General features: G+C 61.8%; 116 protein-coding genes and 2 tRNA genes (1 of these 118 only partly in view). 27 read left to right on the forward strand and 91 right to left on the reverse strand.

Features of this window, described 5'->3' with window-relative positions; all coding sequences use genetic code 11:
* Nucleotides 1-872 precede the first annotated feature (872 nt).
* The 4 genes from K315_RS10395 to K315_RS0104490 all read right to left on the reverse strand — a co-directional run bounded on the left by K315_RS10395 (nt 873) and on the right by K315_RS0104490 (nt 2901).
* Nucleotides 873-1175, reverse strand: a complete 303-nt coding sequence (locus tag K315_RS10395) for a hypothetical protein (protein WP_155804617.1) — start codon at nt 1173-1175, stop codon at nt 873-875.
* A 159-nt stretch (nt 1176-1334) separates the two neighbouring features.
* A complete protein-coding gene (locus K315_RS0104475) occupies nt 1335-1541 on the reverse strand; it encodes a hypothetical protein (RefSeq protein WP_029576370.1) in 207 nt (68 codons plus the stop codon).
* Between the two features lie 16 nt (nt 1542-1557).
* Nucleotides 1558-2352, reverse strand: coding sequence for an endolysin-like domain-containing protein (locus K315_RS0104480; RefSeq protein ID WP_029576371.1), 795 nt, complete (start codon nt 2350-2352; stop codon nt 1558-1560).
* A gap of 237 nt (nt 2353-2589) precedes the next feature.
* Complete coding sequence (locus K315_RS0104490; protein WP_029576372.1) at nt 2590-2901, reverse strand: hypothetical protein; 312 nt, start codon at nt 2899-2901, stop codon at nt 2590-2592.
* A 93-nt stretch (nt 2902-2994) separates the two neighbouring features.
* On the opposite strand from K315_RS0104490, the gene K315_RS0104495 reads away from it, so the two are divergent.
* Both K315_RS0104495 and K315_RS0104500 read left to right on the forward strand, forming a co-directional pair.
* Nucleotides 2995-3852 (forward strand): tyrosine-type recombinase/integrase, encoded by an 858-nt coding sequence (locus tag K315_RS0104495; RefSeq protein ID WP_029576373.1) that lies wholly within the window; start codon nt 2995-2997, stop codon nt 3850-3852.
* 66 nt (nt 3853-3918) lie between these two features.
* Nucleotides 3919-4143, forward strand: coding sequence for a hypothetical protein (locus K315_RS0104500; RefSeq protein WP_029576374.1), 225 nt, complete (start codon nt 3919-3921; stop codon nt 4141-4143).
* A 347-nt stretch (nt 4144-4490) separates the two neighbouring features.
* Here K315_RS0104500 and K315_RS0104510 read toward each other — a convergent pair whose 3' ends face one another.
* The 37 genes from K315_RS0104510 to K315_RS0104710 all read right to left on the reverse strand — a co-directional run bounded on the left by K315_RS0104510 (nt 4491) and on the right by K315_RS0104710 (nt 28567).
* The gene (locus K315_RS0104510) at nt 4491-4733 is read right to left on the reverse strand and encodes a hypothetical protein (RefSeq protein ID WP_029576376.1); all 243 of its coding nucleotides are present in this window, start codon (nt 4731-4733) and stop codon (nt 4491-4493) included.
* Nucleotides 4734-4811: 78 nt separating this feature from the next.
* Nucleotides 4812-5594: a hypothetical protein gene (locus tag K315_RS0104515; RefSeq protein ID WP_029576377.1), complete on the reverse strand. Its 783-nt coding sequence runs from the start codon at nt 5592-5594 to the stop codon at nt 4812-4814.
* Nucleotides 5595-5625: 31 nt separating this feature from the next.
* Nucleotides 5626-6180, reverse strand: a complete 555-nt coding sequence (locus tag K315_RS09950; protein ID WP_052316548.1) for a collagen-like domain-containing protein — start codon at nt 6178-6180, stop codon at nt 5626-5628.
* A 9-nt stretch (nt 6181-6189) separates the two neighbouring features.
* Nucleotides 6190-7905: a hypothetical protein gene (locus tag K315_RS09955; protein ID WP_052316549.1), complete on the reverse strand. Its 1716-nt coding sequence runs from the start codon at nt 7903-7905 to the stop codon at nt 6190-6192.
* Nucleotides 7893-8714 carry a hypothetical protein gene (locus K315_RS0104530; RefSeq protein ID WP_029576378.1) on the reverse strand — a complete coding sequence of 274 codons (822 nt, stop codon included), beginning with the start codon at nt 8712-8714 and terminating at the stop codon, nt 7893-7895. Before K315_RS0104530 ends, K315_RS09955 begins: the two co-directional genes overlap by 13 nt.
* Nucleotides 8711-11578 carry a tape measure protein gene (locus K315_RS0104535; protein ID WP_029576379.1) on the reverse strand — a complete coding sequence of 956 codons (2868 nt, stop codon included), beginning with the start codon at nt 11576-11578 and terminating at the stop codon, nt 8711-8713. Before K315_RS0104535 ends, K315_RS0104530 begins: the two co-directional genes overlap by 4 nt.
* A 19-nt stretch (nt 11579-11597) precedes the next feature.
* Complete coding sequence (locus tag K315_RS09960; protein WP_152571395.1) at nt 11598-12038, reverse strand: hypothetical protein; 441 nt, start codon at nt 12036-12038, stop codon at nt 11598-11600.
* On the reverse strand, nt 11996-12340 hold the full coding sequence (locus K315_RS0104545) for a hypothetical protein (RefSeq protein ID WP_029576381.1): 345 nt from the start codon (nt 12338-12340) through the stop codon (nt 11996-11998). Before K315_RS0104545 ends, K315_RS09960 begins: the two co-directional genes overlap by 43 nt.
* 1 nt (nt 12341) lies before the next feature.
* Nucleotides 12342-12929, reverse strand: a complete 588-nt coding sequence (locus tag K315_RS0104550) for a phage tail tube protein (RefSeq protein WP_029576382.1) — start codon at nt 12927-12929, stop codon at nt 12342-12344.
* A 21-nt stretch (nt 12930-12950) separates the two neighbouring features.
* Complete coding sequence (locus tag K315_RS0104555; RefSeq protein WP_029576383.1) at nt 12951-13397, reverse strand: hypothetical protein; 447 nt, start codon at nt 13395-13397, stop codon at nt 12951-12953.
* A 3-nt stretch (nt 13398-13400) separates the two neighbouring features.
* Nucleotides 13401-13631 carry a hypothetical protein gene (locus K315_RS0104560; RefSeq protein ID WP_029576384.1) on the reverse strand — a complete coding sequence of 77 codons (231 nt, stop codon included), beginning with the start codon at nt 13629-13631 and terminating at the stop codon, nt 13401-13403.
* On the reverse strand, nt 13628-13930 hold the full coding sequence (locus tag K315_RS0104565) for a hypothetical protein (protein ID WP_029576385.1): 303 nt from the start codon (nt 13928-13930) through the stop codon (nt 13628-13630). The genes K315_RS0104560 and K315_RS0104565 overlap by 4 nt, the downstream gene beginning before the upstream one ends.
* Entirely contained in the window at nt 13927-14298 is a 372-nt protein-coding gene (locus K315_RS0104570) for a Gp19/Gp15/Gp42 family protein (RefSeq protein WP_029576386.1), read from the reverse strand. The genes K315_RS0104565 and K315_RS0104570 overlap by 4 nt, the downstream gene beginning before the upstream one ends.
* Nucleotides 14299-14308: 10 nt before the next feature.
* A complete protein-coding gene (locus tag K315_RS0104575; protein WP_029576387.1) occupies nt 14309-15226 on the reverse strand; it encodes a phage major capsid protein in 918 nt (305 codons plus the stop codon).
* A 32-nt stretch (nt 15227-15258) separates the two neighbouring features.
* Complete coding sequence (locus K315_RS0104580) at nt 15259-15771, reverse strand: hypothetical protein (protein WP_029576388.1); 513 nt, start codon at nt 15769-15771, stop codon at nt 15259-15261.
* A 225-nt stretch (nt 15772-15996) separates the two neighbouring features.
* Nucleotides 15997-16078: transfer RNA gene (locus K315_RS0104585), tRNA-Tyr, on the reverse strand.
* An 88-nt stretch (nt 16079-16166) separates the two neighbouring features.
* The gene (locus K315_RS0104590) at nt 16167-17624 is read right to left on the reverse strand and encodes a VG15 protein (protein WP_029576389.1); all 1458 of its coding nucleotides are present in this window, start codon (nt 17622-17624) and stop codon (nt 16167-16169) included.
* Between the two features lie 18 nt (nt 17625-17642).
* Nucleotides 17643-19145 carry a phage portal protein gene (locus K315_RS0104595; RefSeq protein ID WP_029576390.1) on the reverse strand — a complete coding sequence of 501 codons (1503 nt, stop codon included), beginning with the start codon at nt 19143-19145 and terminating at the stop codon, nt 17643-17645.
* A gap of 58 nt (nt 19146-19203) precedes the next feature.
* Nucleotides 19204-20646, reverse strand: coding sequence for a terminase family protein (locus tag K315_RS09425; protein WP_033520434.1), 1443 nt, complete (start codon nt 20644-20646; stop codon nt 19204-19206).
* A complete protein-coding gene (locus K315_RS0104620; RefSeq protein ID WP_029576393.1) occupies nt 20615-21046 on the reverse strand; it encodes a hypothetical protein in 432 nt (143 codons plus the stop codon). Before K315_RS0104620 ends, K315_RS09425 begins: the two co-directional genes overlap by 32 nt.
* A 189-nt stretch (nt 21047-21235) precedes the next feature.
* Complete coding sequence (locus tag K315_RS09430; protein ID WP_238556429.1) at nt 21236-21586, reverse strand: HNH endonuclease; 351 nt, start codon at nt 21584-21586, stop codon at nt 21236-21238.
* Nucleotides 21587-21683: 97 nt separating this feature from the next.
* On the reverse strand, nt 21684-22388 hold the full coding sequence (locus tag K315_RS09965) for a hypothetical protein (protein WP_152571396.1): 705 nt from the start codon (nt 22386-22388) through the stop codon (nt 21684-21686).
* Nucleotides 22385-22762: a hypothetical protein gene (locus K315_RS0104635; protein WP_029576396.1), complete on the reverse strand. Its 378-nt coding sequence runs from the start codon at nt 22760-22762 to the stop codon at nt 22385-22387. The genes K315_RS09965 and K315_RS0104635 overlap by 4 nt, the downstream gene beginning before the upstream one ends.
* Entirely contained in the window at nt 22759-22929 is a 171-nt protein-coding gene (locus K315_RS10400) for a hypothetical protein (protein ID WP_155804618.1), read from the reverse strand. Before K315_RS10400 ends, K315_RS0104635 begins: the two co-directional genes overlap by 4 nt.
* Before the next feature lie 2 nt (nt 22930-22931).
* Nucleotides 22932-23216: a hypothetical protein gene (locus K315_RS0104645; RefSeq protein WP_152571397.1), complete on the reverse strand. Its 285-nt coding sequence runs from the start codon at nt 23214-23216 to the stop codon at nt 22932-22934.
* A gap of 22 nt (nt 23217-23238) precedes the next feature.
* Nucleotides 23239-23547, reverse strand: a complete 309-nt coding sequence (locus K315_RS0104650) for a hypothetical protein (RefSeq protein WP_029576398.1) — start codon at nt 23545-23547, stop codon at nt 23239-23241.
* Nucleotides 23544-23753 carry a DivIVA domain-containing protein gene (locus K315_RS0104655; RefSeq protein ID WP_029576399.1) on the reverse strand — a complete coding sequence of 70 codons (210 nt, stop codon included), beginning with the start codon at nt 23751-23753 and terminating at the stop codon, nt 23544-23546. The genes K315_RS0104650 and K315_RS0104655 overlap by 4 nt, the downstream gene beginning before the upstream one ends.
* Nucleotides 23754-23820: 67 nt before the next feature.
* On the reverse strand, nt 23821-24036 hold the full coding sequence (locus tag K315_RS0104660) for a hypothetical protein (protein WP_029576400.1): 216 nt from the start codon (nt 24034-24036) through the stop codon (nt 23821-23823).
* Nucleotides 24037-24038: 2 nt separating this feature from the next.
* Nucleotides 24039-24617: a 3'-5' exonuclease family protein gene (locus K315_RS0104665; protein WP_152571398.1), complete on the reverse strand. Its 579-nt coding sequence runs from the start codon at nt 24615-24617 to the stop codon at nt 24039-24041.
* Nucleotides 24604-25026 (reverse strand): hypothetical protein, encoded by a 423-nt coding sequence (locus tag K315_RS0104670; RefSeq protein ID WP_029576402.1) that lies wholly within the window; start codon nt 25024-25026, stop codon nt 24604-24606. The genes K315_RS0104665 and K315_RS0104670 overlap by 14 nt, the downstream gene beginning before the upstream one ends.
* Nucleotides 25026-25274, reverse strand: a complete 249-nt coding sequence (locus K315_RS0104675) for a hypothetical protein (RefSeq protein WP_029576403.1) — start codon at nt 25272-25274, stop codon at nt 25026-25028. The genes K315_RS0104670 and K315_RS0104675 overlap by 1 nt, the downstream gene beginning before the upstream one ends.
* Entirely contained in the window at nt 25271-26224 is a 954-nt protein-coding gene (locus tag K315_RS09970) for a helix-turn-helix domain-containing protein (protein ID WP_052316550.1), read from the reverse strand. Before K315_RS09970 ends, K315_RS0104675 begins: the two co-directional genes overlap by 4 nt.
* A 9-nt stretch (nt 26225-26233) precedes the next feature.
* Nucleotides 26234-26746 carry a single-stranded DNA-binding protein gene (locus K315_RS0104690; RefSeq protein ID WP_029576404.1) on the reverse strand — a complete coding sequence of 171 codons (513 nt, stop codon included), beginning with the start codon at nt 26744-26746 and terminating at the stop codon, nt 26234-26236.
* Nucleotides 26743-27294, reverse strand: a complete 552-nt coding sequence (locus K315_RS0104695; RefSeq protein ID WP_029576405.1) for a hypothetical protein — start codon at nt 27292-27294, stop codon at nt 26743-26745. The genes K315_RS0104690 and K315_RS0104695 overlap by 4 nt, the downstream gene beginning before the upstream one ends.
* Before the next feature lies 1 nt (nt 27295).
* The gene (locus K315_RS0104700; protein WP_029576406.1) at nt 27296-28099 is read right to left on the reverse strand and encodes a phage antirepressor KilAC domain-containing protein; all 804 of its coding nucleotides are present in this window, start codon (nt 28097-28099) and stop codon (nt 27296-27298) included.
* The gene (locus K315_RS0104705; protein ID WP_029576407.1) at nt 28099-28338 is read right to left on the reverse strand and encodes a hypothetical protein; all 240 of its coding nucleotides are present in this window, start codon (nt 28336-28338) and stop codon (nt 28099-28101) included. The genes K315_RS0104700 and K315_RS0104705 overlap by 1 nt, the downstream gene beginning before the upstream one ends.
* A gap of 1 nt (nt 28339) precedes the next feature.
* Nucleotides 28340-28567 (reverse strand): hypothetical protein, encoded by a 228-nt coding sequence (locus K315_RS0104710; RefSeq protein ID WP_029576408.1) that lies wholly within the window; start codon nt 28565-28567, stop codon nt 28340-28342.
* A 120-nt stretch (nt 28568-28687) separates the two neighbouring features.
* On the opposite strand from K315_RS0104710, the gene K315_RS0104715 reads away from it, so the two are divergent.
* On the forward strand, nt 28688-29260 hold the full coding sequence (locus K315_RS0104715) for a hypothetical protein (RefSeq protein WP_029576409.1): 573 nt from the start codon (nt 28688-28690) through the stop codon (nt 29258-29260).
* Nucleotides 29261-29269: 9 nt separating this feature from the next.
* Here the strand turns inward: K315_RS0104715 and K315_RS0104720 are convergent, their stop codons facing one another.
* The 4 genes from K315_RS0104720 to K315_RS0104735 are packed head-to-tail and all read right to left on the reverse strand — an operon-like array spanning nt 29270 to nt 30320.
* Nucleotides 29270-29488: a hypothetical protein gene (locus K315_RS0104720; RefSeq protein WP_029576410.1), complete on the reverse strand. Its 219-nt coding sequence runs from the start codon at nt 29486-29488 to the stop codon at nt 29270-29272.
* Between the two features lies 1 nt (nt 29489).
* Nucleotides 29490-29684, reverse strand: a complete 195-nt coding sequence (locus K315_RS0104725; RefSeq protein WP_029576411.1) for a hypothetical protein — start codon at nt 29682-29684, stop codon at nt 29490-29492.
* Nucleotides 29684-30019, reverse strand: coding sequence for a hypothetical protein (locus K315_RS0104730; protein WP_029576412.1), 336 nt, complete (start codon nt 30017-30019; stop codon nt 29684-29686). The genes K315_RS0104725 and K315_RS0104730 overlap by 1 nt, the downstream gene beginning before the upstream one ends.
* A gap of 22 nt (nt 30020-30041) precedes the next feature.
* Entirely contained in the window at nt 30042-30320 is a 279-nt protein-coding gene (locus tag K315_RS0104735; RefSeq protein WP_029576413.1) for a hypothetical protein, read from the reverse strand.
* A 66-nt stretch (nt 30321-30386) separates the two neighbouring features.
* On the opposite strand from K315_RS0104735, the gene K315_RS0104740 reads away from it, so the two are divergent.
* The 4 genes from K315_RS0104740 to K315_RS09450 all read left to right on the forward strand — a co-directional run bounded on the left by K315_RS0104740 (nt 30387) and on the right by K315_RS09450 (nt 32781).
* Nucleotides 30387-30833 (forward strand): hypothetical protein, encoded by a 447-nt coding sequence (locus K315_RS0104740; RefSeq protein ID WP_152571399.1) that lies wholly within the window; start codon nt 30387-30389, stop codon nt 30831-30833.
* A 14-nt stretch (nt 30834-30847) separates the two neighbouring features.
* Nucleotides 30848-31306, forward strand: coding sequence for a DUF6978 family protein (locus tag K315_RS0104745; protein WP_029576415.1), 459 nt, complete (start codon nt 30848-30850; stop codon nt 31304-31306).
* Nucleotides 31303-32100: a DUF1829 domain-containing protein gene (locus K315_RS0104750; RefSeq protein ID WP_029576416.1), complete on the forward strand. Its 798-nt coding sequence runs from the start codon at nt 31303-31305 to the stop codon at nt 32098-32100. The genes K315_RS0104745 and K315_RS0104750 overlap by 4 nt, the downstream gene beginning before the upstream one ends.
* A 177-nt stretch (nt 32101-32277) precedes the next feature.
* Nucleotides 32278-32781, forward strand: coding sequence for a M78 family metallopeptidase domain-containing protein (locus tag K315_RS09450; RefSeq protein WP_029576417.1), 504 nt, complete (start codon nt 32278-32280; stop codon nt 32779-32781).
* A 199-nt stretch (nt 32782-32980) separates the two neighbouring features.
* Here the strand turns inward: K315_RS09450 and K315_RS0104760 are convergent, their stop codons facing one another.
* From K315_RS0104760 to ychF, 5 genes are all read right to left on the reverse strand, one after another.
* Nucleotides 32981-33472 (reverse strand): hypothetical protein, encoded by a 492-nt coding sequence (locus K315_RS0104760; RefSeq protein WP_029576418.1) that lies wholly within the window; start codon nt 33470-33472, stop codon nt 32981-32983.
* Nucleotide 33473: 1 nt separating this feature from the next.
* A complete protein-coding gene (locus K315_RS0104765) occupies nt 33474-33806 on the reverse strand; it encodes a type II toxin-antitoxin system HicB family antitoxin (protein ID WP_029576419.1) in 333 nt (110 codons plus the stop codon).
* A complete protein-coding gene (locus K315_RS0104770) occupies nt 33803-34036 on the reverse strand; it encodes a type II toxin-antitoxin system HicA family toxin (RefSeq protein ID WP_029576420.1) in 234 nt (77 codons plus the stop codon). Before K315_RS0104770 ends, K315_RS0104765 begins: the two co-directional genes overlap by 4 nt.
* A gap of 158 nt (nt 34037-34194) precedes the next feature.
* Complete coding sequence (locus K315_RS0104775; protein ID WP_029576421.1) at nt 34195-35430, reverse strand: site-specific integrase; 1236 nt, start codon at nt 35428-35430, stop codon at nt 34195-34197.
* 205 nt (nt 35431-35635) lie between these two features.
* Nucleotides 35636-36730 carry a redox-regulated ATPase YchF gene (gene ychF / locus K315_RS0104780; RefSeq protein WP_029576422.1) on the reverse strand — a complete coding sequence of 365 codons (1095 nt, stop codon included), beginning with the start codon at nt 36728-36730 and terminating at the stop codon, nt 35636-35638.
* Nucleotides 36731-37376: 646 nt separating this feature from the next.
* Between ychF and K315_RS0104790 the strand changes: the two genes are divergently transcribed.
* Nucleotides 37377-38147, forward strand: a complete 771-nt coding sequence (locus K315_RS0104790) for a hypothetical protein (RefSeq protein ID WP_152571400.1) — start codon at nt 37377-37379, stop codon at nt 38145-38147.
* Nucleotides 38148-38415: 268 nt separating this feature from the next.
* Complete coding sequence (locus K315_RS0104795; protein ID WP_238556444.1) at nt 38416-39192, forward strand: SDR family NAD(P)-dependent oxidoreductase; 777 nt, start codon at nt 38416-38418, stop codon at nt 39190-39192.
* A gap of 77 nt (nt 39193-39269) precedes the next feature.
* Here the strand turns inward: K315_RS0104795 and K315_RS0104800 are convergent, their stop codons facing one another.
* The 3 genes from K315_RS0104800 to K315_RS0104810 form a co-directional block, all read right to left on the reverse strand.
* Nucleotides 39270-39863 carry a pyrroline-5-carboxylate reductase dimerization domain-containing protein gene (locus K315_RS0104800; RefSeq protein ID WP_029576425.1) on the reverse strand — a complete coding sequence of 198 codons (594 nt, stop codon included), beginning with the start codon at nt 39861-39863 and terminating at the stop codon, nt 39270-39272.
* A 10-nt stretch (nt 39864-39873) separates the two neighbouring features.
* Nucleotides 39874-40671: a pyrroline-5-carboxylate reductase gene (proC, locus tag K315_RS0104805; RefSeq protein WP_029576426.1), complete on the reverse strand. Its 798-nt coding sequence runs from the start codon at nt 40669-40671 to the stop codon at nt 39874-39876.
* 81 nt (nt 40672-40752) lie between these two features.
* Complete coding sequence (locus tag K315_RS0104810) at nt 40753-42099, reverse strand: alpha/beta fold hydrolase (protein WP_029576427.1); 1347 nt, start codon at nt 42097-42099, stop codon at nt 40753-40755.
* Nucleotides 42100-42216: 117 nt separating this feature from the next.
* Between K315_RS0104810 and K315_RS0104815 the strand changes: the two genes are divergently transcribed.
* A complete protein-coding gene (locus K315_RS0104815) occupies nt 42217-44943 on the forward strand; it encodes a sensor histidine kinase (protein ID WP_029576428.1) in 2727 nt (908 codons plus the stop codon).
* On the opposite strand, the gene K315_RS10850 is transcribed toward K315_RS0104815, so the two are convergent.
* The 3 genes from K315_RS10850 to K315_RS10860 are packed head-to-tail and all read right to left on the reverse strand — an operon-like array spanning nt 44881 to nt 47086.
* A complete protein-coding gene (locus K315_RS10850) occupies nt 44881-45468 on the reverse strand; it encodes a DUF2207 family protein (protein WP_161786015.1) in 588 nt (195 codons plus the stop codon). The genes K315_RS0104815 and K315_RS10850 overlap by 63 nt on opposite strands.
* Complete coding sequence (locus K315_RS10855) at nt 45420-46154, reverse strand: DUF2207 family protein (protein ID WP_029576430.1); 735 nt, start codon at nt 46152-46154, stop codon at nt 45420-45422. Before K315_RS10855 ends, K315_RS10850 begins: the two co-directional genes overlap by 49 nt.
* Nucleotides 46154-47086, reverse strand: a complete 933-nt coding sequence (locus K315_RS10860; protein ID WP_029576431.1) for a DUF2207 domain-containing protein — start codon at nt 47084-47086, stop codon at nt 46154-46156. The genes K315_RS10855 and K315_RS10860 overlap by 1 nt, the downstream gene beginning before the upstream one ends.
* Nucleotides 47087-47355: 269 nt before the next feature.
* On the opposite strand from K315_RS10860, the gene K315_RS0104835 reads away from it, so the two are divergent.
* Entirely contained in the window at nt 47356-48120 is a 765-nt protein-coding gene (locus tag K315_RS0104835; protein WP_029576432.1) for a response regulator, read from the forward strand.
* Nucleotides 48121-48237: 117 nt separating this feature from the next.
* On the opposite strand, the gene K315_RS0104840 is transcribed toward K315_RS0104835, so the two are convergent.
* From K315_RS0104840 to K315_RS0104870, 7 genes are all read right to left on the reverse strand, one after another.
* Nucleotides 48238-50856 (reverse strand): ABC transporter permease, encoded by a 2619-nt coding sequence (locus tag K315_RS0104840; protein WP_029576433.1) that lies wholly within the window; start codon nt 50854-50856, stop codon nt 48238-48240.
* 30 nt (nt 50857-50886) lie between these two features.
* A complete protein-coding gene (locus tag K315_RS0104845) occupies nt 50887-51699 on the reverse strand; it encodes an ABC transporter ATP-binding protein (protein ID WP_029576434.1) in 813 nt (270 codons plus the stop codon).
* 211 nt (nt 51700-51910) lie between these two features.
* Nucleotides 51911-52720 (reverse strand): energy-coupling factor transporter transmembrane component T family protein, encoded by an 810-nt coding sequence (locus K315_RS0104850; RefSeq protein ID WP_029576435.1) that lies wholly within the window; start codon nt 52718-52720, stop codon nt 51911-51913.
* Entirely contained in the window at nt 52720-54297 is a 1578-nt protein-coding gene (locus K315_RS0104855; protein WP_033520446.1) for an ABC transporter ATP-binding protein, read from the reverse strand. Before K315_RS0104855 ends, K315_RS0104850 begins: the two co-directional genes overlap by 1 nt.
* A gap of 65 nt (nt 54298-54362) precedes the next feature.
* Nucleotides 54363-55046, reverse strand: coding sequence for an ECF transporter S component (locus K315_RS0104860; RefSeq protein ID WP_029576437.1), 684 nt, complete (start codon nt 55044-55046; stop codon nt 54363-54365).
* Between the two features lie 119 nt (nt 55047-55165).
* On the reverse strand, nt 55166-56821 hold the full coding sequence (locus K315_RS0104865) for a peptide ABC transporter substrate-binding protein (RefSeq protein ID WP_029576438.1): 1656 nt from the start codon (nt 56819-56821) through the stop codon (nt 55166-55168).
* Between the two features lie 354 nt (nt 56822-57175).
* Complete coding sequence (locus tag K315_RS0104870) at nt 57176-58492, reverse strand: O-acetylhomoserine aminocarboxypropyltransferase/cysteine synthase family protein (protein WP_029576439.1); 1317 nt, start codon at nt 58490-58492, stop codon at nt 57176-57178.
* 382 nt (nt 58493-58874) lie between these two features.
* Here K315_RS0104870 and K315_RS0104875 point away from each other — a divergent pair, with 382 nt between their 5' ends.
* From K315_RS0104875 to K315_RS0104890, 4 genes are all read left to right on the forward strand, one after another.
* On the forward strand, nt 58875-59750 hold the full coding sequence (locus tag K315_RS0104875; protein ID WP_029576440.1) for a bifunctional hydroxymethylpyrimidine kinase/phosphomethylpyrimidine kinase: 876 nt from the start codon (nt 58875-58877) through the stop codon (nt 59748-59750).
* 108 nt (nt 59751-59858) lie between these two features.
* A complete protein-coding gene (locus K315_RS0104880; RefSeq protein ID WP_033520449.1) occupies nt 59859-60323 on the forward strand; it encodes a YraN family protein in 465 nt (154 codons plus the stop codon).
* A 2-nt stretch (nt 60324-60325) separates the two neighbouring features.
* Complete coding sequence (locus K315_RS0104885; protein ID WP_029576442.1) at nt 60326-61855, forward strand: YifB family Mg chelatase-like AAA ATPase; 1530 nt, start codon at nt 60326-60328, stop codon at nt 61853-61855.
* A 248-nt stretch (nt 61856-62103) separates the two neighbouring features.
* Nucleotides 62104-63678 carry a DNA-processing protein DprA gene (locus tag K315_RS0104890; protein WP_029576443.1) on the forward strand — a complete coding sequence of 525 codons (1575 nt, stop codon included), beginning with the start codon at nt 62104-62106 and terminating at the stop codon, nt 63676-63678.
* On the opposite strand, the gene K315_RS0104895 is transcribed toward K315_RS0104890, so the two are convergent.
* Nucleotides 63653-63994, reverse strand: coding sequence for an MGMT family protein (locus K315_RS0104895; protein ID WP_029576444.1), 342 nt, complete (start codon nt 63992-63994; stop codon nt 63653-63655). The two genes, K315_RS0104890 and K315_RS0104895, sit on opposite strands and share 26 nt — an antisense overlap.
* Before the next feature lie 88 nt (nt 63995-64082).
* Here K315_RS0104895 and K315_RS0104900 point away from each other — a divergent pair, with 88 nt between their 5' ends.
* From K315_RS0104900 to K315_RS0104910, 3 genes are all read left to right on the forward strand, one after another.
* A complete protein-coding gene (locus K315_RS0104900; RefSeq protein ID WP_029576445.1) occupies nt 64083-65984 on the forward strand; it encodes an FAD-binding protein in 1902 nt (633 codons plus the stop codon).
* Nucleotides 65985-66037: 53 nt separating this feature from the next.
* On the forward strand, nt 66038-66994 hold the full coding sequence (locus tag K315_RS0104905) for a succinate dehydrogenase/fumarate reductase iron-sulfur subunit (protein ID WP_029576446.1): 957 nt from the start codon (nt 66038-66040) through the stop codon (nt 66992-66994).
* Nucleotides 66995-67097: 103 nt separating this feature from the next.
* Nucleotides 67098-67769, forward strand: coding sequence for an O-methyltransferase (locus tag K315_RS0104910; protein WP_029576447.1), 672 nt, complete (start codon nt 67098-67100; stop codon nt 67767-67769).
* A 246-nt stretch (nt 67770-68015) separates the two neighbouring features.
* Here K315_RS0104910 and K315_RS0104915 read toward each other — a convergent pair whose 3' ends face one another.
* The 17 genes from K315_RS0104915 to K315_RS0104995 form a co-directional block, all read right to left on the reverse strand.
* A complete protein-coding gene (locus K315_RS0104915) occupies nt 68016-68744 on the reverse strand; it encodes an LOG family protein (RefSeq protein ID WP_238556446.1) in 729 nt (242 codons plus the stop codon).
* A gap of 230 nt (nt 68745-68974) precedes the next feature.
* Complete coding sequence (locus K315_RS0104920; protein ID WP_029576449.1) at nt 68975-70399, reverse strand: Na+/H+ antiporter NhaA; 1425 nt, start codon at nt 70397-70399, stop codon at nt 68975-68977.
* Between the two features lie 551 nt (nt 70400-70950).
* A tRNA-Arg gene (locus tag K315_RS0104925) sits at nt 70951-71024 on the reverse strand.
* 119 nt (nt 71025-71143) lie between these two features.
* Nucleotides 71144-72676, reverse strand: a complete 1533-nt coding sequence (clpX, locus tag K315_RS0104930) for an ATP-dependent Clp protease ATP-binding subunit ClpX (protein WP_029576450.1) — start codon at nt 72674-72676, stop codon at nt 71144-71146.
* Between the two features lie 102 nt (nt 72677-72778).
* Nucleotides 72779-73450, reverse strand: coding sequence for an ATP-dependent Clp protease proteolytic subunit (locus tag K315_RS0104935; RefSeq protein ID WP_029576451.1), 672 nt, complete (start codon nt 73448-73450; stop codon nt 72779-72781).
* A 3-nt stretch (nt 73451-73453) separates the two neighbouring features.
* Complete coding sequence (locus K315_RS0104940) at nt 73454-74080, reverse strand: ATP-dependent Clp protease proteolytic subunit (protein ID WP_029576452.1); 627 nt, start codon at nt 74078-74080, stop codon at nt 73454-73456.
* Between the two features lie 221 nt (nt 74081-74301).
* Entirely contained in the window at nt 74302-75672 is a 1371-nt protein-coding gene (tig, locus tag K315_RS0104945; protein ID WP_029576453.1) for a trigger factor, read from the reverse strand.
* Nucleotides 75673-75724: 52 nt separating this feature from the next.
* A complete protein-coding gene (locus K315_RS0104950) occupies nt 75725-77032 on the reverse strand; it encodes an HRDC domain-containing protein (RefSeq protein WP_033520502.1) in 1308 nt (435 codons plus the stop codon).
* Nucleotides 77033-77232: 200 nt separating this feature from the next.
* Nucleotides 77233-78027 carry a DUF3000 family protein gene (locus K315_RS0104955; protein WP_152571402.1) on the reverse strand — a complete coding sequence of 265 codons (795 nt, stop codon included), beginning with the start codon at nt 78025-78027 and terminating at the stop codon, nt 77233-77235.
* A 197-nt stretch (nt 78028-78224) separates the two neighbouring features.
* Nucleotides 78225-79067 (reverse strand): pyruvate formate-lyase-activating protein, encoded by an 843-nt coding sequence (gene pflA, locus K315_RS0104960; RefSeq protein WP_044091192.1) that lies wholly within the window; start codon nt 79065-79067, stop codon nt 78225-78227.
* A 226-nt stretch (nt 79068-79293) separates the two neighbouring features.
* Nucleotides 79294-81669: a formate C-acetyltransferase gene (gene pflB, locus K315_RS0104965; protein WP_029576457.1), complete on the reverse strand. Its 2376-nt coding sequence runs from the start codon at nt 81667-81669 to the stop codon at nt 79294-79296.
* Between the two features lie 604 nt (nt 81670-82273).
* On the reverse strand, nt 82274-82462 hold the full coding sequence (locus K315_RS0104970) for a hypothetical protein (RefSeq protein WP_015450292.1): 189 nt from the start codon (nt 82460-82462) through the stop codon (nt 82274-82276).
* Between the two features lie 24 nt (nt 82463-82486).
* A complete protein-coding gene (locus K315_RS0104975; RefSeq protein ID WP_029576458.1) occupies nt 82487-84184 on the reverse strand; it encodes an NAD+ synthase in 1698 nt (565 codons plus the stop codon).
* A 45-nt stretch (nt 84185-84229) separates the two neighbouring features.
* A complete protein-coding gene (locus K315_RS0104980) occupies nt 84230-85381 on the reverse strand; it encodes a M20 metallopeptidase family protein (protein ID WP_029576459.1) in 1152 nt (383 codons plus the stop codon).
* Between the two features lie 72 nt (nt 85382-85453).
* Complete coding sequence (locus K315_RS0104985) at nt 85454-86161, reverse strand: methionine ABC transporter permease (RefSeq protein ID WP_029576460.1); 708 nt, start codon at nt 86159-86161, stop codon at nt 85454-85456.
* The gene (locus K315_RS0104990) at nt 86158-87294 is read right to left on the reverse strand and encodes a methionine ABC transporter ATP-binding protein (RefSeq protein WP_029576461.1); all 1137 of its coding nucleotides are present in this window, start codon (nt 87292-87294) and stop codon (nt 86158-86160) included. Before K315_RS0104990 ends, K315_RS0104985 begins: the two co-directional genes overlap by 4 nt.
* Nucleotides 87295-87413: 119 nt before the next feature.
* Nucleotides 87414-88403 carry a MetQ/NlpA family ABC transporter substrate-binding protein gene (locus K315_RS0104995; RefSeq protein ID WP_029576462.1) on the reverse strand — a complete coding sequence of 330 codons (990 nt, stop codon included), beginning with the start codon at nt 88401-88403 and terminating at the stop codon, nt 87414-87416.
* 310 nt (nt 88404-88713) lie between these two features.
* On the opposite strand from K315_RS0104995, the gene K315_RS0105000 reads away from it, so the two are divergent.
* The 4 genes from K315_RS0105000 to K315_RS0105020 all read left to right on the forward strand — a co-directional run bounded on the left by K315_RS0105000 (nt 88714) and on the right by K315_RS0105020 (nt 93811).
* Nucleotides 88714-89538 (forward strand): Cof-type HAD-IIB family hydrolase, encoded by an 825-nt coding sequence (locus K315_RS0105000; RefSeq protein WP_029576463.1) that lies wholly within the window; start codon nt 88714-88716, stop codon nt 89536-89538.
* Nucleotides 89539-90983: 1445 nt separating this feature from the next.
* Nucleotides 90984-91631, forward strand: coding sequence for a hypothetical protein (locus K315_RS0105010; RefSeq protein WP_238556432.1), 648 nt, complete (start codon nt 90984-90986; stop codon nt 91629-91631).
* A gap of 22 nt (nt 91632-91653) precedes the next feature.
* On the forward strand, nt 91654-93189 hold the full coding sequence (locus K315_RS09460) for a cell division protein FtsZ (RefSeq protein WP_033520452.1): 1536 nt from the start codon (nt 91654-91656) through the stop codon (nt 93187-93189).
* Between the two features lie 196 nt (nt 93190-93385).
* Nucleotides 93386-93811: a hypothetical protein gene (locus tag K315_RS0105020; RefSeq protein WP_029576466.1), complete on the forward strand. Its 426-nt coding sequence runs from the start codon at nt 93386-93388 to the stop codon at nt 93809-93811.
* Between the two features lie 42 nt (nt 93812-93853).
* Here the strand turns inward: K315_RS0105020 and K315_RS10405 are convergent, their stop codons facing one another.
* Nucleotides 93854-94009 carry a hypothetical protein gene (locus K315_RS10405; protein WP_155804619.1) on the reverse strand — a complete coding sequence of 52 codons (156 nt, stop codon included), beginning with the start codon at nt 94007-94009 and terminating at the stop codon, nt 93854-93856.
* A 228-nt stretch (nt 94010-94237) separates the two neighbouring features.
* On the opposite strand from K315_RS10405, the gene K315_RS0105030 reads away from it, so the two are divergent.
* Nucleotides 94238-94777: a peptidylprolyl isomerase gene (locus K315_RS0105030; protein WP_029576467.1), complete on the forward strand. Its 540-nt coding sequence runs from the start codon at nt 94238-94240 to the stop codon at nt 94775-94777.
* 124 nt (nt 94778-94901) lie between these two features.
* Here the strand turns inward: K315_RS0105030 and K315_RS0105035 are convergent, their stop codons facing one another.
* The 3 genes from K315_RS0105035 to K315_RS0105045 all read right to left on the reverse strand — a co-directional run bounded on the left by K315_RS0105035 (nt 94902) and on the right by K315_RS0105045 (nt 98185).
* The gene (locus K315_RS0105035) at nt 94902-97193 is read right to left on the reverse strand and encodes a RelA/SpoT family protein (protein ID WP_044085881.1); all 2292 of its coding nucleotides are present in this window, start codon (nt 97191-97193) and stop codon (nt 94902-94904) included.
* A 222-nt stretch (nt 97194-97415) separates the two neighbouring features.
* Entirely contained in the window at nt 97416-97895 is a 480-nt protein-coding gene (gene dut, locus K315_RS0105040; RefSeq protein ID WP_029576469.1) for a dUTP diphosphatase, read from the reverse strand.
* Nucleotides 97895-98185 (reverse strand): DUF4193 domain-containing protein, encoded by a 291-nt coding sequence (locus tag K315_RS0105045; RefSeq protein ID WP_029576470.1) that lies wholly within the window; start codon nt 98183-98185, stop codon nt 97895-97897. Before K315_RS0105045 ends, dut begins: the two co-directional genes overlap by 1 nt.
* A gap of 160 nt (nt 98186-98345) precedes the next feature.
* Here K315_RS0105045 and sepH point away from each other — a divergent pair, with 160 nt between their 5' ends.
* The gene (gene sepH / locus K315_RS0105050; RefSeq protein WP_029576471.1) at nt 98346-99515 is read left to right on the forward strand and encodes a septation protein SepH; all 1170 of its coding nucleotides are present in this window, start codon (nt 98346-98348) and stop codon (nt 99513-99515) included.
* A 79-nt stretch (nt 99516-99594) separates the two neighbouring features.
* Here sepH and K315_RS0105055 read toward each other — a convergent pair whose 3' ends face one another.
* Nucleotides 99595-100812: an alkaline phosphatase family protein gene (locus tag K315_RS0105055; RefSeq protein ID WP_029576472.1), complete on the reverse strand. Its 1218-nt coding sequence runs from the start codon at nt 100810-100812 to the stop codon at nt 99595-99597.
* 87 nt (nt 100813-100899) lie between these two features.
* Between K315_RS0105055 and K315_RS0105060 the strand changes: the two genes are divergently transcribed.
* Nucleotides 100900-103578 (forward strand): DNA gyrase/topoisomerase IV subunit A, encoded by a 2679-nt coding sequence (locus K315_RS0105060; RefSeq protein ID WP_029576473.1) that lies wholly within the window; start codon nt 100900-100902, stop codon nt 103576-103578.
* Nucleotides 103579-103673: 95 nt separating this feature from the next.
* On the opposite strand, the gene K315_RS0105065 is transcribed toward K315_RS0105060, so the two are convergent.
* The 3 genes from K315_RS0105065 to K315_RS0105075 form a co-directional block, all read right to left on the reverse strand.
* On the reverse strand, nt 103674-104870 hold the full coding sequence (locus K315_RS0105065) for an MFS transporter (RefSeq protein ID WP_029576474.1): 1197 nt from the start codon (nt 104868-104870) through the stop codon (nt 103674-103676).
* 137 nt (nt 104871-105007) lie between these two features.
* The gene (locus K315_RS0105070) at nt 105008-105244 is read right to left on the reverse strand and encodes a helix-turn-helix domain-containing protein (protein ID WP_029576475.1); all 237 of its coding nucleotides are present in this window, start codon (nt 105242-105244) and stop codon (nt 105008-105010) included.
* A complete protein-coding gene (locus K315_RS0105075; protein WP_029576476.1) occupies nt 105245-105865 on the reverse strand; it encodes a DUF2975 domain-containing protein in 621 nt (206 codons plus the stop codon).
* 181 nt (nt 105866-106046) lie between these two features.
* Here K315_RS0105075 and K315_RS09465 point away from each other — a divergent pair, with 181 nt between their 5' ends.
* Nucleotides 106047-107645: a DUF4153 domain-containing protein gene (locus K315_RS09465; RefSeq protein ID WP_029576477.1), complete on the forward strand. Its 1599-nt coding sequence runs from the start codon at nt 106047-106049 to the stop codon at nt 107643-107645.
* A 50-nt stretch (nt 107646-107695) separates the two neighbouring features.
* Entirely contained in the window at nt 107696-108865 is a 1170-nt protein-coding gene (locus K315_RS0105085) for a glycosyltransferase family 4 protein (protein WP_029576478.1), read from the forward strand.
* Between the two features lie 160 nt (nt 108866-109025).
* Here K315_RS0105085 and K315_RS0105090 read toward each other — a convergent pair whose 3' ends face one another.
* Together K315_RS0105090 and K315_RS0105095 are read right to left on the reverse strand one after the other, a co-directional pair.
* Nucleotides 109026-111395, reverse strand: a complete 2370-nt coding sequence (locus tag K315_RS0105090; RefSeq protein WP_029576479.1) for a DNA gyrase/topoisomerase IV subunit B — start codon at nt 111393-111395, stop codon at nt 109026-109028.
* 96 nt (nt 111396-111491) lie between these two features.
* Nucleotides 111492-112405: the 3' portion of an RNA polymerase sigma factor gene (locus tag K315_RS0105095; protein ID WP_033520455.1), read on the reverse strand. 622 nt of this gene lie beyond the right edge of the window; 914 of the gene's 1536 nt are visible here — the last part of the coding sequence; its start codon lies beyond the right edge, outside the window — the gene reads right to left on this strand; its stop codon occupies nt 111492-111494.

Raw genomic sequence — 112405 nt, forward strand, 5'->3', positions numbered from 1 at the left:
CGCCACCGCCCGGTAACCGCCTGCCGTGCAACACGACAGTCGCACCACGGCGGAGTTGAGCGCTTGCCGGCCAACTATGAATAGCGGAATCGTTGCTGCGAGAACACCAAAACAAGAATGACACCCGTCCTCCTCCGCCCTGCTCCCCACCAAAAAGGAAAGGAAACCACGGCGAGTTCTAGTGAACGTAGCAACTGTGCGGCGGCATGAACCCAGATTTCGCAGCAGGTCATGCACGAACCGCGCGTTGTGCCTCGAAATGAGGAGCGCAACGATTTGTTTACAGGCAGCGAATCGATTGCAACCGTCATCATGGAAATCACAGGTGTGGTATGGCTGTAGCAAAGCCTCAGTATGTTGGCGCAGCCGAGGGTCCGCCGGTCTCGGAGACCAGCTGCGATGACAATCGACGATTGCGTCAGCCGATCTTTCTGCAGCGCAGTAATGAGCTGGGTCGCACTGGCCACCGTCATGCCCTGCGGCCCGCGCGCAGAACATGCTTGTCCACTAATCGAGAAGGTCATCATGGCTAACGGACGTCATCGTCAACGAACGTCATCGTTAACGAACGTCATCATCAACGGACGTCATCGCCCAGCGTTGGACTTCTCTCGTTATATGCAGTTTGACGCGTAAACTCCCAGGGGTCTGATTTCGAGCATGTTGGTATTTCAACGTTTTCATTGTCGCATCAGCGCGAAACCCCGTCTTCGTCCATAAATTCCCGGGAGATTACCGCCATTGGCGCCATTCCCGCCAAAAGTCCCGGGAGTTTGCCGCCATTGTGACGTTTCCGTCAGAAGTTCCACGTACCGGACCTGTCGCGCCCGACTGCGCCGGCGAGCGCCCTCGAAAGTGCACTCTAAACGCACTCATTCGATGGCGACAACCGCCTGGAACGTGTCAGGAACGGCCTGTTCCGGTGCATTCAAAAACGGCGCGATTGCAACGTTTCGCAGGGTGGAATCGTTGGAATCGCGCCGTTTTGGCGGGGTGTGGGCGGTTACTTGGACACGTTGAACTTGAATTCGACGCGCCTTTTCAAAACCCAGTGTTCGCAACGGTTCCGGCGCTGTATGCTCGGCAAGGGCACACATCGGGCACTCTTTTTGTTTTGTTGCATAGATGATACAACACATGTCACGGATGTGGCGGCTTGCGTTTTGCAAGAGCACTCGCACCGCCGTAGGCCACGCAAGACCACGTAACAACGCGAAAACGCCCCGCACTCCTCAATCATGAGGGTGCGGGGCGTTTCGTTAGGCGAATGTGTCGTGAAAACAGTGGTTTGCGTCAATTTCTTGCAGATTCGCTGTTTTCTCGTGACGTTCGGCTCATGAATTCATGCGGATGGGGTTGTAGGCGACACCGAAGCCGCTGGCGAGGAAGCCGGCCGCGGTCGAGATGAAGCCGCCGACCTGCGCGTCGCCGAACATCATGAACGCGAGGCCGACCACCGACGCGACCAAGCCGGCCACGTAGATGATCGTGCGGACCGTGTCATTGAACACCGGGCGGTACCCGGTTGACTCGTCTTCCATGCTTGCTCCTTAGCTCTTAGAATCTGCCGTTGTTGAGGGTGTTTTGCAATGCGCGCGCCGTGGCGGGGCCGAACCAGCAGTCGGGGGTGACGCCCAGTCGGATCTGTGTACGGCGGATCGAGTCCGGCCCGTACAGGCCGTCCGGGTTCGCGCCGACCGCGCGCTGGACCGCGCGGATCAGCGCACTGCCTTGGCCGCCGTAGGTCACGCTGAGGAGGTTGGGGCGGCCGTAGGTGCGGCCGTCGGGGATGACCTGCCCGCTGACCACACCGTCGACCGGCGTGCCCATGATCTCCTGCCAGCGGCTGATGGTCGCACGGCCCGCGAGACCGTCCGCGGCCAGCTTGCCGGACGGTGCCGGCGCGGAAGTCGATGTATAGCGGAGGTAGCAGTTCCAAGGGTACGAATAATACGGCGAGATGTTGGTTTCGTGGCCGGTCTGGTCGCCCGGACGGCCGCCGGACGCGCGGCCACGCTCGTCAATCGACGCTTGGGCGAGACGGCCACCGCCCACGTAGACGGCCACGTGATGCACGTCGTTGAGGAGGATGTCCCCGACCTGCGGATGCCCGTCTGCGGGCAGGCGCCTCCAGCCGCGCGCCGTCAGATTCGCGGACAGGTTGCCCGTGTAGGTGGCGGTGCCGGTGTCGAATCCGGCCTCCCTGAGCGCGTGGATCACGAGACTGGAGCAGTCGCATGATCCGCCAGAACGGATATCCCACCGCCGCGACTGGTCGTAACCGAGGTATGCGACCGCGCACCAGTAGGTCATGCGATTCACCAAAGTCTGCACGCTTCCCGTCATGTTCATCGCCTCCCTTCGATGTCTTCGACGCTTTGTTCGAGCGTGACCGGCTTGATATCGTCTGGCGGCAGGCTGTCGCCCTGCGCCGGTTCCGTGGTTGTGTCTGTCATTGGTTCTCCTTTGGTTGGCGTGTGTAATCCCAGTCGCCGGTCTTCAACCGGCGCGAATAGGCGGCCTCCCTTTCCACTGGTTATGGAAAAGGCCACAGCCGGATGCCGTGGCCAAATCTGATACGCGTCCCAGTCAGCGTGGTCTGATGGGAGCGTGCTGGATGTCGTCGTTGATCGCGGTGCCGTGCCCGTTGCCGTCAAGACCGTGGTAGGCGTCGTAGATACGCTGGCTGCGCGACTTGAGATCCTCGTCCGCGACACCGTCAGCGGCGACCATCTGCGCGCGCAATTGTTCCAGCATGCACAACAAGAGCTCACGCACTCCCGCTTCAAGCGCCCTGTCATGGCGGCGGCTACCGCGCCACCACGAGACCGCCGCACCCACGGCGGCCCCCAAGAGCCCGGTGATGATCCAGATGATGACCGACTGTACGATCGGGGTCATACGATGGCCTTTCCACTGGAAAAACCCACACGATGGAGCGTCCGAACAAAGCCGCGCTGGCGTGTGGGTTTTATGAATCGAAACGAGGTAAAAATGCTGCTTTCCGAGTTCCACGACGATCACTGGCTGCCAGGCATCGAATGTCTGCGCGAATGCACCAGAATCGGCTATGAATCCGCATGGCGACGGCACATCATGCCCGCGCTCGGCCACACCGACATGGAAGACATCGACGTGGAGACCGTCGAATCATGGCTCGCCCGTATCCCATCGCGCGGAGCCGCACGTAAGGCATGGAGCGTGCTGCGCGCCATGCTGCGCAAGGCCATCAAGTGGGGACTGCTCGACACGGATATCACACGCCGGGTCACGCCGCCCAGATGCGGAGACTACCAGCCACCGACCCTCGACACCGGGCAACTGCGCACCCTGCTGCGCGGATTCTGGGGCCACGAATTGGAGGCGTGGCTGATCTGCGGAGCATGCCTAGGGCTGAGGACCGAGGAGGCGCTCGGCCTGGAATGGGATGACATCGACCTCAGGAGCGGGCACGTGCGCATCCGGCGCGGTGTCCAATGGGTCAACGGGCACGAGTTGGTGGTCGAACCGAAGACCGAGCTGAGCCGACGCACGGTCGTGCTCCCCCGGTTCGCCATCCTGCGATTGCGCCAAATCAAAGGCAAAGGACGTCTGACCGGCGGACTCAATCCCGGGCAGGTCGACCGGCGCTACCGCGCCTGGTGCCGACGGCATGGACTGCCGTGCGTGCCGCGGCGTAACCTGCGCCACAGCTGGGCCACCACCGCACTGGCGGCGGGCGTCGATGTCGCCGTGGTCAGTCGAGCGCTCGGCCACAGCTCGATCGAGACCACCGCACGCTACTATCTGCGTCCCGACCTCAACGTGCTCAAGGAGGCACAACGAGCATGGGAACACAGCATCATGGCGTAGCATTCCGTAACCCAGATGCCCATAGTGAGGTTTGGTAGTACTCATAATTCCACCAATGATGACGGCGTGATTCATATTCAGATCGATAATCCGACGGGCCGACGCCCGGACGCCGCCTTCGTGGACCTCACGCCGTCCATCGATGATTTCCCAGGACGCATCTACGACCTCATCGTGTTCCAATGGGATGTCGCATACATCAACGTCCGGGTGCGACGCACGGACACCAACGCGTGGGCCGGACGCGGACAGGGACTCAACGTCTCCTGGATGTGCTTGTGGAGCCGGTAGCTTTCCGTAACCCAGATGATGGAGTGCGGGACGTACATCGGCAAACTCAACGATCTCGGCATCCTTGCCTGCTATTTCGGGCAGGATCACGGCCGTGCTCCGGATTCAGTGATCGTGTCACGGTTTGTCGATGACGCGGCCACGGCGGCTGACCAATTAATGAGGTGGCAGCCTCTGGTATGGAGCAAAACCGAGAAGGCCATACAGATTCGCTTTTTCGCAACAAGCACAGGCGTTTGGCTTGGTTCGTCCCAAACCATCGCTTGCTGCTGGGCGGCGTTTTGGCGGTAGCGTTTCATACTGCTGCGCCCGGTCCCTGATGACGTTCAAGTGACCGTGTCCGCCGGCTAGGATGCGATGAAGTGGATGGTGCCGGTGAAGCGATCGGGGTTCTGCGCGCCGCCCACGTTGGTGTAATACATCGCACCGAAGGGCTCCACGACGATTCGCCTCTGAGAGGATCCGTCTCGTCCGTGCCACGGGCACACGGCCTGCATGAGTGGCCTCCAGCCTTCGGGCAGCGTGCCGAAGTAGCCGGTTGCCCATGAGTCGGTGGACGCCGATTTCCAGTCGAAGTAGAGCTCGATCATACGTCCGGCCCTGACGCCTGTTACCGTCCCGTATGTTGACGTGATGACTGTGATCGGCCCCGTAAGGGTTACGGAAAGCTACCGGCTCCACAAGCACATCCAGGAGACGTTGAGTCCCTGTCCGCGTCCGGCCCACGCGTTGGTGTCCGTGCGTCGCACCCGGACGTTGATGTATGCGACATCCCATTGGAACACGATGAGGTCGTAGATGCGTCCTGGGAAATCATCGATGGACGGCGTGAGGTCCACGAAGGCGGCGTCCGGGCGTCGGCCCGTCGGATTATCGATCTGAATATGAATCACGCCGTCATCATTGGTGGAATTATGAGTACTACCAAACCTCACTATGGGCATCTGGGTTACGGAATCCCCAACGGTCTTCAATGGTGTCAGGATGTCGAAGAGTTTGACTGGCGTGCCGACGGACAGGTTGGTGATGGGGATGCGGTAGAGGGGCATGTCGCTGGTGGTGGCGCCGTCCAGGATGCTGGTTTTGTTGTAGGACGGGTCCGCCGGGGTGCCGGTTGTTGCGGTGCCATTGACGACGACCAGGGTCGCGGTCTCCTTGCCGTCCGACGCCTTCTGGTATCGGCAGACGATCAGGTCGTTGCGATTCTGTCCCTGCGTGCCGTTCTGGATGGTCAGGTCGGTGGAGGAGGCCATGCGCACGTGTCTCCCATTCATGACCAGGTCGCCGGTGCCGATCGTGACCTTGTTCGCCGACGCGACCGTGGCCTTCAGTTGCTCGCCGGTCTGCAGCACGTAGCTTCCGACTCCGAGGATGCCCGACTGGAACGCTCCCATGTCGTCGCTGCCGACGTGGGGTGCCCCGGCAAATCCGGTGATGAGTTCGCTTGCCATGACGATGTTTCCTTTCACTTTGCTTCGTTCGCTATGCGGTGCGCAGCCAACGGTAGGCGCTGTCTATGCCGCGGCCCGCCTCCTGCCACGTACCCCCGTACGTGGTGCCGGGATTGCTGTTTTTGTTCCATTCGAAGATCGAGCCGACCGGATGCGCTGCAAGGAAGATCTGCGACGCGCTCACCGAGCCGGCGGGGCCCTGCGGCCCGGTGTCTCCCTTATCGCCTTTGAGCGTGGCGAGAATAGCGCCGACATCATACGTGCCGCCGCCGTTCACCGACGCGTTCACCGACGCGCTCGTAATCGGCATGAGATTACCCGCGACCGTCAACACGAAATCACCCACAACAGGCGGGTCAGCCGTACTCGGGGCGGGCTTCAAATCGCTCCACCAACAACTAGTACTGTTCGCTGGCGCATTATACGTAGACGCGTAAATACGGGTGCCGCGCGCCCCGGCCGGGCCGATCGGACCTTTCTGCCCTGCCGGTCCGGTCGGCCCTTGGGAGCCAGCCGGACCCTGCGGACCGGTGGCCCCGGTATCGCCCTTCGGGCCCTTGATGTTGCCTATGAGTATCCTCGACATTCCGTCTCCTTAGCTTTCCGGTACGTCGTAGTAAAGATTCCCGGTCGAGGAGTCGTACGAGAACGGTGGCGGCGAACCGCCGTCCGCGTAATACGCCCACAGGTCGCCGGATGAATCGACCGACATGGTGAAGAAGCCCGATACCGGAGTGGTCACGCCGCTATCGCCTGGATCACCCTTATCGCCCTTCGGGCCTTGGACGCCCTGCGGGCCGCGAGCGCCCTGTACGCCGTCGGCGCCTGCGGGTCCGGTTTCGCCTCTATCGCCTTTCTCTCCTTTCGGGCCTTGCGGGCCTTGGGGTCCGGTGTCGCCTTTCGGGCCTTGGGATCCGGTCTCGCCGCGCAGTCCCTCGGGGCCGGTCGGTCCCTGCGGTCCTTGGGGGCCGGTCGGGCCGGTGTCGCCCTTGTCGCCCTGGGGTCCTTGCTCGCCCTGCGCGCCTTGTGGGGTGGTCAGGTTCAGCGTATGTTGCAGTCCGCTGCCCGATAGGCTGGCGGACGCTTGCGAGCCCGGCCGGCCGGTCGATACGGTGCCGATGGTCAGGCTCGCCGCGTTGATGTCGGCGCGCACGTTTTGCGCGGTTTGCATGGCGTTGCTGGCTGTCGTGTTCGTCTCCGCGGTCAGCTCGCTTAGATTATCGATGTCCTTCCGGGTCACGTCCGAGCTGAACGTCCAGTCGGTCAATCGTAGGCCTTCGCCGGCGTAGTAGGGGTGGCCTCCGGCCATGCTCTCCGCTGTCCCGGTCAACGAGGTCTTGGAAGCGCCGGCGGTGCCGCATTCGTAGGACACCGTGAGCACGCCGCGCGCGAGCTTGACGATCTTCTTGGTGACCTTGGCGGTCACGTCGATGCCGGACAGACGGTCATGGCTGGCGACGACATCGCCGATGTCGAGGTCGAGACCGTCATGGATCCGCACGTCCACGCCGCCATGCGCCTGCAGGGCATCAAGCTTCTCCCTGCCTTTCTCCAATAGTTCGGCTCGGTCGGCGTTCGAATAATCGAAGACGGCCTGCACCTCGTCCAAGCCGGTGATTGATTGTGTTTCGGACACCGCGCCCTCCGTGTCGGCGTACAGGTGGACGACGGTTCTATCCTTTCCTTCGCCGGTGCCGAGGCAGATCAGGTGGTTGACGGGATGCCAGTCACGGTCGTACGAGTAGTCGATCAGGTCGCTGTCCACGCCCCCATAGGTGGAGACGGGCAGTGCGGACAGGCGGAGCATGCCGGAATCGTAAGCCATGCACAGCTTGCCGCCGCACGATTCGAGCATCTTCAGGATTCCGGTGTATGCGTCGGTATATCGGTCGAACCGGAAGGAGGATACGGTGAGCCCGCTCGCCTGCGCCGGGCTCGTGGTCATCACCTCACCCAGTCCGATATGGTCGATGACATGCTGGATGCAGTCGGTCGCGTCCCCGCTCACCGTCCAGTGATCCTGCCCGGAGTCGGGTTGGATGATACGACTGGCGAGCAGCCCGTGCCACGTGCGCCCCTCCCAGGTGATCGTGTGGACGCTGTCATCGAGACTGCCGCCGGTCGAGTCGATGACGCCTCCGTACTCGGTGCCATCCACGTATACGAACGCACCCGCCTCCAAACTGACGTCCGGTTCGTGCACGGTCAGCTGGAAGTCGTTCTCATCCGAACCGAACGCGAGGTCGAGGGTGCAGTCGCGGATGGCGCGCAGGTCCCGATGGTTGGCGTCGGTGGCTATCAGGTCGACCATGGCGGCTCACCCCTCTCCTCGATCACGGTCAGGTCGAACCCGAACCCGCCGACCCACGAAACATCGGACTTGCCAGCCGGCAAAGGCTGGAAGCAGTACTCGCCGCCGCCCAGCCCGCTTCCGCGGCGCCCGTCCGGGAAATGGTCGACCAGGTCGCCGTTGTTCACGGTCAGGCGGATGGTGCGGTTCAATCCGTCGATGACGAGATACGCGCCGGATGGCACCTCGCAGTCCACCGCGTACACGTTGTCGCCAATCGTGATCTCAGGGGCCGTGGCCGGACCGTAGACGGTGAGCCGGCACGGCATCGGCGAGAGCGCCGGGTTCGAAGCGGTGTCGGCGAGCAGGCTCGGTGACCAGTCGTGCCCGTAATCGTACGGGTAATCGAGGTCCGTGTAGGATGCGAGCGTCGACGGATTGTACTGCGTGGTCGATTCGCGCCGCCACACGCCATCCAACAGGACGACAGTCAGTGTGGTCGAAACGTACAGGGGCGTGATGGTCTGCGGCTCGCTCTTCGTCACGTACGCCGACGCCTGCCATTCATCGTCCGCGACCAGCGTGCCGGGAGTTCCGTTGGCCATGTCCGCGTCCATGAGCAGGCGCATCCGGTCGAGTTCCGCCAGATCCGTGACCTTGACGGTTACCGTGAGCTCGCGCGTTCCGCGTGTCACCCCGGTCAGATTCAGAAGGCCGGTCGTGTACGACCATGCGCGCCCACGCAGTGCCGGCATGGTCTCCCCGTACACGGGACCCTCGAACCCGATGGATTCGCCGTTAGTGCCGCACACGTAGCTCAGAGTCCTCATGCCACGCTCCTTACGAGTCTCGCGAAGTCACGTTGGGTGAACGGTCGATCATCGGACAATGCTTCTTCGACGGTTCCGATCAATGCATCCATCCTGCCGACGATGTTTTCCAAGAGCCTGTCGGAATCCGATGACGTGTCCGTGGTGACGTTCAGCCTGCCGGTCTTCGGCCAGTCCGTGTTGTCGAGGTTCATCGTGGAGACGAGCGAATCCATGGAACGGCTGACCACATGCGCGGAATCGTCGATGCCCAATGCCATGCCACGTCCGACCATCACGCCGACCTCGTCGCGGAACACACGCGACGGGGAATGGATGCCGAGCATGCCCTTGACCGCGTCGAGCGCGTCCTTGGCGGCGTTCTTCGCGGCGTCTCCGATATTCTTCGCGAATTTCACGATGCCGTCCTTGATGCCGTTGATGATGTTCTTCCCGACGGATATCCAGTCGGTCTTCGTGAACGCGCTCTTGATGGAGTTGACGATCTGCGGGATGCTCGCGATAATCTGTGGGAGTGCTCTCAGGAACCCGAGCGGCAGCGCAGCCATAAGCATGAGTCCGGCCGTGATGATCTGCGGCAAGTTGGATACCAGCCCGTTGACCAGCGAGACGATAATCTGCGGCAAAGCGGCGATAAGCCGCGGGATTGCGGCAATCAGCCCTTGGGCCAGTCCGGTAATCAGCTGTGCGGCCGTCGTCAACATCTGCGGCAATGCGGCGATAAGACCAAGCACGAGGCTCGTAATGATCTGTGGTAGCGCGGCGACAATCACGGGGATTGCCTGAATCAACCCCTGACCCAGAGCCGTAATCAGCTGTAGTCCAGCACTAATCAGCTGCGGCAGATTGTCAACGATGCCTTGCACCAAGTCCAAGATCAGTGTGGTCGCGCCGAGCATGAGCTGTGGGGCGTTCGCCGCCAGTCCGGACACGAGCGTCGTGATCGCCATTTGGCCGAGACCGAGCAGCATCGGCAGATTCGCGTCGATACCGTTCAGCAAAGCCATGATCATCTGCGTGCCGGCGGCCAACCATACCGGGACTTGCGTCTGGACGATTTGCATCAATCCGGCGAGCTTCGTGGGCAGGCCAGCCAGGAACGTGGTGATCATGACCGAAACCTGCCCGTCCATGCTCGCGTTGACCGCTCCGAGCGCCGCGATCAGCCCGGCGGCAATCCCGCCGATACCGAGAACGGCTATGAAACGGCCGGGCGCGAACATCGTCCGGAAGATTCCAATGGACTTGTCCGCTATCGGTCCGAATACCGCCGACACTGTGTCGCCGATTCCACTGACCGCAGCGGAAACACCTGTCGCGACACCCGGAGCCGCCTGCGCAAGCATGCCTCCGATGCCATTGAATTTCGCAAGGATTTTCGAACCGAATCCGCCGACAGCGGCAATGACAGGATTGGACTGGAACGTGGTAGCGACCTGACCGAGCACGCCGGCTGCACGCTCTTTCATCGAAGCGCCGAAAACGGCGACGTCCACGGCGACGCCGAACAACCCATCGGACACTTTTGAGGCCATGCTCTTGACGCCAGACGTGATCGACGTGTTCAAACCAGCGATTTTCTGCCCGATGCCTGTTTGCGTGAACTCGTCGCCGATCTGCTTGAGCACGCCGCCTATCGACTCACCGGCCTTGGACAGTCCGGACGCTGTCAGCTGGGCGTCGAACGTGATTCGCTCCGGGTCGAACATGCCGGAGAGCATGGTCTTCACGGTCCCGGCCTTGGACGCGATCCCATCGAATGAGATGCCGTCGATGATGGAGCTGATACTGCCGATTCCGCTTAACGCCGCCGGCACGGCCTTGCCTGACACTGCCAGCGCGGCGAACGCGCCGGTCAGCGTGGCCGCCTGTGTGGCGAGGTCGGCAATGCTGATTTTCCCGGCTTCCAGATTCTTGTCGAACGTGGCGAGCATATCGGTCACGGTCTTGGTTGCTGGGGTGAGGCGGGCGGTGAACGCGTCGACAGCCGGTGTCAATGCTTTGCTGACATCATCGATGACCGGGGTGAGCGCGGTGAAAACGCTTTTCAGGCTTTGCAGGGCCGGCGTCGCGGCAGCAGCGCCAAGACGCGAGAGGGCGGCCTTGCAGTTAGCCATCGCCCCCTGGAACGTGCTGCCCGATGCGAGCGCCGCGCCGCCAAGATAATTGTTCATGGCGGCGCTGAACGTTGCGAAATCAATCTTGCCTTTGCTGACCATGTCGGACACGTCTGCCGTGCTGACGTGGAGCTGGTCAGACAGGGCTTGCAGGACCGGGACACCACGCGACGTGAGCTGTAGCATGTCGTCGCCCTGGAGTTTGCCGCGGGCGGCGACCGAGCCGAAGATCGCGCCCGCGTCGGTCATCGACATGCCGGCGATGGTGGCCGTGTCGGCCACGGTCTTCAACGTGTTGGTCATGTCCTGCCCGGACTTGATGCCTGACGCGCTGAGTGAAGCGGCGATGGTCGCGGCCTCGTCCAGTCCGAACGCCGTGCCCTTGACCGACGCCATCGCGTCGTTCATCAGTTCGGTGATGTCCTCGGTCGAATGTCCGAGTCCTTTGAGCTTGGTCTGCGCGTTCTCGATGTTCAATGCGCGGCTGATGCCGCCCTTGGCGGCGAGCCCGGCGACCGCGGTGCCGATGCCGGTGATGACGCCGAGCCCGGCCTTGCCGACCTTGGCCAATCCTGATGCGGCGTTTTTGAGGAATCCCGTGCCGAATCCCTTGCCGGCCTTCTCGCCCTGCGTCGTGCCGACCTGTGCGGAACCGTCTGAGATCTGGCTGTTGAGTTTCTGGTTCCAGTCCTTCGCCGACGGTTCCACGCGGTAGTAGACGACGCCGACTGATTGTGCTCCGGCCATAGACTACATCTCTTTTCGGTTATTCGAAGTGGAACAGTTCCCTGACTTTCGCGCGGTTTTCCGCACGTTCGCGGTCAATCCGGACGGCGTCCACGGGTGGTGCGAACGGGTCTCCCGTCGAGTCGAGCCATGGGCGCCAATTGCGGCTGTGTCCGGTTATCCGTTCATCTGCTGCGGCCTGCATCCACATGGTCTCTTCGGAGCCTGATGGCGCGTACCATGCTCCGGACAGGGCGAGCCAACAGTCCGAATCCTTGTGCCGCAATATGACGCGCGTCATGCGCCATGCGGCGCCGACACCGAAGTTTCCGCGCTGCCCGGCAAGCATGACTGGCAGCGTGGTGGGGCGCCACGTGACGCCCCAGACGCGCAGCCAGTCAGCTGTGAGCTCCTCGCGGTGCCCTGCCCATAGGCCGATCAGGACACTGATTTTGGGTCGATGCCTGACTGCTCCGCCCACGCCTTGACCGTCGCGTTGATCCACGCGATAGGCCGGTCGGTCGTTTTGAGTTTTGCCCAGAAGTTCGGGCGTTCATGCTCGAAATATGCGAGGAACACGGATGTTGCTTGGAACGCGGTCGTGTCATCAAGCACGGTCTTGCTCTTGATGAGCAAAACCGCCTGCACGACCTCGAGCGGCAGTTCGGCGCTGTTCAGGTTCGGCAGGTCGAGCTTCATGCCGAGCACGTCGAGATGCACGTCGGGCAGGTCGGGTGTGTCGTCAAGCTGGATCTCTACCGGCTTGTAATCAGGTTCCGCCATTTCACGCCTCCACTGTCAGGCCGTAGGCGTCGAACTGCTTGCCGTCGGACGCGGTGTGGGCGGTGAACGTCATCGTCATGGTCATGCTGCTGCCGGCGCTGATCGTGATGCTGTCGCGGTCGGTGATGGTCGCGTCGCGGAGCACGATGATGACCGGGCGATCGGCTTGGTCGATACCGGCGAGCACGACCTGGTATTTGCCGGTCGGGTTCCCGGCAGAATGGATCGCGCCGTCCGCCCCGACGGTCACGCCGAAATAGGCTTGCGCGACCGTCTTGGTCATTTCCAAAGCCGGGATCTTCAGCGTGTAGTTGCCCGGTGCGCCGACCGACAGGACGACGGAACCGGTATGCCCTTTAATGTCGGTATTGTCTCCAGCGCTGAACGCGAGTTCCGCGCCGTCGTCGGTGTTCCAGCCGACCGGTTTCACCCCGCTCGGCGGGGTCCACGCCGTGGACGTCGGCAGGCCTGTCGCGTCAGGCAGCAGCCAGACTGCATAATCCTTGATAAGACGGACGTTCGCCGAATTATGCGATGCCGCGATCGTGTCCTGCAATGTGGTGGTTCCGGATGTTCCGGTGTCAGCCATGGTAATCTCCTAATCTTCTTGTCAGATGTATGTGCTTGCCGTTGTCGGGACGGTCAGCAGAAGCGTCATGTACGCGTATACGCGGCCGCCGTCGAACTGGATACTCGCCCCGGTGTCCACGCCGGCGGTGACCACGTCACCGTGCGAAGCCGGATACCGGCTGATGCTCTCCGCGACGCTCGCGGCGAGCTCCTGCAATTCGTCGAAACTGTGCGATCCGTCGGGGTGTTCGACATAGCAGCGGACCATGAGCCGCGCGTACAGTGAAACCGGGGTGGCCGGCTGCTGGTAGTCGACGCTCATGGCCACGGCGCGGAGCGTCGTGTTCGGTTCCGCGATGGGCGGGTCATGCCCGTCGACCGCGACCAGCAGGCTCCCGGTGATCGTCGTTGACTCTTTTGATTCGAGCCACGTTTTCAGGTTTGCGAGCAAACCGTGCGGCGTCTGGCATGCAATGAGCGATGGCATAGGTTACCTCAGTCTTCCGGCGGAGCGGGTCAGCAGCCCGTCCCGCGTCTCGTTCACGCTGCTGGTGACGAACGTCGCGCCACGCCTTCGTCCCTTCGTGTTCTTGTACACGTGGACGTGCGGGAGCGCAGCCGTCTTCGCCTTGCCTGTGATCGTGTCGGCGAGCGCGTCTGATCGCATGACTTGTTCGCCGAATGGCCCGTAGAATGTTTTCACTGTCACGGTGTTGCTCATGGTGTCTCCAGGGTGATGACGGTGCCTTTCGGCGTGCTGTTGGCGTCGACCCATTGGACCGGTTCGCGCCGGAGACGGTACCGGTGCCCGCGCACGCCGAGCGTGTCACCCGCGTGGATGTCCGGCCAGTTCCCGTTCCACCGGATGTAGAGCGTGCATCCGGTGGATTGTCCCTCACTGGTCGCACCAGGCTGTGATGTCGGTGTCGTCGGAGCGATGAGCGCGTTGACGGCGCCGACGCGTGTGAGACCATGATCCGGTGTGCCGTCCGGCCTGTAGACGATGACCTGTTCCATCATGATGCGCCTGCCATGTCGAACTGGGCGACGCGTTGCACGCCGCCCAGCGTCTTCTTCTCGGCTCGGGTCAGATAGAGGTCTCCGCCGGGATTCGCGTAGGTGACCTGTTCGCTGAACGGGCCCGTGGTTTGGCTGGTCTGGCTGACGCCCATCATGTCGCCGGATTGGAGTGCGCGGATCACCGCGGCGCATGTGACCCGTCGCAGTGACGTCTCGCTGGCTGTCCGCCAGTTGGGGCAGGACGTGCGGATCAGGTCGCTCGCGTCCGCGAGCAGCGCCGTACAGCGTGTGGTTTCGGATTCCGATAGTGTCCGCCACCGTGTGGCCACGTCATCCACGGTGGCGAACACGGTGGTGTCGCCCGTCATCGTCCGCCTGTCACTTGCCGGTGGAGTCCGTGCCTGCCGCGGCCTTGACGAGCGCGAAACGCTTCGGGTCCACGTACCATGCGTACAGCATCTCCAGCCGGTAGGCGACCTGGTTGTGACGCTTCAGATCACCGAGCCCGTCGGGGTCGCCGTAGGAGATGAGTTCGAGCGGCAGGTTCTTCTGGATGCCCCAGTAGATGCCGCCGGTGAAGTCGCCGACGATGGCCTCCACGCCGGTCGCGGTCGCCGCTTCGGGCGCGTTCACGGTCGTGGTGACGCTCGCCTTCGTGCCCTTGAACGCTTTGATCGCGGTACCGTATCCGAGCTCCGGATACAGGGGGTGGCCCTGCTTGTCGCGCGTGGTCGCGAGCTTGAACGCTTCCGGCTTGCTCAACGCGATGCCGGTCACGTCGTATCCTTCGCCGTCGTTGAGGACGAGGCCGATGGCCTTCTCGATGTCCGCGTCCGCGTCACCCGTGTCGGTCACGTTCTTCGTCGTGGAGGCCAGGTAGTTCGTCCAGCCGGTCATGACCGCGCCGGTCGCGGGGTTGATGCGGTGGAACACGCCGAGGTCGAGGGCGCGGCTCAACGCGGTCGCGCCCGCGTCGGCGATCGCCTGGTAGACGCCGAGCTTGCGGTCCTCGTCGGCCCAGAGCACCTCCTCGTCGAAACGGACGGTGACCTGCGCCTTGTGCGGGACGGCGGTCACGGTGCCGAACTCCACGTCGGCCGGCGCCTTGGCTGCGCCTTCCTCGACGAATTCGGCGCGCGGATGCTTCGTGAACGTCACGACCTGCGTCTCGCCGAACATGAGCGGCTTGCTGGCGGACAGGGCGGCGACGGCGGAACCCGTCTCGACCTTGTCGATCAGACCCTGCGCGAGGTTCTTCGGCAGGGACAATGCTCCGGTGGCTACGGTTGTTGCCATGATATTGACTCCTTATCAGGATTGGTGTGGTTTTAGTAGCCTGCGCGTTTGTTGACGCTGGCGAGGAAGGCGGCAGCATCAGACTGCCTGCGTGGTTCCGGCGACCGCGACTGGTCGCCCATACCGGCACGCTTGCCATCGGCCTGCGCGTATGCCTGGAGTGTTTTCGCGGCCTCCGTGAGCTTGTCCTCACTGTCCGCATCGACCAGGTCGAGCACGTCAACGGGGATGCCGGTGTCCTTGCTGACCTTGGATAGTGTCTGCTCCCACTGCTTGGCGGCGGTCAGCTTGTCCAGTTGGGCTTGCAATTGGTCGGCTTTCTCCGCTTTCTCACGCAGCCGGTCGGCCTGTTCGGCTTTCTCATGGTTGGCTTTGGCGAGTTTCTCCCACTTGCGGGCCTGCGCCTTCCAGTCGGTCGCATCCTGTGCCGGGTCGCCGTGCGGCTCCCCTGCACCATCAGGCGTCAACGTCTGCTGCTGCGTCGCGTCCTGCGCCTGTGTGGCCTCCTGTTGCGCGTTGTCGGTGTTGTCGGTGTTGTCAGGCATTCATGCCCCTTCCTTTTGTTTTGCCGCCCGTGCGGGCGCCCATCCGGCAGCCGTGCGGCACCGGGTTTCGTGGCCGGTCATGGGATCGCACCATGACACGCGGTGGAGGTGAGTGGCGGGTTGAGAAGAGCAACCGCGTGTAGAGCACTGGCTCCGGCCAAAATACGAAACCCCGCAGAACCTGCGGGGTTGGTAAAAGAAAAGCCGCCAGAAGGCGGCCAATCGTGGTGGCTGCTGGATTCGGACCAGCGCGGCATCATGCACCCGGTTTACAGCCGGGCCCCTTCGACCACTCAGGCAAACCACCAAACGTGATATACTGGTAGAACAAGGTTCGAGGTCCTCTGTGGTATTGAAATAAAATACGGAAAACGGAGGGGTGCTTCGGACCTTGTTCATTTGAGTCCTATCTCATGCAGCCCGTCAGCGTCCATGACGAATAGACGCCGGATTCTCGTCTTCTGGTCAGGATGCCGCACGTTGTAGGCCACCAACTGGCTGGCCAGCTTGTCGGACATGCGCGCATGACCGATGTCGATCACGTAGCAGTCTTTCACTACGCCGTGGTTGTCCATCGCGCTGGCGGCGGATTCGCTGATTCGCTTCGCAATATGCTGGTATTTCGTGCTCGTCATGGACTTGAGTTCGCACAGTTCACCAGCCTCCAGCCATTCGAAGTCGTTCGTCGCGGTCTGGTTCTCCGTGTCGCGCGGTATCCACCGGACGTGATTGCCCAACGCCTCGAACCGTTCGAGGAACACGGTCTCGTGCGGGTACAGCACCTCGAGCGACGGGTCGACACCGGCGGCTTTCTGCCGTTCCAGCCACTCCCCGTCAGACACGCCCGACACACCACGCATCGACAGTATCCGCGACTCGCCCGGCGAATGCGGGACCTTCGGCTTCCCCGGCTCCGAAGAAGCGGCGGCCGCCGATGCCTTGGGCGGCTTGTGGGGCTTCCCGCCGCCACCCGAGCCCGCCTGCGCGGCCGTGGAGTCCGCGACATCGCCGTTCGCGCGCATACGCGCGAGAATCTCCCTGTACGACGCGCCGGCAGGAAGACCCCGCACCGCCTCCTTGTACAGGGCGTCCAGTTTCTCTGGATCATACCCGCTGAGTTTGGCTTCGCCCCATGACGGGACCGGCTCGCAGTCGCAATGATTGTGGTACCGATTGCCGAGCCCGCCGCCGGCCGCCTCCTCGCTCATGTACACGAATCCACGGCCTGCGAGCATCGTGCAGAATGCGCACGTCACACTGCCGCGCGGGACACGCGCCCACCGCGGGCGGGTCGGATCATTGGCAATATTCGCCATCTGCCGGCGTTGCGCCGCATGTATGGCCATGCTGCGAAAGAAATCCGCGTAAGCCTGCTGCATGTCGTCAACACTCATGCCGGCGGTTTTCGGCAGCAAGTCCATGATCGAGACGCCGCTGCGTGCCTTCCCGGCCATGACCTGACGGTAGGTCAACCCGTTGTAATCGGTGTTCGAGAAGCCTTTCTGCACGTCCCACATGACGCGCGTCCAATCCTCACGGTCAGGGAGCGCATACTCCGGGAATTCCTTGCCGGCGGCCTGCTGCCATGCCTGGCGTTGCACGCCGTACCGGGTGTCAGCCGCCTCCTGTGCGACCTCGACAAGGTTGTGTGCCGCGTCGATGATGGAATCCTGGTCGGTCAACGCGATGGACTTGTCTGGGTGGTCGAAGTCGAACAGTTCGCCGGCGAGCGTGTCCGCATACTCGTCGAGGCCTTGCATGGTCTTCTGGTAGTCGCCGCGCGCGGCGTCAAGCTCGGTTTCGAGGGTCTTGCGTGACTTGGCGGTCAGGCTCAGATTCGACCAGTCAGTCATCGCACACCCCTCTCGTCACTACTGCTGTTGTTGCGTCCCGCTAACGTCAGAGTCCACTGTTGATGGCGTTGTCTGGCTGGTTTCCGGCTGGTTGATTGACTGGCGGATCGCATCATAGTTCGCCTGGGCGCGCTGCTTGGATTCCCAAGCCTTCACGCTCTTGATCTCAGCCTCGCTCAACCCGAGGTGACGACGGCCGACATCGCTCTTCGCTACCGCCTCGTCCACGCTGCCGACCTTCGTCAGCCAGTCCGCCTTCGCCGCATCCGAGCTCACGTTCACCGGCTCCCAAACCGGCGTGATCCCGGACAGATCCACATCAGACAGTCGGGAGTATCCGCCCTGCATGTAGACGCCGATGCGCATCAGCTGCATCAGTTGGCCGGTGAATTCGCGGTTCTGACGTTCCGCGATGCGACTCAACCGTTGTTCCGCCGCGTTGATCGCTTCGACGCTCGTCGGGTTCGACAGGCGGATGCCCAACGCTTCGGCCGGGATGTCGGTCGCACTTGACACCATCATCGCGATCGTCTCAAGCATCGACGAATACGGTGCCATGCTCGCCTGCTGGAGCTGCTGGATCTGCGGGACAAGCCCGTCCTCGTCACGGCTTACCGCGTTCAGACTCGTCATCAGCCGGCTCCACTTGCTGCCCTGGAACGCTTCCGGGTCGAGACCAAGGAACCAGACGCGCGGCGCCGCATAGAACGCCGCCGCCGTATCCATTTCGGTCATCGTGCGGAACCCCATGTCGGTCAATGCCATGAGTGTGCGGCTGATCCGCGAACGACCGAACGGCCGGTCCAACTGCCGGTCGTAGGCTATCGGCACGACCGGCACGACCGGGCATTCCTGGTCACGCCACGTGCACACGGCACTCCAGCCGGTGCCGTCCGACGTGAGTTCCCACGCGCGTCCAGGAAGCCAGAGGGTCATCGCCGTCGCACAGCCGAGACGATTGTTCTCGGTCACGGTCAACGCGCACCGGATGCGGTTGCGGCGCCGGTCCCACACGGCGGCACTCCAGTCCGCGGCACGCGCGACGATCTGCACGTCGCCGGTCTCCGCATCCGGATACACCGTCAAAAAGCTGCATGAATGCTTGTACGCGCTGGTGATTGCCTGCCCCATCATCGGAATCAGGCCGACGCGGTCGGCAAGGTCGGCGACACCGGGGTCGTCGATGTTCGGGTCGACGTTGAATCCTGCGAGCACGCTCTTGTCTGCGAGGCTGCTGACGGCCTTGCGTGGCCAGTCCACCGGGCATTCTGCCTGTTTGCTCATGGATTCGGGGATGGACCCGGAGATGTTGCGCAGGACTTCCTTGCCGTCGTAGTACGTGCCGCGCAGGATGTTGCGCGCGTAATGCTCATGCCAGACGCGGGCGAGGACCTGCAGCCAGTACAGTTCCTCGTCGCCGAACACGTCCGTGCTGTCGGCGGCCTGGACGTTACCGACGGCCAGCGGCGCGGCAAGCCAGTCCTTTCCCTCGTCCGTTTTCCATTCAAGCTGGTAAACCATAGATTCTCCAAAAAGGTCGAACCGCCGTCGATGAAACATCGCCGGTTGGTAATACTGGTCAGCCGACGGTCTGTCGGCGTCCCGGATGCCGTTTCGACGTGAACGCGCCATGCAAGGCGAGCGTCACCGCCACCAGCGGGCTGATGTCCACATCACTGCCGGCACGCTGCCACGCGGTCATCCCGCCGCTCCCGATACCACGCAACGTCACCGACAGCGCCGCGTCTGCGAGCGCCGGCTGCGCGGTATCTGGCAGGTGGGTGATGGTGTGGGCGGTGAGCATGTCGAGCATGCGGCCGGTGGCTTGTCCGAGTTCGCGTGTGCCGGTGACGGTGACTTTCATGTGTCGGGCGCGCAGGTCGGGCAGGAGGCTGAGTGCGGGGCTTTGTGAGTCGATGACGATTGCGGCGGTGTGTGGCCAGCGTTCGGCCAGCCAGTCCACGGCCCACATGGTGCCGTGTTCGTGGGTGGACCGGCATTCGGCGAGTTCCACGTGCGCGGTGCCGTCCGGGTAGCGTGCGCATGCGCCGATGCTGATTTCGCTGCGGTCGGGCGGCATGTCCACGCCGAAACTCGTCGTCCCGCCGTCAGGCCGCTCGAGGATTGTTGTCGCGTCCCATGTGTCGCGGCTGATGACGCCGGCTGAACCGGTTTCGTCCCAGATGCCGAGGGCTTCGCGTCGGAAGCTGTCTTCCTGGAGGAGTTGGCGCATGCGCAGGATCGCCTGCTCTTTGGTGCGGAGCGGGTATGACGGGTTGGCTTGCATCCACGCCTCATGGTCGTCGCTGTCCGCGTTGTGGTCGGCGGCGAGTTCGATGTAGGCGCCTCCGGTCAGGTGATGGTCGAGTGCGAGGCGACGTTTCCCGGTGAATACGTCGCATGGGTCGCCGGGTTTCGGTGGGTTGCCGAGGAACACGACCAGCGGGTCCGGTGACGTGTTCATCGCGGGGATCATGTTCGCGGTCGCGTTCTCGCTCAGGATCTGCGCCTCGTCGAACACTTCGACGTCAGCGCCGTGCAGGCCGCGCCCGAAGCCTTTCTCGCGCGCGCCGAACATGATGACCGAGCCGTTGGCGAACACGATTTCCTGCTGCCCGTTGGCCTTGCGCACATGGTCGATATGGCGTGCGACCGACGGGGAGTTGGCCAACGCCTGCATGTCGTCGAACGTCTCGTTGGTCGTGCGCGTGTGATGCGCCGTCCAGATGACCTTCAGGCCGGGGTGGAGCATACAGCGCACGAACATCGCGGTGCCGATCGTGTAGGTCTTGCCGATCTGGCGTGGCGAACTGACCGTCAATCCGCCGTCGCCGCACGCATACCGGCCGTCTTCGCCACGGCTGAACAGGATCCACAGGAGACCACGCTGCCACGGGTCCCAGTGGATGTCCATACGGTTGGCGACCAGTTCGATGCGGTGGAAGTCGCTGGACATCATGCCGTCAGGCTTCTCGAGAACGCGGGCGACCTCAGATAATCTCCGCCCCTGTTCCTGCGGCATCCATCTCCTCGCTTTCATCGGTGTCCGTTGTCAGGTCGAGCAGCGGGTCGCCGCCTTCCAGCTGGTCGAGCCGCTCGGTCACGGCGATGAGCTGCCGGCTGATCGCTGCCAAAGCGTTCGCCGGGGTGCCCGGGTCGGTCAACGCGTGGGCGAGCACGTCACGGTTCGTGCGGAGCACGTCCTCCAGGCTGTCGTCCATCATGCGTTTGAATTCGACGCTGGTGAGTTCCTTCGGCGCTTCAGTCTTATCGTGTTCCGGCTTCGGACTGTCCGGCTTGGCACTGGCGCCCTTGCGCGCCATGACTTTCGCCTTGTTGCGGCATTTCGCGGAACAGTACTTCTGCGGCCTGCCGCCGCCCTGCGTCGGGCGGAATTCGGAACCGCAGATTCTGCACTTCATCACGCCTCCGTTCCGGTTCCATTCACTGGCAGGTTCCATTCAACGCCCGCGGGGAGGTGTCGGCCCTTTGACCGGGGGGGCCACGGCTGGCGGACTGGGGGTGACCCGCCCACCCCACGGCAGCGGCACGGTGTCGTGAGCCGCATGGTTTCGCGACGTCGATGGTCTTGCCGGTGCCGCTTGCGTGGTTTACCATTCGCTGCTTTTGTTGGTCTTGCTGCTGGCCTGCTGTGTCGTGTCCTGTCTTGTCCCGCTTGGCTTGTGCAGGTTGGCGCGCGCCCATTGGATGGTGTGGTTGCCGCGACGCTGGTTGCATATCCTGTGTGCGAGCCGCAGGTTGTCCCATTCGAGTGGGCTGCCGCCGCGGCTGACCGGTATCGCCTCGTCGACTTCGCCGCTTAACGGGTGGCCAGATGGGAGTGTCTTGTCTACCGTGCGCCCGCAGATCCAGCAGATGTCGTATGCGGCGAGCACCCTCTTGCGGAGCTTGGTGCGCCGGGAGCCGTTGCGTCTTCGTGGATTGGGGTGGGATGCCATCATATTCCCCCGGTGACGCAGAACCCCGGGGAGGATTATCGCCGCCTCCGGGGTTCTTACAATGATGCTGCTACGTAGTATACCACATAGCGGTGGCAACCTACTGCCGCTTGGATTCCGCGTGTCGCGAAACCCGGCGGGCGATGGACGCGACCGGGATGCGCCAGTACCCGTCGCCCAACGGCGCGGCTCCGGTGAGCTGTCCTCGCTTGAGCCATGTCGAGACCGTGTTGCGCGGGACGGTCTCGCCGAGGTTGTCGCGGATCCACCTGCTCGCGTCGGCCGGGGTGAGCGTCACGTGCAGGCGACGCCATGCCGCGGCGAGCGTCTCCCGTGCCGGACGCGGGTCTGGTGACACCCATCCGCATGGGCAGATGACCCCGCCCCCCAGCTGTTGGACCGGAGCATGGCATTGCGGGCACAGGCCGATCAGCGGGCGGCTGTCCTGGCTTGGCGCGCCGAGCCATGCCGTCAGCCGACGCGACTCGCCTTGCAGGTCGGCGAGCCGCCTGTCAGCGTCGTGCCGCGCGCACAGGTCGGTCATGCGGTTGGCCATGCGCGGCAGGAGCGTGCGCCATCCGCCCCACAGGCCGATGCCTGCGGCCACGTCTTGGATCGTCTCCTGCACGCTGTCCTCGAGGTCGAGCGCGGGCAGGTCGACCAGTGCAGGGGCGAACGCCGGTCTCGGCCGGCGGCCTTCGGCACGGCCACGCCTGATGATCCGGAACGCGACCAGGTCGACGCGGTGGAGCTGCCGGTCGAGGTCGTGGAGCACGGCCGCGTACTCGCGGCGCAGGTCGCTCACCGTGCCCTCCCGTCCATGCAGGCCGGGCACTGCCACATGCCGTCGGCGCAGGTCCAGCCGATCAGCCCGCACTGATCCGCCAGGTCGTCAGGGCTGTGGGTGACGATGATGCCGCCGATGTCGGCAGCCTTGCGCCCGCACCATGCGCACCGGGCGGTGAGCCAATCGGCCTTCCCGTCGGCGAGCGCATGTGTCGTGGTCTTGGCCGTGGCCGTGGTCTTCGTTGTGGTCTTGGTCGTTGTTGCCCGTGCGCCGTCATCGGTGTTGGCTGGGTGTTGGTTGCGGAGCCGGTCGATGGTCTTGGCGAGGCCGAGACCGGTGATGTCGGCGTAGGTGACGGCGTGCATGGTGGGCATGGTCGGGTTCCATCTCATCGTCCGAGCCTCCTGAGTCTGTCGGCGAGCGCTTTGTTCGCTTGTTTGTTGTTCGGACAATCGAGCTTGGGGTTGATGGCGTGCGGGCATCGGTTGGCGCCGATGTTGAGCCGTCCGCAATACTCGCATGTCCTTGGGTTGGTGATGCGTGGGATGTCGTCGAGCATTGTCAGGCTCCTGTCCTCGCGTCTTCGCTTTGATTCTGGACTTCGAGCGGCATCGATGTGCCGGTGTAGCCGAGCATGCTTTCACACTGCTGTTCCACCCGTCGTACCGCCGTCACCGCGCCCTTCAACACCGCAACGCCGACGACGACATCATGATCATGCAACGTAGGGTCGGACTTGGCGAGCGCCGATCCCAGGTTGCGCTCGCAATTCTTCCGAAACCCTTCGAGCCAATCCATCAGTTCGCGCAACGTCGCGTCTTTCTGCGTGATATTCGTTGCCATCATGCTTCCTTCCCTTGCGTGCGGTTCACTCGCCATCGTCCAGTCCGATGTCGCGGATGAACCTGGCGTGGACGACGGCCTGCGTGCGTTCCCGCTCGTCCGCCTGGGCGAGGTCCCTGCCGGCATCAGCCATGTCATGCGCGCGCATCGCGATCTTGCGCAGACTGGACAGGGCGACCATCGCGGCCACGCTCACCTCATGGTCGTCCGTGTCCAGCAGTGCCGCGTACTGGGCGATCAGATTCCCGGCGAGCGCGGTGATGTGTTTGGCGTCTTGTTGGAGGTTTTCCGAGGTGATGAGCCGGTCGGTGCTTTTGTCGATGTCCTGCGTCATTTCGATTCCTTCGTTCTTGCGTTGTTGTGTTGGTCGACCATGTCACGGAGTTGGATGCTGGTCGCTTTGAGTGTCTGGGCGAGGATCCTGATGGTGGTTTCGCACTGGTCGAGGAGCCGGTCCACCTGGTCGCAGTCGTAGCCGGTGCGGAAGCGCGTCGTGTCGAGCGTGGCGGTGTGCACGTCGTGCGGTGTGAGCAGTCGCATGCTCACCGTCCCAGCCATGCGATCGTGATGGCGAGCGCCATGAGGATCAGGACGATCAGTGTCTGTATCACTTGGTCGCCCTTCGTGCGCGCCGGTCGGCTGCTTCGTCCAACGCGTCGTCCAGCATGCCGGCGAGCGCTTCGGCGGTGTCGATGGTCAGCCGGTAGCGGGTGATGTCGAGGGCGTGTGGGCCGGTCGCGTTGGATTCCCGGATTTCGAGGAGGATGCAGTTGCCGTGGTCGCTGGACTTGGGTTCGAGGGTGAGTTTGTGCTGGTATCCCATGGTTATTCCTTCGTGTGTCTGAGGATGCTGATGGTCTGCTGGTATTCGTGGATGTCCCGGTCGAGGCAGTCGTCCACGCGGTGTGTGGTGTGCTCGTGCTTGTGGGGGCCGAGTGTGGCGAGCGCGAGACGGAGGGCGGTCATGTCCATGCGGTGGTAGTCCGTGAGAGTCCTGAGCCCATCCGTGAGTACCGGGAGTTTGTGGCTGATCCAGTCGAGGTCGAACTGTGGGTTGGTTCCTGCGATGATCAGCCGGTCGGGGTCGAGCGGGTAGTTCGCGTCCACGAGCCATTGGCATGCATCTTCGGCGGTCTCGTCGGGCCCGGTGCCTGACAGGAGTGATTCGCGGATCAGCCCGTTGTCGCGGTGCATGCCGAGGATCGTGTCCATCGTCCCGCAGTTCAAACGGATCCCGTCCGTCGGGTGGATGACCCGGCTGTACCGGCCTTTCGCGCCGAGCAGCGGGTTTCCCGCCATGTCCGTGACCCGCATGCCGATTTCCAGCAGGTCGCCCTCCACTGGCATGATGCCCGTGGTCTCGGTATCGATCCACAGGAGCACGTCCCTGTCAGTCGTCATCATCGTCTCCTTCGTTTGTTTCGTTGGTGTTCTCGCTGATCAGCCGCCTGGCCTCGTCCCGGCTGATGGTCCGGTAGTCGCCGTCATCGCCCAGGAGCACCCACTGCTCGCGCCAGTCCTTGACCGGCACATGCCGCGGGTCGGCCCACATGCTGACGATCCAGCCGAGCCGCCGGGCCAGCGCGGGGTGCGCGTGCACCCACCCGTGGCAGCCGGTCGTCCCCGAACCGCACAGGCGGACCAGGTTCGCCGGGCTGTCCCGCACATCAGGGCTCGCACTGCGGCGCAACTGCCGGTGATGCGTGGACACGCCCGGCCATGAGCCGCCGCGCGTGTTCCTGCCGCACCGCATGCAATGCCAGTCCTGCCGTTGGGCGACCACCTTCGCCGACCGTTCAAACGAATGTTTCATCACGCCTCCAGCACCTGCACGTCGCTCCACCGCCAGTCCACGTCCCAGCCGACCGACGAATCCGTGTGCGGCCAGCCGATCGTCAACCCGGTGCCCCGTTCCACGAGACGCCAGCCGACCTCGGCCGGGTCCATGAGCCGGCCGTCCACGACCGTGCCCGACACCGTGCGGGCGATCACACGCCTGCCCGCCAGCCTTTCGCCCGGCAGGTCACGCCAGGGCAGGCTCCGTTCCACCGTCCCGTTCACGCGACCGCCTCCAATCGGGCCAACGCGTCACCAAGCTCACGTGACGTGACCCGGCCAAGCGACTTCAACGCCTTGTCGGGCGGCGTGCCGTCGTTGAGCAGGTCCGCCAGACGGCAGGCGACACCGTCCGGTTCCGGGGCGTCCCGGTCCAGCAGGGCCAGCACATGGTCGCAGCCATACGAATGCCGGTGATGCGAGACGGCGGCTGAAGCGGAAGGCTTCGACGTGATGCCCAGTTCGGCGCCATGGCGCAGCCAGTTGCGGAACGCGGCCTGCCAGTCACGGCTCACCCGGCCAGACGACGCGGCCGCATCCCGGAACTTCACCAGCTCCGAAGCGAGGTCGAGACCCAGCTCGACGGCGAGCGCCTGGGCGTCGTGGTCGGGTGTCCATCCGGCGGGGAGTGGTTGTGGGTCTGGTTGGGTTTTCGTTTTTTGCGCGCGCGTACTCTCTCTTGGATGTTCTAATGATGGTTCTTTAAGTGTTTGGGTGACATGGGTGTCACCCCGTGGCGACATGGGTGTCACCCCGTCGGTGACATGGGTGTCACCCCGTGGCGTCATGGATGTCACCCCGTCGGGTTGCGGGGTGACATGGGTGTCACCCCGTTCGGTGGTGTCACGGGGTGACATGCGTGTCACCCCGCGCTTGTACTGGTAGTCCACCTTCTCGGCGGTGTCGATGGTCACCTCGTACACGTAAGGGCTCCTGTCAGCGCTGTAGCGTGTCCCGTATTCCGCGTCGCGGGCGATGAGCCCCTTGCTCTCGAGCAGTCTGAGCGCACGCTGCACGGTCCGCTCGTTGCATTCGAGCTCAGCCGCGAGCAGTCCCACGCTCGGCCATGCGCGGTCATCCTCGTTCGCGTAATCCGAGAGGATGATCAGCAGCATCTTCGCGCGGGCGTCACCGACCTTGATGCGCTTGGCCTTGCCGACCAGATACGAACTCATGATGGTCTCCTAGAATTCCGGTTCCGTGCTGTCCACGCCCCAAGGGTCCTGGACGGTGTCCGATGCGGGTTCCACCGTCGACGACGATGGAGCAGACTGCTGTGACTGTGGTTGCTGCGGTTGGGGCGTGCCGTAGGTCGCGCGGAAGCCCGACGACATGGACGTCCTCGCCACCTGCGCGGTCGCATACCTCAGGCTCGGGCCGATCTCATCGACCTGCACTTCCACGATCGTGCGGTTCGACCCGTCCTGCGCCTGATAGGAACGCTGCTGGAGCCTGCCCTGCACGATCACCCGCATGCCCTTGGACAGGGACTGCGCGACATGCTGCGCGAGGTCACGCCAGGCGGAACACCGCAGGAACAACGCCTGCCCGTCCACCCACTGGCCACTGTTGCGGTCATACGAGCGCGGGGTGGAAGCGACCGTGAAATTCACGACCGTCGCCCCACCGCCCGTGGTGCGCAGCTCCGGGTCGCCGGTCAGGTTCCCGATGACGGTGACCGTCGTCTCCCCGCTCACCTGTCATCACCCCGATACGACACCCACGTCTCATGACGGTCGGCACGGTCGATGGCCTTGGCCACGAACCCGGCCCACGCCTTGCCCCTGCGGATCGAGGCCGCACGGGTCTGCGCACGCTTACGCGACCCGAACACGCCGATACGACGCCACTTGTCCGGGTGGCGACGGCACTCGGCGATCATGTCCATCACCCCGGCGTTCGGTCCGCGATACTCGTCAACCGGCAGCTCATCCAGCCACACGTCATCCGCATTGGCATCCGAACCAGCGTCCGCCGACGAGTTCGCGGCTTCCGCGTCCTTGCCGTAGATCACCGGGGCCGGGGCGCGCTTCTCCGCCTCCTGCAGGCCACCCGCCTTGTTCCACGCCTCCAACGCGGACAATCCCGGATCAGCGTTCAACAGGTCCTCCGCGAAGATCCGCACATCCTGATCCTTCACGCGACGGCCCATCTCACGCTTCGCGTTCACCTTCTCCGACTGGGTCAGGTCACGCCACGAGGCGTGCACCAGCTCATCAAGCCGCTTATACGACAACCTACCCATCTCAGAATCCTTTCGTTTGCTGTTTGATGTCGCCCTTGATGCCCGCATACTTCCTGAGGAAGTACGTCTGGCCCCGACCGGTGACCTTCGTCGTGCGGTTGATGGTCACATGTCCATCCGCATGGGTCACCGCCGTCTCCTTGATCCGGAACAGCCCCTGCTCCACCCAACGCTGCAAGGGCACGTTCCGGTTCTGCCCCGTCTTGCCCAGGTACCCGTCCTCACGCAGACGGACGAACAGGCGGTTCTGCCCGATCACATACCCGGCCTGCGTGAGCATCTTCGCCAGCTCGCCGATCAGGCACGTGCCATCCGACGCACTGACCGCGTCAGCGAACAGGACCTTCGGCCGCTGCTCCTCCAACTGGCCGGCCTGCCGGCTGATGGTCTCCTCCTGCTCGCGGATCCTGCTCTGCAGCCAGCGCATCGACGCGGCCAGCATCTGCTCCGGAGTCATCTGCTCCTGCCCGGCCATGTACCCGCCATGCTTGCGGATCGACGGGAGCACCTCGTGAGTGACCCAACGCTGGAACTCCTTCGCCTCCGGTTTGCGACTGCGCATGACGAGTTTGTACAAGCCTGGTTCACTTACAATCGTCTTGTTCGGGTTGCCTGGAATACCGTCGGAAATAGCGACGGTATTCTTCTCGTCGTCATCGAGAGCCGCAATCGCGTCACGATTGTTGCCGATGCCGAGGATGTCGCACACGTCCTTGGCAACGAACCAAGGCTCGCCGTCCTCGCCGGTGACAACCCTCACGGGGTCGCTCCCGTGGAACCTGTATGTCTCGATCTGCTTGCTCATCACTCGTCCTTCCCGTCGGTCGTACTGTTGACCGCGATGTCGATGAGGGTGATGCCGAACAGCCAGCAAGGCAGCATGAGCAGCCCCTCAACAGTGCCGACCACATGCAACGTGACGACACCCCAGACGAACCACACGCAAGCCCAGGCGCCCACCAGCATGAGCACCACGCCAACCACGAAACAGGACACGTCCCGCGCGGCCAACTGCGCATCCGTCAAATCCTTCGTTTCCTTCATCTCACTCCTCCATCTGCCTGATCCACCGGTCCATCGCCTCACGGCTCACCCGACGCTTGCCGGGCTTGCCGAACCGATTCGGTGGCCGGAACGTCTCCACATCGCCCTGCTCGATCGCGACCCGCAAGCCACGCACGTCCAGCGAATAGACCTGCGCGGCCTGCTCAGGCGACCAAGCCAGCCGCTCCCCCAACGGGACACGACTCGCATCCTTCTCCACGACACTCATCGCACGCCCCCAGTGAAGTGAAAATGCCGGGCGGCGTTAGGAGAACCGCCCGACCCCCTCCTAGAATCGTTCTCACCCCGCATGTCAGGAATGCGGGAACGATAGTTAGGAGAAGAGCTGATGAACGCAAACCCGTGGGCATGGACACTGCCGACGACACTGGTGGTCATCGGATGGGTCGTGTCACTGTTGATCGCCGCCGCCGGATGGTGGCAGGCATCGAAGAAGGACAAAGCCAACGCCGCAGCGGCACGGGAAAAGGCGGAGGCCGACGCGCGGCAGGCAGACAGGATGAATGCCATACTGAGATCGCGACTCGAAGCGGCGCAGGAATCCGTCAAGGCATTGGAAGCGCAAGTCACGCAATTGCAGGAAGCCAACCGGATAGCCGCGGAAGCCAACCCGTTCAGCGTTATTCCCTGGAGTGACGCCGAATCGGTCGGGCACGGTGAGTTCGCGGTGCGGAACAAAAGCGCGCGCGATGTAATCGTCACCAGCGTCACAGCGACGGACGAGCGACTCTCCACCCTGCTGTACTTTGATGGGGACACTCCATTCGTCTGCAAACCGAACGACCTGCTCGTATACGTCGCAATCGGTACATTCCAGACCGGAACACCGGATGTATCCATCGGGTGGCGGTGGGACGGGTCCGACGAAGAGCATGTCACCGTTCGCAAGAACATCAAATAGCCACGCATGTCATTCACCACCCAACATCGTCAGGAATTCGTGCAGGTTCACTTCCGCGATGGCCGGGAACACGACCGTCGCATGACCGTCAATTGGCGTGGCTGCGATTTTCAGCGGGTATTCCTCGAGATCGGCGACCAGCCCGCCGGAATGGGCGAAGAGATACGAGGCGATACGCTCAGACTTCTTCCTGTCCGCTATCAAGGCATCGATACGTATATATGCCATGTCATGCCTCCTCCTTGTCTTGTTTGAGCGCCCTGCTGATTTCGCGGCGCATGCCGAGCAGGTCGGTCTTGCTGACCGTCTCGGCCAGCTCGTCCTTGCCCGCGGTCTCCGAACCATGGAAGGTCACGCGGAACCGGTAGGTGCCGTCGGCGGCACCGGCCTTGACGGTGAACCCGCCGGATTCGAACCACCCCATCACTTGCCAACCCTTCCCGCTGCGACAGCCTCGAAATTCGCGTCGAGGATGGACTCGGTCAGGAAGTCCAGACGCTCCCTGAGCTTGAGGAGCTCCGAAAGGCTGAGGGTGATGTCACGCTTGCCGAGCCCCTCGCCGATGGTCAGCGTCCCCGCGACCGGCTCCCAGTGGGTGTGGTCGAAGACCGGTTTGAGGGTGATGGGCATCTCGCCCCGGTCGATGACCTCCCCGCCCAGCGGGCTGACGTCGAGCAGACGGCCCATCGCGGTCGGCGTCTCGACCGGCGCCTCGGCCGGCGCTTCGGACTCGGTGGTATTATGGTTTTCGAGAATCATTGTCAATACACCTTTCTGGTTCTCATCGCCCGCAGTTGCCGCTGCGGGCATTTTCTTTGTCGGCGAGCGCCGACTCGTTGATTGCCGCTGACAGCACCTCGATTGGATCGGCGCCGACGGCGTTGGACATGTCGAGGAAGACGCTGAGGTCTGGGTCTTTGGTGTTGAGCCACCGTGCGATGGTTGCGCGGTTGACCCCGAGCTCCGCGGCGATTTTGGTCTTGCGGCACTCGGCCAGAAGGAATCGCCGCTTGATGTCCGCCGCCGCCCTCTCCGCTATATCACGTGCTATCTTTGTCATGGCTCTAACTATATCACGTGCTATAGCACGTGCAACACGGCGTGTCGCATGTGCTATATTGTGGACATGGATAAAATCAAGCGCACCGCATGGGATCTTGCGGCAGCCGAATTCTTCGACTCGGCCATCGAATCGAAGGGATTGACCAATAAAGCAATCGAGCGCATGTCCGATGGGCGTATGGGCTACAACCGCGTCAGAGACATCCGCATGGGCTTGCGCGGTCCGATGCGTCTGTCAGAGCTCATCACGCTATGCACGATTCTTCAGATTTCACCGACTGAGACATTGAAGAAGATCATCGCCCGTGCAACGGATGAGATCGAGGCGGCCGAGTCCGTCTCCCCAGCCGGCGAGCGCCTGCCTGTCCCGCCCGTGTCCCCCGCCCCTTCCGGTACGCCCGCTGATGATGCGCCCGATGATGATGCGCCCCTATCCGCCCAAGAGATCATGACCATGGCGGCAAACACTGACCCCAACAGGGATGCGGAAGCCGAAACCCCAAGAGACTGAAGGAGGGTTGGACAATGTCGAGAAGGAAGAACAGGAAACCGAGGTTCACGCTCTCCCAGGGAGAAGCCGACCGTCTCATCGCACAGGTCAAGCACGCCGTGGACGATTTCTACCGCATGCCCGCCGAAGGGGAGAAGAACGCCGAATTCCACGTCCGCTCGGACACCGACGACGAGGACTTCACCATCGCCATGTACTGCGGGAGCATCAACCAGCATCGGCACACGATGTCGGCCCGCATCACCAAGCTCGGCGTCCCGTTGCTCAGGCTGTGTGTGAACGGCCAGCCGCACAGGAACCCGGACGGTCGGCGAGTCGGCCGCACGCACTGGCATGTGTACACGGAAGGTCTTGACGATTTGGTGGCTTTCCCGGCCGATTTAGGGTCGGACGGGTTCATTGACGATACCATTGAACTATTGGACAGGTTCCATGTGATACGCAAACCAAGTTTCCAAGGGAGCATGCTATGAGCACGACATATGCCGGCCGCCCCGGCTCGGGCGCGTCCGCCGTCGATGATCTGGTCGGCGAATACTCCGAGTGGCTCAGACGCGAATCGTCCGTGAGGTCGTTCGGCGAGTGGCGTGAAATCACCCTGCCGTTCGTGGACGATTCGAACGACGACCTGTGCTTCTACGCGAAGGACTCCGGCGGCTCCATCATGTTCACCGACGACGGTTTCACCCTCGAATCGTTCAGGATGGGCGGAGTAACCATCACCCCGGCAAGACGCGAGAGGATGGAACGCATCGCCAGACGGTTCGGCGCGAGCATCGTCAACGGCGACATCACCATGGAATCAGACAGGAACCACGCCGACGCCATGAACCGGTACGTCCAGACACTCACCCACATCGGCGGGATGATGGAGTCGGCGCAACGCCGGGTCTCGGAGTATTTCGCCGACGACGTCGCCGCGACGCTCGACAAGTGCGACGTGTTCTACACGCAGAGCGTGGGCGTCAGGGGCGTGTCGAACTACGAGCACAGCTTCGACTTCCTGTTCCAGCGGAGCGCGAACCACCCGACACGCTTCTGCCAGGCGCCGAACAACTTCGACAAGGACGCCGTCAAAACCATCATGTGGGACTGGGAGGACACGCGCAAGGCACCCGAACGCAGGGACTCCAAGCTCATCGTCATCGGCGACGACCGCGAAGGCCCGCTGCAATCCACGGCGTTCGACGCGTTCACGAACTGCGGCGTCACCGTGATCCCCTACTCGCAGCTCCCCGCGCGTGCACCGCAGGAACTGGCCGCCTGACCGCGCGCACGATTGTTTGCAGACAGAAGAAGGACATGCTAGCATGACCACTGACAGTGCCGCGCACGCGAGCGCCCCAGACGCAGCGAACCGGGCGCGGCCGTACAGCATCCCCCTAAGCCTCCTGACAATGCTCACACCTGGGGGATCATTCATATCCGGGCAGATGGCGAGCGCATGAGCGGGACACTGGTGCCGAATCGGCTGCATGCTGTTCCGCGCGTGCATGGTGTCGTGGAGCGTTTCACGGCCGGTGTGGGGCACTGTCCGGCATCATTGTCTGATGGTGTCCCGCTTACCCTGCCGGCGCTTGAGGACGAGGCCGCGTGCCTGGGCGTGCGCGTCACATGGCAGGAGCTGCCCGCCGGGTATTGCGGGGTGTACGACTGGACGCGCTGCAGGATCGTCCTGCACGACGGGCTCACGCCAGTACAAGCCCGCTGCACCCTGTGCCACGAGCTCGAGCACGTGCGGCACTTTGACCGCGTGTGCGGCGGCAAGGGCGAGGCGAGGGCGCGCAGACGCACCGCCCTGCGACTGGTCAGCCCGGTCGCCTACGCGGCCGCCGAACAGGTCTACGAGGGGAATACATGGCTCATGGCCGTGGAATTGGGGGTGACCGCGCAGGTCATCGACGACTACCGGAAGCTGCTGTACGATTCCGACGTGTGCGTGCAATAGTTTATACGCCTTTATACGTGCTTATAGAGCCTTATACCCGTTCGGATTCCTTATAAAAAAGACCCCGGCCACCCGCATACCGCGAGCGCCGGGGTTCTATCTCTAGAAGAGAGGGCCTGTTACGACATAGGGAAAACCCGGTTCACAAGTCGCTCTTGCGGATCGTGGCAGTGAGATATTTGATTCAGATGAAACTTCGTCAGCCTATGACGGGCGTCGGGACCGGCTTGGGCACGCAGAACCGGAAGTCGACGGCATGATCCTCGTCACCGTCCAGCGAAACATGCCAAGCGTAGTCTCCTGGCGGCAATGGCATGCCGTTGCCGAAATCGACCACGTTGATGCTCATTGCACCGATGTGTTTCGTCTGCTCAAGCCCAACAGTGCCTGGGTTAGCAGCTATCGTGAGTATCGCAGCATATCTAACGGCTTGCGGCGGCTGTCCGGGGAGATTGAAAAGATCACCGCTCTCGCCCCTCAGGGAAATCTCCAGCGACGTTTCCGCCGGACATGCCTCTGCAGGTACGTGAATCTGGGTAACGAGCGAGAACCTAGCAGTAAGTCCTGTGGGCGTGATGGGGAGTATGTTCCCGCCGATTCCCAGAATGTTCGCCTTCGCTCCGGAGGAATCCAAGGCCGCGTAGTCGGCCAGCATGACGTCGATGGTCGCAGATTCTGATATGGCACTCATGTCACGCCACCTGCAGTCTGCGGGTACGGTCGATGCTGATAATGGATTCCGTCTCTCCGGTGCGGGCCAATTCAATGCGGGACGTCCCCTGATCGGGAATTTGCAGGAACATGACGTTACTCGGCATCAGTCTCGCCCCGTTCTCCATGCGCTCGTCCACGATATTGGGCCTATTGCCATCGAAGTAGAAGGGGATGTCCTCGAGGGCAAGCTTCCTCGTGTCGTCGAATGTGTCCCCGACGGCGGAGAACCCCGGCATGTCCGGGGAGTCGGCCCACCATGCGCCCTTGTCACGGTGGTATACGATCTTCACTGATTTCACTTGTGCGCTCATTTGAGTATCTCCCGAATCTCGTCCTCCGACAGTCCGACGTCCTTAGCGAGGATTTTCCTCACCAATCCCGGCGGAACCGTCTGCCCGTCATGGAAGGCGAACGTTAAATCGGGCCTGCCGTTCGCCTTGAGCCTCCTGTGCGATCCGACGCGTCTGTCCTCTATGTATCCGAGGTGCGCGAGGATGCGCAGCAAGTCGGAGGACCTCATCGATGGATAGTTCACTCCCATGCGACGTTATCCTCCCTTGCCGAGGCCATATGGCAATATGTTTTCCATCTTGAATATAGCCCGATGCACCGTCTGCAGTCAACACGTCCGTGCCGCCAAATCGTCATGAACCGCCAAACACGTGTAAGAAACGGCCAAGAAAAACACGACCGCTAATCCTAATCCACGACCTCGGCTTCCACAATTTCGTTGCCACCTAGGTCGGGTATGGCGGCGGCCATGAGCTGGCCGAGCGAGGCGGCGTCGCGGTGCGTGTAGCGCATGGTCATCTGCATGCTGGTGTGGCCCATGACGGCTATGCGCGCGTCGTCCGGCATGTTCGCCCGTGCGGCCATCGTGGCCATCCAGTGCCTGGCCGAGTGGATCTTGACCTGCGGGAGTCCGGCTGCCTTCAGCGCCTTGCACCATTGGTATCGCTCAGTGCTGGAGCAGACGGGGTTGCCACGGGCGGATGTGAACACAAGCTCCCGGCTCCCGATGCCGTTGTCTCTAATCCGCTTCCACAAGCGTTCCCATAGGCTGCCGCTGACCGGAACGAATCGTTCGGCGGCAGGCGTCTTCGGGGTGGTGAGCCACAGCGTGCCGCTGAGGTGGGTCGCTTCCAGCCAATTGGGGATCTCGACCTCGCCCGGCCTTCCGTAGCGTTGGATCTGCTGGCGCACGTGGATGCCCGGCTGCCCGTCGCGCAGCTCCAGCTCGAACGGCATGATCGCGTACCGTTCACCCTCCCTCATACCGGTCTCGAACGCAACCTCGAACAGGAGCGCCCACATCTCGAGGTCCTCCTCCGCGGGACGCGCTCCGCGTCTGGCCAACGGCATGGAGGATGCGGCCTCGATCATGCGCCTGGGCTGTTCCGGGCCGAGCACGTCCACCACGCGCCGCTCCACCCTCGGCGGCTTGACCCTCCGGCACGGGTCGACGGGGATAAGTTCCTCAAGCTCCGCCTGGTCGAGCACCATCTTGAGGCTGACGAAATGGTCCTTGAGCGTGCTGGGCGCGAGCCGCTCCCCCAGGACGCGCATGCACCGGCGGATGTGCTCCGGCGTGAGGTCCTTGAGACGGACGTGCCCGATGACCTCGTTGCACGCCTTGAGCCGTCCTTCGCGGGTGCGGTATGTTGTCGGCTTGACCCGTGTCCGGTAGTCGGCGAGCCAGCGTTCCGTGTAGTCGGCGAGCTCCGGTGACTTGCCTCCGGGAAGCAGTCCGGTGCGTTCGAGTTCGGCGAGTTTCGCGTTGAACCGTGCGCGCGCATCCGCCTTGGTGCGGCCTTTGGCACCGACGGTCCTCCGCCTGCCCGTGGCGGGGTCACGCCCCAGGTCCTTGCGGTAATGCCAGACGCCGTTCGCGTCCTTGAACACGCTTCCGGATCCCTGTGTACGTCGCTTTGCCATGTCTGCTCCCTCCGGTGTTTTGGGAGCGCCCGAGCATGCCGGCGAGCGCCCTCGAAAGGGTACTCTAAAGGCACTCTATCGATGGCGACAACCGCCCGGAACGTGGCGGGAACGGCCTGTTCCGGTGCATTCAAAAACGGCGCGATTGCAACGTTCCGTGGGTTGGAATCGCTGGAATCGCGCCGTTTTGGCGGAGTATGTGGGACTACTTGGACACGTTGAACTTGAATTCGACGATGTCGCCGTCCTGCATCACGTAGTCACGTCCTTCAAGGCGGAGCTTGCCTTCCTCCTTGATGGTGTTCATCGAGCCGTTGGCTGCGACGAAGTCATCGTAGGAGACGATTTCGGCCTTGATGAAGCCACGCTCAAAATCGGTATGGATCACACCTGCCGCCTGCGGGGCGGTCCAGCCCTTGTGGATCTGCCAGGCACGCACTTCCTTCTCGCCTGCGGTCAGGAAGGTCTGCAACCCGAGGATGTCGAATCCGATACGGGCAAGCTGGTCGAGCCCGGATTCCTTCAATCCGGCATCCTCGAGCATTTCACGCGCATCCGCCTCGTCAAGCTCGGTCAGATCAGCTTCGAACTGGGCGTTGAGGAAAATCGCCTTCGCAGGGGCCACCAAATCGGTGAGCTTCTTGCGCAGCTGCTCATTGGACAGTTCGGCGTCGTCAACATTGAACACGTAGATGAACGGCTTGGCGGTCAGCAGGTGCAGGTCGTAGATGTCGTCCTTGTTGATCTTGCCTGCCTGGGCCGCGTGGTCGATGGTCTCGCCCGCCTCGAGGATCTTCTTCGCCTCGTTGACTGCGTTCACGTATTCAGGCGTGACCTTCTTGCCGCGCAGTTCCTTCTCGAGCTTCGGCAGCGCGTTTTCGATGGTCTGCAAATCGGCGAGGATGAGCTCGGTGTTGATTGTGTCGATGTCGTCGGCGGGATCGACCTTGCCGTTGACGTGCACGATGTCATCGTCCTCGAAGGCGCGCACGACCTCGCAGATCGCGTCGGCTTCACGGATGTTCGCGAGGAACTTGTTGCCCAGGCCCTCGCCCTCGGACGCACCCTTGACGATGCCGGCGATATCGACGAAGGTGACGGTCGCGGGCACGATCTTCTCGGTGTGGACGAGCTTGGCGAGCACCGGGAGGCGCTTGTCCGGCAGGGGCACGATGCCGGTGTTCGGCTCGATGGTGGCGAACGGATAGTTCTCCGCAAGCACGTTGTTGCGGGTCAGGGCGTTGAACATGGTGGACTTGCCGACGTTCGGCAGGCCGACGATTCCGATAGTTAAAGACATGCCTCCAGTCTAGGGCGGCGACCGACAATCCGCGCTGGCTGTCATGCACCACTGCGAGGAACTCGACATCCCATCGCATGCCATCACCCGCCGGCCCATCGTGCCTTCGTGCGCCCAAACCGCGCGAAATCATACCGTCAGGTCATCATCTTCCGCGTCCGAACGAACGTCCGCGATTCTCATGCCATATAATTTCTTCTGTGACATGCATGAGACGTCACACGCAAAGAGAGGAGACAATCATGGGATTCCTTCAACCAGACGAGCCTACCCGTCGCCCCGACGCAGGCACGGTTACCAATCAGCAATATCAGGAGTATCCAACAGCTGTCCAGCAGCAGGATCCTTCCCTATCTTCATCCAGTTCCCAATTAGGGGGGGGGGACGAAATTGATTCGTCGCCAGAACCATCGGAAACAACATGGTCTTCGTTTGCTACGGGGGGACAAAATTGATTCGTCGCCAGAACCATCGGAAACAACACGGTCTTCGTTTGCTACGGGGGGACAAAATTGATTCGTCGCCAGAACCATCACATGATGCCCCGGTCAACGAAAGCATAGTCGATTCGATAAAGCATTCACCAAAGATTCTCATCGCCACCTATGTTCTTCTCATCGTCGGAATCATCGGCTGGATCACGCCGATGAAACCACTGGGCGGCTCCTGTGCCTTGATAGGCATCATCGTCGGAATCGTCAGCCTCATCAAGAACCGGAACGAGGCATCCTTCAAGCGCAATTCCATTATCAGCATCATCCTATGCATTGTCGCGCTATTCGGATGTGTGCTGACCTCGCCATCGTCCTCAAGCGAACCCTCGGCCACATCATCGCAAACCTCGCAATCCTCATCCGTCAGCCCAAGCGCCTCGACACCGGCCGCTTCGTCGGCCGAGGCATCATCGTCTTCGCCCACACCGGACCCTGAACTCCTGCAAGCGCAGCAGTCCCTCCAGGCAAAAATCACCGAGGCCGGCAATCTCCTGTCATCATCAGAGAACCAGGTCGCCGATGACTCGACAAGGACAGCTCTCACCCAGGCGATTGACAATGCGAACGCCGTGTCATCCACTGACCCCGCTGACTATGCGGCGGCTGAGCAATCGCTCCAATCCGCGATGGACGCAGTCCAATCCAGCGAAGCGCAGAAACAAGCCGCTGATGCTGCCGCGCAGCAGGCTGCGCAAGAACAGGCACAGCGGCAAGCCGCGCAAGAGCAAGCACAGCGGCAAGCCGCGCAGGAACAGGCACAGCACAACGCAGCTCGCGACACGCAAACCACTACAACCAACACGGGGAAAACCGTGAAGCGCGGACAATTCTGCAGCAAATCGCGAATCGGAGAAACCGCCGCTGCATCCAACGGTGGTATCGCCACATGCACTTCGGAAGGCCCCCGGGCCCGCTGGAAGTGAACGCGTTCCCATGCCCCGTCGCCCACATCGAATGGTTTCATGCTGACTTGGCCGACACCATGCCAGCATGAAACCGACTGTGCGCCACCGAGCGTCGACCGATGACCACCACCCAGCGAGATACCCGCATGGGCAGGACCCGCCCATCCCCAACGGTCCTATCGGCAATCTGGCGGCGGGATCCGTCATGCGCGATAATAATGCACACGTGGAACGTAACCACGAAAACGAGTGGACTCAGAGAGGAGTTCTTATAGGATACGCATTGGTGACCGGAGCGACGAGCGGAATAGGTAGGGAATTCGCTTCGATTCTGGCGCAACATGGCAAGGATGTGATTGTGGTTGCCCGCAGGGAGAACGCACTGAAGGCTCTGGCGGCGCAGTTGCATGAGCAGCATGGGGTGCACGCCGTCGCAGTGGCGATTGACCTGACGGAGGAGGATTCCGCCGACGAGCTGTTTTCACTGACGCAGGATGCCGGTTACTTCGTCGATACGCTTGTCAACAACGCAGGATTCGGGGATCTGACGGGTTTCCTTGACTCAAACTGGCATCGCAGCCGCGACCTCATGGAGCTCAACATGATCACGCTCACCCACCTGACGTACTTGTATGGCCGCGAGATGAGGAAGCATCACTTCGGGCGCATCCTCAACGTCGCATCCGTTGCGGCAGCGTTCGCCGGGCCCAACATGGCGCTGTATTACGCGTCGAAGGCTTTCGTGCTGAGCTTCACCGAAGCCGTGGCAGAGGAAGTGCGCGGCACGGGCCTGAGCGTGACAGCCCTGTGCCCCGGTCCGACCGGCACGTCATTCGGCGTGAACGCACGCATGGAGGGACGCAATTTCCTCACGATGGTCGAGCCCATGAGCCCCAAGGCCGTGGTGCAACGCGGATACCGTGCGATGATGACTGGCCGCACCGCCGTCTACGTGGGGCCGGTGACCAAGGTGGGCTTCTTCGCGGCACGCATCCTGCCCCGCCGTGTGACGCGCGCCATCTGCAAGTGGGCGAACGGCACGCCCGGCAGGCCGGCGTTCTGACGCTGGCAGGAACGCGCTGGCGTGCGGCGCCACATTATTGCAAGGCACCACACGCCAGCACAGTCGCTGAATGCCGCTCAGTCGCCCATGACGGCATCGACGGCACTCATCACATCCCCGCGGAAGCCTCGCAGTTCAAGCGCTTCCACGCCGCGGATCGTGGCGCCGCCAGGAGAGCACACGGCGTCCTTCATCGCAGCCGGAATCTTCCCTGTCTCAACCTGCAAGGCGCCCGTGCCCTCCACCATCGCCGACACCAAGCGGTCTGCGGCGGCGCGAGGAATGCCATGCTTGACTGCGGCATCGGAGAGCGCTTCGATGAACATGGCTGCGTACGCCGGCGCGCAACTGGTGACGGTGCCCGCTTGGTACAGCATGGACGTATCGAGGAATTCGACGAGTGCGATAGGGTCGAAAAGGGAGTGGAAATTGACGATTTCCTCGTCGGTGAGACTATGCGTGTTCTCTGCCACCACAACGCCTTTGCCTGCAGCAATCGGCGTGTTCGGCACGATGGACAGGTGGTGCGTGCCAGGGGCGAGCACCTTCTCGTAGCTTTCGTAATCCCAGCCCCACACGATGGAGATGACCGTGGTCTCGGATGCGGCGAGCGCCTGGCGGCGGCCGGTGCCACGATTTGCATCGTCAACACCGGCCACCACCGCAAACATCAAGGAACCGTCAGCCTTCCACGGCCTGTACCGCGGAAATCACGTCGCCGCGGAACCCGTGCTGTTCCAACGCGACCACGCCGCGGATGGTCGCGCCGCCCGGAGAGCAGACCGCATCCTTCATGGCCGCGGGCAGCCGCCCGTCACTGACTTGCAACGCGCCCGTACCCTCGACCATTTTCGCGGCAAGCCGGTACGCGCTGGCACGCTTGAGCCCATACTGTACGCCCGCGTCGGCGAGCGCCTCGATGTACATCGCGGTGAACGCCGGAGCGCAGCTGGAAATGGTACCTGCTTGGGACATGTGCGCAGTGTCGACGGTTTCGAGCATGCTGACCGGCTCGAGCAGCGCGCGGACAAGCCCCGCCTGGTAGTCGGTGAGATTGTGCTTGTCTTCGACGACGCTGACGCCTTGGCCGACGGCGATCGGCGTGTTGGGGATGATGGAGATGTGCGGGGTATGATCCTCGAGCACGGTTTCAAGGCGGTCGAAAGTCCATCCCCAGGCCACGCATACGACGATGCTGTTGGCCAGTTCATGCAGGATTGGGGTCACGACCTCTTCGATGAGGTTCGGTTTGACGGCGAGGATGACGATATCGCTCGCTGCGGCGACCTCGGTGGCGTTATGCATCGGGCGCACGCCGAGCGCGGACGTGCTGTCCACGAGCTTGTCGTAATGTCCTGCACAGGCGAGAATCTGCCCGCCTTCGAGGACTCCCCCGTCTACAAAGCCTTGGGCCATGGCCTGCGCCATGGCGCCGTAACCGATGAATCCGACGGTGATGTCGCTCAGTTGCTGGGTCATTGGGTTCCTTTCTTGGGTTGTTCGCCGGCGCTATGCCGGCCCGGATGCGTTCGGGCGCGGTTGCGGGCCGCGCCGGGCTGGTCACTTGATGCCGGCGAGGTCTCCCCGTCCCAGGGCTTCCCGGTATTCGCGCGTGAAAACCCGCGGGTCGGTGCGCAACCCGTCATGCTCATACTCGTTGGTCGCCCAGTAGTGGCTGTTGCCGACACGGGACAGGGTATCAAGCTGAAGTGTCGAATCAACGTACATGTCGTCCACGTAGACGGTCGCCTGCAGCGGCACCTCGTTACGAGCGAGCTGGTCGGCGTCGTAGATCTTGCCGAAATGCGTGTCCTGCATGAGGATGTCCATCGCTGCAGCGAATGGGCGCAGCGCCTGCTCTTGCCGGAACATCCACGGGAAAATCGCTTCCCCGGTGAACAGCAACGGCCGTGCGGATACGGAGAATTGAGGGCGGATGTCGTAGGCGCGTTGGGCAGCCCAGTTGACCGGATGTTCGAGCTCGCCGTCGGCGTAAATGAATTCCTGAAGCGGCCAGTACAGGGGGCGGGATGCGGTCGTGTCCATCACATGGGTGAGGAATTCGTCGGACAGCGGTGACGAGCTGTCCGCGGAACCATCGCCGTCAACGAAAGCCTCGTCGAACAGCCAGTGAATCTGTTCGAAACTCGGTTTCATACCGAACCCGCCACCCAAAGTCTGCACGCGTTCGACGGTCAGCGGGTCGCCGTTGGGCAGCGCCACTCCCCCTTGGGCCACCCGGTCGGCAACGGCGGCGACACGCTCGCGGTCTTGCGGATAGCGCGCGTAATACTCCATGGTCTTCGATTCCATACGCGGGAAGGTGTGCGTGTATACGTCGTCAGGGTCAGCCGGCACATGCGGGATGCCGCCGTTGGTGAAGCATGCAGCCAATCCTTGCGGGAACAGGGACAGGTAGCTCAAGGTCAGGAACCCGCCGTAGCTCTGCCCGAGCGTGACCCACTTGCGGCCGCCAAACACACTCAGGCGCAGATGCTCGAAGTCCCGGATAATCGAATCGGCAAGGAAACGCTTGAGATATGCCGCCTGTGCCTGCGCGTCCCCGATACGGGACATGACGTGCGAATCGACACGCGAGGAACGCCCGGTGCCGCGCTGGTCAGGCAACACGACACGGAAATGCTTCAACGCTTCGGCAAGCCACGCGTCCCCGCCGCCGTCAGCCATCGGGCGCGGGCCCGCACCGCCCGGCCCGCCCTGCAGGAACAGCAGCAGCGGCAGATCCTCATGCTCGCGACCCGCTTCGCACACCACCCGGTAGAACAGCCGAATCGTCTCGCCCGACACCGATTGCCCGGGCGTGTCGCCACGCCAGTCCAGCGGCACGTCAATCGCATGGTCCTCGATATACCGTCCCGGAACGTAATTCTGTGCCAACGCCGTCACCGTGTGCCTCCCGAATAAGTCCTGCCAGCAATCCGTTAAGCCAACCATAGCGCCACCCCGGCCTTTCATCCTCGCGCATGATGGCCGCGGTGGCCGCCCGACACTAGGGTGAATGACATGCATTGGATGACACGGATGACCTCATGGGCCAAAAGCCACGTACTGGCGGTCGATACCGCCATGACCATACTGGTCGCCGCGTTGTTCCTGTTGATGACCGCCTCTACCGGCTCCACCCCCGGCGTACTGTTCTCCTGCCCCGCGATGGTATGCGATCTGTGGCAGATCGCCATGCTGATTCCCGTAGCCACACGCCGGTGGCGCCCGGAGCCGAGCGCGTGGGCGATTGTCGCGCTCTCGGTCGCCCAGCTGATCGTCGGCCCCGCACTCGTTCCCTCGGATATGTTCGCACTGGCCGTCTTGTACGCCGTCATTGTCTACGGCAACCCGATGCACAGCAAGCTGTTCGCCTGTCTCGGGCTCGCCCTCGGCATCCTCGCCTCACTCACGCTCGCGGTTTCCACCAGCGTCGGGCCGGTGTTCGGCACCGCGACCTCGCCAATCACCGTCACGTTGTGCCAAGGCAACAACCCGCATACCTGCGCACAGGATTTCCTCTCGGCGTTCACGGGTGGCCTGATCCTGATCACCCTGTGCATCATCACCGCGATTTTCCTCGCCTACTGGCAGCGCGCCCGCAACGCCACCATCGCCGCGCTGAGGGAGCGCAATGCATCCCTCAAGGCCGGCGAGCAGGAGCGGCGCCGGATTGCCGCCCTGGCGGAGCGCGCCCGAATCGCACGCGATATGCATGATGTGGTCGCGCACACCCTGTCGATCATCATCGTGCAATCCGATGGCGGCAGATACGCCGGCGCCTCGAATCCGCAGATCGCCAAAGACACTATGCACACGATCGAGCATGAGTCGCAACGCGCGATGGAGGACATGCACCGTCTGCTCGGCGTATTCGGCGAACCCGACCACGCCGACTACCGGCATGTCGCCGCGCTGATCGACGAGTCCCGACGCTCCGCGGCCGATACGGACATCAGTTATCGGATTGTCGGGGAACCGCACCCGGCGAGGCTGAGCGAAACCGCGAGCACGGCGATGTACCGCATGGTGCAGGAGGCGTTGACCAATGTGCGCAAATATGCCGGCCCCAACGTGCACGTGGAAATCGAAGAAGCGTGGTCAGGCACCCGCTTGACCGTCCGCGTCAGCGATGACGGGCGGGGCGCCAGCGCGGCGGCGGACGGTCACAAACCGGGATTCGGCCTGCAAGGCATGAGCGAGCGGATCGCGATGGCCCACGGCAGCGTGCAGGCCGGGCCGAGGCTCAGCGGCGGCTTCGAAGTCCTGGCGAGTGTGCCGTACCGGGACGCCGAACATGAAGCCGAACTACATGTCACCGCTTCGACCGCAACTTCGCCGGCACCGGGCGCGGGCGAACCTGCGGCCCGTCAGTCACAAGAAGCTCTGACCGGCGCGGGCGAACCAACCATTCCGGCAACTGATCTACAGCACAGTAGTACAGTCGGCGACGAGCTCGCCCCCGTCCGGCAGCCACGGCAGAACACAATCAGCGGAGGAACGCCGGTGCGACAAAGCATCGCACCCGCATCACTGCCGTTGCCGGCGCGCCCTACGCGGATTCCTGACATGCTGCGGCGGTGCTTCCACGACCGCCGTCCGGCGCTGCCTACTGCGGAAGATCGCACAGACGGCGCCACGAATACGGTCGAACGCATGTCCATGTGGTGGGAGCGTCACTATCTGGCGTCAGACATCCTGTCTGGTCTCATCTTCATCGCGTTCTTCGGCCTGTCCGGGGTAAACGTGGGCAACAATCTCGAATTCGTGCTCACCGGCAACCAGACACATGCCATCAGCCAAACCGACATCTGGGCGGTGACGGTACTGGTCATCCTGCCGTGGATGTTCAGACGCCGTTTTCCACAGGCGAGCGCCATATTCGCCTTCATTTTCGCCATACTCCAACTGCTGGTTATGCCGTGCATCCTATTCGTCAACATCATGTCGCTCGGCGTGCTCTCCGCCGCAATCCTCTATGGCAACAGGCGCTCCACCAACCGGGCGATCGCCGCGGCCTCGACCGCCACATGCATGTGCGCGCTGTGCGTGTTCTCCGGAGCCATGGGGTATACCTCCCTGCTCGCCATGCTCGCCGATCTTGCACAGCTGCAACGTCCCAGCGGCGCCATACTGATTGAAACGGGCTCCGCCTTCGTCACCGTCGGGCTCATGTGCCTGATCGCCATCGTCGCAGCGATATGGAAACGCACAAGCGGCAACGATGCGCTCGTCTTGCAGGCGCGTGAACAGGCGCTTAACGAGGAGGCCCGCCGGCAGCAAGTGCTCGCCGCGAACGTGGAGCGTGACCGGATCAGCGCGAATATCCAAAGCGAGGTCACCGACACCCTCCAATCCGTAATCGCTTGTACCCATGAGGGGCTCGCCATGTTCGAACACGCGGAACAGGAAGGGACCGAGCCGGATGCAGCCGCAGTCTCCGAGGCATTCAAACAGATCGGCGAGCAAGGACGTGCCGCTCTGGCACGCATGCGCGAATTGCTTGGCGTGCTGCGCAAAACCGGGTTCAGCGACGAGACGCACGACCGATCTGCGGATATCGCCCCGCTCGCCCCGGTTTCTCCGCCTGCCTCCGCCTCCTCTGCCACCCCGGCTACGCAGGATTCCCAAACCACACCAGTTGCTCCGACCGCTGCGACAACTCCTGCCGCGGTCTCGGATGCGCTACCGGCCGCCGAAACTACCGCCTCCGGCACCGCCGCCACCACCGCCGAATCCCCCGGATGACCCCGAACCTGAGGAGCCGAGCGTGGTCTGTACTGCGCTCTGGACTTCAACGAACCCGTCGTTGAGCTGCGCGCCCAAATCCGCGAAAGACGACGACGCGAATGCCGTGACACCGGACCCGCCGCCAGCGGTCAAGCCAGCGACAACACCGCCGGCCAGAATCGTCCGACGGTACATCCAATACACGAGCGAACCGGAGGCATGGTCGTCAAGCCACTGCGGGTCGGACAGCTCAGGAACCGAACGGGCGAGTTGACTCATCACCTGTTCTGACAGCCCGAAAGCCGCCGCATAGACGAGGTATTTGTCCCACAAGGCAAGCTCCTGCGTGCCACGATCTGTGAAATCGCTGAAATCATTGAGATATTGTTTAAACGCTTCCAGTTGCGAAGCCAACTGACGGCCGTGCTCGTTCAAACCGGAGAACCGCATCAGGCCCATACATAAGCCCACACACAACGCGACCGGAAGAATCGTCACCAATTGTAGGAACAGGTTGCTCGATAGCAACGCGCAACTGGCCACCAGATAGATGAACGCGATGATGCTGACGACGATGCCTCCCCGGCCGGCACAGTGAGGTTCAGTTTCGAGAACTCCCCCTCAAGCTGCGTCACCATGGTCTGCTGTTCTTTCGCGCCGCGTTTCCAGTCATTCATCAGGGAACGCATCTGCTTCATGTCGAACACCCGGGTCTTACCGTGTTTGCCCACCGCCTCAAGGAAATCCAGCAGGTCGGTCTCGCTGTCGCACAGGTGCAATGCCGCACGGCCACGGGAATCCTCGCCATCTGCTTCGATTACGATGGTCACGTCATCAGGTTTGACGGCGATGCTCGTGCGCCCGTCCGACCGGTCCACGTGATATTCGACGGCCGGGGTTTGCTCGACCCCCGACAAAACGGTGGCGTCACTCGCGCCGGATACATCAATGCCGTCATGGGATTCCGCCGTACCAGGCAGGAGCCTGATAGCATGTTTGGATGCGAGCGAGAGCATGGTGGCGCTCAGTGCACGCGCATTCGTCTGCGATGGAGGGCAATGCCCGATCAGCGCGTTGAGGCGCGCCGCGTTGTTCGGCGTCATGTCGGGCGGCTCACGACGATATGCGGCGTCGTTGGGGAACGACGTCTTGCGGATGCTGCCGCGCAGGCAGGCGAGCATGGCCGCGCACAGGGTGATGCCTATGGCCGCGATGATGAACGCGCGCATCACCAATTCCCTGTGTTTGGCGTCGCGGTATCGCGCCCAGCGGTCCATCTTGTCCTGCTCCGAGGTGAGATCAGACTCTCCCGGTGTTCGCCCGGCTCATGACGGGCGACATCGTTCATCTGGGCGATATCGACCATGGCGACCACATCGAGATACATGCCTGATTTCACGTTCTTCGCCGAGAAATGCAGCGTTCCGTCTTTGTCCCGTGTGGTCTGTGAGAACGGGCCTTCGAAGTGCAGCCAAGTCGCTGAATTCTTCGTCGTGACGCCATCGGGGAAAGTCACCGTCCCCGTGACTTCACCGATCGGGACGGTGTTTCTGGTGCCAATCGGCTCCCACTGGAATGTGGCGACATCATCGTAGGCGGTGGACACCCCTTCGAAGGTCATCGTAATGTCGAACCCCATGCTGTCGGTGTCGTCAGTCGCGGGGATGCTCCAACCGATTTCAATAGTGGGGTACTGATCCGAGTAGCCGCCCGAGGCGTCAGGCTTGTCACGTTCCGGGTCATACGTCTTCGTGCTCACCCCGGCGCGTTTGATATACCAGTGTCCAGCATACGTGGAGTCCCATAGTGACGTGGACTGGCTGCCGGGCACGACCGGGTCTGCCTGGGTGTAAGTTTCGCCGGTCGTGGTGTTCTTGACGCTCACCCCGGTGATGGCAGTGAGTTGGTCGGGGTCAAGACGATACTGCTGGTACAGTTGCCGCCACGGCTTGCCCCGCTTCTTGAGCGTCACATCGACATGCTCGCGAATCTTCAGGTCGCCGTTGCGTTGCACTTCGACCTCATAGTTGGCGCTCCGATACGTCATGTCCGCAGACGGATAGATGTCCAAGTAGGTCCTGACGATGATATAGGTGCACGCGAGCACCACTGCAAGCGCGATGCCGACCGCCCTTTTCCACGCGCTGGCTGTTGACTTCACAGCTGGCAACTCCTTGTGCTCCATGCCGCAACGGAATCGCCGCCGTGGCTTGTTCCGGATGCCTTGTCCGGTATCAGCCCGCACGTCCGCCATGGTCGTTCCCGAGCATGATACGTCGTTCAGTATCTCAGGAGTGCGGTACATCACCGCGCCAACCGCGCATCCGCCCCTCCCTGTCATTGCATCTCAAGCCTCGCACGCCGTGTGGGTCGCGCGCGAACCGTGCCGCATCCTAGCGCACGCCCCCACCTGCGGATACAGTGGAGACTATGAATCAACAGCAGCACATCCGCGTGGTCATCGCCGACGACCAGGAACTCGTCCGTGCCGGATTCGCCATGGTCATCGGGTCCCAGGCGGATATGGAGGTCGTCGGGCAGGCAGGCGATGGCAATCAGGCAGTCGCGCTCGCGCAAGAGTTGCATCCTGATGTCGTGCTCATGGACGTGCGTATGCCCGGCATGGACGGAATCGAGGCGACACGCCGCATCACCGCAATGGAACCAGCGGCCTCTCACCCCAGCGACACGCCCGGCTGCGACGCCGAGAACGCCGACGACGCCGAACGCGTCACCCGTGTCATCATTCTGACGACTTTCGATCTGGACGAGTATGTGATGTCCGCGATCAATGCGGGTGCGTCGGGCTTCCTGCTCAAGGACACCGAGCCGGAGACCCTGCTGGCCTCCATCCGTACCGTGTACCAGGGCAACGCGATCATCGCCCCGTCCGCGACCAAGCGGCTGATTGAGAACATGGTCGAAGGCAAGCTCGCCCCCACCGTACGACCGGGGGCGTCCGGTGGCAATGAAGCACAGTACACCGATCCTGAGTTGTCCGACCTGACCGAGCGCGAGCGCGAGGTGCTCATTGAAATCGCGCATGGGCTGAGCAATCAGGAAATCACCGACAAGCTGTTCATCAGCCTGCCGACCGTGAAAACGCATGTGGCGCATATCCTGGCGAAAATCAACGCGCGCGACCGGGTGCAGGCGGTTGTCTTCGCCTACGAGAACGGGCTGGTCCGCCCCTAGTCGAGATACGACGCCCCATGCCGGTGTAGATATCACAAGTGGCCCGCCACTGCCTGACGCAGTGACGGGCCACGATTGGTATGCCGTCTTGCATGCCAGTCGGCATGCCGTATCTGGTTACGCTTCAGCGAGCGCCTCGACCGGCGGCGTCTTGACCGCACGCCGTGCCGGGAAGACACTGGCGAGCAGAGCGGCCACCGCGGCGACCACAAGCACAATCAGGTTGAGTTTCCAATCGCTGATGAACGCGGTGTCGCTGTACAGGCTGAGCACCATGTATGAGCCGACCCAGCCGAAGGCGATACCGAGGATTTCTCCCGCAATACCGGCGACCAGCGAGATGACCAGCGATTCGACTGCCAGCGACCAGCGCAACTGGCCGCGGGTCATGCCGATGGCACGTAAGGTCGCGGATTCGCGGGTGCGTTCGATCACCGACAGGCTGAGCGTGTTGGCCACGCCGATGAGGGCGATGAGCACGGCGACCGCGAGCAGGGCGATCAGCAATGCGAGCATCGTATCGACAATCTGGTTCCATTGGACGCGTTCCGCGATTGGACCTGACAGGGAGGACCCTGCGCTTTCGCCGATTGCCGTCTGCGCTTTGGTGATGATGTCCACAGCCGAGGCATTGGACGTATCGACTGCGGCGAGCAGCATATGTCCGTCCGCCTGCACTTGCTTGCTCTGGAAGTAGGACTCGTTGACGAACAGGGTGACGCTCACATCCGTATCGACATTGCGGTAATCCCGCTGGATGACGGAGAAGGTCAGCGTGTTGGCGCTGGACGCTTCGCCGCTGCCGCTATCGTCCGAAGCGGTGAAACTCACCTGCCCGTTCTTGAACGACAGGACCTTGCCAGTGAACGCAGAATACGTTGGTGCCAGTGCCTTGCCCTCGCCGAGGCTAACCCCGCCCAAATCCGCGCGCAGCACCTTGGACAGCGTCGCCGTATCGGGAACGCCGATCAGGGTGGCGCTGCGTTCCTCGCCGCCGACGGTGACGGAACCGCGGGCAATTGGCGCATACAGTGTCGTCTTCACGCCGTCGATCTTGGCGATCTTGTCGGCGGTGGACTTGCTCAGCTTGCTGCCTTTGGCGACCATATCCACGCTGTAGTGTGTGTCGAGGGTGTTGTTCATCGTCTGCTTGGCGCAGGCGGCACCGGTTCCGATGCACGAAACGAGCGTCACGCCAATCAGCAATGCGACACCGGTGGAGGCGACACGCCTCGGGTTCTTCTGGATATTGGCGTGTGCAATCTTAGCCGCCGGTCCGAACAGCGCGGCGAAGGCCCCGCCGAGGCGCATGAGCAGCGGCATCCAGAAGACCGCGGTGACCACCAGGCCGATGAAAATCAGGGCGCATCCTGCGATTGCGGCCAGCAGCATCGTCGAATACCTGTCGCTCAAATCCGAGGACGACAGCGCCGAGCGAAGCATCATCACCGCGCCGACGGTCAACACCAAGCCGAGGGCGATGAGCAGGAAGCCGATGACACCCCGGGCGATGCCGGCGCGCTTATTGTCGCTGACTTCGATAGGCCGCAGCGCTTCCAGCGGGGTGACGCGCGTGGCCGAACGCGCCGACCCGATTGAGGCGAGCATGGTCATGACGACGCCGAAGACGAGCGGAATCACGAAGACCTGCCAGGTGAATACCAATCCGCCGGTCATGCCGAGGCTCGCGAGCGCGTGGCTGTGCACCACAATCGCCATAATCGCGGAGCCGAATGCAATACCCAGCGCCGAAGCAATCAAGCCAAGGATGGCCGCCTCTCCGATGACGGACCGATATAGCTGGCCTTTCTGCGCGCCGATGGTGCGCAGCAGCGCCAAGGTGCGGCGACGTTGGGCGACCAGCACCTGGAAGGTGTTAGCGATGACGAGCGCGGCGACGAACATCGCGAGGATGCCAAAGCACATGAGGAACACGGTGACGGCGTTGGTGCCGGACTGGCTGAGCGACTTGAGCGCCTCATCTCCCGCCTTCTGCCGGGTTTCGATGCTGTAGCCTTCCGGAAGCAGCTTTCTGATTGCGGGGACCGCGGCATCGGCCTTCGATTCGTCGATATCCAGGGTCATGCCGGTGAACATCAGGTCGGATTCACTGTCGGCGCCCTGGAGTTTCGCCATGGTATTGTCGCCGATCACCGCGGCGCCGCCATAGGAGCCGTACGCACCGTTCGTGTCTTCGGTGAAACCGCAGACCGTCAGTTCGACGCTGTCGCTTCCGCTGATGCCGGAACCGTAGTTCGCGGCGAGCGTCACCTTGTCGCCGATGTTCACCGACAGTTGGTCGGCGAGCTTGGACGGAAGCGCGATCTGCCCGTCTCCCGTCGGCTGGTGCCCTTTGGCCATCTTGACCGGCAGCAGGCGGTCGTCGCTTGACGCGTTGATGGCGAGCAGCGTGGCGCTCTTATCCCCCGTTGACGCGTTGACCGGCAGCATCTGCTGGATGTACGTGGATTTCACACCGTCAGTGGTGTTAATCTGCTTGGTTTTCACGTCGCCAACGGTGGGCATCGAACCCGATCCGCTCATCGCGGACGTGCTTTGGATGATGTAGTTCGCCTGCGCATACTGGGCGGTCAGCTGGGTGCGCAGGGTGTCGTTGAGCGTGTTGCCGAACAGGAAGGTGCAGGCGATGAACGCCGTGCCAATCAGGATGGCGATTCCCGCAGGAACCAGCATCTTCATGTTCTTTTTCATCATTTTGATCGTTATCGACCACATGGGAATGTCCTTGCTTGTCTCGTGTCTGATTCAGCGGTTGAGGCCGGCATCCGGCGTGGCGGCGACAGGCGGCTGCGGCACGCCTTCGGACAGGTTGAGGGTGGCGCGGCGGCGTTCCTGCATGAGCAGCTCGCTCATCTGGTCGGCACTCGGTTGCTCGACATCCGCGACGATCTGACCGTCCGCGAAGACGATGGCGCGGTCGGCGTAGGAGGCGGCGACCGCATCATGCGTGACCATGATGATGGTCTGCCCCAGTTCCTTGACCGAACGCTTCAAGAAGCTCAGAACTTCGGCGCTGGAGACGGAATCGAGATTGCCTGTCGGCTCGTCGGCGAAGACGACGGAGGGCTTACCGATGAGCGCGCGTGCGATGGCGACACGCTGCTGCTGGCCGCCGGACAGCTCGTTCGGGCGATGGCCGAGCCGCTCGCGCAGACCCAGCGTGTCCACGAGCATGTCGAACCACTTACGGTCGGGCTTCTGGCCGGCCAGGGTCAGCGGCATCAAGATGTTCTGTTCGGCGGTGAACATCGGCAGCAGGTTGAAGCTTTGGAAGATGAATCCAATCTTGTGCCGGCGCAGCAGGGTCAGCTGCTTGTCGTTCATCGTCGTGATATCGGCACCGTCAAGCAGGATATGGCCGCTGGTGGCGGAATCGAGACCGGCGAGGGTGTGCATGAGCGTGGACTTGCCGGAACCGGACGGGCCCATGATCGCGGTGAACTTCCCTCGTTCGAATGCGACATTGACATGGCGCAGCGCGTGGACCGCGTTCTCGCCGGTACCGTAGATCTTCACCAGGTCGACAGCTTCGACGGTTATGGGATTCGGGGTTGTCATGGATCTTCCCTCCACTCGTTCGTCCGGAACCTTTCCTGGACGTATATCCTCAAATCTATCGGAATGCAGGTGGAAAACCCATCATGCGCGAGATGGAAAACGCGTCTGAGGCGGTATCATCCTCGAGAATGATGCATCAGTGGAATCCCTGAGTATGCCGGCGACACGCCGGAACATGGGGTTGGGGTTGCTGTAGGGCTGCCGGCGCGACTTAGAGCAGGACCATCGCGGCGATTACGAGGACGGTGAATACGATGGTCGCTACGAGAATCGCCCAATCAGCCGAACGCATCGCCAGACGCACCCGGTAGGAGCGCTTGACACCGGGCAGTCCCAATCCGCGCGATTCCATAGCCCAGCCGACGCTGCGGCTCATCCGGTAGGCACGGATCAACACGGCGACGATGACCGGAACCCATGCGCGCGCCCGTGCCAGCATCAGCGAAAACGGGTTGCGGATGCCTCGCATCCGTGCGCCTTCCCCGGACAGATCAAGGCCTCGCGCACGCTGGGCGTCACGCACCTGAGTGACAATCCGCGCGAAAACCGGGATGTACCGCAAGGCGGTCGCCAGCGTCAGACCAGCGCTGTACGGCATGCCCAAAGCGACCGCCCCGCGGATGAGTTTCGCCTGGCTGGTGGTGAACAGGGTGAGGAAACAGGCGAAACCGAGCGCGGGAATACGCAGGCCCATCACCGCGGCCATGAGCAGGTTCTCCCGGGTCAGCCGCAGCCACCCCCAGTCGACGAGCACATGCGTGCCGGAACGGTCGAATATCGGCCAGAGCACTACAATCAGCACGATGATGACGGCGAGAATCTTCCACACCCATGCGATGTTTTTCCACGGAATTTGGTCGGTGAGGAGCATGAGATGTTCAAGAATCAACGCCGCGAGCATGAGCGGCCAGCTGCGCCAGATGAGGCACAGGACAAGCAGGACGAGCGAGATGAGGAATTTGACACGCGGGTCGACGCGGTGCAGCCAGCCGTCGCCGGGAACGTACAGGTCGGCGTCCATCAGTGGCCCTCCCCGTATTCGCAAGGTTCCGGCAGCCCAAGTTCCGGCTGTACATGTTCCAGTTGGCCGTTTTTCTGCGGCTCGATCCGCCCGGCGGCGCGCACATGCCCGTCCTCGAGTTCGATGAGATAGGTGCAGCGTTCGCGCACCGTACGCATATCGTGACTGATCATCACGACGGTTGTGCCTTGCCGGCAACGTTGCGACGCCGCGTCGAGCATCATGCCGGACAGTCGGCGGTCCAGTCCAGCGGTCGGCTCGTCCAGCACAAGAATCGGCGTGTCCATGGCCAGAACGGACGCGAAGGCGACCAGTCGGCGTTGGCCGTAGCCCAAAGTCGCCGGCGATTGTCCTGCGATATCCTCGAGACCGAAGCGGTTGAGCAGCCGGTCGACGCGGCGGCTGATTTCCTCGCGCGGCGCACCCAGGCACAACGGGCCGAAGGCGATTTCCTCGCGCGTGGTGGAGCAGAAAATCTGATGATCGGGGTTTTGGAACGCATACCCGACATGGGAGGCCATCTCGCCGACACGGCGCCCGCCCACATGCAGCCCGTCAACGGTGACAGTACCGGCGCTGGGTTGCAACATGCCGTTGAGATGACGGGCGAGGGTGGTTTTACCTGAGCCGTTGCGCCCAATCAGGCCAACGAACGCACCGCGGTCGATGGCAAGGTTCACGTCGTCGAGGGCGGCGGAACCGTTGCCTCCTCCGGGATACCGGTAGGTGACGTGCTCGAAGCTGATCGCGGGCTTCCTCTCCCCTGTCCGTACGGCAGCATCCGTGACAATCGCCGGTGGGCCGGGTTCTCGCCCCGGCAGGGCGACCCCCAGCTCGATCAGCTTGTCCCGATATGTTGTAAACAGCGTGGTATCGCCAAACGCGGCGATGCTGCCAGAATCCAACAGCATGATGTGGTCGGCGTATCGGGCCAGCCCGTCTGTATCCTGCTGGGCCATGACAATCGTCAACTCGCGGGTTGCGCGAATCGTGTCAAGCGCTTGGAATACTTCCCGGGTGCCTTCCGGATCGAGCGCCGCCGTCGGCTCGTCGAGCACAAGAATGCGCGGATGACAGGCCAAAGCCGCGGCGATCGCCACCCGCTGCATCTGCCCTCCTGACAGGCTAGTCGGTACACGCCGGCGATACCCGTCCATGCCGACCAGGTGCAGCAACCCGTCGATGTGCTCGTCCATACAGCCGGGATCGACACCGTGGCTTTCCATTGGGAAGGCGAGTTCGTCTTCCACACTGGCACAGAACAGTTGGGATTCCGGGTCCTGTTGGACGTATCCGACATCGCTTGACAGTTCGGCGATGCTACATTCGGCGGTGTTGCGTCCGGCGACGGTCATCGTACCGCGCATGGTGCCGTCGTCCGGATTCGGGATGATACCGGCGAGCGCCATGCACAGCGTGGATTTGCCGGCCCCGGTCGGGCCGATGATGCCTGTGAACGATCCGGGCAGGATTGAGAAATCCAGCTCGTTCAATGCCTTGACCGGTTCACCTTCGTCCGTTTGCGGGGTATACCACCAGCTGAGGTGGTTCGCCGTGATGATCGGGGCGTCGTTCATATCAGGTCGTTCGATCGTCTGTGCCGTCAGTGCCGTCTGTGCCGTCAGTCGCCGTCCAGCGGGCGTCAGTTGACACTGCCCGATGGACGGTAGGAATCTGGCGTTTCGGTCCGCTCTGCGGCATCGCTACCGGCATCGGCAACGGTGTTGGCACCGACATTTGCGCCGGTACTGGTGTCAGCGGATGCCCCAGTGTAGTCCTGAGGAATCGCAACGGCGGGCTGCACGCCCAGATTGCCCATGCGCACCAGCGGCGGATAGGCCTTGCGGACCGCGGCGAACAGGGCATAGGCGATGACCAGGCCGACAACCATCTGGCCGGTGTTGCCCAGGACCTCGCCCAAGGCCGGACCCCAGCCGGACAGGATGCCTCCGGCGATGAGGTAGCCGAACACTTTCCACACGCCGGCGATGACGGAGCCGGCGATGATATTGGCCGGACGGAACTTACGCTCGATCAGCCCGACGAGCACGGCTTGCAACCCGTCGATGACGAAGGTGAACACCGCCCACTGCGGATAACCGGACAGCAGGTCCGACAGTGCCGGCCCCAGTCCGCCGATCACGCCGCCGATCCACGGGCCGAACGCGTAGGCGGAGAAGAAGATCATTGCATCAGACAGGTTGAGGTATCCGCGTGTCGGTGTCGGCAGCTTCACCAGCATGGTCAGCACCGTGGTCAGTGCGGTCATGATGGCAATCAGCGGAATCATGCTTGCTTGGAATTTGGCTTTGGTTTGTGCAGCCATATTTCCTCTCTTCTTGAACATCGATCCTGTGCACCCGTATGTGGATGCGTCAGGCCAATATCTTACGGATGACGGCGGCGCGATCGGCCCCCACGTCCATATCGCGTGAACCCTGTGGCTCAGCCTTTCACGGTCAGCTTGTAGTAATCAGGCAAGCCCATGTAATTGAAGGACAGCGAACCGACTTGCTTGCCGGCGGCCGCCGTCACATTCGTATACCACAGCGGAATCACAGGGAGATCCTCAAACAGCAGTTCCTCGGCCTTGTGATAGTAGCCGATCGCCCCGTCGAGCGTAGTCTGCCGGGCTGCCTGATCGATCAGCGCGTCGAACGCCGCGCTCTTGTAGTCGCCGTTGTTCAGGCCCTTGCCGTCCGCCGACGCGGAGTCATACGCCTGTACCAGATACCCTTCGGGGTGCGGATAATCGGATTGCAGGCCTTGGATGAACGCGGCGCCGACCGTTCGGTTATGGATCGCGGTGCTCAGCTCCTTGGATGTCGAGAAGATCAGCGGTTGCGCGTCGATGCCGAGCGCATTCGTGATGGAATTGCAGATCGCGTCGATCCACGGCTTGTTGCCGCTGTCCGTGCTGTAGGCGAGTCGGAAAGTCCCTTCCCATGGGCTGATGGCATCCGCCTGTTTCCACAGTTTCTTGGCTTGTGCCGCATCATAGTCGAGTACAGATGCCCCGGCGAGGATTTTGCTATACCCTGCGATGGTCGGCGCAGTGAAGTCAGTCGCCTTGGTGGCGGTACCGTACAGGACTTTCTTGATAATCGTCTCACGGTCGACCGCATGGGCGATCGCGGCACGGCGCAACTTGCCCTCCTTGCCGGAGAAATGCGCCATATTCTGCGGTATCGTGAAGGATTTGAAGCCGGGGCCGGGCTTACTGACAGTTTGCAGCTGTTCTTTGCTGTAGGTTTTCAGCGCGCTTGACGGAATGGAATCCAACACGTCGAGGTTGCCTGCCAGCAAGTCGGAGTATGCGGCGTCGAGGCTTGTGTACAGTTCGTAGGTCACTCCCCCGTTCTTTGCCTTGCGCGGACCGGTGTATCTGGGGTTGGGCACGAGTTTGATTTCCTTGTCATGCGACCAGGATGCAAGCTTGTACGGCCCGTTTCCGACCGGGTGTTCACCGAATGCGTCGATGTCCTTGTACGCGCTGGCAGGCAATGGCAGGAACGCCACATCGCCGACCTTGTACGGGAATGAGGAGTCAGGGGCGGCGAGCGTGACGTCAAGCGTAGTGTCGTCGACAACCTTCAGGCCTGACAGCTGGGCGTTCTTGTCGCCGTTTTCGTCTTGCAGTGCGTCGTAGCCCTTGATCGTGGAGAATATGGCGGCCCCTAGCTGCCCGTTGGCAGCGTTGGTGGCGAAGGACCATGATTTCGCGTAGGTGGAGGCGGTAATCTTCTCGCCGTCGGAGAAGACGAGTCCCGAACGCAGTTTGATGGTGTATTCCGAGGCGTCGGCGTTCGGGGTGATGGATGTGGCGTCCGCGTAGACCAGTTTGCCGGCAGCGTCGAAGGTGACCAGACCTTCGTACAGCTGTGTAACCACCTTCCAGCCAGCAAGGTCGTCAGTGTTGCTCGGAATCAGTCCTGCGGCAGGCTCCACATTGTTGACGGTGACGATATTCCCGGCGCTCGATGACGCTGAGGCGGATGCGCCCGCGGATGGCCCCGAAGAACACCCCGACAGCATCATCGCGGATGCGGCGAGGACCGCGATGGCGGCCCGTTGCAGGAAGGTACGACTGCTGTTCTTCATGGTCGGCTCTTTCTCTCTCGTTCATGTGGTCTACCGTGCGGTTGCAGGACGAACAGGTCACGCAGGCACGGTCAAGGACGTGCATGGCGCGCAAGCGTCGGCATGCGAAGTCCAATATCAACATTCCATAGTGTCGAGGACATTGTGCTCAGAACGCAATCCGCGGACCGCCCCGATCACGAGTGCACGCACGACGTCACAAAAGCCCGACAATCAGGTCGCGCCGATCATGCCTTGACGACACCACCACAACAGCAGCATTGCGAAAAACGCGGGTGCGACGGTCATCACTCGCTGCACCCGCGCAACCAATCACACAAGGCTATGCTCGCACTTGAATGTGCTTACTTTGCGTCACTTGGCCAGACCGGACTCGCGCAGCGCCTTGAAACCGCCCTCGAGGTCTTCGATGATGTCGTCGATGTTCTCGAGGCCGATGGACAGGCGGATCGTGCCCTGGTAGATGCCCTGGTCCTCAAGCTCCTCCGGGGACTCCTGGGAGTGCGTGGTGGAGGCCGGGTGCACGACGAGGGACTTGGCGTCGCCGACGTTCGCGAGCAGCGAGAACAGGTGCAGGTTGTTGATGAACACGCGTGCCGCGTCCTTGCCACCCTTGATATCGAAGGTGAAGATGGAGCCGCCGCCGTTCGGGAAGTACTTCGCGTACAGATCATGGTCGGGGCGTCCCGGCACGGCCGGGTGGCTCACGGACTCGACTTCCGGCACGGTCTGCAGGTATTCGACCACCTTCAAAGCGTTCTGCACGTGGCGCTCGACGCGCAGGGAGAGCGTCTCGGTGCCCTGCAGGAGCAGGAACGCGGCGAACGGGGACAGCGTGGCGCCGGTATCGCGCAGCAGGATGGCGCGGGCACGGGTCACGAAGGCCACCGGGCCGAGGGCCTCATAGAAGTTGAGGTTGTGGTAGGAGGGATCCGGTTCGGTCAGGGTCGGGAACTTGCCGGGAACAGCTGCCCAGTCGAACTTGCCGCCTTCGACGATCACACCGCCCAGGGTGGTGCCATGACCGCCGATGAACTTCGTGGCAGATTCCACCACGATGTCGGCGCCGTGCTCCAGCGGGCGGAACAGGTACGGGGTGGCAAAGGTGTTGTCAACGACGAGCGGCAGGTTGTGCTTGTGGGCGATGTCGGCGATGGCTTCGATGTCGGCCAGGTCAGCGTTCGGGTTGCCGAAGGTCTCGATGTAGACGAGCTTCGTGTTGTCCTGGATAGCGTCCTCGAAGTTCTTCGGATCGCTCGGCTCGACGAAGGTGGTGTTCACGCCGTCACGCGGAAGCGTATGGCGAAGCAGGTTGAAGGTGCCACCGTAGATGTGCTTGGAAGCCACGATATGGTCGCCGGTCTGCGTGATGTTGCGCACCGCGTATTCGACGGCTGCTGCGCCGGATGCGACGGCGAGGCCGGCGGTGCCGCCTTCGAGCGCTGCGATGCGGTCCTCGAACACACCCTCGGTGGTGTTGGTCAGGCGGCCGTAGATGTTGCCCGGGTCCTGAAGGCCGAAGCGGGCCTCAGCGTGATCGAAGTTATGGAAGACGTAGCTCGTGGTGGCGTAGATCGGGACCGCGCGGGAATCGGTGGCGGGATCCGCCTCTTCCTGGCCGACGTGCAGCTGGAGGGTCTCGAAACGGTAGTGGTTGTTCTTTTCAGCCATGGTGGTGCTCCTTGGTTCGGTGGTGTGGTTGTTGTCCGTCTTGCTCTCACATCCCCGGCCTTGCAACCGGTTGGTGAGGTGTTGATTGGGACATTAGGTCAGCCTCGCAAGCCTTGCAACCTTGCCGTTATCGCACTTGCCTATAACCGTTTAATGTGCCTTGCGATCCATGGGATTGACGGCATCGGGAAACACGAAAAAACTTGTCCGCAAGCACGCGACACGCCGGACATGCGACATGCGTACGACACCGATGTGCGGACAGGTGGGGGCTTGAACGCAGGCAGGACAAGGCCGCAGACTACAGTCGTTGGCGACGCCGCCACAATGCCGACGAGAAGAAAGGCTTCCCATGACCCAAAACGTAAACGAAGATGCAACAATCCAGGATGTGACGCTCTACCAGCGAGATCCGAAGTACATTCCGCGTGTGGCCGCGGTACATGACATGTGCGGATACGGAAAATGCTCGTTGACGACGGCGATCCCGATTCTTTCGGCCGCTGGGTGCGACGTGTGCCCGATACCGACCGCCTTGTTCTCAGCGCATACCAGGTACCGTGTGTTCACCATGCACGACACGACCGATATCCTGAACGACTACTTGGACGCGTGGCGGCAGGAAAACGTCGATCTCGACGGGGTGTACAGTGGTTTTCTGGGCTCGGCAGATCAGGTCGCGATCATCAAGCGGCTGTATCGGGAATACCCGCATGCCTTGCGTCTTGTGGACCCGGTGATGGGCGACGGCGGCGAGATGTATCCGACGTACACGGACCAGCTGTGCCAGGCCATGGGCGATCTGGTCGATGGCGCCGACGTGCTCATGCCGAATCTGACCGAGGCGAGCATCCTGACCGGCCGGGACTATCCGGGGCAGAATCTCGACGATCGTCAGGTCGACGACTTGCTGGAGGCACTGCTTGCTTTGGGAGCCAAGAACATCGTGCTCAAGGGCATCGATCGCGGGGACGGCACGCTGCGCAACTATGTGGTGAGCGCTTCCACCGGCATCGCGGGCAAGCGTGAGTTGATTCACGACAAGCTGCCGTATATGACGCATGGCACCGGGGACGCTTACGCCTCCGCCATGTGTGGGGCGATCATGGCGGGGCGCGGTCTGGCGCAATCCGCGAAAATCGCCGGCGAATTCGTCCGCCATGCGATGATTCATACGGCCGATCAGCCGCATCATGAGGAACGCGGTGTGAGTTTTGAACTTGATTTGAGTGATTTGACCGGACTGGTTCGTGACTGACAAGTGATTTACGGCTGATTACAGGGGCTTAACCGATTCCGTTCAACTTTTGACCACATTGTCCCGTCGCGCTGGCGCCGGACGGTCACGGCATGGTGCAATAGGCCCATGAAAGACTATCAAACACCACAGCCATGTAGTTTTCCGCACGCCCATGAGCAGGCTTCGAGCATGCTCACCCACTGCCGGGCGGTCATGCTCGACCCCTGCACTTCAGCGAAAACGCTGGGTACCGCCGGGGAGCAGTACGCCGCATACTCGCTGATCGGACGCGACTGGCATCTCATCGCCTCCAACTGGCGGACCCGTTATGGGGAAATCGACCTGATTATGCTGGCCGACGACCTCACCCTGGTGTTCGTCGAGGTCAAAACCCGGCGTACGACCCGGTTCGGCGCCCCTGAGGAAGCCGTGCACGCAGCCAAACAGGCGGCGCTGCGCAAGGCGGGACGGCTGTGGCTTTCCCAACGGCGGGAGAACACGCCGTATTACCGAGGCATTCGGTTCGATGTGGTCAGCATCCAGGTTCGCGGCTCGGATGTGGATTTGCGGCATATCCCGGGGGCGTTCTGATGGTGAGGATCGGCAGCGCTTCCTCCATCGGGTTCCTCGGCTTGCGCGCGTTCACCGTACATATGCAGGCGTTCGTATCACAAGGATTGCCGTATTTCTCAATCATCGGGCTTCCCGACACCTCCTTGAGCGAGGCGCGGGAGCGGGTCCGGTCGGCATGCCAGGCTGCGGGATTCTCATGGCCGCAGACCCGGGTGACGGTGAACCTCTCTCCCGCTTCGATGCCCAAACGCGGTTCCGCGCACGATCTGGCGATTGCGGCGAGCGTGCTCGGCGCGGCCGGAAAAATCAGCAGTGAAGTGCTGGAACGGACTGTGGTGCTCGGCGAACTCAATCTCGACGGCAGCGTACTGCCGGTCCCCGGAGTGCTTCCAGCCGTTGTGCACGCGAAATCACAAGGCATGTCACGTGTCATCGTCCCGGCGGCGAATATCGAGGAGGCCGAACTCGTCCCCGACATCGCAGTGACCGGCGTGCGGCATGTCGGCGAGCTCATCGAGTTGTTGGGCGGCCATGCGAAGTACACGCTGTCGCCTTCGCATGGTGACGATCTGCCTGATGGGGAACACATGGACGCGCCCGCGACAGGCGATATGAGCGAAGTCATCGGGCAGGATCACACGAAATGGGCGTTGCAAGTCGCCGCGGCAGGCGGCCATCACGCACTGCTGGTCGGCCCTCCCGGGGCGGGCAAGACAATGCTCGCCTCACGATTGCCCGGCATCATGCGGCCGCTCAGTGACGACGAGCAGCTTGAAGTCGCGTCGGTGCGTTCGCTGTGTGGGACGCTTCCACGATTCGGCATCACCGATGTTCCGCCATATGAGGCGCCACACCATACCGCATCCTCGGCCGCCTTGGTCGGCGGCGGATCAGGTGTCGCCGTCCCCGGGGCAATCACCCGCGCGCATCGCGGCGTCCTGTTCATGGACGAAGCCCCGGAATTCTCCACACGGGCGTTGCAGACGCTTCGTGAACCGTTGGAATCCGGGTGTATTGCCTTGTCCCGGGCCAAAGGCACCGCTTGGTATCCTGCCCGGTTCCAGTTGGTCATGGCCGCCAATCCGTGCCCGTGCGGGTACGCCTATGGCGACGGCGAGCGCTGCACGTGCAGGGAACGCGACCGGATCCGCTATTTTTCAAGGCTGTCCGGCCCGATTCTCGATCGCATCGACATCCAAGTGGAAGTCCCGCCCATCAATGAGATCACGCTCGGCGATCAGGGCGCGAACGGCAAGGACAGTGCGACCATGCGCGCTGAGGTCAGCAAAGCCCGCGATTGCGCCGCGGAACGGTTCCAGGGGTACGGCTGGACATGCAATGCGCAGGCGGACGGCGTATGGCTGCGGGAGCATACGTCACGGCAAGCCGTCGAACTGGTCAACCGCGCCTTGGATTCCGGGCGGTTGAGCCTTCGCGGTGCCGACCGGGCGATGCGTCTGGCGTGGACGCTTGCGGATATGCGCGGCGGGACGTCGCCAGACAGGCAGGATATGGCGCAAGGTATCGCGCTCAGGACCCGCATGCGGTAACGGCTTTCAGCGGCGCAACCCGTCTGATCTGCCTTCTGGTTCCGTCCGCGTGGTTCTGCCAGCTTGGTTCTGCCAGCTTGGTTCTGCCAGCTTGGTTCCGTCACCCGTTTTGCCGCCCACCTGATTGCGCTCACTCGGCGGCGCAGCCCGCCCGATACCGTCCATTCAGCACATCAGACAGCATCCGTTCATCCCGACGCGCTGCATTCCAAGCGGATTACACCGATTGCTCTGAAAGAGAGGCATCCATGTCATCAGTACATCCCTCCTCCAGCACGCCGGCCGCATCGGCCACATCGACCGCGCCGGCCGCGCCGCCATCATCCCCGACCGGGGAACACGACCATGGTTCGGCCCGGCCGAGCGACGACACACTTGCGCGGGCGGCTCTCACCTATTGCACCGACAGCGCTGACGCCTTGATGTTCGCAACGCTCAAAGGCGCGCCCGACGCGTGGAGTGTGCTGTCGGCGATGTATTCGAGCGCCTCATGGATGCCGGAACGCATGCAATGGCAGCGACCGATGGCAGCCAACCGACTGGAAGAATGGTTCGTCACCGGTGCGGCGCGGTGGGGGCTGCGGGCGGATTCCCGCGCGTTGACCACTTTCCGCAAGTCCTTGGAGGGGTGGCAGACCCGTCTGCACGACCTGCTCACCAGTTTGGCAGTCATACACCACGATTTCGGGGTCAAGGAGATGCCTTGGTATGACCGGCATGATAACGGGGAAGGTGACTGTTGCCCGATGCCCCAAACACTGGCCGAAGCGATATGGTCGCATGCGACGGCGGATGGGCGGTACTGGCTGATTGGCCCGGACAACACGCTGTGGCCCGAGCAAGTCGGCGATTTGTGTGTCCGCAAGGATTGGGCGGCGCCGCTGTGCCTGTGGGGTCTGGGACATGCTCCTGCGCTCAAGGCCTGTGACAGGCCGCTGGCCATCGTCGGTTCACGCGGTGTCAACGAATACGGGCGCACCGTCGCATACAGCCTCGGACGTCATGCTGCCGGCGACGGGCATACCGTGGTCTCCGGTGGGGCGATGGGCGCCGACGCCGCCGCCCATTGGGGAGCGATCCGGGCAAGGGAACAGTATGGGGATTCGGCCGGGCCGACCATCGCCGTATTCGCCGGCGGGCTAACCCATATCGGCCCGCGCAGCAACCAGCTGCTGTTCGACGCGATCGTAGCAAATAAGGGTGTCCTCATCAGCGAATCATTCCCCGGCACCGTGCCGCAACCCCACCGGTTCTTGCTGCGCAACCGCATTATCGCCGCGCTCGCGTCGACCGTAGTCGTGGCGCAGGCTCGCCGGCGATCAGGCGCGCTCAACACCGCCACATGGGCGACGGAACTGAACCGTGACATCTACGCCGCCCCTGGGGATATCACCACGCCAAGCAACGGCGGATGCAACCGGCTAATCGCGGACGGCAAAGCGATGCTGCTGTGCAGCTGCGAGACGGTGTCCGACATCTGCCATGCCGCCCACCGGCCTGCCACGAGCGGTGTCGCAGACCTCGCAGACACCGCGCAGGCAGCGGAATCCGCAGAGACACACCTCGCCGAACCGCCAGACATTGAGACTGCCGGCGCGCCGTCACCCGAGGGTCATGGTCTGCGTGAGCGTCTGATCGCCATCATGCGCGCACTGCGTCGCCCGATGCCGCCAGAACGCCTCGTTGCAGCGATAGCCCAAGATGATTCGTCGGCGAGCCCGCCTCAATCCCAGGATGTCCTCGCCGAACTGGGGCTGATGGAACTGGACGGCGTCGTCACCTGCGGGCCGGAGGGATTCAGGCTTGCCACTGGCAGCGGCTGAGATCGACTCGCGGGCCGTCCGCGCCGGCATTGCCTTGTTGACTGGCTTCGGTGAACGCCACGCCTTCGCTTTCAAGGAGCGCGCGCTGCCGGTCTGGTCCGCCGAATGCGAATCCGGGAGCGAGCGAGCCATCCCTGAACACGACCCGATGACAGGGAATCACTCCGGGTTCGGGATTGGAGTGCAACGCATAGCCGACCATGCGCGCATTGCGTGGTCTGCCGGCGAGCGCGGCGATCTGCCCGTATGTGGCGACGCAACCCGCGGGAATCCGTCTGACGATGTCATACACCTGAGTATTAAACGATTGGCCCATACCACCATTATCCGGCCGATACCCGCCGACTCGCCCCGTTGCGCCGAGAGCTGGGCGCTTCGTCCTGCCTTGTGCGAGAATCGAAGGTATGAGTCCGAAACATGTGGAACAGATGTACGATGCCCTGATTGTTGGAGCGGGTGCCGCCGGATTGTCCGCGGCGCTCGGATTGCTGCGTTCGGAACGCATCGCGCGGATGACGCAGGAGGGGCGCGCGCCGAAGATCCTGGTGGTCTCCAAGCTCCAGCCCTTACGTTCGCACACCGGTTCCGCGGAAGGCGGCATCGCAGCGAGCCTCGGCAACGTGTCCGAGGATGATTGGCATTGGCATTATTACGACACAGTCAAAGGCGGCGATTGGCTGGTCGACCAGGATGCGGCGAAGCTGCTCGCACAGGAGGCGCCCGTCACCGTCATCAATCTTGAACGTTCGGGGGTTGCGTTCTCGCGCACCGCCGACGGGCATATCGCGCAACGCAAGTTCGGCGGCCATACCGCACACTTCGGTCAACAGCCGGTGCCGCGCGCAGCCTATGCGGCGGACCGCATCGGCCATCAGATTCTGCATACCCTGTGGCAGCAGTGCATAGCGCAAGGTGTCGAATTCGCCGAGGAATGGTATGTCACCGATCTCGTACTCGACGAGCGCCACGAGCGTGTGGAGGGCGTCGTCGCCTACGACACGCACACCGGCAAGGTGCACGCGCTGCATGCACGCAACGTGCTGCTCGCCACAGGCGGCGCCGGGCGCCTGTTCCATACCACGTCGAACTCGTGGGATCTGACCGGCGACGGCATGGCGCTCACCCTTGAAGCCGGTCTGCAGCTTGAAGACAGCGAATTCGTGCAGTTCCACCCCACCGGGCTCGCCCATACTGGCATCCTCATCTCCGAAGCGGCGCGCGCGGAAGGCGGCGTGCTGCGCAACAGCGACGGCGGAGCGTTCATGCAGCGCTATGCGCCTGGACACGCCGACCTCGCGGCGCGTGACGTGGTGAGTCGCTCCATTATGGCGGAAATCGACGCCGGCCGCGGCGTCGCCGATTCGAAGGACCCGCAGGGCCCGCGCGATTGCGTCTGGCTTGATATGACCGGCATCGACCCGGAGCATATGCACGCCGTGCTCCCCCAAGTCGTGGAAACCATTGAGGATTACGCGGGCATCGATCCGACCAAGGACTATGTGCCGGTCAAGCCGACCGCCCACTACACGATGGGCGGTATCCCCATCACCACTAACGGCGAAGTCTACACTTGGGCGGACGGCGCTCGGCATAAGGTCGCGGGCCTGTATGCCGCGGGTGAATGCTCCTGCGTGAGCGTCCACGGCGCGAACCGTCTCGGCGGCAACTCCCTGCTGGACGCCTGCCTGTTCGGACAGCGCGCGGGTGCCGCCGTGGCAGCGCGAATCGCCGATTCTCACGCCGTTGCGATTCCGGATGATAATGCCGTGTCGGCAGAGGACCCGTCCCAAGACGCCGTCGAAACCACCGCGCAAACGCGCCGAACGGAGCTCGCCGGCCTGCTCAAACCGACCGGACAAGCCGGTGAAAACACAGGAAGCGAAGCGTCATTGCAGCCGCAAATCCTGCAAGACGACAACGCCTACCAGCTACTGGCAGACCTCGGCTCCGCCATGGAACGCGCACTTGCAGTCCGTTGCGATCATGACAGCATCGCCGAGGCCTTACAACTGGTGGACGAGGATTTCGCCGAGCGGGCGCGCGCACTGCATACGCACAGCGACTCAACGGCGTTCAATCGGGAGGTCACCGCCATCTGGGAAGTCCGTCATCTGCTGGAACTCGCCAAGGCGATGCTGCGTGCCACGGACGCGCGGCATGAATCCCGCGGATCACTCAAACGCACCGACTACCCGGACCGCGATGACAAGCAGTACCTCGCCCACTCGATGGTCGCCAACACAGGTACGGTCACTTGGCAGCCCGTGCATATTCTCGACATGCCTCCACAGGCACGCGAATACTAATCGGGCACCGCTCGTGGCACACTATATTCGGTTTTGACAACAGGAGGCTGGCAATGAATGGCAATGACGGGACCCGTGTCCAGGTGACGCTGCGGGTGCATCGGTTCACCCCGCGCCCCGAACGCGATCGCCCTCGCTCCGGCAGCCCGTTCGCGAAACAGGGATCTCCCTTCGGCTCGGGGACGGCACGCAGGCGTCCTCGCGGCAAACAGTGGACCCAGGACTATCTGCTCTCGGTACTGCCGGACACCACAATCCTGGATTGCCTGCTTGATATCAAACGCACGCAGGATCCAAGCCTCGCGTTCCGCTATTCCTGCGGACACGGCATGTGCGGTTCGGACGCCGTCGCCATCAACGGCACCCCGACGCTGCTGTGCACGGCGAAAGTCAAGGATTGGGCGGTTGCCCAAACCTCGCAGAACACCACCGACGCCGAGGGTTTCCGCAAGACGACGGGAACGGATGCCGACCCCGCCGACAACGCCGCGGACGTCTCAGGTACTTCAGGTGTCTCAGGAGCCTATGACGGCTCCCCTCTTGTCATTGAATTGTCGGCACTGCCGGGATTCCCTGTGCAGCGTGACTTGATCGCCGACATCGACCCGATGCTCGAGCAAATCAAGCGCCTGAAACCGTATCTGCAGGCGGACGGCAAGCTCGCCACCACGAGGGACGGCAAAATCGACGTGTTCGAATACCTGCAACGGCCGGAACAACTCGCCGCGTATGAAACGCTGAGCAACTGCATCGCGTGCGGCGTATGCGAAGGCAGCTGTCCGGTGTTCGCCGGCGGCGAAGCGTTCATCGGACCAGCCGCCCTGATTACGGCTTCACGGTTCATCAATGATTCGCGCGATACCGCGGCCGACGCGCGTATGGACGCAATCGACACCGCGGATGGCATCGCGGCATGCCAGTCGGTACGCGCCTGCTCACGTCATTGCCCGCGCGGTATTGATGTCGGCGAGGAAATCTGGCAGCTCATCGCCAAAGTCAAGGAACACTGAGCGTCCGGGAACGCCGGGGCACGGCACATTCCGCAATCCGCATCCGGCGACGGCACACCCCCATGCCGTCACCGGCACCATCCATCTCATGGGGACGAATGTCATGGAACACACACCACAGTCACCACTCACCGCTATCTGGACCAACGTTGAAGACCATGCTCTTGAGCGTCAATCCCCCGGTCTCGCGAGAGCCAGGGCCGATGCGACCGAAGCTGGCATTCCCCAAGGGTCGGCGGCGCAAGCGGAGCTGCTGCGAGCGCTCGAGCATATGGTGGGCGCAACATCCGTGATTGTGGTCGGCACCGGCGCGGTGGTGGAAACCTACCAGCTGCTTGACGGATTGGACGGGCACGGCCAGCTGACCGCCGTTGACTCGTCGGCGCAGGGCATCGCCATGATTCGCAGCCTGCTGCGCGAACTGGCTGACAGTACGCAGGCATCCTTGCGGGCGGTCAGTGCCCCCGCCAAGGTGTTCCTGCCGCGGCTGAATGCCGCTGATTACCATCTCATCGTCGTGGCCGGCGATGTGGACAACTATCGTGCGACCTATGAGCAGGCTCCTCGTCTGTTGAACAAGGGAGGGATTATCGCGTTCACGGATATCCTCGCGCTCGCCGGGCAGACGGCTGACGGCGTGAGCATGGATGACGCGCCTGACACGAGGAAAGCCGACGCCATGCGACAGCTTCTCGCTGATGTCGAGGAGGACGAACGGTTCAGCAGCACGCTCACCCCCAGCGGCACAGGCCTGCTGCTTGCCCTCAAACGCTGAAGACGCACCGCCTAGAAGCTGCCGTGATCTGTAATTCACACTGAACACCCCGCGCTGGACGCCGACAGGCAGAGTTGATCGGACTGGCTGGTTGCTGCTGGTTGCTGTCGTCGGCGGCCAGTTTCAGAAAACGACAGCAGACAACCGGACCGACGCGCTTTGACACTCCGCGCCTCTGTACTCCTACGACTTTCGCAGGAGTACAGATTACCCTGTTGAAAGGTCTTACGGGCTTCTTCCTTGGCGTTATTCGCTTACCGTCTCGTCCGCCCGCTCGGCGCCGAGCGCGATATGCACGGCCTCGTCAGGGTCATCGGTGAACCGCACCAGATGCGGGTCGAGCGGCGAAATCATCCGTCGCGCCTCGACCGTGGTCGTGACCCAATCGAATAATCCGCGCCAATACGCCGTATCGAACAGGACAATCGGGATGGATTTGACCTTGTGCGTCTGTACGAGGGTGAGCAGTTCGAACATCTCATCCAAGGTGCCGAATCCGCCGGGGCAGACGATGACTCCGGACGAGTATTTCATGAACATGGTTTTACGCACGAAGAAGTAGCGGAAGCTCATGCCGAGGTTCACCCATTCGTTGAGCCCCTGCTCGTGTGGCAGTTCGATGCCGAGCCCCACCGATTTGCCGTTCATTTCGCTGGCGCCGCGGTTCGCGGCTTCCATGATGCCCGGTCCTCCCCCAGTAATCACCGCATACCCGGCCTTCGCGATGCCTCGGCCCATCGCGCGTGCCACCTGGTAAGCGGGATTGTCTTGCGGCGTGCGGGCGGATCCGAACACGCTGATTGCCGGGCCGAGTTCGGCGAGCGCTCCGAATCCGTCGACGAACTCGGCTTGAATGCGCAACACACGCCACGGATCCATATGCAACCAGTCGGTCGGCTGGTTGTCACGCAACAGATTCGCGGTCGTGCTCTCCTCGGGAATCATACGGCCGCGAAGCATGACAGGGCCGGACATATACGTCACCTGCTCGTCTCCGGCCTCATGGGCTGGCTCTTGCACAGGCTGCCCATGTACGAGCTCATGTGCGGACTTGTGCCCAGTGCTGGATTGAGTGTTGCGCCCGTGACCTTCGTCGCGTCCAGTCTCTGCCCCGGATTCAATCCCATCATCCGGCTCATGTCCGGTTTGCTGATGCCCGATTTGCTGGAATGGTGATGCCTGCGATGGTTCCTTCCACATGTCTGTCATGACTGCTCCTCAGTGTCCTGCGCGCGCGGGTGGCTCTGCCGGTACGCGCGTATCCGCTCTTCAGGGAACACCCTGCTGCTGACAATCTCCGTGCCGTCAGGCAGCAGACCCGGCTCCTCCACGGCAATTGCCGGCGTATGGGCGCCAACAGCCTCAGCGCTTGATTGTGCAAGACGCTCGTAACGCTTCGATTGCCGGCTGAGCAGCACGCCTGACACCGCCGCGGCGAGCAGCGAAGCCAGCAGCACGCCAAATCGCGCTTCTGCGGACAGCTCGGCATCGGTGTAGGCGAGCGTGGCAATCAGGAACGACACAGTGAAGCCGATGCCGCATGCGCAGGCCGCAGGGAACAGGTCGCGAACTTTGAGCTCCTTCGGCATGCTCAGCCCGCCGAATCGCGTCGAAAGCCAAGCGGTAAGCATGATGCCAAGCGGTTTGCCGACCACGAGGGCGACCACGATGCCGACGACAATCGGGGAAATAAACAGCAGCAGTGACAGCGATCCGATATGCACGCCTGTGGCGAACAGGGCGAACACCGGCAATGCGAGCAATGCGGAGAACGGCTGCAGTTTGTCATGATAGCGTTCGGCGCGCGGCGTGGCCTCGCCGTACATCTCTCGCGAGGGGGTCAGCAGGCCGACTAGTACACCCGCGAGCGTGGGATGAACGCCAGCTTCGAACATCATGACCCATGCGAGGATTCCGACAGCACCGACCGCCAGCCACGGCACACGTTTGCGGCGGACCAGCACGTACCAGATGGCGGCGCACACGGCGATGCCGACGAACCAATACCAGGCGTTGAGCGAGGAGAAGAACACGGCGATCAGAATGATGGCGAGCAGATCGTCAACCGTCGCAAGTGTCATCAGGAACGCCCTGATCGAGCCGGGCAATGCCTTGGCGAACAAGGCGAGAACCGTCAGGGAGAACGCGATATCGGTTGCGGTCGGAACCGCCCAACCGTGGGAGGCGGTACCGAAAGGTACGACCGCGCCGGTTGCGATGGTCATGCTGCCGGGCGCCGGAGGGGCGAATTGCGAATACAAGCCAATCACCGCAACGAACAGGATGGGCGGAACCAGCATGCCTCCCACCGCGCACAGCATCGGGACGGCGGCGGCTTTGGGATTCGCGAGCGAACCAGTGGTCAGCTCCTGTTTCAAATCAAGCCCCACCATGAGGAAGAAGACGGTCAGCAGGCCGTCCTGCGCCCAGTGGCTGATTGGCAGCATGAGATTAGTTCCCGGAATGCCGATGGTGTATTCGGCCACCGTTTCGAAGCCGCGCATCGTCCACGGCAGATTCGCCAACAGGAAGCCAAGCAGGGCGAATCCGAGCATAATCAAGCCGGATATCCGGTCCGAGGCGGCAATGCGCCTGATAGCCGTCCATACTCCCCTGTTGCGCTGTGTCATATCACTCCCGTCGTACCATGATGCCTGTGACATGCGGAACACATATGCATCCATTGTAAAAAACGGTATATGAACTGTTCCGCCCGGAGCTGACACGCCATGCCGTGTCGGATACGCAGGCGCATTAGGAGAATCGGCGTATAGGAAAACGTGGTGCCGATGATGTGACTGGGCGGGCCGCATGCCCGGACATGCACAATCTGACAGATGCCTCCGAATCCCAGCGTCTTCCGTGGCGTTTCCCCCATTTGCGCGTACCTGGACATACACAGTCTGTAGAACGCAGCCCCGCGCCGCCGTTTCGGCCAATCTTTCTACAAACTGTCAACGCAAACGGCACTTCCAGCGTAGACAGTTTGTGAGAGGAACCGGTTTCTGGAGTATTGGGGTTATTGGCCGGGTACACCCGAACCCGATGACACCACCACGACACGCCGGAATAAAACACACATTTTGTCATTTAACCCCCCGACACTGCCTGTTTGGCCTATAACCCTCGGCCGATACCCCCACAACACAAAAGCCCTCGGACGAATCCAAGGGCTTGTTTGTGCGCCAGACAGGATTCGAACCTGCAACCTGCTGATCCGTAGTCAGCTGCTCTAATCCATTGGGCTACTGGCACATGTGCTTTCTTCTCACTGATTTCTCAGCTCGTTTCCGGCAACTCCATTAATATACAACAGGGTTGCCAGAATGCCAACTTTCGGCGTGTCGCCTTATAACAGTAGGGCTTTCGTCCGCTCAAGCACGACGTGAGCCAGATTGTTGCTCACGATGTTCTGGACGAATAATCGCGATATCAGCCGTCGGCGCGGCACCCTCATCGCTCAAAGCTCCGGTATCGTCCGAACTACGGGAGCCACCCGCACCACCGGAACCGCCAGCGCCACCGGCATCACCGACACCAGCCACACCACCGGCCACCTGATCGTCCAGTGCAACACAAGCGTCCTCAGGGCTCTCCCCATCCGCAAGCAACACCGGTTTACCAGTCCCCGCAATCGCATCGGCATCCACCACAACCCGGGCAACACCCTGCATCTGCGGCAAGTCATACATCGTACCCTCAAGCGCATGCTCGATGATTGAACGCAGCCCCCTGGCCCCTGTCCCCTGCCTGATGGCGGTTTCTGCAATCGCCTCAATCGCCTGAGGCGTGAAATCGAGCCGCACCCCGTCCACCAGGAACAGCTTCTGATACTGCTTGACCAACGCATTCGCCGGATCGGTGAGAATCCGCTCAAGATCCTTGCAGTCCAAGGCGTGCAGGGTCGTCACCACCGGCAGTCTGCCGATAAACTCAGGCAACAGCCCGAAGGCCTCCAAATCGTCTGCATTCACCTGCGCCAGCAATTCATCCTGTGTAGGCTCATGGTCGTGCCATGACGCGCCGAAACCGCTCTCATGCGCGCCTACACGCTGCGCAACAATATCAGTCAGTCCGACGAACGCACCGCCGCAAATGAACAGGATATCCCGCGTGTCGATCTGGACGCTTTCCTGCTCGCGATGCTTCCGCGTACCCTCCAACGGCACGGTCGCAACCGTCCCCTCGAGGATTTTCAACAGCGCCTGCTGGACGCCCTCCCCGCTCACATCACGGGTGATGGACGTGTTCTCTCCGCTTTTACGCGCGATCTTGTCGATTTCGTCGATATAAACAATGCCGTGCCGCGCGTGTTCCAGATCTCCATCGGCCTTCTGGATAAGCCGCTGCAACACAGTTTCGACATCATCGCCGACATACCCCGCCTCGGTGAGCGTGGTCGCGTCCGCGATGACGAACGGCACATGCATGACATCGGCCAATGTCTGTGCCAAATAGGTTTTACCGACACCAGTAGGACCGAGCATCAGGATGTTTGATTTCGCGACGCGAACATCAGCGAACGGATCTGGAGCGACGTGCCCCTCTCCCGCGTTGCGCAGGAGTTCCAATTGCCGACGTTCCGTTCCGGCAGCGGCCTCCTGAAGCTCCATGTTGACGCGCTTGTAATGGTTGTAGACCGCCACCGACAGCGTGCGTTTCGCCTCCTTCTGACCAATGACATGCGCGTCGAGATAATGCATGATTTGCGCGGGTTTTGGCACGTCCAGCGCATTGTGCTCGGCGTCACGACGTTCCTCATCGCCGATCATCTCAACACACAACGCGATGCATTCGTCGCAGATGGCTACCCCGGGGCCAGCGACCAGTTTGCGGACCTGACGTTCGGTTTTTCCGCAGAACGTGCACTGCCGAATATCGTCCTGATAGCTGATGACCCGGCTCATGAAACCTCCTTTGGTGCGGCCGAAGCGACACATACGGCACGGCGTACCCCAGTATACGAGAATGCCCCCGACGCATTGCCGCCGGGGGTATCGTCCGTCACACTACTTGCGTGGAGAAAGCACAGCATCGACCATGCCGTAGTCCTTGGCCTCTTCGGCCGTCAGGAAGGTGTCCACCTCGATGTCCTTGCGGATCTTCTCGACATCCTGGCCGGTGTGCTTGGCGAGCGTGTTCTCCAGCCATTCACGCATGCGAAGCATCTCTTTGGCTTGGATCTCAATCTCCGTGGCCTTACCGAATCCTTGGTCGATGGACGGCTGATGGATGAGCACGCGCGCGTTCGGCAGAATCATGCGCTTGCCCTTGGTGCCAGCCGCCAGCAGAATTGCCGCCGCGGACGCCGCCTGCCCCAGGCACACTGTCTGCACGTCGGGCTTGATGTACTGCATGGTGTCGTAAATCGCGGTCATCGCAGTCATGGAACCACCCGGGGAATTGATGTACATCATCACATCGCGGTTCGGGTCCTGGCTTTCAAGCACCAGCAGCTGGGCCATGATGTCGTCCGCGGACGTATCATCCACCTGCACACCCATGAAAATGATACGATCCTCGAACAGCTTGGTGTACGGGTCCTGCGTCTTCATGCCGTACGGGGTTCGCTCACCAAACTGCGGCAGTACATACCGGTTCTGCGGCTGATACCCGCCGAAGCCCTGCGGGCCTGCGAGACGCTGCGCGCGCTGAACGAATCGTGCCTCTTCACTTGCCATACGTCACTCCCCCTTCACTGCGTCAGAGTTCATCGTGCCCGGCGTAGTCACGATTTTGTCGACGAAACCGTAGTCCAGCGCCTCCTGGGCGGTGAACCAATGGTCGTACTCGTTATCGCGGTAGATTTCCTCGACTGTGTGACCGGTCTGCTTCGCGGTCAGTTCCGAAAGCGTCTTCTTCATATCCATGATGAGTTCGGCGTTGATGCGCACATCCGTCGTCGTGCCGCCGATACCACCGGACGGCTGGTGCATGAGCACACGGGCGTGGGAGGTGATGAAGCGCTTGCCCGGCGTACCGGAGCTCAGCAGGAACTGGCCCATGGACGCCGCCATGCCAACAGCCACGGTGGCGACATCGGGCTCAATGAGCTGCATGGTGTCGTAAATCGCCATACCGGCAGTGATGGAGCCGCCCGGCGAATTGATATACAGCCAGATGTCCTTCTTCGGATCTTCGGCCGCGAGCATGAGCATCTGGGCGCAGATGATATTCGCGTTGTCGTCCTTCACTTCCGAGCCCAACCAGATGATGCGCTCTTTGAGCAGCCGGTTAAAAATCGGGTCGGTTGGTCCTGCGGGCGCGTCATCTTCGGCCATGACGGGCAGGATTGCACTGGAATTGCTCAACCTTGTCTCCTTCGGTAAATCGTATGTCCTCAGCCTACCGCTTCGAATCGACGCCGGCCGAGGATTGCGCGGTCAGCGCATGGCATCGCCCGGGTACGCAGATGCGGCGGTCCGGATTGTCCGGGCCGCCGCATCATTCACAGCAACAAGGCCACACGCTGGCGCGCATGCTTCAAGCGGTGCCTCGCTCTCGACGGTGCCTCACGCACGCGTGCGTGTTGTCACTCAGCGTCCTTATCGTTGGAGAGTTCGTCCGCCACTGCGGCAGCTGCGGAAGCCGCCTCGACGCTTTCCTCTTCCTCGTTCTCCGGGGTGTCGCCGAGGAACTCGCTCAGGTCGAGCGGCTGGCCGTCAGAGGTGAAGGACACGGCGCGCATACCGGCGAGCATGCCCTTGGAACGGCCGACTTCCTGGACAGCGGAGCCGAGCTGGCCGTTGCGCACAATCGCGTTGATGAAGGCGCTCGGATCCATACCGTACTGCTGGGCGATGGAAGCGAGGAAGTTCGTGACGTCCATCTGGGAGACCTTCACGTCAAGCTTCTCGGCGAGGGTGTCAAGCACAATCTGGTCGCGAAGTTCCTTCTCGACTTCCTTCTCGGCTTCGTCCTTCTGCTCCTTGGTGGCCTTTTCGGCGTCCACACCGTTGTTCTTGAGCTGCTGCTCGAGCAGTTCGGCCTTCACGCCCTTCGGCACCGGGATGTCGAGACCGTCCTGCAGCTTGGCGAGGAACGCGTCGCGAGCCTCGGTGGCCTGACGGCCCTTGGCGTCCTGCTCGGCGGCCTTGCGCACGTCGGCCTTGAGCTCGTCGAGCGTGTCGTACTCGGAGGCTTCCTGAGCGAAATCGTCGTCCAGCTCAGGCAATTCCTCAGCCTTCACGGAGTTGACCTTCACCTTGATCTGAGCCTTCTCACCCTCATGCTCGCCGGCTTCCAGCGTGCCTTCGAAGGTGGTCTCCTCACCGGCGGACAGGCCTTCGAGAGCCTCGTCCAGACCGTCCAGCATGGTGCCGGAACCGAGCTCGTAGCTCACGCCCTCCTGGGAATCCACGGACTTGCCGTCGATCTGGGCGTCGAGGTCGATATTCGCGTAGTCGCCCTTCGCAGCCGGACGATCAACGCTGACCAGCGTAGCGAAACGCTGACGCAGGGAATCGAGACGCTTGGTGATGTCTTCGTCAGTGACGGCGGCAGCCGGCACGTCGATGGTCATGCCGTCGAGCTCAGGAAGCTCAATGTCCGGGCGGCGCTCCACGGTCGCGGTGAACTTGAGCTTGGTGTCGTCCTTAGCGGAAGCCGGGACGTCCTGCACGTCAAACTCCGGCTGGGCCATCGGGCGGATCTTCTTCTCTTCGAGGGCCTTGGAGTACAGCTCCGGCACGCCCTGGTTGACGGCTTCGCCGGCGACGGCACCGAAACCGACGCGGGTGTCGATGACCTTGCCGGGCACGTGGCCCTTGCGGAAGCCGGGGACGTTGATCTGCTTGCCGATTTCCTTGCGGGCTTCGTTGAGATACGGGTCGAACTCTTCCGGATCGACGGTGATGGTGAGCTTCACCTTGGTCGGCTCGAGGTTCCTAACGCTGATTTTCACGCTTGCGCTCCTGATTGACGAGTATGCATTCTTCTGCCGTATAAGGCAACCGTTACATGATAACGCGACTTACGGACGCTGCAAGCAGCCGCACCTGCCAGTCGCGCGCGCCCTGCTCAGTGAAGAAGCAGGCCACGTCACGGCGTTCGGGATGGTCCGTCCAGCACAGGTTGCGCACGATCTGCGGTTTGATGATGACATCGGCCGGGGTGTGGGTGTCTTCAGCAATCTGCTGAATCACACGTCTGACCTGCTGCAGCGTGTCATAGCGGCCGGGATGGTGGATCTGCCAGTATTTCATGGAACGCGGGGCGTTGGTCTGCGCGTCATGCTGGGGCTGCGGCATGGTTGGCCACTGGCTGGCGGGCAAATCGAGCGCCTGCTGGATTGTGGTCTTCCACAACGAGGGCTTGATGGACCGCTGGATTGGCGCGTACCGTTCAAACATCTTGTCCTGCTCGCTGCCGGTATGGATACGCACCCGTTCATTGAGCGAACGAATGGCCCGGAATTCACGGTTGTTGTGCGGTTTCTTACGGGCTGCCTCGATGATGGCCGAATCGGGCAGTAAAAGCGCCGGCTCGATGTCATACTGACGGGCGAGCCGGTCGCGCTGTTCCCAAAGCGCCTTGGCGACCGCCTGGCCAAGCCGGTCATGGCTCAGAACGTTGATATGCGAGATCCGAAGCCACGACACCGGGTGGGGTCTACGCGGCTGAAGTCCTTCGCGCAGGGCGTAGGCGAATTCCTCCCGCGCCCACTCATCCTTACCTTGGCGCACGAGGTCACGGGACATATGGTCCATCAGCTCGGCGAGCAGCTCGACATCGAGCGCGGCATAGTTGCGCCAATCGCGCGGCAGCGGACGATATGACCAATCCGCGGCGGAGTGTTCCTTCGCGAGCGTCATGCCCAGGTAGTATTCCGTCACCGCGGACAGACCGAATCGGTGCAATCCCAGCAATCTCGCGGCGATTTCCGTATCGAACAGCCGCTGGGGGCGCATGCCGATGTCATAAAATCCGGGCAGATCCTGCATAGAATCATGGAGAATCCATGTCGCATCCCCGACGGCGTCATTGAATTGCGACCAATCCGCCCCCTGCTCGGCCAATGCCACCGGGTCGAGCAAACCAATTCCCGCGCCTTCGCGTTTGAACTGAACCAGCCAGTCCTCGTGGCCGTACCGGTATCCCGAAGCGCGTTCGGCATCGGCAGCCAACGGGCCGGAACCTGCAGACAGCAACTCACAGTAGCGCTTAAAGCCATCCAAAGTGTCGATGATGTCGGGCACGCCCGCTCTTGGTTCGGCCAACAGATGTGGTTCACCATGGAACCGTGGGTCGCCGCTGGCCGTCACCGCCCGTGATGGGCCGCCCACTCCGGTGGTATCCGTCGGTCGAACACTCACTGCGTCTGCACTCCTTGTCGTCGTATGTTCCGGTGCAGCGGGCCGCCACCCGCGCGCCGATACGACATAGTACCGTCACCGTTGACCGTAGGATGCAGCATAGGTGCCGCACGCGGGATCAACACCGGCAACGACATTGAATCAACGAATCAACGTTGAGCCATCGGCGCCCGGCACAGCCCTTCCATCAGCAGTCTCGACCACATGGAGATCTGGAAGCCCGCATCGACCGTGTCGAGCGCAGTACCCGGTCTGGCAGGCGGGGTCCACGACACACGGAATTCGAATCGTGACGGCACTTCGCTGTCCGCCGTGCCGAAGGACGTGTCATGACTGACTGTGACCGCGCCGGCGATGGAATCTGCGTCCGTACCGGCATCGATCAGTCGGCCTTTGACCGTCTCCCAACACCGTGTGGTGTGATGCTCTGCAAAACCGCCGTCCCACTGGTTGATCGGCATGCGGCAGAATCCCACGCAACGCCAGTGCGAGTCCCATCCGCGCGGAGGATTGTCGAAATACAGCAAGGTGATCCAGCCCCATGCCGTGTCCTCGGCAAAACGATGCAATCCCAATCCATAGGAGAAACCGCCTATATCGTGCGAACTACAATCACCACCGGCATAGGGAAAAGAATCCGAAGCAACGTGCCGAGCGGCGGTCGAAGGCTGTGAATCCCCACGACTGCCAGCGGGTTCTGAGGCATCGGCAACGCAGACGATGCCCACGCCAATCCCGTAATCCGCGATGGAGTGCGGCACCGGCACCTCATGCCAATGGATGCCGGGAATCTGCGGCGTGCCATAGGCCGACAACACCGCTTCCCACACCTGGTCGGGTATTCCGTCGGGGCGTTTCAGCGGGCGACGGGTATTTGACCATCCAAAGCCGCCTGAAGAACCGCGGCCGGAAAATCCACCCGGGAATGAGAAAATCTGTGCCATGGCTACAGGTTAGGGCGTTTCATGCGATTGCGGTAAACGACACCCCGTACCGAACGAGGTCACGAAACAACGCATGCACGGAACGACGCAGTTACGGAACAACGCAGTCACAAGCAACAACAAAGTCACGCACAGCAACGACGTCAGCTCAACACGGGGTCGCGCATACCAACGACACCCGGCACGCATCAACGGTGTCAGTACACCTTGAAGCCGTGATCTTCGAATTGCTTAGCGACACGGGCGCGAAGCTTCGCGTCCGGTCCCTTGGCATCCTCAAGCGGGTACGGAATGCGCAATTCGTGCCATTTCGGGCGTCCTAGCTGGTGGAACGGCAGCACATCGATATGTTCAACGGCATCGCCGAAAGTCTCACAAATGCGCGCCACATTCTCCACGTTCTGCGGGTCGTCGGTAAGGCCGGGAACGAGCACAAATCGCACCCAGATCTTCTTGCCCGCCACGGCGAGCCGCTGCCCGAATTCGATGGTCGGGGCGAGCACTCCCCCAGTCACCCGGTGGTAGGTCTCCTCGTCACCGGATTTGACGTCTAGCAGGCACAGGTCGATATCCTCAATCATTTCGTCGGTGTAGTTGCGGTTGAGGAAGCCCGAAGTATCAAGGCAGGTGTGCACGCCCATCTCCTTGGCTGCGCGGAACACGCGCGACACGAAGGCCGGCTGCATCATGGATTCGCCGCCTGAGAAGGTGATTCCGCCGCCGGTGGACTTGAACAGGTCCTGATAGCGGTCGATCTTCTTGATCATCGCCTCCAGATATACCGGCTGGCCGTCACGCATCTTCCAGGTGTCAGGGTTCTGGCAGTACTGGCAGCGCAGCGGGCATCCACTCATGAATACGGTCATCCGTGTGCCCGGACCGTCAACGGACGTGTTGATATCCCACGAATGTACGAAACCGATATCGCCCGTATGAAGCGCCTCGATACGGTCTCGACGATCCAAGCCGATCGGTGACTCGAAGCCAGACAATCCGCCCATCAGGGTCTGACTCGCATACTGCTTGGACGTCTTGAGCATATGTGGCGTGGTCGTATGAAATCCCTGGGAACCGGTGGCCGTGGACTCTGTCCGCGATTGCGATTGCGTATCTGTCGATGACATCATTGTCCTCCTTGTCATGACCCGTGCCGCATATGGCACCGGGAAACGGCTGGGGGCGGAACCTTTCGGCCCCGCCCCCAGTCATGCGGCTCGTGTGGTCATGCCACACACGCCTGCTTCAGCCGCCCGAGGAGCGGCAGGGTCAGTCGACGACAGCGCCCTGATGGAAGGTGCGCGAAATCACGTCGAGCTGCTGCTCACGGGTGAGCTTGACGAAGTTCACCGCGTAGCCGGAGACACGCACGGTCAGGTGCGGGTACTTCTCAGGATGCTCGACGGCGTCCTCAAGCTGCTCCTTGCGCAGGACGTTGATGTTCGCGTGGTACAGGCCATGGCCGTTGCCCGCGTCGAGGATGCCGACGAGGTTGTTGATGCGCTCGTCCTCATCGCGGCCCAGGCCTTCAGGCGTGATGGTGTTGGTCAGCGAAATACCGTCAAGCGCGTCGTTGTAGTCGATCTTGCCGACCGAGAACATCGACGGAAGCATGCCGTGGGAATCCATGCCGTTCTCCGGGTTCGCGCCCGGGGCGTACGGGGTGCCCTTCTTGTGGCCGGACGGGAAGGAACCGGTGTTCTTGCCGTACTCCACGTTGGAGGTGATCGTCAGAATCGACTGGGTCGGGACCGCACCGCGGTAGACCGGCAGGCGCTTGACCTGGCCCATGACCGTGGAAACGACCCACTTGGCGAGGTCGTCAGCGCGATCGTCATCGTTGCCGTAGATCGGGAACTCGCCTTCGGTGCGGTAGCCGACCACCAGGTCGTCATCGGCACCTTCGACATATTCCTTCTCGTGGCCCGGGGTGTCCTTCGCGTCCTTGTTGTAGACCGGGTACACCTTGGCATACTTGAGCGCGGACAGCGAGTCGGCGGCAATGGACAGGCCGGACATGCCGCAGCCGAGGGTGCGGTACACCTCCTTGTCGTGCAGCGCCATCTCGATGGCCTCGTACGCGTACTTGTCATGCATGTAATGGATGATGTTCAGCGCTTCGACGTAGGTCTCGGACAGCCATTCGAGGGCCTTCTCGTAGTTGGTCTTGACCTTCTCGAAGTCGAGCGTGCCGTCGGCCTCGGGCTTGATCGGGTCGATGACGCCCTTCTCGATGACCTGCATACCGGTCATCTCGTCGCGGCCGCCGTTAATCGCGTACAGCAGGGCCTTCGCGGAGTTGACGCGAGCAGCGAAGAACTGCATCTGCTTGCCGACGCGCATCGGGGACACGCAGCAGGCGATGGCCGCGTCGTCGCCCCAATGGGAGCGAATCTCCTTGTCGGACTCATACTGGATGGCCGAGGTGTCGATGGAGATGCGGGCGCAGAAGCGCTTGTAGGCTTCAGGCAGCTTCGGATCCCAGAAAATCGTGATGTTCGGTTCGGGGCCAGGTCCAAGATGCTCCAGCGTCAGCGTGTTAAGCAGGCGGAAGGAGGTCTTGGTGACCATGCAGCGGCCGTCGTCGCCGAAACCGGCGTCGGACCAAGTGGCCCAGTACGGATCGCCGGAGAAGATCTGGTCGTAGGCCTTGGTACGCAGGAAGCGCACGATGCGCAGCTTCATGACAATCTGGTCGATGAGCTCTTGGGCGCCCTGCTCGTCGAGCTTGCCGGACTTCAGGTCGCGCTCGATGTAGATGTCGAAGAACGCGGAGTTGCGGCCGAAGCTCATGGCGGCGCCATCCTGGCTCTTGACGGCGGCGAGATAGCCCATGTACGTCCACTGGACGGCTTCCTGCGCGGTCTGCGCCGGGCGGGACAGGTCGAGGCCGTACTCGTTGCCGAGGTTGATGAGCTTCTTCAGTGCCTTGATCTGGTCGTCATGCTCTTCGCGGAAGCGAATCCAGTGCTCGATCTCCGGCTCGGTGAAATCGTTGCGGTACGGCACGGAATCCTTGTCGCGCTGCTTGAGCTTGATCAGCGTGTTCACACCGTACAGGGCCACACGGCGGTAGTCGCCGATGATGCGGCCACGGCCGTAGGCATCCGGCAGACCAGTGAGGATCTTGTTGTGGCGGGCAATCTTGATGTTCTTCGTATACACGCCGAACACGCCATCATTGTGGGTCTTGCGGTACTTGGTGAAAATCTTCTTGACTTCCGGATCCGGGTCCTTGCCGGCCTCGAGAATGGCCTGCTCGACCATGCGCCAACCGCCGTTCGGCATCATCGCGCGCTTGCAGGGCTCATCGGTCTGCAGGCCGACCACCACGTTATCGACTTCCGGGCTCTCGATGTAGCCGGCCCGGAATGCGTCGATATCGGCCGGGGTGTGGGTGTCCACGTCGTAGACACGCTGGCGGCGCTCGACGGCGAGATAGTTGTCGTCGAGGTACTTCCACATGTGCTTCGTCTTGTCGGTGGCATCAGCGAGGAAGGACTCATCGCCCTCGTACGGGGTGTAGTTCTTCTGGATGAAGTCGCGAACATCGATGTTCTGCTGCCAATGTCCGCCGTTGAAGCCATCCCATGCCTTGGCTTCAAGTTCCTCTTGGGAGAGCGCGGTCTGGTCAACTGCTGTCATATCCACTCCTTGGTGTCAGTCGCCGCAACGCACCGTTACGCTGCGTTCGGCTCCTATTCTAGTGCTATGGCCATGACGTCGTGCCGCGCTGGGACGTGACTTATATCACAATCGCGCGGAGGGCGGTGAACGGCGGGATTGACTATGCGTCACGTTGCGTAGCGCAATGTGTGCGGACCGGGACCGCGGTAATTGATGCGTCACGTATCGCGTCTTGGATGTTGTGTACGGGTCATGCTACTCGTGCCTTGCTCATCAGGAATCTCAATATCTCTTCCCCGGACCCCGATCTGGAGAGTTGTTGAGGAAAAAGTCTCAACATCTCACTTCCGGGGGGCGGATTTCGAGAGAAATTGAGATTGTACGACACCGAGTCACTGAAGCCCGACCCTGATAAAGCTTGGAATTTCAACGATTCTGAGCTGATGGCCAGATGAGGGAGACGTCGCGAAATCTGAAAAAAACTCGGAATGATGCTTTCAAAGAGAGATTTCACGACGTTGCTCTGTCATTCCAACGATGTTGGCTGCATCCGATACCAGCCCGCCCTGTTTCCGCCGACGCCTGCCAACCACTCGGCGCCGGCGGTGAAGTACAGATGCCGCTACTTGCCCCAGCGTTTCCACTGGCGGTCCTGCTCGTTCCACGTGGCGTTGCGTTCCTTGACGATCTTCCACGCGTCGAGCGCGTCCTGCCTGGTCCGGTACGGCCCCATACGTTGCGAATCAGGCGAAATCATACCGTATTCCGGTTGCCCGGTGACCATATTGAAATACCATTGCTTGTCAGCCATAGACATCCTCCCGATACGAATACCTTACTCGCGGAACGCGCTCGTCACTGGCAGGCGGCGGTCGCGCCCGAAGGCGAGCGCGGTGACTTTCGGGCCGAGCGGGTACTGGCGGCGTTTCCATTCGGCGCGATCGACGAGACGCATCACCGTATCGACGGTCTTCTCATCGAAGCCATCGGCCAGCAGATCAGCGCGGCCGTGGGCGTGTTCGATGTATGCGGCGAGCACTTGGTCGAGCAACGCGTATTCAGGCAGGGAGTCGGAATCCTTCTGTCCCGGGCGAAGTTCAGCACTCGGAGCCTTGGTGATTGAATTCACCGGGATAATGATGTCGTTCGGGACGGGCTTGCCGTGCTCCCCCGCTTCGTTCCCTACGATATGCAGCCCACCGATGCCCATGCCGTGCGCGCAAGCCTCGTTGCGCCACCGGGCGAGTTCCCATACACGGGTCTTGAGCAGGTCCTTGATGGGCGCGTACCCGCCGACGGCGTCGCCGTAGATGGTCGAATATCCGCAGGCGAGTTCGGATTTGTTGCCTGTGGCGAGCGCGAGCACACCCTTCGAGTTGGAATACGCCATGACGATGACACCGCGGATGCGCGCCTGGAGGTTTTCGGCGGCCACACCCTCGAGATGCAGCTGGTTTTGGTAGGCGACGAACAGCGGCTCGATCGGCTGGATGTCATAGTGGGCGCCGATGTTGGCCGCAAGGTCAGCCGCGTCGTCCTTCGAACCGTCAGAGGAGTACATGCTGGGCATGGAGATGCCCCAGACATTGGCCCCTCCGCAGGCGTCCGCGGCCATGGCCGCTACGAGCGCGGAATCGATGCCGCCGGACAGGCCCAGGCACACGCCGCTGAAATGGTTCTTGCGCATGTAGTCCTTGAGCCCGAGCACGCAGGCGGTGTAGACCTCCTCGTCCTTGTCTGGCGCCGGGGCGATGACCCCGGTCGTCTGACGCTCGGCGTCGGTGTCGAAGTCGAACAGGCCCAGATCTTCCACGAACATAGGCGAGCGTTGCAGCAGCGTGCCGTCGGCGTCCACGGTGAAGCTGCCGCCGTCGAAGACGAGATCGTCCTGACCGCCAACCTGGTTGACGTACACCACGGGGGCGGAGACCTCCTGGGCGCGGCGGACGGCCAGGTCGAAGCGCGTATGGGTTTTGCCTTCCTCGTAGGGCGAACCGTTCATGGTGACGAGCACGTCGATGCCGCGTCCGGCGAGTTCGGCGACCGGGCCGCCGTCCTGCCAGATATCTTCGCAGATGGCGAATCCGAGCCTGACGCCGTCGACTTCGACAACGGTCGAATGATCACCGGGCGAGAAGATGCGGAACTCGTCGAACACCCCATAATTGGGCAGGAAATGCTTGTCGTAGCCAGCCCAGACGACGCCGTCATGCAGCACGACCAGCCGGTTGCGCGGCTTGTCGGAGGCGTGGTCGGTGCCGACCGTGCCAACGACGACATACAAGTCGCCCAGCCCGTCGGCTTCAAGTTCGGTGGCAAGCCAGTTCGCCTTATCCCACGCGGCTTTGCGGAAGGTTCGCCTGAGCGCCAAATCCTCAATCGGGTATCCGGTCAGGGTCATCTCCGGGAACACGACCACCTGCGCATGTTGTCGAGCCGCGCGGTGCGCGTACTCCAGCGTCTTCTCGGCGTTGCCTTCAAGGTCGCCGACGCAGGTGTCGATCTGAGCGAGTGCTATGCGAATCTGTGCCATACCCCCAGCATAATGAGAGCATGGCACAACAAGATGTCCCGCTTGTCACGACCTGACTTCGTCAAGCACGCGCAACGCGGCGTTGATATAGAATTCGGCGCCCGTCTTGACAGCCGCATCCTTGGCGATGAACTTGGGGTTGTGCAGGCCGTGGTGCCCCGGGCCGCCGTTGGAACCGACGAATGCGAAGACCACCGGGCACACCTTGCTGAACTCGACGAAGTCCTCCCCCGCCATGGACGGGTGAATCGGCTGCAAATCGGCGTAATCCGGCACGTCGGCGGCGACAACCTTCGCAAGGTCAGGGTCGGAGACCAGCGGGTCTTGGAAATCGTCCCAGCGGAAGTCCGCACTGATGCCGTACGCGGCGGCCGTGTGCTCCACGATCGCGCGCATGCGGCGTTCGGCGAGCTGCGAGTCTTCCTTGTAGAAGTAACGGACGGTGCCGAGGAATCCAGCTTCGGCGGGCACGACATTCCACACGTCGCCGCCGTGGACTTCCGTGACGGAAACGACCAGCGGGTGGAACGGCGTCGCATTGCGGCTGACGATGGTCTGCAGGGACAGGATCGTCGAGGCCATCGCCTCCAACGGGCCGGTGCCCAGATGCGGGTAGCCGGCGTGCGTGCCTTCAGCGTGCAGATCGACGTAGAATTTCACGCATCCGGCCATCATCGGTTCGATGCCGACGGCCAGCTGGCCGGGCGTATAGTCCGGGTTGTTGTGTGTGCCAACCATCGCGTCGAGATCGTCCACCATTCCGGAATCGACGACGGATTTCGCGCCGCGCCCGGTCTCCTCCGCCGGCTGGAACACGATTTTCAGGCTGCCGTTGATCCGGTCGCGGTGGGAGGCGAACCATTCGACCGCCCCGAGCAGGCTGGTCATGTGGATGTCGTGCCCGCAGGCGTGCATAACGCCCGGATTGTGCGAGGCGAAGTCCAGGCCGCTTTCCTCGGTGACCGGCAGTCCGTCGATATCGGCGCGCAGGCCGACGCGCGGACCGTCGTGCTCGCCCTGAATCAGGCCGATGACACCGGTTTCCAGCGGGCTGTCGAGCACTTCAACACCGAGTGAACGCAGCTTGTCCGCGAGGAACGCGGTGGTGTTCACCTCCTTGAAGCTCAATTCCGGTGTTTCATGCAGATGGCGTCTGGTGGCGACCAGATCATCAGTGAGCTCGATGTGTTCTGCCATATAATCCTCCCCTGAACTTGTTTTCGCGCCGGAATCGTTCCGTTCCGCGAAATCACCGCGTGTCGTCAGCGCTCAACGCTGCCGTTTGAGCACATGCTTGGCGAGCGCGTTGGCGATCGCCTGCACGACCTGTACCAAGACAATCATGATGACCACCGCAGACCAAGTGACCGTCTGATCGAACTTCTGGTAGCCGTAGGCGATGGCGAAATTGCCCAGACCGCCGCCGCCGATGTACCCGGCCATCGCGGACATGTCGAGCACGCCGATGAACAGGAAGGCGTAGGCGAGGATCAGGGGCCCCAGGGCCTCGGGAATGAGCACGGTGCGGATGATGGTGAATTTGGAGGCACCCATGGCCCGGGCCGCTTCGATCATGCCGGGATCTACGGGCACGAGGTTCTGTTCGACCAGTCTTGACGTGGCGAAAGTGCACATGACGACCATCGGAAAAATCGCTGCAGCCGTGCCGATGGAGGTGCCGACCACCTTGATGGTCAGCGGCTGCATCGCGGCGAGGAAGATGATGAATGGAATCGGGCGGATGATGTTCACGATTACGTCCAGGATGTGATACACCACGCTGTTCTCGAACAGGTTGCCCGGACGCGTGCCGTACAGGACCACGCCAAGCACGAGTCCCAAGAACCCGCCGATCAGCAAGGTGACCAGCACCATTTCCAAGGTCTGCGCCACGGATTGCAACAACAGGGGTTTCAACACCGTCCAATCGGATTTGCTGGCGAGACTTGTCGCAGCGTCAATCGTCCATGCGTTCATCGTGTCTCTCCTTCATCCGCCGCGACCGCCCGGCCATACTCCACCGGGTGGCTGGCGGTACCGAAATCAATGACATCGCTGTCTTCGCGCAATGCCGTGAGGAATTCGCCGAACCGCGGGTTCGTGTCGTCGAACACGTAGGTAATCGCGCCGACCGCCGAGCCGCCCACGGTGTCCATGCCGCCGTAAACCAGGCCACTGTGGATGCCGTACTGCGCGATGAGGTCGGAGATGTTCTGTCCGGACGCCTTGACCGCCGGACGGCCGTCCGCTGCGGGAATATCCTTCTGCCGTACCAGGACGCTGACGAGCCTGCCGTCCCATTCCTCATGCAGCTTCGCGACACGCGAGGCATCCGGCAGGCCCGACAACGCGGTGGCGATGAACCGGCGGGTCACCTTGCGCTGCGGGGCGGCGAACACGTCGTACACGTCACCGCGCTCCACGATTTTGCCTGCACTCATCACCGCCACCTTGTGGGCGATTTGTTGGACGACGTTCATCTGGTGGGTGATGAGCACGATGGTGACGCCCAGCTGTTCGTTGACGCGTTTGAGCAGGGCAAGCACTTCCGAGGTGGTTTCCGGGTCAAGCGCGCTGGTCGCCTCGTCAGCGAGCAGAATCTTCGGGTTCGTGGCGAGCGCCCGCGCAATGCCGACACGCTGTTTCTGCCCGCCGGACAGCTGCGAGGGGTACTTGTCCTTATGCTCGCGCAATCCGACGAAATCAAGCAATTCATTGACACGACGATCCTGATAATCCTTGCGCCAATGGTCGAGTTGCAGCGGATAGGCAATGTTCTGTGCGACCGTCTTGGTGGAGAACAGGTTGAACTGCTGGAAGATCATGCCGATTTTCTGCCGGACCGGCCGCAGTTTCGACTCGCTCAGCTGGTCCACCCGCGTGCCAAGCACCGTGACCGACCCTGATGTTGGGCGTTCCAACGCGTTGACCATGCGCACCAGCGTCGATTTACCGGCGCCCGAATACCCGATGATGCCGTATATGTCTCCGGCATCGATTTCAAGACTGACATCGTCCACCGCGCGTGTCGTCCCGCGCTCCTGCCCACCGCCTGCACGACGGCGATACTCCTTGACCACATGGTCGAAGGTGATGACTGCTTCTGCCATCGTTGCCTCCTTGGTATGCCTTCCGCAATATGTCTTCCACCGCTCTAGGCCCGGCCCAAGCTTTCGCCTGGCACCGGGCCTAGAGTTTCAGGATAATCGCTGGTCTGCCATCGGCGAGGTCACTGCTGTGCCTTGGCTTCCTTTTCGATGGTCGCCAGGTAGCTTTGCAGCTGCTTGGCGGTGAACTTGCTCGCCGAGACGGCGGTGCCGTCGGACTGCGCGTTGAGCTTATCGAAGACCGTCTTCGACTGGGCGATCTTGACGAGCTTGAGATAGGTCTCGTTGTTCACATCCGCCTTGCGGGCTACGAAGGCGTTGATGTATGGGCGGGCCTCCTCGCTTTCGGCGTCATCCTGGTAGATGGCGTCCTTGGCCTTCAGCCCTGCGTCCGCGACATAGTCGTTGTTGATCACGCCGGCGACGACCCGCGGGTCCTTGAGCGAGTTGGCGACCTGCTCGGCCTTCAGCGGGGTGACCTTGACCTTGGACCTGGCGGTGTCGATGTCGTTCGGCGTGGCGAACGCGGTCCACTTGCCCTTGAGCGTCACGAGACCCGCGGACTTGAGCACGCCGATGGCGCGCGCCTGGTTGGTCTCATCGTTCGGGATGGCGACCGTCTGGCCGGCCTGGATGTCATCGACGCTCTTGACCTTGGTGGAGTAGACGCCCAGCGGGAAGATCGCGGTGCCGCCGATCGGCTGGAGGTCCTTGTTGTTCTTCACGTTGTAGTTCGCCAGGTACAGCAGGTGCTGGAACTCGTTGAGGTCGAGGTCGCCGGAGTCAAGCGCCGGATTCTCGGAGGTGTAGTCCTGGAAATCAACAATCTTCACGTAGATGCCCGCCGCTTCGGCTTCCTTCTGGAATTCCACCCATTGCGGGTCGGTTGCGCCGACTACGCCGATTTTCACCGGGTTGGACTTGGAACCCTTGGCGGCGGAATCGCTGCCGCCCTTGGCCGCGCGGACGCCGAAGAACACCGCGACAGCGATAAGCGCGATGACGATGACGGCGATGACGATATTGCGGCCGGTGTGGTTGACGCGGACCGGTTCCTGCGGGTCGGACAGCGGTGCTGCCGGCTGGTTCTGCTCGGATGATGCTTGTGCCATGATGCTCCTCTCTCTTGCGCGATGCCCTGCACCGCGATCCATTCGCCGGATCCCTCCGGCTTGCCGTATCCAACACCATAGCCGCAGTTTGGCGTGGTTCCGCTGGTTTTGCGCTAATTGCCCTATTCATGTTCGTTATAGCCTGCATCGAAACCCCGTGGATTCAAGGATTTCTCAGTTGGCGTACATCTCGTTTCCTCCCCTATCGTGTTGCCGCCGGTGTCGTACCGCGCTCCCCGGTTCACGCTCCGGGCGCGGACAGGCGTGTCGCGTACACTGGTGGCGGATACGAACAAGGAGCGACACCGACATGACCTTCCAACTTTCCCCCGAGGCGGCCGCGCAGATGAAAGCCGCGTTCTTCGACATCGACGGCACGCTGACCAGCTTCGTCACGCATATCGTGCCGCAGTCGACGATCGACGCGCTCCATGCGCTCCAGAATCGTGGCATCCGCGTGTTCATCTGCTCGGGGCGTGCACCCTCGCATATGCAGGTCGTACTGGACACGATCCCTGTGCATTTCGACGGCATCGTCGCGCTCAACGGCCAGTATTGCTTCGATGACTCGGGATATCACGAGAGTGAGTCGCTCGACCCGGACGATATCCGCACCATCGTGGCCTGGCTGGATGCGCACCCGGACGTCGTGGCGAATTTCTGCGAGCGCGACTACGTGTATTTCAACCAAATCACCGACACCATGCGCGAAACATGGCGTCAGCTGGGTAAAACCGCGCCCAAGGTGTTCGTCGACAACCCGCATGAGCGCATCCCCCAGCATGTGACCTACCAGATCAGCCCGTATATCACCCCTGAAGCCGAACGCGAACTGACGGCGTTGTGCCGGCACACTACGGGCGTACGCTGGCACCCCTCGTTCACGGACCTGATTCCCGCGGACGGCGGCAAACCGCGGGGCATCCAACGTTTTTGCGACCATTACGGCTTCACGCGCGAGCAGACAATCGCGTTCGGCGACGGCGGCAACGACGCGACCATGCTCGCCTACGCGGGGCTCGGCGTGGCGATGGGCAACGCGACCGATGATGCCAAGCAGGCAGCGGATTGGGTGACCGACGACGTGGACCATGACGGCATCCTGCACGCCTTGCAGCATTTCGGCATCCTGTGACGGCAAGCGCCGACCTCCCAGCGTGAGGAACATCACGGGTCTCCCCCGCCCCTGCTATGAGACGATGAAGACATGACCACAGTTTCATGCGCACCTCTGATGATAATCGCATGTGGTCGTTTTTGGCTTTATTCCAAGGTTTTCAATTTTCGGGAAACCTGCCGATCAGCCTCGTTTTCCACGAGGCATCTACAGGCACCCGAAAATAATCCGGGAACACCGTCGACTGCGACTCCAGACGTTTGTCGACTCCCGGAGCGATAGCGGATATGGTGCACGTCATGCATTTTCACCGCTGAATGCAAAACTTGATTTTTCGGTTCTTCCGGCAATCTATGTCTTTGTAGCTCTGTCATTGATCTGTGAATTTTGAGCATTCCGGCTTGAGTTTGAGATTGAATGCGCACAGCGAAAGCCTTGGGTGTTTGGCGAGGATAAGTTCGATTCCGTCCGGATTTGTCTTTCGTTGCACAATCCGAGGCCGTACGCCATGAGAACGGTGTCCGCATGCTGGCATCATACAGTGTCCGAATTCTTGGGAAGGAGGAACCAGAGGTCTTCTGCCGTCTATGCGTACCCGCCCCTGTTCATTGCGGATGTCACAATAACGACGGCGTCGATCTCGTTAGCGAATGATGCTAGTTTTCCCAGCGCCATGCCTCATTCGCAGCCTGAATTGTCGACGATGGCGTCGATGCAATGCAGAGCTATGAGTTCCAGGCCGACGGTTCTTTTCAGCCTGCGGCAGTCATCCATAACGGATACCAGAGTAATCGTTCTGAATTGACATACAACGGCATATGACCGCAAAAGCAGGCAGAATGATCCCCTTTCCCCCTTATCGAGACTGTCAGAGACAGGGTTTCATCGGCACGTTGGCCTCCGCCGACATGAGGCACACTTCGATTTCGTAGCCGGAATAATCGAGGACAGAAGTTGGCGGATGGCAGTCCACTCACGGCTGCGTAATTCACGATGTCCAGTTGCAGGTTTCTCGAATCAGCCAATGCCCAACCAGAGATGACCGCGAAGATTTTTAGGGCGAAACCATTGGTGTATCTATCGTATTCCTTGAATCCGCTGGGCGCGCAGTTTCCGTCTGCTGGATCGATGTACCGCTTGGCTCGCCAGCCCCATGACCCGCAGCATCGCTGGATATATCAGTTCAGGGGCCATGGGCCTTCTCCACCATGTACGTCAGCCGACGCATTGCCGCCCTGTGTCGAGTGACAGCGTGGTTCATTTCGGTTTCTTCCTATGAAACGATGTTACAAGCATACATGCTTATGTAGTATCTTATATACAAGATACTTTGATATAAAGAAAGAGGTCTGGCGATGGTGACGTTATCACTCTGTTGCAGGCATCTGGTAATTGACCCGTGCAATCGCACACCCAGTCATCTTCCTCGGCCCGACAGGTGGCTGGATAGCCAGAACGATAAGTTGACGCAAATTGTATGCGACTGGCTGTCTGATATGGCTTGGGACGGATGGCGCGTGGATGCCGGTGCCAGCCCGTTCGACTCCACCGCATTTGACGTACGGGACCTGCTGGAACTACGTCCGGAGCGTGGAAAACGTGACGGCCAGGGGTTTCGGGTCTCATGGTTTTCCGTTGAGCGCACCGATTCCGGAAAAACGCGAGTGGTTGACGAAGATGACGAGGTCGATGCCGACTTCTTCGAATGCGAGGCGTATCAGAGGATTTGGGATGCCGTCGATCTATTATGGCTGATTTTCGATAACGGAGAGAAACATGACGATTCCAACAATCGTTGCGACTCTCTTTGTCACCGGTCGGAATCCTCCCCTGAAAATCCATTACCTCCTGACCTGGCGATTCGTCTCCTAACCGCCAAGCAATCCTTGCTATGGCTGAGGGAGTCACTGGGAGCTTTCCCCGGATACCGCTTGACGCTGTTCGGAGAGGACGGCTTCAACATAGGCGACGCATGGTTCAAGACCATGGAATTAGGCTGTGAGCGGCTCAATGAACGCGTGCACGCCTATGCGACGCAGCCGCCATGTGCGAATCCCCAAGACGACTTCGGTCAAGAACCGATTTCGCCGCCCGCAGACACTGTAAAATAAAACCAAATAGAAAGAATCCGCAATGCTTACCGCCAACATCGATGTCGACCGCTCAATCGTCACGTTTCGCAATGAGGATGGCAAGACGGAGCTGACCATTTTCACGACTCCTCTTTCTACCGTCGAGGCAACTCCGGCCACCCGCCTTATCCCGTCTCCCGGCGTCAGTGACGAGACCGCACTGAAGCAGACCGCGGAAATCATCACATCGCTTACTGACTCAAACAGCTATATTCACATTGACCTTTCGGACGTCACTTCCATCTGCGCATCCGAGGCCATACGCATCATATGGCTCAATGCCGGCGATGATCCGGGCAAGGTGTTTTCAGACCAGCTCGCAGCGCAAGGCATCGAGCCATCATGCTGCGACGGAGCGCTGATCAGCATTGAGGCTCCCGCCAATATTGGTCTGGCTGAAGTCACCTCATTGGTCACAATCGTGCGGGAAGCGATCCAAGACGATGCCTCTATCATCTGGGGTCTGTCACTGGACTCGCAACAAAAAGACACAGAAATCACCGTCATCCTCGCAAAGCCCGAAGGAGAGACGGCGGCGCACGAAACCGCCAAAAAAGAATTGACTACCGGAAAGGACACTCAGATGATGCAGGAAGAAACGATGGATACACCAAACACGCCGATTCGGTTCCTTGATTTGATTGGATTGGACAACGAACAACTGAGAGATTTCACTATCAGGTTGAACGGCAACAAGCCTGCTTGGTTTGATGTACTTGATGCCTACTACTCATCGCATGATGAGCTGATGGAGTGGGTATTTATCAAGCAATGGCCTGGGCAGCAGGTGAAGGGAGCTTTCAAGAAGAAGAAAGTTCTGCAGTTCATCCAACTTCACCAGGAAGACCAGACGAAATGGCTGTTCATAGGTGCTTTTGAAGTCCTTGGCGAATATCAGAAAGAAGACGGCACTGTCGCGTACGACTACCGAGAAATACCGCAGTATGCCCCGTTGGACGCTCGCGCTGTGGTGCATTACAAGAAAAGCCAAGGACCCACTCAACTTATGAACGATATGGGCAACGATAAGTTGCGGAATCGTTTCTTGGAAACCATGACCCTAGACCACTTATCGCAGTCTCCAATTTCCTCGCTTCCCTTCCCCGGTTTTGAAAACGTGCGTCTCACTCATCGGCAGCTAGTTGCCGCAGTGAGAAACGATACATGGAAAACCGCTCTGGGCAACGTCCAAGCTGTTTACCTGCAAACCGACCGTCGTACTGGATGGCATTACGTTGGTTCTGCCTACTCACATAAGGGTGCAGAGCAAGGATTATTGTCCCGTTGGTCGGAGTATGCCTATGGTGATCATTCTGGTGGCAACAAGCGTCTCAAGGAGCTGGGTGCCAAATATATCGTGGACAACTTCCAATACTCGATTCTAGAAATCTTTGATATGCGCGCTTTGCCGAAAGACATCATTAATCGGGAGCATTGGTGGATGGACACTCTCAGTTCTGTATACCATAGCGAAGATGAGCATACACATGGATACAACTCTGTCGCAGAGCGTAATAGCGACAATCCCGTTGAGTGAGTGAGGCAGAAATCTTTATTCTGCTAATTTGCAGAATGTGCCGTAGAGGGGCGTCTGTTTCTAGGAAAGTGAACAAACGCCCCCCTCTGCATCGCTAGAGACAATCCTCCCCTGAATAATGAGGTAATTGCATGGGATGGTCTTCATATATCTTTCATTCAAGATGGCAGGTACACAAGGTTGTAAGATATAAGGCATGACTGAAATTGTGACGATGAAACTTGGCCCCCGCAGAGAACTTGGCTGGGCCGAAGACCTGCCAGAGGGCGGCACTCGGCATCTGGTGGGATGGGATCCCAAGATGGAAGGCGACTTCGAGGAAATCTGGCGCTCCGGCAACAGCTGGTGGCGGCTCGAACCCGGCCGTGCGGTACGCTGTGATCTAGGCATCATCCTGACCCCCGACAACGTGGTGGCGTGCGTCGCCAAGATCAACGGCATCATCAAGCGCGATGATATGCGCATGGGCTTTATCGGCAAGCCAATTCACGGCGAGTACGACAATTGGATCGGTAAAACCCTCGAACGCAACGACTCCAAGAACCCCATCGCCTACTTTGACGAGCGTGCCATCCTTCCCCCCAGCAAAGTCACTAAAGACATTAAAAAGCTTAATCGCTAATTTCCATTTTTTATCTCAGCGACATGTAAAACGGGCTGACGCTCACCCATATAGTAAGACTGTCTTACGCCGCATCAGCTCGGTCTTATATGCGCCGTCGGCGGATTCGGCCATGGCGTTGTCGTACGAGTCGCCGACCGTGCCGTCGAGCCGCATCAGCGAAATCGAACGCGGAGCACGGAACTTGCCCGAACTCAAACAACGGGTCCAAACGCTTGACAATGTATAGGAGCATCAAAATACGGGGCAGGAGCCACTCATGGTTGTCACTGCCGGTGCGCTGATCATAGTGAGCCAATTCGTATGACGTTCCACGTTGTAGCTCGGTGGCCCGGCTATCGACCGCAGCCAGTCCACGGGCCCTCTGTGTCATTCCCCTCAATCAAACAGCAACACCCGGTCTCAAGCCCATGAGACGATGGAGGTATGACCACAGTTATCATGCATACCACCGAGGGCGATATCACCCTCAATCTTTTCGACGACCAGACCCCGAACACCGTGGCGAACTTCCTCGGTCTCGCCACCGGCGAACAGGCGTGGCGAGACCCCTTCACCGGCGAGGAGAAGCACGACCCGTTCTATGACGGCCTGACCTTCCACCGCATCATCAAGGATTTCATGATCCAGGGCGGCTGCCCGATCGGCAACGGCACCGGCGGCCCGGGCTACGAGTTCGATGATGAGATTGTCCCCGATCTGGTCTTCGACCGCCCGTATCTGCTGGCCATGGCGAACGCCGGCCTGCGCCGCGGTCGCGACGGCCAGCCGCACGGCACCAACGGTTCGCAGTTCTTCATCACCACGGTCCCCACCCCGTGGCTCAACGGGCATCACACTATTTTCGGCGAAGTCGCCAATGACGCGTCCAAGGCGGTCGTCGACAAGCTCGACGCCGTGGCGACGGACCGTTCGGACACCCCGCTGGAGCCGGTCGGCATCACGTCGGTGGAAGTCGTGAAGTAAGCCGTCGGCTTGGCGCGACCCACACTGGAGCGACGCCCCCGCACATGTAGTGCGGGGGCGTCACCATATGTTACAGGGTATTGTGGCAGTCTTGTCCAGCAGCCTTGGCGTTCACGGCATGCTGCTACTCCTGCATGCGGCGCAGGCGCGGTTCGGCGGAATCCTTCGCGCCGGTGATGCGGTAGACGTCGAAGACTCCGTCAATCTTGCGCACGGCTGCCAGCAGCGTGTTAAGGTGCTGCGGCTCGGCCATTTCGAAGGAGAACTGGCTGGTGGCCACGCGGTCGGACCCCGTGGAGATCGAGCCGGAGATGATGTTGACCCCGTGGTCGGACAGCACACGCGTCACGTCGGACAACAGGTGCGGGCGGTCCAGCGCCTCGACCTGAATCTTGACCATGAACAGGCCCTTGGTGCTGGTCCATTCCACCGGAATCACACGCTCAGGCTGTCGCTTCTCAAGGTCGAGCATGTTCTGGCAGTCGGTGCGGTGCACGGAGACGCCCTGGTTGCGGGTGATGAAGCCGATGATGTCGTCGCCGGGCACCGGCGTGCAGCAGCGCGCGAGCTTCACCCATACGTCGTCCACGCCCTTGACGGAAACGCCGATTGAGTTCGAGTGCTTCTTGCTGCGTTCCACCTGCCGCAGCGGCAGCACCTCCTGCTCGACCTCCTCGTTGACTTCGGAAGGTCCGGCGTCCTTGACGAGACGGGCAATCACATTCTGTGTGGAGATCTGGCCGTTGCCGATCGCCGCATACACGGCGTCGGGGTTCGAGAAATTGAGTTCCTCGGCCACGCCGACCAGCGCTTCCGGGGTCAGCAGCGTGGAAATCGGCAGATTGCGCTTGCGCATCGCACGCGTCAGCTCGTCCTTGCCTTCCTCAATCGCCTCGGTGCGGCGTTCCTTGCTGAACCATTGGCGGATCTTGTTGCGCGCCTTCGGGCTTTTCACGAAGCTCAGCCAGTCGCGCGACGGGCCTGCAGTGTCGGATTTCGAGGTGAGCACTTCGACCGTGTCGCCGCTTTCAAGTTTCGTGTCAAGCGGGACGAGCCGCCCGTTGACGCGGGCACCCATGGTGCGGTGGCCGACCTCGGTGTGCACGGCATACGCGAAATCAACCGGCGTGGCATCCGCCGGCAGGGAGACGATCTTGCCTTTCGGTGTGAACACGTACACCTCGGAAGCGCCGAGGTCCTCCTTGAGCGAGCCAAGGAACTCGTTGGAATCCGGCGTTTCGCTGGTCCAGTCGGCCAGCTGCTGGATCCACTTGAGGTTGTCGGCTTCGTCGAGGTCCTTGCCGTCCTCGCGCTTGCGGTCGTCCTTGTCCGGATCGCTCAGCGCGCGGCCCGCCTGACCGTTCGCCTTGTACTTCCAGTGCGCGGCGATGCCGAATTCCGCCCGCCGGTGCATGTCCCACGTGCGGATCTGAATCTCGACAGGCTTACCGCCAGGCCCGACCACCGTGGTGTGCAGGCTCTGGTACATGTTGAGTTTCGGCATGGCGATGTAGTCCTTGAACCGGCCGGGGACCGGGTTCCACCGCGCATGCACGGCACCGAGCGCCGCATAGCAGTCCTGGATGGTGTCGACGATGATGCGCACGCCGACCAGATCGTAGATATTCGAGAAATCGTGCCCGCGCACGATCATCTTCTGGTAGATGGAGAAGTAGTCCTTCGGGCGTCCGGTGACGGTCGCCTTGATGTTCAGATCGTCGAGATCCTCATTGATTTCGGCGATGATCTGCTTGAGGTAGACGTCGCGCTGGCCTGCCCTGCGCGCGACAAGCACGACAATCTCGTTGTAGATCTTCGGGTAGAGAACCTTGAAACTCAGCTCCTCGAGCTCGGTTTTGATGGCGTTCATACCCAGTCGGTTGGCGAGCGGCGCGTAGACGTCCAGCGTTTCACGCGCCTTGCGTTGGGCGTTCGCCGGCTTGACGTAGCGCCACGTCCGGGCGTTGTGCACGCGGTCGGCGAGCTTGACGACGAGTACACGCACGTCACGGCTCATGGCGACCACCATTTTGCGGATGGTCTCCGCCTGGGCGGAATCGCCGTACTCCATCCTCGAAAGTTTGGTGACGCCGTCCACGAGCCCGGTGATGGTATCGCCGAATTCGGCTCGACATTGGGCGAGCGTGTAATCGGTGTCCTCAACCGTGTCGTGGAGCAGCCCGGCTGCCACGACGACCGGCCCCATGCCCAAGTCCGCGAGAATCTGCGCGACGGACAGCGGGTGGATGATGTACGGCTCGCCGGATTTGCGCCGCTGGGTGGAATGCTGGACAACCGCACGCCGATAGGCGCGCTCCAGAATGTCCATATCCTCGTCCGGATGGTGGGATTGGCACATGCGCAGGATGGGCTGGAGCGGATCGAGCGGATCTTCGCTGATCTCGCAACCCAGCATATGGGCGGAGGCGAAATCGTCATCTTGCGGTGTCTGACCGGATGCGCCCTGCCCAGCCGGGACACCTGTCTTCGTCCCCGGCGTCTGCCGTGGCTCGGTGTCCTCGCCGTCGTGCGATTCGTTGAACTCAGTCATCGCTCCACCTCCCTAAACGCGTACGCCTGCCGCCAAGCGGCATAACAAGCCCGTTGTACCACGGATAGTACCACTTCGACGCGCGTGTCAGGAACGGGACAGCCCTGTGGACCCGAATCCGCGTTCTGCGCGGTCTGAACCGGGCAGCCGCTCGGCAGGCACGAATGTCGCCTCGACGTACCGTTGGATGACCATCTGCGCGATGCGGTCCCCCGCGTGCAACGACACCGTGTGCTCTGGGTCGAGGTTAATCAGCGGCACCTTGATTTCGCCGCGATACCCTGCATCGATTGTGCCGGGGGCGTTGAGAACCGTAACCCCCTGCTTGACCGCGAGCCCGGAGCGCGGGTGGACGAGCGCGACATACCCGGCGGGCAGCGCGATCGCGATTCCGGTAGGCACCAAGGCGCGCTCGAATGGACGGAGCGTGACGTCCTCGGAGGCGGTCAAATCGGCGCCGGCGTCGCCGGCATGCGCGTATCTGAGCGTGTCGGGGTACGGCTGACGCAAGTACTTGACCAGTACCTCGGTGGTTTCCGGCTCGACATAGCCTTCATCAACCGCCATCAGGCTGCGCACTCCTTGCACACCGGCTGGCCGTCCTCGTCCGTATAGGCGAGCTGGCTGCGGTGCTTGACCAGGAAGCATTCGGAGCAGATGAATTCGTCGCCCTGCATCGGGATGACGGTCACCGAAGCGTCCTCGTTGCTCAAATCGGCGCCCGGCAGCTCGTAGTCCTCAGCGATGGCGTTCTCGTCATCGTCCTCGTTCGACGTGTTTTGCGTGCTCTTGCCGAGTTCCTCGAGCGACTCCTCATCCTCGTCCTTGCCGCGTGGGGAATCATAGTCCTGGGCCATCGCATCCTCCTCATGAGTTATGTGTTACGCGCCATAGAATACATGACCTGTACCCCGCATAGGATACACGTTTCCAAAACATCGTAAAATACGACACGAAGCCGGTGTTTTCCGGGGTAGTGTAGGAAGTGTTCCCAAAGACGAGGAAAGTGGTGCGCACATGCCTGAAAATCCTATACAGGAAGCCAAGTTCGACCATGTCGGACGCAACGGGGAGCTTGTGTTCTCCTTGCGTGGCATGCTCTTCGGCGTCACTGTGGACGACACGCTGGAACACGCCATCCTCGAAGCCAAGCAGCTCAAGGCCGAAAAACAGCGGTACCAACAGACCCCGCCGACTTCCAGTCTGCCGATCTCCCAAATCCAGTCGCTGATTCGCGCCGGCGCGGAACCCGAGCAGGTCGCGCAACGCTACGGCCTGAGCGAAACGCTGGTACGGCGCTTCTCCAGCGGGGTGGAGACCGAGAAACAGTATGCAATCGAGCAGTTCTTCATGTTGCCCGCCCCAAAGGATTCCCGCGTGCACACCGTCTCCGAGCTCATCGAGCGCACGCTCGCGGCGGCGGGAATCGGTATGGAATCGGTATCCTGGAGCGCGACACGCCGAGGGTTGGAGCCTTGGAAGATCACCGCCCGGTTCGAATCGGCCGGCAACCGTGTCAGCGCGTCATGGTCATGGAATATGCATGACAACGCCATGGTGTGTCTCGACGCCACGGCCAAGAAACTTGTCGGCGAGAACCGCGCCAGCGATGATGGCGACGAGGGGCCGAACTTCCCCATTTCGTTGAACATCCCGGGCGATTCGGTCCGTTCGGCACGCATCGAACGCGCCGTTTCCGCGTGGAGGGCGCCGCAATCCGACCCCGCGGCTTCACCGGCCCGGCCAGCGCCTGCGGCGGCATCGTCTGCCGCAGCCCCGTCACAAGACCGCGGTGCCGCAAGCAAGCCGCCACTGCCGTCAGCGTCCAAACCGGTGCCGACCCCGGCCGCCTCGACACGCCCTCACCAGCAGACAACACCGGTTTCCGCATTGACTCCGGCGCACGACACGCGCACACAGCAGGCGTCGGCATCCCCGGCCAGCGCCCGGCGTGACACGCCGACAGAACACGATGTCCACCATGTGGACACTGCCACGGGGCGAACAAGGCAATCCGCCGTCCAGAACGCATCCGATGCGGATGCGACCGCCACGCGGAAGTTATCCGGAGATACCAACCCGGCTCAGACCGCTGCCGATCAGGCCCATGACGCCAAAACGCAGCGGCGCGCCCACGGTAAAGGCCGCAAAATGCCCAGCTGGGATGAAATCCTGTTCGGAGACTGATCCCGCAGACTTATTGCCGCTTGCGCCGCTTGCCGCGGTATCAAAAGCCGCTCCCCCACTTCGCGTATGCAATCGACGCTCACGCCACGTCCATCAACAGCGGGATATCCGACTCGGCCATACTGAGCGAACCATGGACGCTCGGCAGCCGTGTCGCCTTATCGGTCTGGGTTCTGGAATCCACGATGGTCACGCGCCCCGCCGCGTGAACGAGCACATCACCAATCATGGGCCTGACCCGATCATCAACAGGTCCGAACATCCCCGAGGCAATCGCCTGCTCCCGCGTACGCACCACGGCACGCTCCCCGAGGATGTTCTGCCAGCGTTCTGCAACCTCATCGGGGTCGGCGTCGTCCTCGGTGTACAGCATGACCGCGCGCGGCTCGCCGCCGACCAGACGCACCCCGCGGGCGAGATCGGGCTGCTCGGCGATATCGATGCGCTGATCGGGATCGACCTCGATCATGCCGTGGTCGGCGGTAATGACAATCAGCGTGCCCTGGGGCGCACGCCGGCGCAGCAGATGCAACTGCGCGTCCACCCCCTCGAATGCCGCAATCCAATGGTCAGAATTCCACCCGTAATTATGCCCGACCTTATCAGTGTCCCTGATGTACAGGTATGTCAGCCCCGGCTCACGGGCGGCCTCGCACGCCAATCGCACCCGGTCGGTCGGCCTGATGCTGCCGTGGTAGTCCGGCCCGCGCAACGCGGCACGGGTGAGCGGGGAATTCGAGAATTTCGGCAGCCCGACACTGGTCACCCGCACACCGCGACCGGAAAGCGTCTCAAACACGGTCGGCATCCGCTGCAGATCCTGTGGGTCGGGGGCGTCGCGGAACTGGATGAGCTGACACAACTGCCCGGTTGCGGGGTTGCATTGCGTATACCCGGTCATGCCGGTCAGCCCCGGGCAGGAACCGGTTCCAAAGGTCGCCATGGCCGCCACCGTGGTGGACGGCGAACATGTGCTGATAGGCCGGCTGTTCACACTATCGGCAAGCAGCGAGCGCAGATATGGGGCATGTCCGATCCGTGACGCGATATTCCAGTAGCCCAGCCCGTCCACGAGCACGACAATGACACTGGAGGCGCGTGGCATGCCCATCGCGTCGCGCAAAGCAGCCGGATCGGCGTGGACGCGGGTCGTCACAGGGCTGCCAATCGCATCGGATACCGCAGGCAGAACCGATGAGAGGTGAAGCGCCCCGCCGTGCGCCACACCGCCGTCACCATAGACCGCAGGGGACGTCAATCGCAGCAATTCATCACTATCCGGCACTTCGACACTCATATGCACCATTGAAGCACCGCGACCTGAAAATGGCATGCTGGGTGGGCTTGAGGGTAGAATAGTCCGGTTATCTGTGAAGGAGAGCACATGGCATCACACCGCAAACCGGCACGCCCGTCGTATGATCCGCGTTCGGTCAAGGAGAACATCGTCGAAACGCCGTTGAAGGACGAGATGAGCAAGTCCTTCCTCGAATACGCGTACTCGGTGATTTACGCGCGTGCCCTCCCTGACGCCCGTGACGGTTTGAAGCCCGTGCAGCGGCGCATCATCTACCAGATGGGGCAGATGAACCTGAACCCGGATCGGCCGTACATGAAATCGGCCCGTGTCGTCGGCGAGGTGATGGGCAAGCTTCACCCGCACGGCGATTCCGCAATTTACGAGGCTATGGTGCGTCTCGCCCAGCCGTTCGCGATGCGTCTGCCGCTGGTGGACGGGCATGGTAATTTCGGCTCGCTTGACGACGGCCCCGCGGCCTCGCGATACACCGAGGCGAGGCTGGCGCCTGCAGCGCTCGGCATGAACGCGGACATCGACGAGGACACCGTTGATTTCACCCCGAATTACGACAACAAGCTCAAGGAACCGTCTGTTCTGCCGTCGGCCATCCCGAACCTGCTGGTCAACGGCGCGTCCGGCATCGCAGTCGGTATGGCGACCAATATGGCCACGCACAATCTGGGCGAGGTCGTCCAGGCGGCGAAACACCTGATGCGCCACCCCGATGCCACGCTCGAGGAGCTCATGCGCTATGTGCCGGGGCCTGACTGGCCGGGCGGCGGCATCATCATCGGCCGTGACGGCATCCAGCAGGCGTACGAGACCGGCCGTGGCGCGTTCGTCACCCGCGCGGCGACACATATCGAGAATGTGACGGCCCGCAAGAAGGCGATTGTGGTGACGGAGCTGCCGTTCATGGTCGGCCCGGAACGCGTGCTGGAACGTATTTCCGAAGGCGTGAAGAACCGCCGTATCGAAGGCATTTCCAGCGCAATCGACCTGACGGATCGGCATAACGGCACGCGGCTGGTCATCGAAATCAAAACCGGGTTCGACCCCAATGCCGTGCTTGCGCAACTGTTCAAGCACACGCCGCTCGAGGACAGCTTCACCATGAACAACGTCGCGCTTGTCGACGGGCGCCCGCACACCATGGGTCTCAAGGAGATGCTCGAGGTGTGGATCGCGCACCGGCGCAATGTGATCCGGCGCCGCAGCGAATTCAGGCGCAAGAAGGCGTTGGAGCGTCTGCATCTGGTTGACGGGTTGCTGCTCGCGCTGGTGGATATCGACGAGGTGATCCAGGTCATCCGCACCTCCGACGACGCTGACAAGGCGAAAACCCGTTTGATGGCGGTGTTCGACCTTGACGAGGTGCAGGCGCAGTACATTCTCGACTTGCGGCTTCGCCGACTGACCAAGATGAGCCGGATCGAGCTGGAGGCCGAGCGCGACGAGCTCAAGCGCAAAATCGAGGAGTTGGAACGTATTCTCGGCTCCGACGAGGAGCTTGACCGTGTGGTGGTCGAGGAAATGGACCAGGCGGTCACCCAATGGGGTACGCCGCGGCGCACGGTGCTGCTCGACCTCAACCCCGACGGGTCGCTCTCCCCTGTCCCGGTGCAAGGCCGCAACGAGGACGGGGTGCAGGACACGGCGTTGGAAGCCATCCATGCGGCATCCCGCGTGTCAGCAGCCGCGGAGGATGTCGCCGCCGCAGCGGCTGCCCGCAAAGCAGGCAATGAGGAGGATGCGACCGCGGCGCTGCAACTGGACGACACGCCGTGCGCGGTGATGATGAGCGCGTCTGGGCTGATCGCCAGAACCGCGGCGAGCGCCGTCGACGTATGGAAATCCCATGCATCCGGCGGGATGGAAGATGACCGGCATCGCGCCGCCGACGACCAGATTGTCACGGTGTTCCCCACTACGACCCGGTCGCGCTATGGTCTGGTCACCTCCGCCGGACGTCTGGTGCTCGCAGATGTGGCCGAATTACCCGCCCTGCCCGCGCAGGACACGCTGTCGGTGGCCGGCGGAGTGCACGCCGAAGAGCTGCTGCGTTCGACGGAAAGCACCGACCCGGTCATCGGGGAACGTGTGGTGACGGCCGTGTCGATGTCGGATGGCCAGCCGCCGCTCGCCATCGGTACGCTCAACGGCGTGGTCAAGCGCTGGAACCGCGAATCGCCGACCACGATGGATTCCTGGGGCATCATCGATTTGAAGGACGGGGACAGCGTGGTGTTCGCTGCCCCGGCGTCCGATGAGGACCGTCTGGTGTTCATATCATCCGACGCCTCGCTGCTCACGTACGAAGCGGGCAATGTCAGGCAGCAAGGGCGTACCGCGGGCGGTATGGCGGGCATCAGGCTGGCCGAAGGCTGCCATGTGGTCGCGTTCAACGCGATTGAGGCCGGCAAGATCGCCTGGACTTACGAGGAAGGCGACAATGGCCTGTTCTCCGCGTCCGGAGCGGTGGTGCTGACGGTTGCCGGCGATGCCGAAGCGCTCCCCGGAACCGATAACGGGGCAGCGAAGGTCACACCGCTGGAAATGTACCCGACCAAGGGCCGTGGTACAGGCGGCGTGAGGTCGCAACGCTTCCTCAAGGGACAGAATGCGCTGCTGTTCGCCTGGGTGGGCATGTACCCACTGCATGCAAGCACAGAGCACGGCATCCCGGTGGAGTTGCCGAAGCCGGATATGCGTCGCGACGGTTCGGGTGTCGAGCTCGCCGCTCCCATCGCCTTCGCCGGCTGAGCTGAACCCCATTTTCTGCTTCTGCCGGCGCTGGGACGCTCCTCAGCGCCGGCAGAAGCAGAAGAAGTCAAGCTCGCCGTTCATATCCACGCGGTTCAGGCGTCTGCACGCTGACGCCGAAGCACCTCATGCATAGCGGTCATCACAGCGAGCAGGACCAGCAGATACCACGGGTAGATGGCAATGGATGTGTGTTGCGCAATCAAGCCGAACAACGGCGGCATAACCATGGAACCCATGTATGCGCAGGCCATCTGCACGCCGACAATGGCCTGTGACAGATCAGCTCCAAAATACGCCGGCGTCGAATGGATAACACACGGATAGATCGGCGCGCAGCCGACGCCGGCGAGCACCAAGCCGCAGCACGCCGGACCCGTTCCCGGCAACGGAAGTATCATCAGCACCAGCCCAATCAACAGAATCGCCTGTCCCATGCGAATCATCGTAGGGTCGTCGAACCGCATGGTCAGAAATCCACTGATGCCACGGCCGGCAGTAATCCCGAGATAGAACAGACTTGCCCAGCTCGCGGCGACGACCTTGTCGACCCCGTGATACATCACCAGATAGCTGCTAGCCCACAACCCGGCGGTCTGCTCGATGGCACAATAGCAGAAGAACATGAGAAGAATCGCCTTCGCGCCACGGATTCGCAGGACCCCGCGGACGCCAAGCGGCTTTCGCGCTGCGACGGCGCCGGCATCATCCGTAGCGGAAGATGTATTGTCCCTCATGTTGTTTTGCCTGTTCTTCCACAGCGGCAGGCTGAGCACGATAATTGTGGTCAGCACAATCTGAACAATGGCGATATACCGGTACCCCCAATGCCAGCCTTGACCGCGGGATAGCGCGAAGCCCATGATATACGGACCGGCGGTAGCGCCGAGCCCCCACATGCAGTGCAGCCAGCTCATATGCCGACTCGCGTAGTGCAGGGCGACATAATTGTTCAATGCGGCGTCCACTCCCCCAGCCCCGAGACCATACGGTATGCCGATTGCGAGCAGGATCCAGTAGTTCGGCGCGAATGAGAATCCGAGCAGCGCCGCGGCGGTCAGCCCGACACTGGTCGCCGTCACAACGCCCGGGCCGAATCGAAGCGTCAAGCGATCCGACAGGAGCGCGGAGACGATGGTGCCTGCGGAAATCACCATCGATATGCCGCCCGCCCATGACATCGGCACTCCGAACTGTTGGTCCATGGACGGCCACGCAGCTCCAAGCAAGGAATCAGGCAGGCCGAGGCTGATGAAAGCGAGGTAGATTACAGGAAGCAACAGATTGAACACGCCGGTCTTCTCCTCTCATGGTCCGTGCCGGTTGATGTTTGTCTACGCCGGGAGGCTCTCTCGGCGTCGGCAGAACGTTACCACCCTGTCTCCACCGACGCTCACACCCCACTCAGCGTCGGCAGAAGCAGAGGGAGTCAGGCTTCGGCCGCGACATCATCCCCGTCATCATCGCGGACCCATTGCAGCACATCGCCCGGCTGGCAGTCAAGCGTGCGGCAGATGCCTTCGAGCGTGGAGAAACGGATTGCCTTGGCCCGGCCGTTCTTGAGCACAGAGACATTCGCCGGAGTAATGCCCACCTCTTTGGCGAATTCCCCTACCGACATACCCCGCTGGGCGAGCAGGACATCGAGATTGACCTGGATCGCCATTCAAATCACCGCCTGAAGTTCGTCACGCTGCGCCGTGGCCGAGACCAGCATGGCGCGCAGGACGATGATGAGCAGCAGCATTGCGAACAGTCCCAAGGCGACGAGCAGCGCACCCAACGGCACGGCGAGTGGTTTGAGATGCGCGATGAACGCGGTATGCACAAACAAGGCGAGCGCGATGATTGCGGCGATGCTGACGCAGGCGATGATGATATCGACCCAGATCAGAGAATCATGTGTAAATACGATGCCACGGCCCGACAGCGACGCCAGTTTCCATACGGCGACCAGACCGATTTCGAAACATGCGAGCGCTGCAATCACCGCCAGCAGGTAGCCGGTCGCATATGGCGCGTATTGCGGGGCGTCCTGGGCGCTGCGCCGTGCGACAAGCGGCAGGGCCCATACCTGCGCGGCAACGGACATGGCGATGAATACGACCAGCGCGACTTTGAGCACCACAATCACGACCGGGCTGATGCCGCTGCCTGAATCCGCGGCTTGTTGCACTGCGGACGGATTGTCGCCCCGATCGCCCAACGCAGCCGATTCGTTGTGTCTGCTGCACACAGACGGCTTCCCATCGTGCTGCCGTGGATGCTGCGGCTGTTCGATTGCCATGGATGCCTTCCTTCCTCGCACGGCGATTGCCGCGTCGGCATATCCAGCATAGCAGTATCGATAAACGAGAGAAACATATCGTTTCTCGATGTGTAATATCTGTGATAAATCGATTGTCGATAGACACGTATCGACATTCGATACTTACGATGAGGGTATCCAAGGTCGAGAAGGAGCAACCATGACATCGCCGACACCATCGCAGCATCAGGGCGAACCAGTACATCAGACCCAACAAACACAGACCCAACAAACACTGGCGCAGCAGGCACAGCAGACACAGGCGCAGCAAATGCCTCGACCCGTGCAACAGCAGCATCCCATGCCACTGACACACCCCTATCCGCACGGGGCTGCCGGCACACCGTACACCACCCCACCCACAGCACCCTTCGCGCCCAGACGCGACCCGCTCGCCGCCCCCGACGGCTCGAAGCCGGCAGACCGCAGGCTCCTCGCCATCACCAGCGCTGCGATTATTCTGCCGATTCTGTGCGACCGTCTCGTGTTCGCATGGTCGGACGCCAACACGTATACGCCATGGTTCGACGGATTCTGGCTCGCCGTCATTGCCACCGTCACCGTCCTGTTCTTCCGCACCGCGCATCGCAGCCTCATGTGGTGCTTCACCACCATCGCCACGGCGATGCTGTGCGCCTATGCGATTGCGATGCATGCGGCCGGCAAAATCGACGACAGCTGGGTGACCACCACCTTCCTCGCCGTTCCCTGCCTGACAATGATGTCCCTGCAATTGTCGGATGGCAGGTTCGACTCCCACCACCCATGGCTGACCGTCAAACGCTGGATGCTCGGATGGATTTCTCCCTTCACCAAACTCAATGCGGTCGGCTCGACGCTCAGTCACGCCCAACACGCTATACATGCATTCTCATCGAAGAATGACGACAATACAACCCCATCGGATAGCGATAGTACACGCAGCGAGTTGCATGCCGGACAAATAACCACAGCCCGCCGCATCCTGCTTATCATCGTGGTCGCCGTTCCCCTGCTCGTCGCGCTCACAGTGCTTCTGGCTTCCAGCGATCTGGTGTTCAATTACGCGCTGCGCCGCATGATCGGATCGATCGACATCTCCGAATTCGTGCGCCACGTGCTCATCATCGTGTTCCTGTTCCCCTTCTGCCTGTCCATCTTCGCGCAGACCGAAGTCACCAACCGGCTACGCATGCACGCGTGCACGCCGTCCGGTACAGGGGACGCTACAGCCAACCGGAATGAACGCACCTTCGACACGACAGTGGCCGCCGTTGTCCTCGCACTGGTACTTGTCCTGTACGCGATGTTCTGCGCGATCCAGTTCGCTTTCCTGTTCAGCGGCCGGCAACTGCCCGACGGCTACACCTACTCCCAGTATGCGCGGGAAGGATTCTTCCAGCTGCTCGCCGTCGTATGCGTGAACCTCGCCGGCTACGCGTTGATCCTGTGCCGGGTGCGCCACACCGCTCCCCTGACCGGCATGCTCATCGTGCTGATCGGCGAAACCGGGGTCATGCTCGCCTCGGCTCTGTGGCGTCTGCACTTGTACATTGGCGCGTATGGGCTCACTTGGCTGCGTTTGGAATCCATGACTTTCATGTGGATGCTCATCGCCGTGCTCGTCCTGTGCCTCGTACGCCTGTTCGTGCCTCGTCTGCCGCTGGCGACCATCAGTTTCATTCTCGTGGTCGTATGGTATGTGGCACTGGTGCTGTCGAATCCGAACAACATCATCGACGCCTTCAATCAGGCGCGTCAGATCACCGACGCGATATGAGCGCCAGCCGCTGAGCGCGGTTCAGCCGGAACGGCACTAGACTGGAGACCATGTCTTACCGCATCGCATTCGTATTCGATGACACGCTCGACGTGCTCGACGGTGTGCAGCAGCATATCGTGACCCTGGGCAAGGAACTCGCCCGCCGCGGCCATGACGTGCATTACCTGGTCGGGCAGACCGAACACTCCCCTCTACCAAATACGCACGTCATGTCACGGAACGTGATGGTGAGCGCGAACGGGAACCGCATGCGCATCCCCCTGCCGGCAAGCCGCCGGCTCATCGCGCGCACGCTCGCGGAAGGCGATTTCGACATCTTGCACATCCAGGCGCCTTACAGCCCATTCATGGCGGGTCGAGTGCTCAAGGCAGCGTCGCCGGATACCGGCGTCGTGGCGACCTACCATATCGCGGTCAGCGACCCGTTATCCGCCATCGGCGGGCTGGCACTCGGGGCAATCAACGCGCACACTCACCGGCGTATCGACGAAGTCATCGCAGTGTCCGATGTCGCGGCGCGCTATGCTGCGCTGACCGCACATACGAACGCACGCGTCATCGCCAATCCGGTGGATGTGGCCATGATGCGCGATCGAGCTGCCGCTGTCAATGTCGGCGCATTGGACGGTGAAACCATCGCCCCGCATATCGTGTTCCTTGGCCGTTTCGTCAAACGCAAGGGCGCGGATATCCTGCTCGATGCAATCGAATACGGCGAACGACATCGGCTCTTCCCCGCCGGCACCCATGTGACGATGGCCGGCAAAGGCCCGTTGCTCGAGGAATGCCGACGCCGAGCTGCCGGGTTCGACATGCCGGTCACCTTCACCGGATTCATTGAGGAATCTGCCAAACCAGCCCTGTTGAGCAGCGCCGATGTCGCGGTCTTCCCCGCGACGGGCGGCGAATCCTTCGGCATTGTGTTGCTGGAGGCAATAGCCTCGGGCGCGAAAGTCACGCTGGCTGGAGACAATCCCGGATACCATTCCACACTGCTGGGCGACACCGATGCGCTGTTCCCCGTGCGCGGGCGCGAAACCGCCCGGATACTGGCACAACGCATCGCACGCGCCATCGATGATGCCGCTTGGGCGAAACAGGTGCATCGACGCGGGGAACTCCTGCTCGAACGTTATGACGTGCGCACCATCGCCGACCAGGTCGAGCAGGTGTACACGCAGGCGATTGCCAAGCGCCGGGCAGGTCGGGCAGTCTGAGAACCCAACCTTCGCAGTACAGCCCTATACAACGATTGAGGCCACACTACAGGCGGGGATCGGGATGCCCGCAAACCCGGCCCGATGCGGCCTCAATCGTGAATACCGGTGTCCGCCGGCGGTATTCACGCACACGCCGGCGTACACCAAGCGCGCCAAATCAGGTGTCGATCTTGCTGCGGTCGAAATCGTCCGCGTTCTCGACGATGAATTGCCGTCTCGGCGGCACCTCCCCACCCATGAGCAGGTCGAAAATACCCGCCGCCTTCTGCGCGTCTTCCATGCGGATGCGCCGCAGCATGCGCGAGCGCGGGTCCATGGTCGTGTCTGCCAGCTGGTCGGCGTCCATTTCGCCCAAGCCCTTGTACCGCTGAATATCTGGGTTGTAGTCGATATGCCGGCGTTCAAGGTCGGCGAGCTTGCCGGAGAGCTCATCGTCCGAATACGTGTAGATGAACTCGCCCTTGTGCTTGCCAGCGAGCGCGATGCGATGCAACGGTGGGACGGCCGCATATACGTGGCCGGCTTCAATCAGCGGCCGCATATACCGGTAGAACAGCGTGAGCAGCAGGATGCGGATATGCGCGCCGTCAACATCGGCATCGGTCATCATGATGATCTTGTTGTACCGTGCCTGGCTCAGGTCGAAGCTCGCGCCGGAACCCGCGCCCACCACTTGGATGATCGAGGCGCATTCCTTGTTGGACAGCATTTGCGACAGGCTTGCCTTCTGCACGTTGAGGATTTTGCCTCGGATCGGCAGTAGGGCTTGGAAGCTTGAGTTTCTGGCGGCTTTCGCCGTGCCGAGCGCGGAATCACCCTCGACGATGAATAGTTCGGCGATATCGTCGTTGCCGGGCTGGCAGTCGGAGAGTTTCGCCGGCATGGATGCGGCTTCGAGCGCGTTCTTGCGGCGGGTGACTTCTTTGGTCTTGCGCGCCTGAATGCGCGCGTGCATCTCGCCGACAATCTTCTCGAGCACCCTGCCGGACTGTTCCTTGTAGCCTCGTTTCGAGCCAGTAATCATCTCGCCGAACTGCTGCTCGGTCATCTTCGAGACAATCGGGCGCACGGGCGCCGTGCCGAGCACGTCCTTAGTCTGTCCTTGGAACTGCGGTTCTGCGATACGCACGGTGACGACCGCGACCAGGCCGGCGAGGATGTCATCGCGTTCCACGCGGGTCTTGGCGTCCTTGAGGTTGACTTTCAGCTTGCGCGCATTATCTTCGACGCTTTTGCGAATCTGCTTGGTGATGCCTTGCAGGAACCCGTCGACGTGCATGCCGCCGCCCGGAGTCTCGACGACGTTGACGAAGCTGCGCAACGTGGTGTCATAGCCGTTGACCCAGCGCAGGGCGATATCGACTTTGCAGGTGCGCTCGATGTTCTGCGCGTGCAATTCGCCTTTACTGTCAACGGCCTGTGTTTCCTCGGTATAGGTGTCTTCGCCGCTGATGCGCCAGATATCGCATACCGGTTCGCCTTTGGACAGGAAGTCGACAAAATCCTTGACGCCGCCGGTGTGGAGGAATTCCTCGACCCTGCGGTGGGGGCGCGCCGCGGATGCGAGTGCCGCTTGGCTTGTCGCCTGCGCTTCGCGATTGTCGGTGGCGCCGTCCGTCGCAGTGTCTTCGACTTGTCCGATATCGGAGTTGTCGTCAGCAGGGTCTGCGTTGTCGGTACTGTCTGCGTTGTCGGAACTGTCGACGTAGCCGATGCCTGCCTCGGTATCGTGTCCAAGCGCGTTCCCGGCAATGCCCGCGGCGTTCTCCGGCGTGTCGACTTCGAGCATCGCATCGACGGATGCATCGCCGGTTTCGGGGATGTTCTCGTCGATGACGGTGATCTTCAATCCCGGAACAAGGAAGGTTGTCTGACGAACCCGGTCGATGAGCTGCTCATAGCTGAACCGCGCGGTATCGTTGAAAATCTCCGGGTCGGCCCAGTAACGGATACGCGTGCCCGTGGTCTTCGGCGAGACCTTGCCGATGACTTCAAGCTCGGTCGCACGGTTCTTGCGTGTGCGTTTGAATGGGGAGTCAGGCGACGGCTTGGACGGGTCGGCGTCCTGGTAGACGCCGGGATGCCCTTGATGGAAGGCCATGTGGTAGGTCTTGCCGTTGCGGTCGACTTCGACGTCGAGACGCGAGCTCAACGCGTTGACCACGGACGAACCCACACCATGCAGACCGCCTGCTGCATTGTAAGAGGCGTTGCCGAATTTAGCACCGGCGTGCAGCTTGGTCAGGACGACCTCGACGCCTGTAAGGCCGGTTTTCGGCTCGACATCGACTGGGATGCCGCGACCGTTGTCGTCGACCTCGATCGAGCCGTCGGTATGCAGGATCACCTTGATGTCGTTGCAAGCGCCCGCGAGCGCCTCATCGACGGAATTGTCGATAATCTCCCACAGGCAGTGCATCAGGCCCTGGCTATCGGTCGTGCCGATATACATGCCGGGGCGTTTGCGCACCGCGTCGAGCCCCTCGAGCACGGTCAGGCTGTCGGCGCTGTATTTTTCCTTTGCCATAATCCCCATTCTTTGTCTTGCGTTTCGTTTCCCGCCGTCGCCTGTCCATATGCGTGCCGCTCTGACAATCAAGAGCGGCACGCATACGGCGTCACGTCACTGGTCGAGGAAGTCGCGCAGGGTCTGCGAACGCGAGGGGTGACGCAGCTTCGACATGGTCTTCGATTCGATTTGGCGGATCCGCTCGCGAGTCACGCCGTACACACGCCCGATATCGTCCAGCGTCTTGGGCTGGCCGTCTTCAAGGCCGTAACGCATCTTGATGACGCCCGCCTCACGCGGCGACAAGGTTTCCAGCACCTGCTTGAACTGCTCCTGCAACAGCGAGAAGGCCACGGCGTCGGACGGGGCGATGGCATCGGTGTCTTCAATCAGATCGCCGAATTCGGAATCGCCGTCCTCACCGAGCGGGGTGTGCAGGGAAATCGGCTCGCGGCCGTACTTCTGCACTTCCTGCACCTTCTCGACCGGCATGTCGAGTTCGCGTGCCAACTCGTCGGGCGTAGGTTCACGGCCAAGATCCTGCAACATCTGCCGCTGGACACGGGCGAGCTTATTGATGACCTCGACCATGTGGACGGGCACGCGGATCGTGCGCGCTTGGTCGGCCATGGCTCGTGTGATGGCCTGGCGGATCCACCATGTGGCGTAGGTCGAGAACTTGAAGCCTTTCTTCCAGTCAAACTTCTCGACCGCACGGATCAAACCGAGGTTGCCTTCCTGAATAAGGTCGAGGAACAGCATGCCGCGGCCGGTGTAGCGCTTGGCCAGCGACACGACCAGACGCAGATTCGCCTCAAGCAAGTGGTCCTTGGCCTTCTTGCCGTCGGCCGCGGCCCACTTGAGTTCGCGCTTGCGCTTGAAGCTCATGCCTTCGCTCTCGGTATCCAGCAGATGCTGGGCGTACAGGCCTGCCTCGATTCGCTCGGACAGATCGACTTCCTGTTCGGCGTTCAGCAGGCTGACCCGGCCGATCTGCTTGAGGTAGTCCTTGACCGGATCGGCGGTGG

It is taken from the genome of Bifidobacterium thermacidophilum subsp. thermacidophilum DSM 15837 (assembly GCF_000426425.1).
Classification (GTDB): Bacteria; Actinomycetota; Actinomycetes; order Actinomycetales; family Bifidobacteriaceae; genus Bifidobacterium; species Bifidobacterium thermacidophilum.

What these genes read in the sequence shown, in the direction of transcription:
- K315_RS0104475 (WP_029576370.1), bottom strand. Translation starts at nt 1,541, where the DNA reads ATGGAAGACGAGTCAACCGGGTACCGCCCGGTGTTCAATGACACGGTC.
- K315_RS0104480 (WP_029576371.1), bottom strand. Translation starts at nt 2,352, where the DNA reads ATGAACATGACGGGAAGCGTGCAGACTTTGGTGAATCGCATGACCTAC.
- K315_RS0104490 (WP_029576372.1), bottom strand. Translation starts at nt 2,901, where the DNA reads ATGACCCCGATCGTACAGTCGGTCATCATCTGGATCATCACCGGGCTC.
- K315_RS0104495 (WP_029576373.1), top strand. Translation starts at nt 2,995, where the DNA reads ATGCTGCTTTCCGAGTTCCACGACGATCACTGGCTGCCAGGCATCGAA.
- K315_RS0104510 (WP_029576376.1), bottom strand. Translation starts at nt 4,733, where the DNA reads ATGATCGAGCTCTACTTCGACTGGAAATCGGCGTCCACCGACTCATGG.
- K315_RS0104515 (WP_029576377.1), bottom strand. Translation starts at nt 5,594, where the DNA reads ATGGCAAGCGAACTCATCACCGGATTTGCCGGGGCACCCCACGTCGGC.
- K315_RS09950 (WP_052316548.1), bottom strand. Translation starts at nt 6,180, where the DNA reads ATGTCGAGGATACTCATAGGCAACATCAAGGGCCCGAAGGGCGATACC.
- K315_RS09955 (WP_052316549.1), bottom strand. Translation starts at nt 7,905, where the DNA reads ATGGTCGACCTGATAGCCACCGACGCCAACCATCGGGACCTGCGCGCC.
- K315_RS0104530 (WP_029576378.1), bottom strand. Translation starts at nt 8,714, where the DNA reads ATGAGGACTCTGAGCTACGTGTGCGGCACTAACGGCGAATCCATCGGG.
- K315_RS0104535 (WP_029576379.1), bottom strand. Translation starts at nt 11,578, where the DNA reads ATGGCCGGAGCACAATCAGTCGGCGTCGTCTACTACCGCGTGGAACCG.
- K315_RS0104545 (WP_029576381.1), bottom strand. Translation starts at nt 12,340, where the DNA reads ATGGCGGAACCTGATTACAAGCCGGTAGAGATCCAGCTTGACGACACA.
- K315_RS0104550 (WP_029576382.1), bottom strand. Translation starts at nt 12,929, where the DNA reads ATGGCTGACACCGGAACATCCGGAACCACCACATTGCAGGACACGATC.
- K315_RS0104555 (WP_029576383.1), bottom strand. Translation starts at nt 13,397, where the DNA reads ATGCCATCGCTCATTGCATGCCAGACGCCGCACGGTTTGCTCGCAAAC.
- K315_RS0104560 (WP_029576384.1), bottom strand. Translation starts at nt 13,631, where the DNA reads ATGAGCAACACCGTGACAGTGAAAACATTCTACGGGCCATTCGGCGAA.
- K315_RS0104565 (WP_029576385.1), bottom strand. Translation starts at nt 13,930, where the DNA reads ATGATGGAACAGGTCATCGTCTACAGGCCGGACGGCACACCGGATCAT.
- K315_RS0104570 (WP_029576386.1), bottom strand. Translation starts at nt 14,298, where the DNA reads ATGACGGGCGACACCACCGTGTTCGCCACCGTGGATGACGTGGCCACA.
- K315_RS0104575 (WP_029576387.1), bottom strand. Translation starts at nt 15,226, where the DNA reads ATGGCAACAACCGTAGCCACCGGAGCATTGTCCCTGCCGAAGAACCTC.
- K315_RS0104580 (WP_029576388.1), bottom strand. Translation starts at nt 15,771, where the DNA reads ATGCCTGACAACACCGACAACACCGACAACGCGCAACAGGAGGCCACA.
- K315_RS0104590 (WP_029576389.1), bottom strand. Translation starts at nt 17,624, where the DNA reads ATGACTGACTGGTCGAATCTGAGCCTGACCGCCAAGTCACGCAAGACC.
- K315_RS0104595 (WP_029576390.1), bottom strand. Translation starts at nt 19,145, where the DNA reads ATGGTTTACCAGCTTGAATGGAAAACGGACGAGGGAAAGGACTGGCTT.
- K315_RS09425 (WP_033520434.1), bottom strand. Translation starts at nt 20,646, where the DNA reads ATGCCGCAGGAACAGGGGCGGAGATTATCTGAGGTCGCCCGCGTTCTC.
- K315_RS0104620 (WP_029576393.1), bottom strand. Translation starts at nt 21,046, where the DNA reads ATGAAGTGCAGAATCTGCGGTTCCGAATTCCGCCCGACGCAGGGCGGC.
- K315_RS09430 (WP_238556429.1), bottom strand. Translation starts at nt 21,586, where the DNA reads ATGATGGCATCCCACCCCAATCCACGAAGACGCAACGGCTCCCGGCGC.
- K315_RS0104635 (WP_029576396.1), bottom strand. Translation starts at nt 22,762, where the DNA reads ATGAGATGGAACCCGACCATGCCCACCATGCACGCCGTCACCTACGCC.
- K315_RS10400 (WP_155804618.1), bottom strand. Translation starts at nt 22,929, where the DNA reads ATGCTCGACGACATCCCACGCATCACCAACCCAAGGACATGCGAGTAT.
- K315_RS0104645 (WP_152571397.1), bottom strand. Translation starts at nt 23,216, where the DNA reads ATGATGGCAACGAATATCACGCAGAAAGACGCGACGTTGCGCGAACTG.
- K315_RS0104650 (WP_029576398.1), bottom strand. Translation starts at nt 23,547, where the DNA reads ATGACGCAGGACATCGACAAAAGCACCGACCGGCTCATCACCTCGGAA.
- K315_RS0104655 (WP_029576399.1), bottom strand. Translation starts at nt 23,753, where the DNA reads ATGCGACTGCTCACACCGCACGACGTGCACACCGCCACGCTCGACACG.
- K315_RS0104660 (WP_029576400.1), bottom strand. Translation starts at nt 24,036, where the DNA reads ATGGGATACCAGCACAAACTCACCCTCGAACCCAAGTCCAGCGACCAC.
- K315_RS0104665 (WP_152571398.1), bottom strand. Translation starts at nt 24,617, where the DNA reads ATGATGACGACTGACAGGGACGTGCTCCTGTGGATCGATACCGAGACC.
- K315_RS0104670 (WP_029576402.1), bottom strand. Translation starts at nt 25,026, where the DNA reads ATGAAACATTCGTTTGAACGGTCGGCGAAGGTGGTCGCCCAACGGCAG.
- K315_RS09970 (WP_052316550.1), bottom strand. Translation starts at nt 26,224, where the DNA reads ATGAGTTCGTATCTGGTCGGCAAGGCCAAGCGCATCAAGGTCGGTGAC.
- K315_RS0104695 (WP_029576405.1), bottom strand. Translation starts at nt 27,294, where the DNA reads ATGGGTAGGTTGTCGTATAAGCGGCTTGATGAGCTGGTGCACGCCTCG.
- K315_RS0104700 (WP_029576406.1), bottom strand. Translation starts at nt 28,099, where the DNA reads ATGAGCAAGCAGATCGAGACATACAGGTTCCACGGGAGCGACCCCGTG.
- K315_RS0104705 (WP_029576407.1), bottom strand. Translation starts at nt 28,338, where the DNA reads ATGAAGGAAACGAAGGATTTGACGGATGCGCAGTTGGCCGCGCGGGAC.
- K315_RS0104710 (WP_029576408.1), bottom strand. Translation starts at nt 28,567, where the DNA reads ATGAGTGTCGTGGAGAAGGATGCGAGTCGTGTCCCGTTGGGGGAGCGG.
- K315_RS0104715 (WP_029576409.1), top strand. Translation starts at nt 28,688, where the DNA reads ATGAACGCAAACCCGTGGGCATGGACACTGCCGACGACACTGGTGGTC.
- K315_RS0104720 (WP_029576410.1), bottom strand. Translation starts at nt 29,488, where the DNA reads ATGGCATATATACGTATCGATGCCTTGATAGCGGACAGGAAGAAGTCT.
- K315_RS0104725 (WP_029576411.1), bottom strand. Translation starts at nt 29,684, where the DNA reads ATGGGGTGGTTCGAATCCGGCGGGTTCACCGTCAAGGCCGGTGCCGCC.
- K315_RS0104730 (WP_029576412.1), bottom strand. Translation starts at nt 30,019, where the DNA reads ATGATTCTCGAAAACCATAATACCACCGAGTCCGAAGCGCCGGCCGAG.
- K315_RS0104735 (WP_029576413.1), bottom strand. Translation starts at nt 30,320, where the DNA reads ATGACAAAGATAGCACGTGATATAGCGGAGAGGGCGGCGGCGGACATC.
- K315_RS0104740 (WP_152571399.1), top strand. Translation starts at nt 30,387, where the DNA reads ATGGATAAAATCAAGCGCACCGCATGGGATCTTGCGGCAGCCGAATTC.
- K315_RS0104745 (WP_029576415.1), top strand. Translation starts at nt 30,848, where the DNA reads ATGTCGAGAAGGAAGAACAGGAAACCGAGGTTCACGCTCTCCCAGGGA.
- K315_RS0104750 (WP_029576416.1), top strand. Translation starts at nt 31,303, where the DNA reads ATGAGCACGACATATGCCGGCCGCCCCGGCTCGGGCGCGTCCGCCGTC.
- K315_RS09450 (WP_029576417.1), top strand. Translation starts at nt 32,278, where the DNA reads ATGAGCGGGACACTGGTGCCGAATCGGCTGCATGCTGTTCCGCGCGTG.
- K315_RS0104760 (WP_029576418.1), bottom strand. Translation starts at nt 33,472, where the DNA reads ATGAGTGCCATATCAGAATCTGCGACCATCGACGTCATGCTGGCCGAC.
- K315_RS0104765 (WP_029576419.1), bottom strand. Translation starts at nt 33,806, where the DNA reads ATGAGCGCACAAGTGAAATCAGTGAAGATCGTATACCACCGTGACAAG.
- K315_RS0104770 (WP_029576420.1), bottom strand. Translation starts at nt 34,036, where the DNA reads ATGGGAGTGAACTATCCATCGATGAGGTCCTCCGACTTGCTGCGCATC.
- K315_RS0104775 (WP_029576421.1), bottom strand. Translation starts at nt 35,430, where the DNA reads ATGGCAAAGCGACGTACACAGGGATCCGGAAGCGTGTTCAAGGACGCG.
- ychF (WP_029576422.1), bottom strand. Translation starts at nt 36,730, where the DNA reads ATGTCTTTAACTATCGGAATCGTCGGCCTGCCGAACGTCGGCAAGTCC.
- K315_RS0104790 (WP_152571400.1), top strand. Translation starts at nt 37,377, where the DNA reads ATGAAACCACTGGGCGGCTCCTGTGCCTTGATAGGCATCATCGTCGGA.
- K315_RS0104800 (WP_029576425.1), bottom strand. Translation starts at nt 39,863, where the DNA reads ATGTTTGCGGTGGTGGCCGGTGTTGACGATGCAAATCGTGGCACCGGC.
- proC (WP_029576426.1), bottom strand. Translation starts at nt 40,671, where the DNA reads ATGACCCAGCAACTGAGCGACATCACCGTCGGATTCATCGGTTACGGC.
- K315_RS0104815 (WP_029576428.1), top strand. Translation starts at nt 42,217, where the DNA reads ATGCATTGGATGACACGGATGACCTCATGGGCCAAAAGCCACGTACTG.
- K315_RS10855 (WP_029576430.1), bottom strand. Translation starts at nt 46,154, where the DNA reads ATGCGCGCGTTCATCATCGCGGCCATAGGCATCACCCTGTGCGCGGCC.
- K315_RS0104835 (WP_029576432.1), top strand. Translation starts at nt 47,356, where the DNA reads ATGAATCAACAGCAGCACATCCGCGTGGTCATCGCCGACGACCAGGAA.
- K315_RS0104840 (WP_029576433.1), bottom strand. Translation starts at nt 50,856, where the DNA reads ATGTGGTCGATAACGATCAAAATGATGAAAAAGAACATGAAGATGCTG.
- K315_RS0104845 (WP_029576434.1), bottom strand. Translation starts at nt 51,699, where the DNA reads ATGACAACCCCGAATCCCATAACCGTCGAAGCTGTCGACCTGGTGAAG.
- K315_RS0104850 (WP_029576435.1), bottom strand. Translation starts at nt 52,720, where the DNA reads ATGGACGCCGACCTGTACGTTCCCGGCGACGGCTGGCTGCACCGCGTC.
- K315_RS0104855 (WP_033520446.1), bottom strand. Translation starts at nt 54,297, where the DNA reads ATGAACGACGCCCCGATCATCACGGCGAACCACCTCAGCTGGTGGTAT.
- K315_RS0104860 (WP_029576437.1), bottom strand. Translation starts at nt 55,046, where the DNA reads ATGGCTGCACAAACCAAAGCCAAATTCCAAGCAAGCATGATTCCGCTG.
- K315_RS0104865 (WP_029576438.1), bottom strand. Translation starts at nt 56,821, where the DNA reads ATGAAGAACAGCAGTCGTACCTTCCTGCAACGGGCCGCCATCGCGGTC.
- K315_RS0104870 (WP_029576439.1), bottom strand. Translation starts at nt 58,492, where the DNA reads ATGGCTGAAAAGAACAACCACTACCGTTTCGAGACCCTCCAGCTGCAC.
- K315_RS0104880 (WP_033520449.1), top strand. Translation starts at nt 59,859, where the DNA reads ATGAAAGACTATCAAACACCACAGCCATGTAGTTTTCCGCACGCCCAT.
- K315_RS0104890 (WP_029576443.1), top strand. Translation starts at nt 62,104, where the DNA reads ATGTCATCAGTACATCCCTCCTCCAGCACGCCGGCCGCATCGGCCACA.
- K315_RS0104895 (WP_029576444.1), bottom strand. Translation starts at nt 63,994, where the DNA reads ATGGGCCAATCGTTTAATACTCAGGTGTATGACATCGTCAGACGGATT.
- K315_RS0104900 (WP_029576445.1), top strand. Translation starts at nt 64,083, where the DNA reads ATGAGTCCGAAACATGTGGAACAGATGTACGATGCCCTGATTGTTGGA.
- K315_RS0104905 (WP_029576446.1), top strand. Translation starts at nt 66,038, where the DNA reads ATGAATGGCAATGACGGGACCCGTGTCCAGGTGACGCTGCGGGTGCAT.
- K315_RS0104910 (WP_029576447.1), top strand. Translation starts at nt 67,098, where the DNA reads ATGGAACACACACCACAGTCACCACTCACCGCTATCTGGACCAACGTT.
- K315_RS0104915 (WP_238556446.1), bottom strand. Translation starts at nt 68,744, where the DNA reads ATGTCCGGCCCTGTCATGCTTCGCGGCCGTATGATTCCCGAGGAGAGC.
- K315_RS0104920 (WP_029576449.1), bottom strand. Translation starts at nt 70,399, where the DNA reads ATGACACAGCGCAACAGGGGAGTATGGACGGCTATCAGGCGCATTGCC.
- clpX (WP_029576450.1), bottom strand. Translation starts at nt 72,676, where the DNA reads ATGAGCCGGGTCATCAGCTATCAGGACGATATTCGGCAGTGCACGTTC.
- K315_RS0104935 (WP_029576451.1), bottom strand. Translation starts at nt 73,450, where the DNA reads ATGGCAAGTGAAGAGGCACGATTCGTTCAGCGCGCGCAGCGTCTCGCA.
- K315_RS0104955 (WP_152571402.1), bottom strand. Translation starts at nt 78,027, where the DNA reads ATGGCACAGATTTTCTCATTCCCGGGTGGATTTTCCGGCCGCGGTTCT.
- pflA (WP_044091192.1), bottom strand. Translation starts at nt 79,067, where the DNA reads ATGCTCAAGACGTCCAAGCAGTATGCGAGTCAGACCCTGATGGGCGGA.
- pflB (WP_029576457.1), bottom strand. Translation starts at nt 81,669, where the DNA reads ATGACAGCAGTTGACCAGACCGCGCTCTCCCAAGAGGAACTTGAAGCC.
- K315_RS0104970 (WP_015450292.1), bottom strand. Translation starts at nt 82,462, where the DNA reads ATGGCTGACAAGCAATGGTATTTCAATATGGTCACCGGGCAACCGGAA.
- K315_RS0104975 (WP_029576458.1), bottom strand. Translation starts at nt 84,184, where the DNA reads ATGGCACAGATTCGCATAGCACTCGCTCAGATCGACACCTGCGTCGGC.
- K315_RS0104980 (WP_029576459.1), bottom strand. Translation starts at nt 85,381, where the DNA reads ATGGCAGAACACATCGAGCTCACTGATGATCTGGTCGCCACCAGACGC.
- K315_RS0104985 (WP_029576460.1), bottom strand. Translation starts at nt 86,161, where the DNA reads ATGAACGCATGGACGATTGACGCTGCGACAAGTCTCGCCAGCAAATCC.
- K315_RS0104990 (WP_029576461.1), bottom strand. Translation starts at nt 87,294, where the DNA reads ATGGCAGAAGCAGTCATCACCTTCGACCATGTGGTCAAGGAGTATCGC.
- K315_RS0104995 (WP_029576462.1), bottom strand. Translation starts at nt 88,403, where the DNA reads ATGGCACAAGCATCATCCGAGCAGAACCAGCCGGCAGCACCGCTGTCC.
- K315_RS0105000 (WP_029576463.1), top strand. Translation starts at nt 88,714, where the DNA reads ATGACCTTCCAACTTTCCCCCGAGGCGGCCGCGCAGATGAAAGCCGCG.
- K315_RS09460 (WP_033520452.1), top strand. Translation starts at nt 91,654, where the DNA reads ATGCTTACCGCCAACATCGATGTCGACCGCTCAATCGTCACGTTTCGC.
- K315_RS0105020 (WP_029576466.1), top strand. Translation starts at nt 93,386, where the DNA reads ATGACTGAAATTGTGACGATGAAACTTGGCCCCCGCAGAGAACTTGGC.
- K315_RS0105030 (WP_029576467.1), top strand. Translation starts at nt 94,238, where the DNA reads ATGACCACAGTTATCATGCATACCACCGAGGGCGATATCACCCTCAAT.
- K315_RS0105035 (WP_044085881.1), bottom strand. Translation starts at nt 97,193, where the DNA reads ATGCTGGGTTGCGAGATCAGCGAAGATCCGCTCGATCCGCTCCAGCCC.
- dut (WP_029576469.1), bottom strand. Translation starts at nt 97,895, where the DNA reads ATGGCGGTTGATGAAGGCTATGTCGAGCCGGAAACCACCGAGGTACTG.
- K315_RS0105045 (WP_029576470.1), bottom strand. Translation starts at nt 98,185, where the DNA reads ATGGCCCAGGACTATGATTCCCCACGCGGCAAGGACGAGGATGAGGAG.
- sepH (WP_029576471.1), top strand. Translation starts at nt 98,346, where the DNA reads ATGCCTGAAAATCCTATACAGGAAGCCAAGTTCGACCATGTCGGACGC.
- K315_RS0105055 (WP_029576472.1), bottom strand. Translation starts at nt 100,812, where the DNA reads ATGAGTGTCGAAGTGCCGGATAGTGATGAATTGCTGCGATTGACGTCC.
- K315_RS0105060 (WP_029576473.1), top strand. Translation starts at nt 100,900, where the DNA reads ATGGCATCACACCGCAAACCGGCACGCCCGTCGTATGATCCGCGTTCG.
- K315_RS0105070 (WP_029576475.1), bottom strand. Translation starts at nt 105,244, where the DNA reads ATGGCGATCCAGGTCAATCTCGATGTCCTGCTCGCCCAGCGGGGTATG.
- K315_RS0105075 (WP_029576476.1), bottom strand. Translation starts at nt 105,865, where the DNA reads ATGGCAATCGAACAGCCGCAGCATCCACGGCAGCACGATGGGAAGCCG.
- K315_RS09465 (WP_029576477.1), top strand. Translation starts at nt 106,047, where the DNA reads ATGACATCGCCGACACCATCGCAGCATCAGGGCGAACCAGTACATCAG.
- K315_RS0105085 (WP_029576478.1), top strand. Translation starts at nt 107,696, where the DNA reads ATGTCTTACCGCATCGCATTCGTATTCGATGACACGCTCGACGTGCTC.
- K315_RS0105090 (WP_029576479.1), bottom strand. Translation starts at nt 111,395, where the DNA reads ATGGCAAAGGAAAAATACAGCGCCGACAGCCTGACCGTGCTCGAGGGG.